We start from the raw sequence: 115,343 nt of genomic DNA on the forward strand, positions 1-115,343 counted from the left end.
CGAGCGGCCAAAGGGATCAGACTGTAAATCTGACGGCTCAGCCTTCGCTGGTTCGAATCCAGCTCCCTCCACCACTTCTCTACTATTCCTATATTCCTATATTCCTATATTCCTATATTCCTATATTCCTATATTCCTATATTCAGGTAACTTCAAAATACCCATTGTAAACTCATACTGTTTTTCTTTAGCCATGTTGATGATGCTTTATAATTAGGAAAAAAATGCTCAACGTGTTGCCAAAAAGCTTTACTGTGGTTTAAGTGACGTAAATGCGCTAACTCGTGGACAATCACATAATCAATAGCATGATAAGGCGCTCCGATTAAATGCAAATTAAATGTTAGCTCTCGCTTACTATTACAACTTCCCCACTTTCGCTTATAAATAGCTACTTTTAGACTCGTAGGTAATTCTTCACCCATTTGTGCGCAGAAGTACGCTAAACGCATTTCTATATATGCAGTTAGTTGCTCTTTTAAATATTCTTCAAGAAGTTGCTGATATTTTTGCGAAGTATTTTTAACGCGCGAAGAGTGTGTAATAAGCAAGCTGTCGTTACAGTTTAGTACTTCGGACTTAGTACCTTGCTTAAATTCTATGTTTACAATGCTATCAAAGATTAAAATTTGTTTGTCTTTGAGCGGGTTCTGTCTGCTATCAGCAATATTGTGCTGTTTAGTTAATTGAGCATTTACCCACACCTGCTTATCAAAAAGCCATTCTTGGATGTGTTTATTACTAACAAACTGAGGGGCATATACAGTCACCTTCTTGTTATGTACTTTAATGGCAACCGTTTTACGTTTTATACTTTTCTTTAACTGATATTCAAACACTTTCATACTCATTAATGATATTGCTACGAGAAAATTCACCAGCAATTAATAAAACCAAATAAAGTGTAATTTTCGCTTAGTTAAGCCAATTCATTAGTTTTCTTAAGGTTACTCGATAGAAACTTAAATATGACCATATAAATCTAACTTAGTCCTGTGACAGGCAATACATTAGAATAAAAAACACCAACTAAAAAACTAATTCCTGATAAATAAAAGAAAACTAAAAGTAATAAATTCGTTATTTTAATCACTTCATTGAATTAACAGTTTATTTATTAATTAATTAGATTAAACTTAATAAATAAAGATTATATTTTGAGCCATTATGTTATCAGCTTTTTTTATCACAGACCAAGATCCTAGCTTAATCATTAATGGCGTTTACGATCCTCTATTAGTTTCAATGTCATTGCTAATTGCTATTTTTGCAGCCTTTTTCACCATTCGACTTATAGATCTCGCAAAAGAAACTCAATTTCCTAGCTACCAACGTTTAGCAAATGTGACCGCTGCTACTGTTTTTTCGGCTGGTATTTGGAGTATGCACTTTATTGGTATGCTTGCCTTTTCACTGTGTACTAATATTGATTATGATCCAACAATCACTCTCCTTTCTTTTATACCAGCATTTATAGCATGTCAGTACGCTGTATCAATGCTAGTAAATAGTAAAGGGAATCTAAAAGTATTGTCGATTTGCTCCGTGTTACTAGGAGCTGGCATTGGCACTATGCATTATAGCGGCATGGCTGCAATGGATCTTGCTCCATTACTTAGATATGATCCATTGATATTTGCGTTATCAATCATTGTTGCTGTAGCCCTGTCCTTTATAGCCCTTTACAGTCGCTTTAATCTTGAGCGTTTTTTACCCTCTTTATCACCTCTTCAAAATAACTCAATTAGCGCTGTTATTTTAGGGTGTGCTGTTGCTGGTATGCACTACATGGGTATGGCCGCTACACGTTTTGTAGCTACATCGCCACTAATCTATGATGATGCTAATGCAACCGCAGGACTAACTTTTATTGCCATTGCAGTCGCCACAGCAACTATCGCGATTACAAGCGTGGTTGGTGTAATAAATGGTATGGTTCGCTATCGCATGCTACTTGAGGAGAAGTCGGCAAAAGAATCCCGTCTAAATGCTATTTTAGGTACCGCTATAGATGGCATTGTTACCATTGACCATGCTGGTATTATTTTAAGTTTTAATGAAGCCGCAAGTAAAATTTTTGGCTGGCAAGAAAACCAAGTTCAAGGCAAAAACGTAAAAATGCTAATGGACGATAACATTGCCAAGCACCACGACGAATACCTCTTAAATGCTCACAATGTTGATCTAGGTAAAATAATAGGCATAAACCGTGATGTATATGCAAAACACATGAGCGGACATGTTTTTCCTATTCGCTTAGGTATAGGCGAAGTAAATCAGCCGGGCCATAACCCTTTATATGTTGGCTTTATCACCGACTTGACCGAACAACGCGCTTTGCAGCAAAGTTTAGAAGAGAAAGAACAAAAATACCGCTCTCTTATCGATAACATGCCCGGAGTCGCGTTTAGATGCAAGTTTGATGACAACTGGACTATGTTATTTATTAGTCCAAATATAATTGAGCTTACAGGGTATAACCCAAATGAGTTTACAGAGCATTGTATCGAGTTTAATGACTTGGTCTTGAAATCAGACCAAAAACAAATAGTTGATGAAGTCACTAAAGCTGTTGATGCAAAGTCTCAATATTCTATTGAATACCGAATTAGACATAGAAATGGCAAAATTTTGTGGTTGTTAGATAAAGGGAGTATCGACTTTGATGCTCAAGGCAACCCAAAGTGGATTGATGGTGTTTTAGTCGATATTACTGAACGCAAAGAATATGAAGAAAAACTAGAGCAAGCTAAATTTAAAGCTGAAGAAGCTGCTCATGCAAAGCAATCTTTTATGGCTAATATGAGCCATGAAATACGCACCCCAATGAATTCTATAATAGGTTTTAGCGATCTATTAATGGACACCCCACTTGATCAAGAACAACAAAAGCACTTGGTTACCGTAAATAATGCAGCGCGTTCATTGCTAAGATTGTTAAATGAAATTCTTGACTCTGCAAAACTAGAACGCGGTAAGCTCACCATTGAGCCAGTCCACTTTAGCTTAAAACCAGTGATAGACAGTATTATTTCTACTTTTTGGCTAGAAGCTAAAAAGAAAGATTTAGAACTTAAACTCCATATTAAAGAATCAGTAAGTTCTACGTACTACGGCGACCCAGATCGACTTAGACAAGTACTCACTAATCTAATTGGTAACGCGATTAAGTTCACCGAAGAAGGCTCTGTTACGGTCACCGTTGGCATGACACAAAATCAGCATCTGTTTTTTGAAGTGCAAGATACCGGAATTGGTATTGCAAAAGATCGTATTCAAGCTGTATTTCAACCTTTTGAACAAGCCGACGGCACTACTACCCGCCGCTTTGGTGGTACAGGCCTTGGTACAACCATAAGTAAACAACTTGTAGAGCTTATGGGCGGAACAATAAACTTAGTAAGTGAGCTAGGTAAAGGCACCTGTTTTTACTTTTCATTGCCGCTTACTTTAGGTGACGAATCTAAAATAGATTATTTTGATGGTCTACACACCCAACTGCCTGCACTTAGAGTGCTAGTAGTTGATGATATAGAGCAAAATACAGAACTACTGTCTTTGCTTCTATCACGCGATCAGCATTCAGTTACCAAAGCGTCAAACGGACTTGAAGCGATTAAAGTATTTGAAGAGCAAGACTTTGATGTCATCTTAATGGATATACATATGCCATTGTGTGATGGCATACAAGCAGCACAAAAAATAAGAGCTATAGAAAACCAAAGGCAGCTTAAGTACACGCCAATTATCGCGCTCACAGCAAGCGTATTACAGCAAGATAAGCTTACGGCTAAAAAAGCAGGCATGAATGGCTTTGCCAATAAACCCGTCGATATAAATCAGCTTAACCAAGAAATAGCGCAAGTGCTGGGGCTTGGTATTGCAAAAGAAATGGTTATATCGCAAAGCGATCCTAAAGCGCAGCATATAGATTTTGAAAAAGGATTAGCACTTTGGGGTTCTAAGTGTAAGCAACTTACAGAGATTACTAAGTTTATTAGTGATAGTGATAAGCGGTTTGAGAGATTATTTAATGATAAATTATCAAACATAAAAGATGTCGATAGCCTCATTCACACACTCAAAGGTGTTGCTGGTAACTTAGGGCTAACAACGTTAATGAAGTTATTGACCGATTTAGAGCACAAGCAAAGTGATGCTAAAGTTATTAGTCTTTTAGACGATATCAAAAACGAACTACTTATTATAACGCAACTGCTGTCATCAAATACTTGCGATGAGCCAAATAGCAAGCCTGAAGGTAATAGCTCCGACACTCTATCAATAGATGAGATTAAGCAATTGTGTGAAACACTTCATCAAGATGCGCAAAACGCAGAATTAAATGATGAACTACTCGCAAAGTTGCAACGCGGCGCACCTTCTACCTTTCAAAATGAAGTTGATGCTATAGCCGAAGCCTTTGATGAATTTGATTTTGATAAAGCACACGTAATACTAGAAACCTTACTTGAAAAACTAACAAACAATGAGTATTAATTAATGGATTTTACGACAGATAGGCCACGGGTATTAATTGTTGACGATGAGCCTGCAAATCTAAAAGTAATGCGCGAAGTGTTAGGTAATCAATATCGTATGTCGTTTGCTAAATCGGGTGATGCCGCACTAGCACTACTTGAAAAAGAACTACCAAAGCTAATTTTGCTCGACATAATGATGCCAGATATGAATGGCTTTGAAGTATGCCAAATAGTTAAGAGAAATCCTAAAACATCACACATCCCAATTATTTTTGTAACTGCGCTTGGCGATGAAAGCGATGAATACAAAGGTTTTGAGTTAGGCGCAGTAGATTATATTACTAAACCAATAAGCCCTGCCATTGTAAGGGCAAGGGTTAATACTCACTTGTCGCTAGTACAAGCAGAGCAATTAAAGCAAGCTCATGTAGATTTAGTAGAACGTCTAGGCCGTGCAGCGGAATATAAAGACACCGACACGGGGGAACATATAGTGCGCATGAGCCAATACAGTAAAGTATTAGCGTTAGCACTAGGTATGGATGAACAACGTGCAGAACTTCTACGTCAAGCTGCCCCAATGCACGATGTAGGAAAAATAGGTATTCCTGACGCTATCCTACTCAAACCTGGAAAGTTAACCTCTGAAGAGTTTGATCATATGAAAGAACACGCCACCATTGGCGCGCAAATTTTAGCAAACTCATCATCTCCTTTACTACAACTTGCGCATACACTTGCAATTGAACACCACGAAAAATGGGATGGCTCAGGCTATCCTAACGGGATCAAAGGCGAAGAAATATCAGTTGAAGGTAGAATTGTTGCTATAGCTGACGTATTTGATGCACTTACCTCAAAACGCCCTTACAAAGAGGCTTGGAGCGTAGAGAAAACAGTTTTGCATATGCAAGAGCAAGCAGGAACTCATTTCGATCCCGCTCTAATCGAGCTATTAGTAAAAAACTTAGACGATATTATTGCTATAAAAAATGCAAATCAAGAAAGCTAATTCTTTTTAGCACTGTGAGAGCCAAGCTCAACATTTGGGTAACAAGATTTTATATAACGATAGTCATGTGACGTAATTTCATGGCTATTGCCACTTTCATCTTTAAAGTACATAGAAAACGTTAAACCATGATCTGCTAAAACTACTTTTATATTTAAACTCTCAAGATGAATACGCCATTGAATAAATTGATCCCCTGAGGCTAAAAATGCAATCCCTTTACTGCGCCCCTCTCCTTCAAACAATGCTAAACGAGTGGTTGAACAAGCATCTTCAAGCGTTAAAGGGCCTCGCCCATCCTCATCCCAAAAGGCAAGCTCTGGCACTACGCTAAAACCTAAAACCTGTTCATACCACTTAACGGCATTAGCTAAGTTATCAACATTTAAATGGCAATGATCAATGCCTGATAATTTCGGTATGCTTGTATTATTCACGTTACTCACCAATTTCTGACTTTAATTGCTCTAAAAACTCATGCATATACCTTGTTCGTCTATTCGCCTCTGCTTTAGCTGATGGGGTATTCATACTATCGGCAATATGTAATAACTTTATGAAAAAGTGATCAAGCGTGTATGTTTTATCATCAGCCTCGCGTTCAACACAAAAAGGGTCATTTGGGTTATATAATAACCGAGAAATTGAGCCACCAACCTTCATGCACCGGCTAACGCCAATAGCGCCCAATGCATCCATTCTGTCGGCATCTTGTACTATTTGCGCTTCAACTGTTTTAATTTTTATATTTGCGCTGAAGCTATGTGCTGCAATTGCATGATGAATCTCATCAAAAAGTGACTCGTCATAATTAATCGATTTTAAAAATTCCAATGCCTTATCAGCTGCCATAGTAGAGGCTTTTGCACGATCAGGGTGGTTTTTAGCCACCGCCACACAGTCGTGCATCCACGCTGCAGGTAATACTACTGACATGTTTGCCTGCTCCGCATTACATAACTGTATTGCAACGCGCACCACTCGCTCTATATGAGTAATGTCATGAGCAACATCGGCATGCACTAAAGAGGCGATAAACCCTCTACATTGTGAGTTAAGTATTTCTAAATCAGGGCTTAAAGCGACGTCAGACAAAGTTAGGTTCCAAAAAGCTAATTAATCAATGAATTATCCGTACTTTACCGTGCTTTATGCCCCCCTTGCAAAACATTCATTGTATGTTGCTCCTTGCTTGACTAAAATACAGCGCTTATTTATTACTACTGAGAAGCCTTATGTCATCTGCCGTTTACCTACAAGCTGGTCGCGATAAATCATTAAAAAGAAAACACCCTTGGTTATTTTCAAAAGCCATCAAAAAAATTAAAGGTAAACCAGGATTAGGCGACACAGTAACGATTCACGATAGCGAAGGTAAGTTTTTAGCAACTGCTGCGTATAGCCCTCACTCACAAATTCGTGCACGTGTTTGGAGCTTTGACGAAAAAGAAGTCATCGATCAACACTTTTTTGAACGCCGTTTACGTCGCTCATTAGAAGCCCGTAGTCAAGTTATTGAAGAAGGCGGATTAACAGGGTTTCGCTTATGTGCTGCTGAGTCTGATTACTTACCAGGCGTTACAATCGATAAGTTTGATAACGTGTTAGTGTGTCAGCTATTAAGCGCCGGTGCCGAGCGCCATAAAGGCGAGATTGTAGGCGCATTGATGTCTATTTTCCCCGGCTCTAGCATATATGAGCGTTCTGACGTAGATGTACGTACTAAAGAAGGCTTAGAGCCAATAAAAGGCGCTCTTTGGGGTAACGAACCAAAAGAGCCTGTGCTTATTGAAGAAAACGGCTTAAAAATCGAAGTTGATATAATTGAAGGTCACAAAACAGGATTTTACTTAGATCAGCGTGACAGCCGTGCTGCACTTGAGCGCTTCTCAAAAGGTAAAACTGTCCTTAACTGCTTTAGTTACACAGGTACATTCTCGTTGTATGCCCTGCGTGGTGGATGTGAGCATGTAACTAACGTAGATGTATCGCAACCCGCTTTAGATACAGCAAAGCGTAATGTTGAGCATAATAACTTAGATTTAAACAAAGTGAGCTTTGTTAAGCAGGATGTATTTAAATTATTACGCCAATACCGCGACGAAGGTAGACAGTTTGATACCATCGTAATGGACCCACCAAAATTTGCTGATAATAAAGCGCAGTTAACGGGCGCGTGTCGTGGCTATAAAGATATCAACATGATTGCCATGCAAATACTAAAACCAGGTGGAACACTATTAACATTCTCATGCTCTGGTTTAATGGAACAAAACTTGTTTCAAAAAGTAGTAGCCGATGCAGCACTTGACGCAGGTAAAGACCTACTGATAATGGAGAGATTAAACCAGGCAGCCGATCATCCAATTGCTGGCAGCTACCCTGAAGGCTTTTACTTAAAAGGCTTAATCTGTAAGGTTTTTTAATATCAACTATTGAATTTAACTGAATTCGATTTAGTTAAACTGAATGATTTCAAGACCTGCTGTTACCGTGCCATCATCTTCTTTGCTGGCACGTATTACTTTTGCTGTTGCATTTAAAGGCGCAATACTTGGATGAGTCGAATCAATGTTCACCGTCAGTAAGGTATTCGGTTCAAGCAATTCATCTAAATGAATTGATAAACCTGTTGCACTTAAATCCACGCACTCTGCGGCAAAACTTAAACCCGCTATTGGTTCTATCGTTGTTAAATTTGCAGGAGTGTTAATCTGCATGCGTCTAAAATTTCGCTTATCATCAGTAAACATATGTTACCTCTAAACAACCGTGTTAATTTCTTCCAACAAAGCACCCACTGAAAATGGCTTTACAACATACGCGTTACAACCAGCATCAAACCCTGCTTGTTTTTCAGATGGGGACTCTAGGCCCGATACCATAACAACAGGAATATTTTTTGTTTCAGGTGTGTGCTTTAGCATTCGGCATGTATCATAACCATCAAGACCAGGCATACAAACATCAAGCAAAATTATATCTGGCGGACTCGCAATTGCTGACGCAAGGCAGCTTTGCCCTGAATCTGCGTAACTAACATCAAATTTCGACGCTAGTGCGGCTTTGAGCATTTCAAAATTAAAATACTCGTCATCTACCACTAAAAGTCGCTTTGTTTTATGTTCAATCGATGAGGACATAACTATGTCGCTTCCTTTTCAAAACAAAAATAAATCCTTCTATTAAGGTACTAAGCTTAATAGAAAATGCAAGTTTTATTCTATCTCTTTTATCGCATTAAGTACCCGCTTGGCTGAAATTGGGTAAGGCGTTCCTAGTGTTTGAGCAAATAGCGACACTCTAAGCTCCTGTTGCATCCAAAAAATAGCGGTTACCTCTTGTGGTATAGGCAACCCTTTAGGCGTTTTATTAACTACTTTTTTATACTCTTGCGCAACTTTATCTAGCTCTAGTACGCATAACCTATCACGATTTGGATCCACTGGCAGCTTTTCTAAACGTTTTTGAATCGCTTTTAAATAACGAATTAAATCCGCTATTTTATCTGCGCCATGTGCGCTCACAAAACCTTTAAATATAAGTGACTCAAGCTGTGACTTAATATCGCCGTGCGCGGTTATCATGGTTAAATCAACGCGCCCTTTCATTTTTTTATGCAGCGCATGAGCAATACTTAATACTTGCTCAACTTGCGTTGCAATCGATACAACGGCATCGCCCAGCTCACCGCGTATTTGCTCTTTTACTGTTTCAAATGCTTTTTCGTCGCGTATATCACCGTGTTTTACTAATAAGCTATCAACACCTGCGGCAATACAGTCATCAATTAAATCAGCTATTTTACCAAATGGGTTAAAGTACAAACCCAGCTTTGCCTTATTCGGTAAGTTTTGTTGTAAGTACTTAATTGGCGATGGCACATTTAATAGTACTAAACGGCGCAAACCTTGTTGATGAGCTTGCTGCGCTTTTGCTTCGCTATCAAAAAGCTCCACTGCAGCGGCTGATTTTTTATCCACCAGCGCAGGGTATGCTTTTATCTCATATTGACCTTGCTTTTTAACGTATGAAGCGGGTAACTCACCAAAATCCCATTGTGTTAGGTCTGACTTTTCAATGCCTTTATCGGCTACTTTAGACAGTGTTTCGGTTACTTCACCTTGCAGCTCTGCTTTGAGCTTGGCTAAATCAAGTCCTCGTGCAAGTAACTTATCGCTCTCATCACGTACTTCAAACTGTAATCGTAAATGCGGTGCTAATGCACTTAAATCCCATGCCTCGGGATCAACCCTCACACCTGTCATTCTTAATAAACGCGTGGCTAAAGCATCAATTAAGCTACCTTGCATTGGCTCAATAGCTGCCAGCACCGCATCAGCATAGTTTGGTGCTGGCACAAAATTACGACGAAGCGATTTAGGCAATGACTTTATAAGCCCACTTATTAGCTCATGCCGAAATGCTGGTATGTGCCAGTCAAAACCACTTTCTTGTACTTGATTTAAAAGCGCTACTGGTATTTGTACCGCAACGCCATCAACTGCTTGGCCTGGGTCGAAATGATAAGCAAGCGGCAATATAATATTGTCTTGCTGCCATGTGTCAGGGTAGTCAAACTCAGTGATATTACTTGCACCATGCTGCATTAGCTCTTCACGAGTCATGTGTAGGTAATGCTTATTTTGTTGTTTTTGTGTTTTATACCATTTTAAAAATGCAGCGCGGTTATTAATTTCTTTGGGTATTTTTTTATCGTAAAACTCAAATAACGTTTGCTCATCAACTAAAATATCACGACGACGTGACTTATTTTCCAGAACTTGAATATCTTCTATTAGCTCACGGTTAAACGCTAAAAAGCCCTCGTTTAAGCCCAGTTCTTGCTCAACTAATGCAGTGCGCACAAAAAGCTCTCGACTCACTTTAGGGTCTATGTTGCTATAAACACAGCGGCGTTTATTTACAACAAGTAAGCCGTATAAAGTTTGCTGTTCAAACGCGATTACCGCACCTGGCTTTTTCTCCCAATGAGGTTCTGTGTAACTACGTTTAACTAAGTGCTGTGCTAATGGTTCTACCCAGTTAATGTCTATTTTTGCATTTGTGCGGGCATATAATTTACTGGTTTCTACCAGCTCTGCCGACATAATCCATTTAGGGCTCTTTTTAAATAAACCTGAACCCGGAAAAATATGAAACTGACTATTACGTGCACCTTTGTATATTTGCTTCTCATCTTTAAAGCCAATGTGGCTCAGCATTCCACTTAGTAACGCTTTGTGAACGAGTTCGCCATCAGCCGCTTGGCTGGTTGCTTTCATGCCCATTTCGTTACACACAGTACTTATTTGATAAACAATATCTTGCCACTCACGCAGGCGCATATAGGCTAAGAAGTCTTTTTGACACAGCTTTCTAAACTGGCCGTTAGTCAGCTCGCTTTGCTGCTCTTCTAGGTAATTCCATAAGTTTAAAAAAGCGATAAAATCAGAATCTGGATCATCAAAACGACCGTGCTTTTCATTGGCAGCCGCACGTTTTTCCTGTGGGCGTTCACGTGGGTCTTGAATAGACAACGCCGCCACAATAATAATCACTTCACGCAATGCGCCAAGTTTATGGGCTGTTAGCACCATTTTTGCTAAACGTGGGTCAACGGGTAATCGACTAAGCTCCCTGCCCGATTGAGTTAGGCTGGTTTTACTATCGCGTTTAGCTGGTTTTACCGCTTGTAGCTCTTCAAGCAATGTTAGGCCATCATTAATATTGCGGCTGTCTGGCGCTTGTACAAACGGAAATTGCGCCATATCACCAAGCCCTAGCGCCAACATTTGTAAAATAACAGATGCAAGATTAGTACGTAGTATTTCAGGGTCGGTAAACTCTGGGCGCGATAAAAAATCATCCTCAGAGTACAACCTAATACAAATACCCGCTTCAACACGTCCACAACGACCCATACGCTGATTAGCACTTGCTTGTGATATAGGCTCTATTGGTAGGCGCTGTACTTTTGTACGATAGCTGTAGCGACTTATACGCGCAGTACCTGGGTCTATTACATAACGAATACCCGGCACGGTTAATGATGTTTCGGCTACGTTAGTCGATAAAATAATATGACGACGAGAATGCGGCGCAAATATACGGTTTTGCTCTGCGTTAGATAAACGCGAATAAAGTGGCAATACATCGGTGTGTTTTAAATTACGCTTGCTAAGTGCATCTGCGGTATCGCGTATTTCACGCTCACCATTTAAAAATATGAGAATATCGCCAGGGCCTTCAGTGCACAGCTCATCAACGGCATCAAAAATACCTTGTAGCTGATCGCCCTCCGCTTCCATATCATCTTTATTAATATCAGTAATAGGGTTGTAGCGCACATCAACAGGGAAAGTACGACCCGATACTTCTATAATGGGCGCATCATCAAAGTGCTTTGAAAAGCGCTCAGGATCAATAGTCGCTGAGGTAATTATTATTTTTAAATCAGGGCGTTTTGGAAGCAGGTTTTTTAAGTAACCTAAAATAAAATCAATATTTAAACTACGCTCATGCGCTTCATCAATAATAATCGTGTCGTATTGATTTAAAAAACGGTCTTGCTGAATTTCAGCCAGCAAAATACCGTCGGTCATTAATTTAATATACGTATTATTAGATACCTGATCGCTAAAACGAATTTTAAAGCCAACTTGCTGACCAAGTTCACACTTCATTTCTTCAGCAATACGATTAGCCACCGTTCGTGCTGCTAATCGACGTGGTTGCGTATGACCAATTAAACCATCAACACCGCGACCAAGCTCTAAACACATTTTAGGTATTTGCGTTGTTTTACCTGAGCCCGTCTCACCGGCAATAATAACCACTTGGTTATTTGCAATGGCGTCTTTAATTAATTCCTTTTTTTGACTTACCGGCAATTGCTCAGGGTAAGTCACTTTAGGGAGGCCAGCTAAGCGTTTATCGCGTAATTCTTGGCTACGGGTTATATCAGCCGCTATTTTTTCAAGCGCGTTGGCATGCTTGTTTTCATCCGTTATTTTTTTTACGCCATGTAAGCGTTTTTTGAAAATGAATTGATCTTTTTTTAAGCACGTTTTTAGCTCGCCAAACAACTGACCTAGGTTTACCACCCGCATACCTTATAAAATTAGTTAAAGAGCCGTAATTGTATCAAATTAAACGGCTGGGGTTAATCCTACAAAATGCATAACGCGGGGTTGTTTGTTATATAAACGCTGCTATTGAACTAAACTGTGAATAATAAATTTATTTTAAACAATTATTTTCAGGGCTAACTACATTGAATAAATTAAATGACGTTGGCTTATTCGTCACTAAAAATGCCCACGTAGGTCGCTTGGGTATTCGATTTACTTGCCCGATACATGCCAGAGGTATTAAACGGTAAGCTAATATTACCCTTTGTATCAATAATAATTACGCCACCCGTGCCACCAATAGGCTTAAGCACACCGTTTATAACTTCATCCCCAGCTTCGGCTATGCTTTTACCTTGGTACTTAACTCGCGCACATATATCGCTCGCTACATTATAGCGAATAAAGTATTCACCATGCCCTGTTGCCGATACCGCGCACGATTCATTTTCAGCAAATGTTCCGGCCCCAATTACCGGCGCATCCCCCACACGACCATAACGTTTTGCGGTCATACCACCTGTTGATGTACCTGCCGCTAAATTACCATTTTTATCAAGCGCCACTGCGCCAACCGTGCCCATTTTGTAAGAGTTAGGTAATGCTTTGTGCGCGGCTTGGTACTCTTTACTGGTTGCTTTGGCTTTATCTAATTTTTGTTTTGCTTTTAAAAGCGCTTTGTAACGAGGCTCGGTATCAAATAAGTTATTTTCGACAAGCTCAACACCTTGCTCTTTAGCAAACTCTTCAGCGCCTTGCCCACTAAGCATTACGTGTACAGAGTTATCCATTACCAAACGCGCTAAGTTAATTGGGCTCTCAATATGCTTTACACCCGCAACTGCGCCTGCTTCACGGTTTCGACCATCCATTATGGATGCATCAAGCTCATGCCCGCCATCGTAGGTGTATACCGCTCCACGCCCTGCATTAAAATAAGGGGATTGCTCTAATACTGCAATTGCTGCAGTCACCGCATCTAAACTTTCACCGCCTTGGTGTAATACTTTATAACCTGTCTCTACTGCTTGCGTTAATTTTGCCCGATACTCTTTTTCTTGAGCGGGTGTAAATCGTGCTTTTTCAATTGTCCCTGCCCCACCATGAATCGCAATGGCAAAAGGAGTCTCTGCAGCTAATGCACTATTGCTTAAAGCAACAAGGCTGCTCGCAAAAATGGCTAATAATGGTGTTTTCATAATGAGTTCTTTTATGGGGAAGTTATAAACTAATGTGAATGGTTACGGACTTAATTTCAACTAAAGTGAGTTTAATGGCATAAAAAAAGCGCCTTAAGGCGCTTTTTAAAATTTTACGTGTTTGTAATACCAATTTTATTAAAAACATGGTCATTCTAGCGTATTAAATAGCTCACTAACTACGTTGAAAATTATTTATATAGAACAACTATGTATCATAATTTTAGCCTTGTTATTGAGCCATTTTCTTATCGCTATAATAGATCACTAATTTAATGCAATTGGTATAATTAAGCTTGTTTAGCTTTTAAACGCGCTAAACGTGCTACTTGGTGAGTAGACGTTAAGAACGAGTAAATTGGTGCTAAGTAACCACGTTTACGAAGCTCTAAGAAATCAGCATCGCTTAACTCATTTAGTTTTTTCTCATCGATAAGGTAAATACCGTTGATGTCTTTTTTCTCGCCTTTAATGTCTACTGTTAGCGTTTGCGCAATTAGTAGCTCTTTATCAGCAAGGAATTTAGTGAACGCTTCAGTTACTTGAGAAAACTCAATAAATGATACTAGCGCTTCTTTACGACGTTTTAGGTAATCTGTTTCTTCGCCGTTTTCAAATAATGCATTACCTTCGTCTTCACCAACAAGCGCACTTGCTTCGTCAATTACGATACCGTATTGATCTTGATCTGGGTGTTTAACTAAACCCAGTGGGTAACGAGTAGATGCCATAGGTGCAAATGCTGCAGTCCATTTACCATCTTCTACAAAAAGGTTTTCGCCTGGCTCTAAGCCAAACATAGCAACTGCTTGAAAAGTGCCTGTTTCGTTATTTTTAACGAATGACATTGGAAACTCGTTTGCTACACGTGCAAACTCATGTGCAACTACTGGCACTAAGTGTTGAGTTTTCATGAATTCTACGTTGATGCCGTTTTGAATTTTAGTGTTGGCATGTTTTTCGTTGTGTAAAGGCTGTACTTGTTGCTCCGCCATGTTACTGCTCCGTTTATTTTAATTTATATGTTTCATTGTTAATGCCTTTAGGCTAATGCTTTTGAGCTAAAAAAGGAAGGGAAACTTTTATGACAACAACCATGAAAAAATAAAATTTAACTAAATCTGAACGTTGCTAAAAAACATACAGCTCAAACTCATAAACTTTGTTCAAAAACAACACACTTCGTGGTTGATTTTAATACAAACCAAAGTTATTCATTAACATTGGTTAACAGTTCAAAGCTATTTTTTTGCAGTGTTTAGGCTTAAATTTAAGCAAATAAAAAAGGCCGCTTATATAAGCGACCTTTAAAAGTTAAATTGGCATCTAAATTAAGGCGCCCAATATACTTCAATATTAATACTTGGATGGTTAAGCACAGCGCGTAGTGGCATGTCATTAACATCGCCGCCCGCTTTTGCTTGCTTATAAACAGCGAGTTTTTCTTCACCGCTAATTAAAAGCTTAACCACTTTAGATTGCGCAATGGCATTTAACGTAAGCGTCATTCGCTCAGTAATACTACCCGTCACATCACTTTGTATCGCATTAATTGCACATACTGTTTGCTCAGTTGTTAAACCATGCGCTAAACCGTCTGCATTTGGGAATAACGACGCTGTATGGCCATCTGGGCCCATACCTAAAATAGTTACATCATATGGGCTTTTTAGCTCGCTATAAGCCGCTTCACACTCTTGTGCGCCCTGTTGAGCCGTTGCTGCAGTGTTCTTCATAGTAATAAAGTTTGCAGCACTACCATGATTTTGTAATAAAGTACTTTTAATAAATGCTTCATTACTTTTTTCATGACTTGGGTCTACCCAACGCTCATCAACCATAGCAACATCAACATGTTGCCAATCTAAATCAAGCGTTGATAAATGCTTATAAGCGGGCGCAGGAGACGAGCCGCCCGACACCATTAATACAGCACGGCCATCGTTTTTAATGCCATCACGTAATGATTGCTCAAGCGTTGCAGAAAGCTCAGCTGTTAACGCGTCTTTATCATCAAAAAACTTTTCAACTAGTGTTGCCATGCTTATACCTTATCGCCTGTGTTAAACCATACATGATTGTTTTCTGCCAATAATTCATCAGCATCATCAGGTCCCCAGCTACCAGCACGGTAAAGCGCAGGCTTGCCTTTGTCTTGCCAACGGTCGATGATTGGATCAATCCACTTCCACGCTTGACGAACTTCATCACGGTGAATAAATAACGACGGGTTATCAGCAGCGGCATCAAGCATTAAACGCTTGTACGCATCTGAGTGGAAACCATTGCTGTAAGCTTGTGAAAGCTCAATATTCATTGTTACTGGCTCAAGTTGCATTTGAAGATTATCAAGGCGCTTAGACATAAGCGTTAGTTGAATTGTTTCCTCTGGCTGCAAACGAATAACAAGACGATTTGGCTCGATATTACCCACGTTATCTTCGTAGATATTGTGAGATACTTTTTTGTATTCAACCACAATTTCTGCACAGCGCTTAGCCATACGTTTACCCGTACGAAGGTAAAATGGAACACCTGCCCAGCGCCAGTTATCAATATGCGCGCGAATAGCTACAAACGTTTCTGTTTTACTAGAACCTTCATTTAGCTCTTCTAAGTAACCCGGTACAATTTTACCGTTTAAGTCACCTGGTACGTATTGACCACGAACAATATTTTCATCAACATCACCATCTACAAGCGGGCGAAGTGCTTCTAATACTTTTAGTTTTTCGTTACGAATGCTGTTAGCGTTTAGCTTATTAGGCGACTCCATTGCAACTAAGCAAAGTAGTTGTAATAAGTGGTTTTGAACCATGTCACGAAGTGCACCGGCTTTATCATAAAAACCAGCGCGGCTTTCAAGACCAACCGTTTCTGACAAGCTAATTTGAATATTATCAATAGATTTAGCATCCCACATATTTTCAAACAATGAGTTTGAAAAACGCAGCGCCATTAAGTTTTGTACTGTTTCTTTACCTAAGTAATGGTCAATACGGAAAATTTGTTCTTCATTAAAAAACTCTGCAATTTTTCCATTAATTGCTTCAGCAGAATCACCGCAATAACCAATTGGCTTTTCAACAACAACGCGTGATGTAGGTGTAATTAAACCTTTAGTCGATAATATTTCACAACATGTGCCGTAAACAGCAGGCGGAAGCGATAAGTAAAACACACGAGACTTAGTACTTTCGTGCTCATCTAAAATGCCTTTTAGCACATCCCAGTTGTCGTCTGCTTCTGTAACATTACTTACCACTGGCACTAAAAAAGTAGAAAACGCTTTCCAATCTTTAGCGTTAAACTCACCTTTGCTTAAAAATTCTTGTAATGCTTTATGCGCTGTTTCTATGTATTCAGCACGTTTCGATTCTTCGCGCACTGTTGGTAGGATACGTGAGCCTTCAGGTAAGTTACCTTCTTGATATGCTCTGTACATTGCAGGTAGCAATTTGCGTAACGCAAGATCACCACCGCCCCCAAAAATTATAATATCAAAAGGATTAAGCATAGTTACTCTCTACGTTGTGATACCCAGTACATTTGGTAAATGCGCGGGTATGCCTATTTATTGCTAGATTAGATGGCTTTTATAGCTGTATTTAAATAAAAGCCTGCTGAATTGTTCTGTATCGATGATTTATTATTATTGTTTATCATTGCGCTTATTAAATGAGCCTTAGGGGCCCTGTATCTCCTCTCACAAAAATACAGACCCTAAGCACTCCAGCGCTACCCGTTCAAAGGTACTCGGTTTACTTACTTGCGTAAGCGAATTTTTTACTGCGTACGGTTTTGTTTGTAGTATGCCATTAAGCCGTTTGTAGAACTATCATGAGCGTGTTTCACGCTATCATCAGTAAGTTCACTCTCAATTTTAGATGCTAAACCTTTACCTAGCTCTACACCCCATTGGTCAAACGAACATATTTCTAAAATAATGCCTTGGCAAAATATCTTATGCTCATACAGTGCAATTAAACGGCCCACTGTTTTAGCATCTACTGTATCTAATAGCATAGACGTTGTAGGACGATTGCCTTGATGAATTTTATGATTTAATAACTCATCAATCTCTGCTTGCGATTTACCCTTAGCAGTTAAATCAGCTGTAACTTGCGCTGCATCTACACCACTCATCATCGCCTCTGTTTGTGCAAAGAAGTTCGATAATAAAATATCGTGATGCTTATCAACATTCACTTGTGGCTTAACTGATGCAATAAAATCTGCAGGTACAATTACATTACCTTGGTGTAAACACTGATAAAATGCGTGCTGGCCATTAATACCCGTCATGCCCCAAATAATTGGAACCGTAGTATAAGGTACCGTTTCGCCTGCAAAGTTAACGTGTTTACCGTTACTTTCCATTTCGCCTTGCTGTAAATACGCAGGCAACATATGCAGTGCTTGATCGTACGGTAATATAGCTTGCGCTGTATAACCTAAAAAGCTCGTATTCCATACACTAAGCAATGCCATAATTAATGGTATATTTTGCTCAAACGGCGCAGATTTAAAGTGCTCGTCTATTTCAAACGCACCTTCTAAAATTGCTTCAAAGGCGTCGTACCCTAAATATAAAGCAATTGGTAAGCCTATCGCACTCCAAAGTGAAAAGCGACCACCAACCCAATCCCACATAGTGAATACGTTTTCGTCGCTGATACCAAAGGCTGCCGTTTTTTCTAAATTTGTACTTACTGCAACAAAATGCTTTGCAATTGTACTTTCATCTTTTGTTGTTTGTAAAAACCAGTCAACCGCCGTTTTTGCGTTTGTCATGGTTTCTGACGTCGTAAATGTTTTTGACGAAATAACAAATAATGTTGTTTCAGGGTCAATGGCTTTTAATATAGACGAAATTTGTACACCGTCAGCATTAGATACGTAGTGAACATTTAACGTATCATCAGCAAGTGCTTTTAATGCCTCAGTTGCCATTTGTGGTCCAAGGTTAGAGCCACCAACACCAATACTTACAACATCTTTTACCGCTTTGCCGGTATAGCCTAACCATTTACCGCTACGAACTTTTTCTACAAACACTTTAATTTTAGCTAACTCGTTGTCTACGGCTTGTGTCACGTTTTCGCCATCAACAATTAATGGAGTGTGAGCACGATTACGAAGTGCCGTATGCAAAACTGAGCGATCCTCAGTGATATTTATTTTTTCACCGCTAAACATTTTATCGCGCCACGATGCAATATCGCATTCTTTAGCAAGCGATATTAAGTTAGCAAAAACATCGTTATCAATAAGTTGCTTAGAATAGTCGAATAATACGCCTGGTACTTGAGTAGAAAACTCAGAAAAGCGCGTGTCATCTTGTGCAAATAACGTTTTTAGATGTGTTTGTTTCATCTTAGCTGCACTTTGTTCTAGTGCTTGCCAACTTGCTAGTTGCGTTCGGTTAGACATGGAAATATCCTCTATTTTTTTCAATCAATTGATTTAAAAATGTTTTTTATAAAAGCAAAACTCTTAATACTACTTATTCACACTAAATTAAAGCGCAAATAGTATAACTAAAAATGCAAAAAAAGTGCTGTTTTTATAATTTTATGTGCAGATGATAACGCAATTTTTAGCTTTTGACACCGGTATCATAAAAATTTTATAAATTAATTTACCTGTAATTTTAAAGGCAACGGCATAGCTTAATCAATCAAAATGAAATATTAATGAATTTTTATAAGCGCTGCTAATTACTTTTCATAGTTATTCACTAATTACTGTAATTGTTTGCCTTGCAAACAAATAAACCTTAAAAACAAAAAATCGGCTATAAAGCCGATTTTGTATAAATTACAATCTTTGCTTAATTACTAAGCGCTAGCCCACCACTTAGGTTATAAACAGTTTTGTACCCTAGCTGCATTAAATTGCTCGCAGCAATCTTTGAGCGGTTACCACTGCGGCATAATAAAATATATTTGTTATTTTTACTTAACTGCCCTTCAAATACCGCATTTGCCATTCTGCTAAGCGGTATATTTAATGTTTTTTCATCAAGTGTATTAAATAACTGAGCAACATTATTTGCTCCATGTTCATACGGCTCCCGAGTATCTATTAAATACACATCGCTGGTGTTTAACATTGCTTTAGCGTCATCAAAATTTAATTGCTGTGTATCAATCTCAGGCAATGCATTTACATAACCACACAATTGCGTGTTATTTACTTGCTTTGAAGCGTCGTACTGCTGCTTTTGTATTGTAAATTCATCAACTGAAATACTGCCGCTTACTAACGCATTGAGTAATGGCGTTTGGTTTTGTTGTACAACCCAGTTCATGGCAAAACATTGTTGGTAGTCGTGCCCTGAGCAAATAATGCTGGTGCTATTAAGTTGCTCGCTTATTGCTAAAATAGAGCGTGCCATTGCTTTTGCATCCCCACCTATAAGCGATGTATTGCCAAGCCCTGCAGGCAAAATTAAATCACCACAAAAACAATAACGCGTTTCGCCATTACTATTTTTTAATAAATAACTTACGCTATCTTTGCTGTGCCCAGGTGTCGATATTTTTTCAAGTACGTCATTTGCTAAGCTAATACTTTCTGCATTTAGTGGCCAACCTAAAGCATCAACCTCACCTTTTACAACTCTTGATGCAAGAACGCTGGTTAATAAATTAGTCGCTGACTCTCGCTCTTGATGCAGATGAGTATTAAGCACCGCTGATATAGTTAAGTTTTGTGTATTGGCTATTTTTTCAAAGCGCGGAATAAGCTCAACAATCGGGTCTATTATAACTGCGCGCTTATCATCGCTTACATAAAGCCAACTACATGCTCCTTGGTGCCTAAACTGAGTAAGGCCAAGTGCGCACACTTCTTGTTGTGGTGTAGTGCTATCAGATACAATTAAACAGTTAGCCTGAAGTATTGCTTTAAGAGCGCGAATACGCACACAAGCATCATCAATATCGTGTTGTGTTGCAGCAGGTCCAAACGATAGCCTAATCGCATTTTCACTTTGCCACTTACTTGCACCCATTGCATCTAAAACAAAACTTGTTGATGCGCCTGTACTACAAGCCGAGCCACCACTTACGCGAATGCCCGCAGCATCAAATAAATCAATCACTTCTTTGCTCGTTAAATCGTTTACCGCAAAGTTAAGTGTGGTAGGCACGCTATAAGCAAAATCATGATTAAATGTAATATCGCCAAAGGTGTCTTTTATCGCGCTTTGTAACTGGCTTCGATAAGAGTTTAGTGTGCTAATTGGTTTAAATGTATCGTCTGATTTATCAAGCAACATACTAAATAGTTTGTTTAACCCTGCAATACCGGGTAGATTTTCGGTGCCTGAACGCATTCCACTTTCTTGACCGCCACCCGCTATAAAAGGTGTGTACGCACTGCCACTACGAATATATAAAAAGCCAATACCTTTAGGTGCGTAAAGCTTATGCCCCGAAAAAGGAGCGTAATCAATAGTTGTATTACTCAGTGCGAGCGCTTGTTTACCGAGTGCCTGTACGCAATCCACCATCCACGATACATTTTTGTTACGGCTACGGATCACCTGCTCTATAGCGGGTAAATCTTGATATACACCGGTTTCGTTATTAACGGCCATGGTGCAAATCATCAAAGCGTTATTAATATGCTCTGCGATAAAATCTAAATCTAAAATACCGTTGCTATCAACCGGAATAGCAAGCACCTGAGCATTAACATCAAGTACGCTATTCCAGTGCTTGAGTGTATTTGGCACCGCTTTATGCTCAGTAGCGCCATATAATAATACAGGGTTTTTAATAGACTGCTTTTTAGCATTAATTAATGTAGAAACCACCGCAGTTTGAATACCCTCCGTTGCACCAGAGGTAAATAGGATATCGCCATTAGTTGCGCCGATAACCGTACGTGCCTTTTGACGTGTTTGTTCTAATAAATGCTTGGCTTGAATACCTGTGATGTGCGGGCTTGAAGGATTACCAAAACATATTTGCATGGTATGAGAAACAACATCAGCAATACAAGGCAACACAGGGGTCGTTGCATTTGCATCAAGGTAAACTTGTTTTACTGGCTCATCGTGCAATAAAAACTCAGACATTAAAAAACGCACCTTATTACTAAAAAATATATCTTATTACCAATAGTACATAAATTTACAGGTAATGAGTAATAATCAATTAGCACTAGAGGTGCGTTTACTATGCTTTTTTAAACTAAAAGTCTGTTTGCTTAACTATTCACTGAGCTCTTTGCTGATCTCTTCGTGCGTTGACGACCAAGCTGTTATTAGCGCTTTTACTAATGAGGCCAACGGGATGGCAAAAAATACGCCCCAAAACCCCCATAAACCACCAAAAAATAATACCGCGACAATTATAAATACCGGATTTAAATCAACTGCCTCAGAAAACAACAGCGGTACAAGTACATTGCCATCAAGCGCCTGAATAATTCCATAAATAATTAAAATGGTCCAAAACTGCGTTTCTAATCCAAACTGAAACAGTGCAACTGCCGCTACCGGAATAGTGACGAGTGCCGCGCCAATAAATGGAATTAATACCGAAAAGCCAACAAGCACACCAAGTAAAGCTGCATAGCGCAAATCTAAAACAGTAAATGCAATGAAAGACACACCACCAACAATTAAAATTTCGAATACTTTACCGCGAATGTAATTCATAATTTGTTGGTTCATTTCGTTCCACACTTGTAAAATCAAGCGCCGTTGCTGCGGGATCAGTTTAGCTATACTCCCTGTCAGCTCCAGCTTATCTTTAAGCATAAAAAACACCAGTAACGGCACAAGCACCAAATATATAAGCCAAGCAACAACATCTTTTAAAGACGTAAGTGAAAACGATAATACCGCTTGACCAAACTCAATAATTTTAGCTTCTACGGTTGCAACAATTGCTTGTACTTGTTCTATATTAATTAAACTTGGGTATTGTTCAGGTAAAGCCATTAAATAAGACTTCCCCTGCTCTAGCATATGCGGTGTTTCTTGCACTAAGTTACTGGTTTGCTTCCAAAGCACTGGGCCAATAACTAAAATAAGGGTGAGCATAATGCTAATAAATATCAACATTACAATAATTGTTGCAGTAAAACGTTTTAAGCCAACACGCTCTAAATGAACAACCGGCCAATCTAGTAAATAAGCGATAACCAGTGCAACAAGCACAGGAACAATTAACGCGCCAAAAAAGTAAAGTAAGGCAACTGATACCAATAATAAAAATAATAAGGTAGACGAATGAGGATCCGAGAACTTCCTTTCGTACCATGTTTTTACGTATTCAAACATGTAATGGCTCCACTAATAACAACCCACGTTGTTTATCAAAATTGTAACTATAAGCATTTTTTTGCAAAAAACGTTCAATGTCGTTCGCACTTTCACCTTTATTAAGACTAAAAGTGATGCGTTGTTTTGATGATTGCGCACTTCGAAGCGCAAGCTTGAACTGCACAAATTGCTGAGGACACTTAAACTCTTTTAAATCGCGCTCTACCATAACTACTTTATCCGTATAGTAAATGAATAATAAGTCGCATATTTACGGTCTACGTATTTATATACTCAAACCGTTGTAACTTTTTGTTAAAACAATTCCTGCAATAGTTTATCCTTATAACATAACTAGCAGTAAGGATAAGTTAATGCCTGGCACGCATAATAAAGCGCAACTACCAAGTAATCCAACACTCAAAGAGATTAATTGGTTTAAAAAGCAGATTAATTGGGGCGAACTACCTCCTTTTTATCACCTTGTTGCCTCATCAATAAGCGAATCAGAAGGAATTTTAGATCATGGGTTCGACAATGCAGTTAAACAACTTTTAGATAAACGCAATTGGAACTTAGATTTATTAGAAGGCTATGAAGATAACTTAGGTGAAATACATACCAAACATAAGCCACGTATTGCGCTGCACCAAGTATTTACCGACAGAGGCTTTGAGCTATGGGCACAGCCTTATGCTAAAGATGTTATTGTTGATCAATACATAAAAAATAATCGCTTTATGGAGTTTAGAGTGTGGGACCCACATTCAATGAAAAACTTGATCAGAATAAGTCAGTTACATAAGTTTATTGGCTTTTATTTTGAACGAGGCGACAAAGCAGATAAAGCCATTATTTTACATGCACACAAAGTAGTACATAAAATTATTACTTTTTTGCAGCGAGAATTGAACGTTGTAAAGCTTGATGGAGTCACAATAAAAGAACTATACCAATTGTGCGAAAAAGACAGCCGTGCAAGCAGTGACGAAATAGACATAGCCAAAATTGCAATTGGCGAACAAATTAACAAGGAATAAAATGCAGCTAAAATCAGCATTTATCACTTTATGCAGTGCCGCGCTTACGTTTAGCTTATTAATAAGCGAACCTTTAAAAGCGCAAACCAATTTTACACTTCCTGATTTAGGAACATCTGCATTACAAGCACTGCCACTCGAAAAAGAACAAGCCATTGGCGAAGTAATGATGATGCAAATACGAGGTTCATCGCCAGTAATAAATGACCCAGTGCTTGATGAATACCTCACGACTATTGGCCGTAAACTTGTTGCTAATGCTAATGACGTGCGCTTTCCGTTTTCGTTTTTTTGGATAAATAACTCAGAAATAAATGCGTTTGCATTTTATGGCGGGCATGTAGGTGTACACACCGGGTTAATAGCGCAAGCCGATAACGAGAGCCAGTTTGCCTCAGTGCTTGGTCACGAAATTGCTCACGTAACACAGCGCCACTTAGCACGAAGAATACAACAACAACAAGATAACAGCGCGCTGACTATTGCCGGTATGATAGCCGGAATATTAGCAACCGTTGTTGCACCAGATGCGGGTATTGCGATTATATCTGCCAGCCAAACACAATCTGCTTTTAGTCAGTTAACGCATAGTCGCTCAGCCGAGCAAGAAGCTGACCGCATAGGCATGCAAACGCTTAACAATGCAGGCTTTGATGCTCGTGCATCGAGCGAATTTTTAACTAAACTTGCCGCGCAAATTCGTTATAAATATAAACCACCTGCGTTTTTACTTACTCACCCATTACCAGAGAGTCGTGTATCAGATGTACGTTTGCGTGCAGAGCAATTTCCTGTGCGTCATATGAGTGCCAGTCTTGAGTTTAATTTAGCTAAAAGCCGCGTGCTTGCGCGCTACGACAACAAACCAGAAAACGCCGAAGACCTATTTAGAAAACGACTACGCGAAAATAGCTACGATAACACCGCTTTAAAGTACGGTTTAGCTATTAGCTTACTTGATCAAAAAAAGCTTGATGAAGCAGCCCCAATACTAGATGAGCTTTTAAAAAACGATCCTAAAAACCTATTTTATATAGATACCCATACCGATTTACTCATCGCGCAAAAAAAGGCAGATGAAGCCGTAAAATTTTTAGCTGATTTAAATCAGTATCGCCCTAATAATCAGGTGATTACGCTTAACTATGCCAACGCAGCACTTGAAGCTGAGCAATATGAACTAGCCGAAAATATTTTGAAGAGTTTTTTACTCGAAAAGCCAGATCATAACCTAGGCAAGCAACTTCTTGCTGATGCGTATAAAAAACAAGATAAATTAGCCTCATATCACGAAGCGAACGCCGATGTATTGGCTCAATATGGTGCTTATTTAAAAGCCGCAGACGAAGTACAAAAAGCACTTAACTTCGTAGAGCCAACCGAACTTGTAAAGCAACAACGTTTAAAAGCACTACTTACCCAGTATCGACTTTTACAAAAAGAGCTTGCAAGACTTTAAGTCTGCAAGCGCTTACCCTAAAATAGACGCAATTCACACTTTGGAATCATTTTATGTCTGTTACTATTTACCACAACCCACGTTGTTCTAAATCACGCGAAACGCTAGCGCTACTGCAAAGTAAAGCGATAGAGCCAAGTGTTGTAGAGTATTTAAAAACCCCTCTTACTCACGAGCAAATTTCAACGCTTGTAATCCAACTTGGTTTTTCATCCGTACGTGAAATGATGCGCACAAAAGAAGATGACTACAAAGCGCTTAATTTGAAAGATGAAACAAATGAGGATGCACTTATTAACGCTATGGTTAAATACCCAAAATTGATTGAACGCCCTATCGTAGTTAATAACAATAAAGCAGCGATTGGTCGTCCACCAGAAAACGTACTAAGCGTTTTATAATGAGTGCAACCATTGTGGTGCTTTATCACTCAAGCCATGGCTCAGTTGAAGCAATGGCTCACGAGATAGCAGAGTCGATAGAGCAACAAGGTGCTAGTGCACTACTTCGCACCTTTGTGGCTAAAAATGCGCACGATATTGTGATCACCAAAGATGATTTAATAAATTGCGATGGTTTAGCATTTGGTACACCAACTCGATTTGGCATGATGGCCTCTCAAGCAAAAAGCTTTTGGGAAACCACCAGCGACTTGTGGCTAAAAGGCCAATTAATCGATAAGCCAGCGTGTGTATTTTCGTCATCAAGTAGTATGCATGGTGGAAATGAAGCAACCTTACTTAACTTATCTTTGCCACTATTACACCACGGTATGATGCTTATGGGCGTGCCGTACGATGTACCCGAACTACTTGCAACACAAACCGGTGGAACACCATACGGTGCAACACACGTCGCTGGCAGCGCGAATAGTGCACAGCTAAGCAAAGACGAAATTAAAATATGCCAAAGCGTTGGTAAACGCCTTGCTCACATTGCGAGAAAACTTAAATGAATACAGCTGACAGTCCAGCTAAAAAGCCGATTACGGTAAAATTTCAACGTGCAGCACTATTTGGCTATGTTGGTTTACTTATTCTGATTCCTTTGTGGATGTATTTTATACCCCCTCTAGACGGTAATACTAGTTGGGTGTCATTGTTTTTTCCTATCATTCCTTTACTGCTGCCGCTAAGAGGCATAATTCAAGACAACACATACACCTATGCGTGGGCTAACTTTATTGTAATGCTTTATTTTATCCACGGTCTTACTATGCTGTGGGCAGCGCCAGATGAATTAATTTGGGTGTTGTTAGAGCTGGTATTTGCATCATCTATGTTTATTGGTTGTACTTACTACGCAAGACATCGCGGACAAGAACAAGGTTTAAAAATCCGTAAGCTTAAAGAAGAATTAGCTGAAGAAAAAGCAGCAAATGAGCACGGTAAATAAGGCTTAACCATAAACGCTATATACAAAAAAACGCGCTTAAATTACTTTAAGCGCGTTTTTTATTAATTGTTTAAAACTAGCTAAACTAAATCGCTCAAGGCAGCTAGCACCACAATACTCGCCAACCCTATTTGAGCAATTAAGCTAATAAACGAAAAGCCTCTAAGCACAAATAAACCCCAAGGGTGTTTAATATGTGGATATAGCGCACAGCGTTTTAAAGTGGTCGCAAAGAAAAAACAAATCACCGCAGTCATAGTTAAACCCAGCGTCAGCTCACTTTTAATTGAGAGGGTTTCATCAAAAAAGAAAAACAACTGTAAAGGCAGCAATATAGTTACAATAGCATGTAGCACATGCACTTTTTTAATGCGATCGAACTGCCCTTCTGGCGAAAGTTCTTTAATACCAAAGTCACGCTCTAAACATTTAACTAAGTTATTAGCTTTAATACTCACCGCTAAACGGTAACAGCTTAAACCTTCTTTATTACGTGCTCTAAAATCGTATCCGGCTTTAATAAGCAGCACCATTAACGACTCATTTTTAGCAAACACAGCATAATGAAGCGCAGTATTACCTAAGTTATCTGTCGCTTTTTTGTCTTGCTTTGCAAGTAGCGTTTCAACCACATTTACAAAGCCTTTTTCGGCGGCCCACATAAAGGCTGTTTTATTGTTTTCATCAGCAAGTACACCAGTAGCGCCTTGTTCAATAAAACGCATAGCCATTGTTTGCTTAGCTGTTTTTTTACGTAAATGAGTAAGCAAAGCTTTTTCTAAGAGAACAACAGAGTCAACATCAGGAGAAACCTGCGTAAGCAGCGTAAAATAGTCTTTACCCGCAGCTACTTTTTCGCTGGCAAGTTCAGAGAGAGTATCTAAATCAGCAATAGACTCTGGTATAAACGCACTTAGGCGCTCTCTAAAATCAACTTCTTTCCAAAGCGCTAATGTGTCCTTTGCCGAGAGTTTACTTTTATTATTTAACGCATGCTCAATTAAGGTGAAGTAGCGTTTACTAAAAAATAAATCAACTAAAGACAGTGGCGTATCTATGGTATTTTGTGCAGCCACGCTTGCGTATTTTTCAAGGCGCTGGCACAGCATAAGCACTAAGCTTTCAGGGGTGTATTCATTATCGTAGTAATGGCTTTTAACCGCACTAATATACGCTTGTGCGTCTTCGTCATATTCAGAGATATGTTGAAAGTAACATTCTTCAAATGGCTCCAGCGGGGTTAGCCATGCCAAATAATAAATAGGTGGCAGCACGGTGGTGCATACACCATCGTCTTCATTTGTAGAACGACAAGCAGGCCAAGCTTCCAAAGCATCTAAAATAAAGGCACCGTTTTGTTCTACCAGTCCTTTAATAAGTAATGGGTATTCCTTTGGCCAAATCAGTACATTTTCCATTAAAACAACACAACTCCAGTGTGGCTTGGGGGTGGTAAGTTATATCAGTTTTAAGCTGACACCACGCTTAATCAAAGTGCCGATATTCTAGCACACCTTTGTTTTGCTGCTAGCGCAAAATTACGCAATAACAACAATCCTTTAGGATTATACCAATTCGCTTAATTAAGTGATTTATTTTGAGGTAGAAAACCGTGTGATAGCAAGGCAAAAATTTCGTTATTTAGTTGTTCTAAATGATTAAGTATTACTGTGGATTGGTATTGTCCTTAGCAGAAATATAAAAACGGCCAAGTACATAAGTAATTGGCCGTTTTTGAGGTTGGAGTTGGGCTTAATCAGAGCCAGACAAATAGCCTATTTACTTTTTAACTCGCTAATAACTTGCTCTAAACCCACATCAGAAATGCGTTGAATAATCTCTTTTTGTTTAGCACTTAATAGTGAAATGCCTTCAGCAACAATATCGTATACTTTCCACTCATTGTTTTTACCTAAACGAAGCTTAAAGCTTAAGTCGATAGTAGGCGCATTTGGCTCAATAATTTGCGTATTAACTGTTGCGTACTCAGAGTCACTTTTTGCGTTATTACGCTCAAATACTACTTTTTGACCCGTATACTTCATTAGTGCACCGGCGTATGTGCCTGTTAAGTAATGCTCTACTGCATCTATAAATTGAACAGCTTGCTCGCGCTCAATACCTTTAATGTGTTTACCTAATAATTTAAACGACACAAACTTAACGTCAATATGTGGCATTAAACGTTTTTCAACAATGGCAGCCATCGCGTCTTTGCTGGCTGTACCTTTTGAGTTTACTTGACCAATATCTGCAAAAAGCTTGTCGGCTACCGATTCAAGTAACTGATCTGGTGATTGCTGAGCTTGTGCAAATAACGAACTGCTAAAAAAAGCAGTGGCTAAAACGAATAGTTTAAAGAGTTTCATAATTGTATATGTCTGTGTGATTAAGATGGCTGTAATTTACGCGAACTATACGCAATAAAAAAGGCACAAATAAGCAACTTATTAATGCCGAATTAGCACCAATTGAATAACTAAAATAAATTCAAGCAGTTAGAAAACTCTATTAACAGCTCATATACAACCGGCATTTTGTCCTCATTGTAATTGTTAACAGGCCGCCCTTATCATTTAGTTATCAACTTAAATCAAACAAACATTTCGCACCTATGAAAACGTCACTTAAAACACTTATTATCTCTTTTGTATTAGTAGTTTCACTTTTTGGCAAGCTTGCTTTTGCTCAATCGGACCACGGTTATGCCGTTGACTTTCTCAAAGGCGAAGGTAACGTAAACGGCGTTAAGCTTGCGTATCAGTATCATGCACCTGGTATGCAAAACATTATTGGTGATGCACGCTTTTACTTTGAAACCAGCGTAAACATGTGGGAATACCGCCACGGCGATGAAACACAATCAAACCTAGTACTTGCTATGTCACCTGTGCTGCAATTTCCTGCTTTTAGTTTTAACAACACCCCATTTTATGTAGAAGCAGGCATTGGTGTATCACTGATTGATGAAACGCAGTTTGCTGGAAAAAACATAAGTACTCACTACCAGTTTGAAGACCGCATAGGCCTTGTAGCCGATTTTGGCCACACCAATGTTGCCCTTCGCGTTATTCACTATTCAAACGCAGGCTTTAAAGAGCCAAACCCTGGGCTTAACTTTTTAACGCTTTCGGTAGCGAGACGTTTTTAACGTTATTGATTGTATTTTTGAGTAAATTAATTGCTGTTATAGCACAAAGCGGTCACACTTAAACGTACTAAAGTTTAGGTGATACTGCGATGCAAACTTGGCATATTGTAATTACTGTCGCTGTTGTTTTTGCCATTATCATTGGTAATATTGCGCTGATTAGACTCTCTGCAAAACAGGAGTTTATAAAGCCCAACGCCAATATAAAAAATACAACAGACACAAAAAAGCCCTGATCAATCAGGGCTTTTTCAATAATACCAATTCGCTAAATATATTTTTGCTAATTTAGCCTACTAGCCAATGCGCCATTAGCGCAATAACAGGTAAAGTAATTAGCGTTCGCAAAATAAATATAATAAATAGCTCTAAAATATTTACCGGTATTTTACTGCCAAGTAAAAGTGCACCTACCTCAGACATATAAATAAGCTGAGTTACACTCATTGCGGCAATAATAAAGCGCGTTACATCACTTTCGATAGTCCCTGCAGCTAATATTGACGGAATAAACATATCAGCAAAGCCTACCATAATAGTTTGCGACGCTGCGGCTGCTTCGGGTACTTGCAATAGCTCTAAAAATGGCACAAACGGCATACCTAAATACTGAAATATAGGCGTATGCTCAGCAATGATCAGTGCAAATGTGCCTACCGCCATAACTACAGGTAACACACCAAACACCATATCAAGCGCGTTATGTACGCCCTCTTTTATAGTGCCTTTAACACCCGTTGAATTATCTGCTTTAGCTAGTGCAACATCTAACGAATGCCCAAATAAAGTTTTATGACCCGGAATTGTTTCAGCGTCTCTATCTGGCTCAGTGCCATCAATGAGTAAGTCTTTTTTAAAGCGCAGTGGCGGTAATCGCGGCACAATAATAGCGGCAACAATACCGGCTAAACATACCGTTGCGTAAAACGGTGCAAATAGGTATTCAAGTTTAACTTGCCCAAGCACCACTAAACTAAATGTAATTGAAACCGCTGAAAACGTAGTACCAATAATAGCCGCTTCGCGTTGTGTATAGTGCTTTTGATCGTACTGCCTTGCAGTCATCAAAATACCCACACTGCCATCACCTAACCACGATGCAGTACAGTCAACCGCGCTTCTGCCTGGTACACCAAATACAGGGCGCATTACTTTGGTCATTAACGTACCAGCAAGCTCTAATAGACCAAAGTTAATTAATAGCGGCAGTAATAAGCCCGCTAAAATAAATACCGAAAACAACACAGGCAATAAGTCATTTAATACCAGCGCGCCAGTATTGGCCGAGGTAATCATCTCGCTGCCTAGGCTTAAGTACGTCATTAAACCAAACGCCATACCAAATAAGCGTACCACCAGCCATGTCCAGCTCACATCAAATAAATGCTTTAACAAAGGTGAGTTACATATAGCGGCGGGTTTAAACACTTTAGTAATTACAGAAATAACCCCTGTAATACAAATAATGAGGGTAATAATTGCTTGAGCAGAGCCAAGCATCATTGCTTGAACCGCTTTTGCCATAACGGCAATAGGAATGGTCATCCCTTGCGAAGTACTAATGGGTGTCATAAATAAAAACACGCCAATTAACGAAGGAACCAAAAAAGTAAACCAAGTGCGCCACGTATAGTGTGAACGTTCAGGTAGCTGAGACATATTGTTTAACCTATAAAAACCACAAAAAGAGCATAGCGCTCTTTTTGTGGTAAAACTTATTATTATTTAAATTTTAATGCCGCGCTGAATGAGTGCTGCTTCTAATGCTTGTTGTAAACCATTCATAGTACCTGGCTCAAGCGTTTCGCCTTTATCATCCATCCACGTTAAGCTAGTACCGCCTTCTTTAGTTTTGCTTACTAAAATTTGGTATTGGCCTTCATCAATAGGTAGTTGAGCTACGTCATCACCCCAAATTGAATCCCAAACGCTTGTTTCTGGTTTAGTATAATCTGCAGTAATTAAGCCCGTATCTGGGTTAATTTCAACAATAGAGAACGACAAGCGCTCTAAAAACCCAGAGAAACGGTCAAACACAGCGTCGTAAGATTGCTCAGTTACAAGTGCTGCATTACCTTTATTATCAAAGCCCATTTCAAGAGAAATAATACCTTGGCGTTTACGCATATCAACTTCAAGTTGACGGTAACGGTAATCAAACTCGCTTACTACTTGGTTAAGCGCACGTACTTCTAGCTGCTGCTTGAGTAAGTCTGTTAGCGTTTTATCACCTTTAAAATCAATCAGCTCTACACGTAAAGACGCAGTGCGTTGATGTGATTTTTCTTCAATAGTGAACCTAAACTTTTCTAAATCATCGTTAACTTCATCGCCCCACCACCAAAAACCTTCTTCGGTTTTAATGATTGAGTACCAATCAGTTTCAATAATACCAAGTAGCTTATCTTCTTTAGTTGTGCCCGCGTTATTATCAGCTAGGACAGATTTAATCGTATCCCAAAGAAACTCATCTAAATCAGCAATGCCATCATTTTTATCAAAATAAATACGCGCTTGTTTATCTGTCTCTTCTACCCAACTGCCTTTCGCAATTGTTAATACTTGTGCCGGTGGGCGGTAATTTGTAGCTTCAGGATTATTGTCGTATTGACCTACATCCATTTTATAAACTGGGTCTTGAGCTGGTTGAGATAACGACGCTGGTGCTTTTACAGGCTCATGCGTACGATAATTACGCTCGTCATGTGCCTTATTAATAAATACACTACACCCTGATAAACTTACCAATACACTTACTGCAAGTGCTTTTGGGATCCAATACTGCACAGATATTTCTCCTTAGCATACCCTTTAATTGTTTTAACAAATATATGAGTGGGTAATACCGATTTGGTTCAGTGTAAAATCAATATTAACTTTACATTTATTATTTGGCTGCCTAAATGCAATAAAGTTCAGCACTTCAACTTAGTAAGCAACTAAGCGCAAATAAGCAAATTTTAGCTATGGTACTTTCCCGTGCCAGTAAAAACAAGAAACACCGCACTTTAAAAGCGCTTAATTAGCGTGTGCTGTAGTTTAGAGCCCTTTTTGTGTTAAACTTCGCCGCCGTGCAACTTCTCGTGTGTATTTTTGGTGTTGCCAACTCGGTTGATATAATCCAAGTAACAAGGTATTTGAACTCATGACTGCATTTTCAAATCATCAAATTGTTTTAACAGCGATTGGCGAAGACAGACCCGGTATAGTAAGTGAACTAACCCAACTGGTTAGCGATTGCCACTGCAACATTATTGACAGCCGTATTGCTATTTTAGGCTGCGAATTTACCTTCATAATGCTACTTAGCGGCGACATGTCGGCAATAAGCCGCATAGAGCACGTACTGCCCACTAAAGCCATGGAACTTGGCCTGCTAACCATGATGAAGCGTACAGCAAGTCATACTCCTAGCGAGTTTTGTGCAGGTTACACACTAGAATACACAGGCATAGACACCCCTGGCACATTGAGCAAAGTAACGCGCTTTTTTGCCGACAATAATATTAGTATTTGCTCACTTAAGTCAGACACTTATTCCCAAGAAGACAACATTAAAATGCGTTGTGAACTTGAATTCAACATACCTGTTGATGTAGATATAGATCAATTTAAAATTAGTTTTGAGAGCCTTTCTCACACGCTAAACGTAGATTATATTTTTAAACGAATTCGTTAAGGATGCTAAACATGAACACAATTAGTCCATTACAAGCTGGCGATACTGCACCCGCTTTTAGCCTACAAAACCAAAACGACGAAACAGTAACATTAAGCGAGCTGTTAAAAGAGCAACAAGTGCTTGTGTACTTTTACCCTAAAGCGTCAACGCCGGGCTGTACTGTACAAGCCGAAAACCTACGCGATGAGCAAGCACAGCTTGCTAAATTTAATACCCGCGTTGTAGGTATTAGCCCAGATCCAATTAAGCGCCTTAAAAACTTTGAAACTAAAAAAGAGCTTAATTTTGATTTATTAGCCGATGAAGACCACGCCATTGCTGAAGCATTCGGTGTATGGGGCTACAAAAAGTTTATGGGAAAAGAGTACGATGGTATTCACCGTTTGACGTTTTTAGTAGGCCAAGACGGTAAAATTAAACACCTATTTGATAAGTTTAAAACCAAAGATCACCATCAAGTAGTGTTGGACTATCTTGCAGCAGAATAAGTTAGCTGCAGAATAAGTTTGCTGCAGAATAAGTTAGCTGCAGAATAAGTTTGCTGCAGAATAAGCTAGCGGCACAGTAAGTTAGCTACCAGCTATTAGACAAATACAGAAAAGCGTTGCTCAAGGGCAACGCTTTTTTTATGCCTATACATTTGCGCTATATAAAAACTTAATTAGTAATTTAGTAAATAATTTGTTAAAACTGCCAAAGCACTTATTATTAGCACCTTGCCAATTGGATATTTAAACTTTGAATAAAAGCCTAAAATTTAAACTTTATTTAACTGCCTTAATCATCTGTATTATCGGTTTTAACTTTTCAGAGCCAAGTATGCAATTTTACTCAAACCCGTTTTATATCGGTAGTTTTGTTTTTGCTATTGCGCTTATAATCTCTGTAATTAATTACGCCTGCCCTGCCTGTAAGAAAAACCAAGTAATGCGCTCTATTTCTAGTTATAAGCTTCCCACTAACGATTGTTATAATTGCGGGAAAGAGATTGATGAAAAAAGTAATTAAATAGACAGAGTTATTACTGGAGAGTCTGGTATTCAGGGTTATTTATAAAGCCACTTGATATATATTAAGTTGTTGTCGTGTATTACCAACCGATACAAAGTTTGGAATAGTACCAACTAAACTTGCACCTGATTTTAAAGCAATTTTAATGCTAGCTACATTTTGTTCTAAGCATCTAAACTCAATTACTTTAGCGCTTGTATTTTTGAGTATGATTGGCACTCTCGTAATTACTTGACTGATAATACCATTTCCTTGTGCATCACTACTTAACCAGTAACCAAGCTCCGCTACATTCAACTCAGGGCAAATAGACTTAACTGCAAAAATACCACTCAGATTATCTTTATAATAAATTTTAAACCACCGCGAACTATTAAGCCCGCTGTTTACTCTGTCGAGTATGTACTTTTTAGCTGATTCAATATTGTTTACCCCTTCTACCCAAGGCAAAAACTTACCTAAACCTGCCCGACTTAAATTAACAGTCTTTAAAATGTCCGCAGCATCGCTTTCCACTAAAGGAGCTAGTTTAATGTGTTCTGCAATTTGGATATGCAAGTGTTCTTCCTTGTAAGTATTTAATGTTTATAGTTGTAAGTTTAAGACTAAAGCTCACACTTAAGGATCCCCAAACTCATTTAACGGCTGAATAGCCTTTGAGCTATTAAAAAGATACAGAAAAGTATTGTTATAGGGCAACGCTTTTATGTTACTCACTCAAACTTTGATTAAGTAAAAGCATGATTGAGGGATAAAAAGATGGGTAATCGTTTTGGTGTCTGAAGATAAAAAATCTTGCCCTCCTTTGGTTGCTTTTTGATACACTGAAAATCAAAATGAAATCATAAATAACTTGATTTTAATCATATATGATTTATTATTGAATTAAATTTAGCCTGTAGAGAAGAGTAATTATGAAAAAATGTATTGAAATATCATCAACCACATATTCAAGATTAGAAAAAATTGCAGAAGGTTTTGACACGCCAGAAGCAGTAATTGTTCGATTACTTGATAATGCAGAGGGAAAAGTTGAGATAAAACCAGAATTAAAATTTTACCCTACTGACGAAAATTCATTTAAAGCTCAACTCATAGAAAATAAAGAAGCAGAAGTAGTTCTTTATAAAGTCGATGGAACTAGAGAAATCACTCGATGGAAGGCTAATCGTTTAAGTGAAACTTCAAATTTACGTGGTAATCTATGGTCTGGTTTTTTGAGAGGCTGGAAGACTAAAGGTATAAAAAGTGCAGAGTTTTCTATCCTACCTAAAAGTATAAACCAACCAGGAGATGATACAGAGCTTCGTAAATCTTTAGCATTAGAATTTAATTTAACTTTTGAAGAAATGGAAAGCTTACACTTTGAAATTGATGTAAATAGTAGTAATGATGATCTTGTATATAATCATATAGTACAATTTAGTGATGATTGTGATTCAGATATCCTTAATAAAATAGATGGTTTACACGAAAATTTATGGATAAATGTTGATAACTCTGTATTCCAGTAAATGAAATAAGCAAAATTATCCTATAAAGACTTTTTAGAAGTTTAGAGCTAATATTCAGTACAGCCTATCTCATTAGATAGGCTTTTTTAGCGCTTCAAAAGGATAGTCTAAGATAAATTAGAGTAATCATTTATTTTGTAACTCATTTCGCGAGCTCAAATCTCCAAACCAGTAAGCGATCAATGTTCTTCCAAAATATCTTTTTAATAAAAACAACTTCAATAATTTCTTAGCTCCTTTTAAGATTTAAAAATAGTGTAACATCATGATTTTAATATAAATTATAAAAATTAAAAACAATATGAACTAGGTATTTATATTCGCCGAAACTTAAATAAGTTACTGTGTCGGATGGCGCTTCGCTTATCCGACCTACGTTTTCAAATATATAATGCGGGGTTATCGAGGGCGTGGGTATTGGAGGTACGTTGGAGCTCGTTGGGTTTCGCTGCGCTCTACCCAAACTTTTATCTCTTCTTGATGAATGTTTGCCTTAAATTTTTACGCAGACAAAAATGGCGTTGCCTGAGCGCTCTGTCCATGGGGTTATTTTGTCGTAGTCATGTTCAAATATGTGAATTTCGAAGTACGGCTTTAGGGCTTCTTTAAGCTCGGTATAACTAAAAGCAACCATTGGGTGCTCGTCGTGCCATACGAGTGTTTTGTCTGCGGTGGTTTTTTCTATGCTGAGTTTTAATAACTGTTTACTACCAATGCCACTATAGTGCCAGCCAGAGCGAAATGTGAAGAAGCTATTTTCGCTTGTTGCTGTGTGCTCTACAAATGAATCGCTGTCGATTTTGTTTTTATCAACCGTGTTAAAACAAAATATTCCACCTACGTTTAATGCGCTGTGTACGCTAGCAAGGCATTCTTTTAGCTTATTAATGCCGTCGCAGTAGTGGATTGAATACAAAAAGCAGGTAATTAAATCCACGTGCTCGGTTACCTTAAATTCACTCATGTTTTGCAATGAAAATTGCGCTTCTGGGCAACGCGTTTTTGCTTTATCTAGCATTGGCTGGTTTAAATCAAGCCCACTACTTTTATAACCGTTATCAATAAAGTGGCGTACATGCGGGCCGGTGCCACACGCTAAATCAAGATGGGTGTTTGCGCCATTACCAAAAATTTGGTGCAGCCTGTGAATAGAATTGCTTTGGGCTTGATAATTAATATCTGCACACATTAAGTCGTAGTAATCAGAAAGGTCGGTGTAAAGCGCATTTGCGGACATATAAGCCTAGTGGTAAGTAGTAGAATATTTTTAAGTCGCGCATAGTAAACTAGTTATGGCTATTAGCGAAGAAGATATGAGCTTTAGGGTTGTCGGGTGGTGCTTCGCTTATCCAATCCACGTATTTAAATATTATAAAACGTTATTAGAAAATGGTGCGGAAGTAGAGATTTGTTGGGTTTAGCTTCGCTCTACCCAACATACGTAATATAACTTTAAGCTGGCTTTAACTAATTCCTAAATACTTATGTACTTGTATTGATAGGCGCCAGTTTTTGGCAATACAGGTGTCGATTGCTAATTTTGTTGCTGATACTTTTTGGCTAATTGGCTGCAAATAAACAAGCTTAGGATTAACGCCTGTTTTAGCAAATAATTCTTCTAACTCTTCTACGTGCTTTTGCATGGCAACGGGGTGTTTAATTTCGTTGGCACGCTTCATCGCGCTGGTAAGTACTTCATAACCGCCGCGCATATTGATTTTTGGCGATACCGTTACCCATGTTTGCTCTGGGGCGAGTATTTCAAACGTGCCGCTGGTTTCTATTTGTGTGCTAAAACCGTGTTCATGTAATAAGTTACATACTGGATTTAAATCAAACATGCATGGCTCGCCGCCAGTAATTACAACATGCTTTGCGGTGTAACCACGTGATTGAAACAGCGCTAAAATTTGCTCTGCACTGGCGTTAGCCCAATGATCTGAGTCGGCTTTTTTTTCTACGGTTTCATCCAGCGATACTTTATATACATTATCAACATCCCACGTTTGCTTGGTGTCGCACCAAGAGCAGCCTACAGGGCAACCTTGTAGACGTAAAAATATTGAGGGTGTGCCAGTAAAGCTAGCTTCACCTTGAATGGTTTCAAACACTTCATTAATTTTGTACAAAAGAGATCTCACTTACTACCTAGCAGCCAAATTGCTACTATTAAAAAACCAAAAAGCGCTGTGCAAAAATTGTTATTTAAGCTGCGGCCGTGTAGTATATCGCGCCCTGATATAAACCTCTATTAAAACTAAGAGCAAAACAGATATGACGCAAAAAGTAGTTGTTATTTATTCCGGCGGTATGGACTCATTTACCGTATTAAATAAAGCCCTGCAACAAGGCCATGATGTATATGCCCTTTCATTTGACTATGGTCAGCGTCATGTAAAAGAGCTTAAAGTAGCGGCAAGTGTGTGTGAAAAATTAAACGTTCCACATAAAATTGTCGATATTTCGGCGATTAACCAACTTATTGGTGGCTCATCACTTACTGATGATATTGACGTACCTGAAGGCCATTACGAAGAAGAAAGCATGAAAAGTACGATTGTACCTAATCGTAATATGATTTTGCTCTCGCTTGCTGTTGGTTACGCGGTATCACTTAAAGCTAGCCAAGTTTATTACGGCGCTCATTCTGGGGATCATGCTATTTACCCTGACTGCCGTCCTGAATTTGTGCAAAAAATGGATGATGTGTGTCGTATTGCGAACTACGACGCGGTAGAAATTTTTAGCCCGTATTTAAATAATACTAAAATTGGTATTTTGACCGACGGTATTGAAATGGGTTTAGATTACAGCCAAACGTGGACCTGTTATAACGGCCGTGAAAAGGCCTGTGGTAAATGTGGCGCGTGCCAAGAACGCCTTGAAGCATTTGCACTAAATAACATTACAGACCCGTTAGAATACGAATAAGCCGCAATTAATTAGTAATACAATTGCTGCAAACAAAAAAAGGCTATCATCGATAGCCTTTTTGTTTGTCAGGTTTTAAGTCAATGATATTGATTACAGCCAGCGTTTTACGCGCGCTTTGTAAGCGGTAAACTCTTCACCAAATAATTTAGTGAGCGCACGCTCCTCGGGTATTATTTGAAAAAACGTTAAATACGCAATAAACCCGATAATACATAAAAGCGCCCACAAGGAACTTAACCAAACACCCCACCCTGCTAAAATAAATGCAAAACCTACGTACATTGGGTTACGCGAAATTTTATAAATGCCGCTCGTAATAAGTTTTGACGCTTGCTCAGGTTTATTTGGGTTTACTGTGGTGTTTGCTATTTTAAAGCTCGCCACCCCTGCAATACAAAAAACACACCCAATAATGACCAAACTTGCTGCTAAGTAGGTAATAAAAGCGGTGAAATCAATAACACTGTAATGCGCAATAAGCGCCATTATGCCTGCAAAAAACAGCACAACGATAACCGGTGGAATTTTATTATTTAACATGGCAACTCACTGTATTAACTAAAGTATGTTTATTATATGGTGGCTATGCAGCTATTAAACAATATCTTAAGTGTATAAATGATGAACACGCTTAAAGCTGAATTAAATAAAGTATACAAATTAAGTTACAATTGTCAGCTTTATCAAAAGCGCTTAAAGGTTATACTTTAACTATAAACGAATAATAAAATGATAAGGAATGAGGTTATGTCTGGAACTACGATGATTGTACTTATTGTGCTAATTTCGGTTGGCTCAGGAGTGGTTTACGATATGTATAAAAAGCATCTTGAGTTTAAGCATAAAATGCAAAACAACAACAGCGATGCCCATAAACAATTAGCTGAAACAAACGCACAAGTGCTTGCATTAAAAGAGCGTGTACAAACACTTGAAGCTATTGTTACTGATTCAAGCTTTAACGTTAAAGATGAAATTAATAAACTTTAAGTTGTTATAAGTAATTTGGATATAAATGCGCATTTTCTGGCTGCTCAATGCCGTGAGCAGCTAAAAACCCACCAATAGCTTGCCCGCAGCCCTGTGGTGCTCGCCCACTGTCTATCTCAAAATTTAACTGATTAGCATGTTGCTTACCCATAGAGCAAAGCCCTACGGTACTTGGCGAGCGCATAGCGATACTTAGGTTACCTATTTGTTCAACTGCAACGTGCTTACTAAAGCGGGCAAAACCTTTGTATTTAAACTGCTCGTTTACGTAGTCATTACTTGTGGCCACCAATGCCGCAATTAAGCCGTGTAAAAAACTATTAGCGGATGAGTCTGCTGTTAAAAACGCAATTGTTTTTTTGTTAAACTCGCTAAGCTGGCAATCCTCACACAACAGCTCAACAGTATATAAATGTTGCTCGGCTATTTGCTGCTGGCTTTTAAGTTCAATGCTTTTTCCTGCAAATACAATGCGTTTAAGCACTTCATCAACGTTACTTGTAACCGCTTCGCTTTTAACAAGTTCAGGGTTTTGCGCCATTACAGGTAAGTCGTGGTGATTGTTAAATGGCGTGCTTGTTGCGCCGCTTTGCATTAACTGAAAAAGCTCTCTTACTTCATGTTCACGCGCTACTTTTAACGCTAAAAATGCGGTTTGAATAAGCTCTGAGGTAGGTAAGTTTTCCTCTACAATCCAGCGTCTGCCAAATAATAGTTTTTTAGCTTTGGCTTCATTAGTAGATGCGCTTTTTTGGTAGTTATCAGGGCTCAGCACTGCTACTTGCAGGTAAATTTCTTCACCTTTTTGTGCAGCAAGCACCCTAAAGTGAGCCGAAAATTCAATACTCTCAAGTACTTCGCTTACGCTTTGAAGCGTGTGCTTGTAACGTAAAAAGTGCTGTGGCACCACCCAGTTACTATTAGCCAATTGCACAAGGGGTGCATAAGAAATAGGTTGCTCGTAACTGTGTTGCCATTTTTGCTCATTGCTAAGCAAATGATTAATGTGACTCTTGTTATCTGACATAAATAAACCAAATAAACTCGCGTTGTGCGATATAAACTATGAACACATTACGTCGTCAATGTCGTAATTAGATCACATGTACGCCCTACTTTTGGGCTTTTTTAACTATCGGTGAGTTCTTGATAGTCTGTTATAACTTTTTGATAGTATGGCTTATCTTTATTGAGCATTTTATTATAATGATTTATGAGTTGCCGTTGGTACATAACGTGCTCTGTACTAGCAAAGTCCCACATTTTTTTGCCGGTATGGCTAATCCCATTATTGGTACTAAAGCTCACTTCAATCACTTCATAAAAACGTTTGTTGTCGTAAACTATTTGCTCACTTATAAGCCCTAAACCAAGTTGTTTTAAACCCACTCGCAACTTATAAGTGTGATGCACTGGGCATAAAATAAACCGAACATTATTTAAATGTTCCACTGCGTTATTAGCAATAATTTGTTGTACTAAACTTAACAACAGCTCACCGCCAACACCAGCTATTACAACTACTTGGCTTTTACTTTGAGCAATTTCTATTTTGCCTACATCCTGACATAAGACCTGCCACTGCGGGTTTTTATCACAGGTTTTTTGTAATTTATTAATAGATGATAATTGCGCTTCTAAATCGTTCATTAAAGTGGCGACTATATCTACAAAAATAACGTGGTTTGCAGCTGCGCGTTTTAATAGCGCCATGCCTAAATAACCATGGTCGCAGCAACAATCCCAAATAATATCGTGATGCTGCGAAATTAATGTATCAATGGCAGTTAGGCGTTTACTGAGCTTCATTTAAGCAGGTATTTGTGACGTTTTATAGACAAGCGCTTTTAAACTTTTGTCGCTGTCTACTTCAATAAAACGCTCGGTGGGGGCTAGGCGCTCAACAAATTCAATTGCGCCTTGGGTGTTCTCGTTTATTAATGCTTTAAATGCATCTTCGCTAAGCTCTGGGCTATTCGCACACAATAGTAATTGTGTGGTATCGCAAAGTAGCTCTGGCAACCTGCGCAGCACTTTTTGATAGTCTTTAGTTAATATAAAGCTGCCTTTTTGAAAGCTTGGCGGATCAACTATTATTAAATCAAACGGGGCTGCTTTTTTTAGTTTTCCAAACGATTTTAAAATATCGTGAGGTAAAAAACTGACGCCGCGCTCAAAACCATTTAGTTGATGGTTTTGCTTGCCAACTTTAAGCACGCCTTTGCTCATATCCATGTTCATCACATGATCTGCCCCGCCTTGCATGGCGGCAAGCGAAAACCCACATGTATACGAAAACAAATTAAGCACTTTGCCATGCTTGCTGTTAGCCATTACAAATTCACGGCCGCTGCGCATATCGGGAAATATTCCGGTATTTTGGCGGCTCTGTAAATCAACCAAAAAGCGAATGCCATTTTCGGTTACAACATGTGGGTTAGGTAATTGTCCATAAACCACTGTGTTTTGGCTTTGCACGCCAGCACGTTGCTGGTACACAAGTGACGTAATAAGCTCAGGCTGGTTTTTTTGTGCCCACTGCCACACAACATTGGTGAGCTCGCTTAGTGTTTGCTCGTCAATTTCGTCGTACGAAACCAAAAATAAACTTGGCGGGTAAAAGTCTAAATTAATATGGCTTAATGCTTCGACGCTGTGGCCTCGGCCATGAAAAACACGACACAGTTCATTTTTTAAAATTGGCGCGTCTTCAAGCGCAGTAATAAGAGGTGTAAAGTTTGCTGTCATTTTTAATTAATCAACTGTTGTTGTAGTTCATGTATTTCATCGCGAACAGAGCCCGCTTTTTCAAATTCTAGGTCGCTTGCGTATGCATGCATTTTGGTTTCAAGCTGCTTAATTTGCACGGCAATTTCTTTCGCACTAAGTACCTTTTTAGACTCTTTACGAATAAGTTTAAGGTTGTCTTTAGGAGCCGCTTCTTCGCCTACATCCATTACATCAAGTATTTTTTTAGCCAGAGCATGAGGCTCTATACCGTGCTCAACGTTGTATGCATGCTGAATTTCGCGCCTGCGTGCTGTTTCGTCCATGGCTTTTGCCATTGATTTTGTAATTCTGTCGCCATATAAAATAGCGCGGCCATCTAAGTGACGAGCAGCACGGCCAATGGTTTGTATCAGCGAGCGAGCCGAGCGTAAAAAGCCCTCTTTGTCAGCATCAAGTATGGCAACAAGTGCCACTTCTGGCATATCAAGGCCTTCTCGCAGTAAGTTAATGCCCACTAACACATCAAACACGCCTGCTCGTAAATCACGAATTATTTCTACGCGCTCAACGGTATCAATGTCTGAATGTAAGTAACGTACTTTTACATTATGCTCGCTTAGGTAGTCTGTTAAATCCTCAGACATACGTTTAGTAAGTGTAGTTACCAGTACGCGTTCGCCCTTCTCCACACTTTTGTATATTTCTGAGAGTAGATCATCAACCTGATCGCCCACAGGACGTACTTCTATAAGTGGGTCGAGCAGCCCTGTTGGGCGAATTACTTGCTCTGCTATTTCACCCTCACAGCGCTCTAACTCAAAGTCGCCAGGCGTTGCCGATACATAAATAGTTTGTGGTGCTATGGCTTCAAATTCTTCAAAACGCAGTGGCCTATTATCCATTGCGGATGGCATTCTAAAACCATACTCAACAAGGTTTTCTTTACGGCTTCTGTCGCCTTTATACATTGCACCAATTTGCGATACGGTTACATGCGATTCATCAATAATCATTAATGCGTCATCAGGTAGGTAATCAAGCAATGTTGGCGGTGGATCGCCTGGCGTACGCCCCGATAAATAGCGGCTGTAGTTTTCTATACCCGAGCAATAACCTAGCTCGGTCATCATTTCTATATCGTATTGCGTTCGCTGTGCTACACGTTGCTCTTCTACTAACTTGTTTGCACTGAGTAACTGGGCGCGTCGCTCTTTTAGTTCTTCTTTTATTTTTTCGATAGCGCCAAGTATTTTTTCACGCGGGGTAACATAGTGCGTTTTAGGATAAATAGTAGCGCGCACTATGTGCTTTTCAATTGCACCGGTAAGCGGGTCAAAAATACTTAAGCGTTCTATTTCATCATCAAACATTTCTACACGTACAGCAAAAGTGTCTGATTCTGCTGGGAATATGTCAACTACTTCGCCACGTACACGGTATGTACCTCGGCTAAAATCTATATCATTACGGGTATATTGTATTTCAGCAAGACGGCGTAGCATGTCACGTTGATCGACTTTTTCGCCCACTTTTAAAAGTAGCATCATTTTCATGTACGATTTAGGGTCACCCAAACCATAAATAGCCGATACCGATGCCACAATAATGGTGTCGCGACGCTCAAGCAATGCTTTGGTCGCACTTAAACGCATTTGCTCTATGTGCTCATTTATCGAAGCATCTTTTTCAATAAATGTGTCGCTAGATACAACATAGGCTTCTGGCTGGTAGTAATCGTAATACGATACAAAGTATTCAACCGCGTTTTTAGGAAAAAACTCTTTCATCTCGCCGTATAGCTGCGCAGCCAATGTTTTATTGTGCGCCATTATTATTGTTGGACGATTTAAATCGCTAATAATATTGGCCATGGTAAAGGTTTTACCTGTACCGGTGGCACCTAATAACGTTTGGTGTGCAAGCCCCGCTTCTAACCCTTCGCATAGCTGTTTAATGGCGGTAGGCTGATCGCCTGCTGGTTTGAAATGTGATTTTAACTGAAAATGGTCGCTCAATTATTGCACTCCTGTAACGATTCGCCGCTCAGCGCTTCTAGTTTTTTCATAAACCATTTATATGCCACTATTGCTGTAAATAAATTACCTATGGCAGCGCCTATAAATAACCCTAATAATCCGGCTATTTCGTTGCCGATATAAGCAAATGGTACATAAAATATGAATAAACGAATAACGCTTAGTACCAATGCGTTCATTGGTTTGTGTAAAGCATTAAACGATGAGTTTGATAATATGATAACCCCTTGTAAGCCATAGCTTAGTGGGATGGTATAAATAAAGAGCTTAATTACATCTATTACGGCTTGTTCTTTACCAAATAATTGGCTTATTACACCTGAAAATGCAATTAGTAATACGTAAATGGCAAATTGCCATACCATCACAAATTTTAGTGTGCCGGTATACGCTTCTTTAACACGGCATAATTTGCCAGCCCCAAAGTTTTGACTCACAAATGGCGGTAATGTCATCGATAGCGCAAGTACTAAAATACTTGCAATGGACTCTATCCGGCTTCCCACTCCAAATGCGGCCACGGCTTCTGGCCCATGATGCGCTACTAAGGCGGTCATTACAGCCATTGCAACGGGTGTAAGCATGTTTGCACCTGCAGCAGGTAAACCAATTTTTAATATTTTACGAATAGCGCCAGTTACAGTTTGCTTGCCCGCTTTGAGACTCAACAAACGTTTTTTAACCGCTAATATATATAAAATAATAACCACAGCGACCGACCATGCCACAACACTTGCAATGGCAGCGCCTTGAATTCCTAACGCGGGTACCGGCCCAAAGCCAAATATAAGTATTGGGTCAAGCACGGCGTTTATCAGCCCGGCTCCGCCCATTACTATACTTGGCGTTTTGGTATCACCGCTGGCACGCAGTACCGAATTACCAATCATTGGGGTTATTAAAAATACGCTACCGATAAACCATACATTCATGTATTCGTGTATTAACGGCAATACTTGCGCGCCCGCTCCTAGCAAAGTAAATATGGGGTCAATCAGTAAATATCCAACAGATGACAACACAATAACCAGAACCACACCAACCATTAAAGAAATACTGGCATCAAAACGTGCTTCATCAATTTTATTACTGCCGAGCGCTTTCGCTATTACTGCTGATGTACCGATCCCCAGCCCTATTGCTAAGCTGATAACGGTAAAAGTAACCGGAAATGTAAAGCTCACGGCAGCTAGTGGTTCGGTGCCAAGTAAGCTTATAAAAAAGGTGTCTACAATATTGAACATCATTAGTGTGATCATGCCGAATATCATCGGTATGGTCATCGTCTTTAATGTAGGCAAGATAGGATCGTTTAGTAAATCTGGGCGAGTCTGAGATTTTGAAATTGCGCGCATGAAATAAATAGGCCTCTTTTACTGAACGAATCATTTTAAAGCATCAAGGCAGTTCAAGCCACGGATTTATCACTACAATTGATGTAATTACGGAAGTAAATATTCTAAAAAATAGTAAAACTTAGTTTTTACATCTTTTTGTTAAAATAGAGCCTAAACACGCCAAAAAACAATTAAAACACATTTTTATAACTTTTATTACAAACACCCTGTGTTATCTGATGCTTTTTTACACAAAGCAACTACTTGGTTTATCGTTACGAAAAAATTCATTCATGGAGTTACATCTATTAGCCACCAAAACATAACCTACTGTTTTACAATGAATAAAAAATAGTGATTTAAAAGCTTGAAATCGTTGTAGCTCCCTAAAACATTGGTGCCGATGATGTTCTTAAACTTTCATAAACAGAGTTATCCACAGAAACCGTGGATAACTCATTCAAAGCCGCATTTATAAAGGCCTTGAGAGACTCGCAATTTTCGCTGAGGTCCAACCAATTGTTGATTTGCTAATTGTGGCATTTTTATAAACTCACACTGAAAACACAAGCTTGCCGATTTTTCTTCTTAACATAGTTATACGTTAGTAAATAAAAAACGTTTAATACAAAGTTAAGTTATTGATTGTTCTATTTTTGAGCGAAGATAATAAATGCTCAATTTATAGATCAAAATTGGATCACTATTAAGGGGGAAAATACTTTTATGACTATTCGTGCAGGTATATTTTTAGAAAATTAAAATAAAAAAGTAAATAAATACGAAGAATACCCCAAAGTAAAAAATAAAATTTTATGTTTTTGAGTTGTTTTTTGATTACAAGTGGCTTTAATGGCGTGTTTAATTTAACCAATTTAAAGACTCAATAATAATAAAACTCGCATTAGTATTCTTAAATTCTCAAAAAAATAGCTTTAATAGAGCTATAAATCACGCAGATCGAACACAAAAACAACGAATAAACCTCTTTTTTCAATTTATGACTTTTATATGTTGACACTTTGCGGCTCGGTCATTAATATTTCGCCCCGTTGAAAGGCAAGACGCTTCCCCCTTAGCTCAGTTGGTTAGAGCGACGGACTGTTAATCCGCAGGTCCCCCGTTCGAGTCGGGGAGGGGGAGCCAAGTTTATGTTTACGATGTAGTTCCCCCTTAGCTCAGTTGGTTAGAGCGACGGACTGTTAATCCGCAGGTCCCCCGTTCGAGTCGGGGAGGGGGAGCCAAGTTTATGTTTATGATGTAGTTCCCCCTTAGCTCAGTTGGTTAGAGCGACGGACTGTTAATCCGCAGGTCCCCCGTTCGAGTCGGGGAGGGGGAGCCAAGTTTATGTTTATGATGTAGTTCCCCCTTAGCTCAGTTGGTTAGAGCGACGGACTGTTAATCCGCAGGTCCCCCGTTCGAGTCGGGGAGGGGGAGCCAATTCTAAGAATTTCATAGACATTCCAAGCTATTTCCACTACTCTTCCTTATATAACTAAAGCATTAGTTTAATTCTTTAATGCGCTGTACTTAGTTTATTAATCAAGGACTTGATTCCTTCCCTTTTGATTATTAAAAGACTGAAAACATGGCTGGATTTAAAAAACTTATTTTTATACAAATTATCTCTTGGTTATTGTGTGTTGCAGCAGGAAGCTACTTCATATCTATAAGCTTTGATACTGCGGTAAGTGATGCACAAAAAAATGCACAAACAACTGTTACTAAGTATATTAATGACCTTTCTTTAGACGATATTTCTGCTCAAAATTTAAAACAATCAATTGCAGATGGTAATACGTTTTCAAGCTTTACTCTAAGAGATTACCAAGGTGCTGAAGTATTTAGCATTAACCCCCCTACTCAATTACCAATGTTTGCTGATTTCGTACTCTCTAACTTTAACTCTGTACGCCCACAGTTTGCTGTAAACGATGCCGCAGATATAAAAGTTGAATTTGTACTTAACATTGAGCATTTAGCGTCGCAGCTACAAACGTCCCTTTTTATTGTTATTTTGATTTCTGCCATTTTAGTTATTATTCCAATAATTCTAATGAAATCTATTTTTTATCATTTAAATAAAAATATAAGTACAACCGTTGCTGACATTATCGATATTTATATCAATCAAAACCAACTTGATAATGATTTAGAAACAGCATTAGATGGCACTCGATTGAAAAAAATGGGAAAAGATTTAGTACCTAGTTTTAATCGGTTATCACATTTTTTAAAAAACAAAAACGAAGACATACAAAGCGCTGCTATGACTATCAAGCATGAAGCGTACAAAGATGTAATTACCTCGCTTGGTAATCGTAATATGTTTGTTGAGTACTACGAAAAAAATATTGAAAACACTGAGCAAAGTACATTTGGCTCTTTAGCTATGGTTCGTTGTAGCGAACTACAAGCTATAAACCAAAGCCGTGGTTATCAAAAAGGTGACGAGTACGTTAAAGGCGTTGCTGATATTATTAAGCACATAAGCGGCACTTACACGGGTAGCCAAGTATTTAGATTAAACAGCTCTGATTTTGCGGTAGTACTCCCCCACATTCCTTTAAAAGAAGCTGAGCGCTTTGGTGAAAACCTGCAATCGCGCTTCACGCAGTACCAACAAAACCAAGAGTTAAGCTCGGTAGCTAATACGGGAATTGTAGGTTACGAAAAAGGTAAACCGTTAGGCGAACTACTTTCTGTTGTTGATAACGCGATGAGCATGGCGCAGTCAAAGCAAGTTAATGCATGGCACGTACAACGCGAAACCGATTTAGTTAATAACGTAAGTGCGGGGTTTGGTAATCAAAACTGGCGTAAGGTTATTAAGGAAGTTATTGAATCTAAGCGTGTGCATTTAGTGATGCAAAACATTATGCCGCTTGGTAAAAGCATAAAAGCCTACGCTGAAGTACAAGTTCGATTTAAAACAGAAGACAATCAGGTACTGCCTACCGCTTCTTTTTTAGCAATGGCCGAAAAACTTGATATGGCAATAGAAATTGATCGCCTGATCATCGACTCTTCTCTTGAAAAAGTTAAAAGCCGTAATTTATCTGAAAAGTTTTTTGGTTTAAACGTAACAGCCTCAAGTGCACACAACGATCAGTTTGTAATTTGGCTAGAGCGCCGATTATTGAAAGATACGCATATTGCATCTAAACTAGTATTTGAGGTGAGCGAGTTTGGTTTACAGCAAAACATCAAGGCTAGTAAGCGCTTTATCGACATGGTTCACCGTGTTGGCGCACGCGTTACAGTTGAACGTTTTGGTGTTGGCTTAACTTCATTTAAGTTTTTCCGCGATTTAAAACCTGATTTTATTAAAATGGATGCAAGTTATACTCGCGGCCTCGAAGATGATAAAAATAATCAGTACTTTATGCGCTTAATGGTCGATTTAGCCCACCGCATTGGTGTTAGCGTATTTGCTGAAGGTGTTGAGAGCCAAGAAGAGAAACACATTATAGAAACTTTGTGTTTAGATGGCGTTCAAGGTTATTACATAGAAAAACCTAAAGACATTTAATTAGTTTTCAATTAATACAAAAAAGAGCATTCGTTGCTCTTTTTTTGTTTCTGCTATTTGACTAATTCCTTACATCAAAATCACATTAATTTTACAGCCTTGTGATCAATATGTTTGTCCTTGCGTTTATTTAACTGATAACGACTCGCAAATGTTGTTTATCGGGGCAGAAAAAAGGATAATAAGCAGGACTTTAATAGCGTGAGGCACACATGACAGAATATGTCTTGTTATTGATTGGAACCGTTCTGGTTAATAACTTTGTATTAGTACAATTTTTAGGCTTATGTCCGTTTATGGGCGTATCAGGTAAGCTTGATACGGCGATTGGTATGTCTTTGGCTACCACGTTTGTGCTTACCCTTGCCTCTGTAACTAGCTATTTAGTTAATCAATATATTTTAATCCCTCTGGATATCGCCTTTTTACGCACCATGAGCTTTATTTTAGTGATTGCCGTTGTAGTGCAATTTACCGAAATGGTTGTGCGTAAAACCAGCCCTACCCTATATCGTTTATTAGGCATATTTTTACCGCTGATCACCACTAACTGTGCGGTATTAGGTGTGGCTTTATTAAATATCAAAGAAGATCATTCGTTTTTACAATCTGCGGTATATGGTTTTGGTGCTGCGGTTGGTTTTTCTTTAGTGCTTGTATTGTTTGCAGCACTACGAGAGCGTTTAGCAGCTGCTGACGTTCCTACGCCTTTTAAAGGCGCCTCTATTGCAATGATCACTGCAGGCTTAATGTCGATGGCGTTTATGGGTTTTACTGGATTAGTGAAGTTTTAATATGACCTTGTTTTATGCCTTGATAGCGATTGGTTCGCTAGCACTCATTTTTGGACTTATTTTAGGGTTTGCAGCAATTCGCTTTCGCGTTGAAGGTAACCCTATTGTTGAGCAAATTGATACTATTTTGCCGCAAACTCAATGCGGACAATGTGGCTACCCGGGCTGCCGCCCTTACGCCGAAGCCATAGCTAATGGCGATGAAATAAATAAATGCCCACCAGGCGGCGAATCAACCATGAAAAAGCTTGCCGGCTTAATGGGGGTTGATGAAAAACCACTTGCCGGTGGCGAGCAAGCAGAACCTGTAAAAACAGTAGCTTATATTCGTGAAGATGAATGTATTGGCTGTACCAAATGTATTCAAGCCTGCCCAGTTGACGCTATTTTAGGCGCAACTCGTCAAATGCATACCGTGTTAATTGATGAATGTACTGGCTGTGATTTATGTGTTGAGCCTTGCCCTGTGGATTGCATTGATATGCTACCTGTAGCCGAAACTAAACAAAACTGGAAATGGCAGCTAGACGCTATTCCTGTTACACAAATAGATTAGAGGTTTGAGTGGACAAGTTACTTGAACAAATAAAAAAAGGCACCGTGTGGGCATTTCCTGGCGGCATACACCCACCACAACAAAAATCACTCTCTAATAGTGCGAGTATCACTCGCCTACCTTTGCCCGACAAACTCATTGTTGCGCTTAAGCAGCACATAGGCGCAAACGGTAAGTTACTGGTAGAAAAAGGCCAACACGTCTTAAAAGGCCAACCACTAACAGAGCCTGCTGCTAACTGGTCGGTACCTGTGCATGCGCCAAGCTCTGGTGTGGTTACTGATATTGCACCTATGCCATCAGCACATCCATCGGCCCTGCCAGAACTAAGTGTTATTATTGAACCAGACGGCAAAGACGAATGGGTAGCTCTAAATAAAAATAAAAATCCTGCTGAGCTTAGCCATGATGAGCTTATAAATATTATTCACCAAGCCGGTATTAGCGGTATGGGTGGTGCTGGTTTTCCTACTTATGTAAAAGCAGATACCAAGCAACCTATCGAATTTTTGATTGTAAATGCTGTTGAGTGCGAACCTTATATTACTGCCGATGACGTTTTAATGCGCGAACACGCTAAAGAAGTTATCCAAGGCATTGAAATAATGCAGCAACTTTTAAACCCAACGCTGTGCATTGTGGGTATAGAAGATAACAAGCCTGAAGCTATTGCAGCAATGAAGCAAGCAGCTGAGCATAACTCAAAAATTATTATTCAAACGGTGCCAACTATTTATCCATCTGGCGGTGAAAAGCAATTAATTAAATTACTTACTAACCGTGAAGTTCCTAGCATTGGTATTCCAGCCGATATTGGTATTTTAGTGCATAACACGGGTACTTTGTTTGCCGTACAACAAGCCGTTTATGAAGGTAAACCGCTGATTGAGCGTATAGTTACGGTAACAGGTAACACTATTCATAAACCTGGAAATGTATGGGCACTACTTGGTACTGAAATAAAGCATTTACTAGATTGCCAAGGGTTCTCGCCTGTACCGCAGCAAAGTGTTGTGATGGGCGGCCCAATGATGGGCTTTACACTACCCACAGTACGTATTGGCATAGTTAAAACAACCAACTGTATTTTAGCGCCTGATCATAAAGAGCTAGCGGAGCCCGGCCCTGAAAAAGCCTGTATACGTTGTAGTGCCTGTGCTGATGCTTGCCCTGCTTCTTTATTGCCACAACAATTGCAGTGGTTTGCTAAATCAAAAGAGTACGACAAACTACAAGAGCACAATTTATTTGATTGTATTGAATGTGGTGCTTGTGCCTATGTGTGCCCAAGTGAAATCCCTCTTGTACAGTACTACCGTATAGCCAAAGTTGAAATTAAAGAACAACAAGCTGACAAAATTAAAGCCGACAGAGCAAAAGAGCGTTTTGATGCCCGAAAAGAACGTTTAGAGCGTGAGCAAGAAGAACGCCAAAACCGTCATAAACGTAAACCTGCGGCTAAATCTGCTGACGAAAAGCAAAAAGTAGCTGAGGCACTAGCCCGTGTTAAAAATAAATCAGATAACGGCGATGAAAAATCAGCTGTTGCTGCCGCTATTGCACGCGCTAAAGCTAAAAAGCAACAAGGCGAAGAACTAGAGCCAGATAACAGCGAAGTAGCAAAAGAACGCGCACTACGTAAAGAACAAGCGCGTAAATATAAAGAGCAAAAATCTCAAACAGATGAATCGGCCGAGACTGCACCCGTTGATGATAAAAAATCAGCAGTCGCTGCAGCCATTGCTCGCGCTAAAGCTAAAAAAGCAGCACAAGCATTAGATAACGCTGAACAAGCAACAAATGAAGAGCCACAAAGCGCGGCACCCGTTGATGATAAAAAAGCAGCGGTAGCTGCAGCCATTGCTCGTGCAGAAGCTAAAAAAGCGGCTAAAGCATTAGATAACGCTGAACAAACAACAAGTGAAGAGCCACAAAGTGATGCCCCTGTTGATGACAAAAAGGCAGCAGTAGCGGCGGCCATAGCTCGTGCAAAAGCTAAAAAAGCGGCTAAAGCATTAGAAGAAGCTGAGCAAACCCTGAGTGAAGCGCCACAAAGCGATACGCCTGCTGATGATAAAAAAGCAGCTGTAGCGGCGGCCATAGCTCGTGCAAAAGCTAAAAAAGCGGCTAAAGCATTAGAAGAAGCTGAGCAAACCATGAGTGAAGCGCCACAAAACGCGGCACCCGTTGATGATAAAAAAGCAGCGGTAGCTGCGGCCATAGCTCGTGCTAAAGCTAAAAAAGCAGCTAAAGCATTAGAAGAAGCCGAGCAAGCCACAAGTGAAGAGCCACAAAGCGATACGCCCGTTGATGATAAAAAAGCAGCGGTAGCTGCGGCCATAGCTCGTGCAAAAGCTAAAAAAGCGGCTAAAGCACTAGAAGATACCGAACAAACTCAGCCCCAAGAGCTACAAGTTGATAGCGCAGCACCTAAGAGTGCAGAAAGTAACACCGATGACTCATCAGTTCTTATTAACGCAGATAAACCTAAATCAGCCGACGATAAGAAAAAAGCCGCCGTGGCTGCTGCAATTGCGAGAGCAAAAGCTAAAAAGTTACAAAAAGAAGGAAATAATCAGTCATGAAATTAACCATGGCCAGTTCGCCGCATAATCACAGCCATAAATCGTTAACGCGATTAATGCTTAGCGTTATTGCTGCGTGTATTCCTGGGCTAATTGCTCAAGTTTTCTTTTTTGGTACAGGTGTGCTTATTCAACTGGTACTAGCGCTTGTTGCTGTGAGCCTATTTGAAGCTGCAATAATGCTAATACGAAAGCGCCCTGTTTGGCCTGCATTAAGTGATGGCAGTGCGTGGCTTACTGCCGTGTTATTGGCATTGAGTATCCCTCCACTTGCCCCTTGGTGGATAATCGTGATTGGCTGTTTATTTTCTATTGTTATAGTTAAACAGCTTTATGGCGGGCTTGGGTTTAACTTATTCAATCCAGCAATGGCGGCTTATGTACTGCTGTTAGTTTCGTTTCCGGTGCAAATGACCGCATGGTTGCCTGTTACTGATTTAATAAATACACCTATAGGCTTTGCTGATCAGCTAAGGCTAATATTCACCGATTTTACGGCCTCTGGGTTTAGTCTAGATCAAGTACGTGCAGGGATTGATGGCCTAACAATGGCAACGCCGCTGGATACTGTTAAAACAGACATAGCCCACGGTTTAACCGTTACCGAAAGCATGCAAAAGCCAATATTTAACGAATGGGCTGGCCTTGGTTGGGCATGGGTTAATTTAGGCTATTTATTGGGTGGTTTATACTTATTAAAAGCAAAAATAATTAACTGGCATATTCCTGTCAGTTTTATCGTAACTTTAGCTGTATGTAGTGCTATTGGTTATGTCGCATCACCTGGTACAGAGCCGGGCACCCTATTTCACTTATTAAGTGGTGCCACTATGATGGGGGCCTTTTTTATAGCGACCGATCCGGTATCTGCAGCAACAACTAACAAAGGGCGCTTAATATATGGCGCGCTAATTGGCTTACTAATTTATTTAATTCGTACCTTTGGTGGTTTTCCTGATGCCATCGCATTTAGCGTATTATTGATTAATATTGCAGTGCCGCTAATAGACTACTACACACAGCCACGTACTTATGGCCATGGAGCAGTAAAATGATCATTTCGTCAATGGCTAAAAATGGTGCTATTTTAACTGCGTTTGCATTAGCAACAACAGGCTTAGTTGCCTCGATCAATGCACTTACTGCCGATAAAATTGCAGAGCAAGAACAACTGCAACTTACTGCGCAACTACAAGAAGTGCTCGACCCAAAATCATACGACAATCAATTATCACAAGATTGCGTAGTTATTACTGACGAAAAACTAGGCCCATACGCAAATCAAGTAATTTACCGTGCTCGTAAAAACAATAAACCAGTCGCTGTTGTTATTAGGCATGTTACGCCAAACGGCTACAGTGGCGATATTAACTTATTAACAGCGGTATTAAGCGATGGCACTATTGCTGGCGTTCGTACAACTAAACACGAAGAAACCCCTGGTTTAGGCGACAAAGTAGAAGTTAAAAAATCACTTTGGATCACAACATTTAAAAGCTTAACGGTTGAAGGCGAAGAAGACGCTCGCTGGGCTGTTAAAAAAGATGGCGGCCAGTTTGATCAATTTACAGGCGCGACCATAACGCCACGTGCTGTTGTGGGCTCTGTTAAAAATGCCGTATTGTTCGCACAAACTAATTTTGATGATATTTTTGCAGCACCTAATGCCGAATGTATGGAGGTAGCTAAATGAGTGAGTTAAAAACATTATACAAAGAAGGTGTATGGGTAAATAACCCTGCCCTTGTACAGCTTTTAGGTTTATGCCCGTTACTTGCCGTTACCTCAACTGTAACAAATGCCTTAGGTTTAGGCTTAGCAACTTTACTCGTACTAATAGGCTCAAATGTTACCGTATCGATTGTGCGTAACTGGGTGCCAAAAGATATTCGTATACCTGTATTTGTAATGATCATCGCGGGCTTTGTAACAATAGTTCAATTACTTATGAACGCTTATACCTTTGGTTTATATCAATCATTGGGAATTTTTATCCCGTTGATTGTAACTAACTGCGCCATTATTGGCCGCGCCGAAGCATACGCCTCTAAAAATCCTGTTCATTTATCAGCATTTGACGGCTTAATGATGGGCTTAGGCTTTATGGCTGTATTGTTAGTGTTAGGAGCTATGCGTGAACTCATTGGCCAAGGTACGCTGTTTGACGGAGCCGATTTATTACTTGGCCCATGGGCACAGAGCATGCGCATAGAAGTATTTAATTTTGATAATCAATTTTTACTGGCAATTTTACCACCGGGTGCCTTTTTAGGTCTTGGACTACTTATTGCTGCTAAAAACGTAATTGACGCACAAATAAAATCAAAGCAAATTGCACCGCCAGAGGCTGAAAAAGGCCCTCGAGCACGTGTTACTAGCTTAACTTAAGGGGAAAACGTATTAGAGCAACAATTAGCACTAATACGTTTTAAGTTGCATGAATAAAGAAAAACGTCACCAAATACTGTCGCGCCTACGCGACGATAACCCGCACCCAGTTACAGAGCTTGAATATTCAAGCCCATTTGAGTTACTAGTAGCAGTAACTCTTTCAGCACAAGCAACTGATGTAGGCGTTAATAAAGCCACTCGAAAGTTGTTCCCTGTTGCTAATACACCACAAGCCATTTTAGACTTAGGTCACGATACACTGCGTGATTATATAAAAACCATCGGCTTATTTAACTCTAAAGCTGCCAACGTGTTCAAAATGTGCCAAATTTTGGTGGATGAACATAACAGCATCGTGCCAGAAAATCGTGAAGCCCTAGAAGCCCTTCCAGGCGTTGGCCGTAAAACCGCTAATGTTGTACTCAATACAGCCTTCGGCTGGCCTGTAATAGCCGTAGATACACATATATTTCGTGTATCTAATCGTACAAAGCTTGCCATGGGTAAAGACGTAGTTGCTGTAGAACAAAAGCTTGAAAAGGTTGTACCAAAAGAATTTAAAGTAGACGTTCACCATTGGCTAATACTACACGGGCGCTACACCTGCGTAGCGCGTAAACCAAAGTGTGGCAGCTGTATTATTGAAGACTTATGTGAGTTTAAAGATAAAACAGAGTAACTACAGGCTGCCTTGAGCGATAACCAGTCATTCAGAAGGCGTTAGCTTAGTCATAATAAGAGATACTTTCCTCATTTTTACAAGTTTATATGAGTTACAGAAAGCATAATATATATAACTGGCAATCACTTACACTATTTGCTATTAATGTAAGCTCACAAAATAAGGACGTTTTCACGCTAAAATAGGGAAAGTGTCCTCTGATAAAGCTGTTAAATTGCAAAAGGAGTTCGGGTGATATTCTCCCCAAAAGGATTTAATGATTTAGCTGTGAAATATGCTCACCTGAAAAAATCATTTATTATTTCAACTGTTGTTCTTATTGTTCTCTTCTTTATATTGGGCAATATGAGTCAGCAAACTCCATACCTATCATTTGCCGCTATGTTAGCTGCAATATTAGGGGCGGAGGCATTCTTCATTGCCGGCTTCCTGCAATACTTCAGAAAGCTCGACTCAAGTACCTCAATAAATTCGTTTTGGTATTCTGTAACTCTAGCTAAAGAGTGGCTGGAGGTTGTTATGTTTATTGTTTTACTTTTAATGCCCCTTGCAATGGCTGTTATGTTAGCTTACGGTGTGTAAATGCAACTTAACACATATGAGCCTTAACTCTGTCAATAGGCATTAGTGTTCTTTTTGACCGTTTTTATCAATTGACGGTCAATTCTAAATCAATAAACAAATTCGTTTACTTCGTCTGTCTATGCGGCTGTTAAGCAAGTTGCTTACGGCAAACACATATAGAGGCTCTCTTATTGCGATCTCATCGCAGCCAGGTTTTCCCATATCCTTTTGGGGTTGCTGGGGCACTAGACATTCATCGGTTAACCTAATCATGGCACTATTCAAGGCAGCTGGCTTCATCATTGTGATCCAGTTAGTTTCAGGCTCAAGTCAGGTGTAAGCGACTTTGTTTATTGTATTAATGCACGCGTACTGAGCGTCTAATCAAGACAAGTAGCTTAGGTCTGTAGGCATATAATCAGGTTAAACTTTGTTGGTTATTAACTCACCCAATTGATTGATGCTCAGCCTTACATCCAGTTAGATGTTCAGCTCACTCAGTACCGTGACTAACTCTTTAAAAATTTTGCTTCATCGAATACCGTCTCTTTTTTAAGCATATAATAAACACAGCGACCAAGCTTATGCGCAAGCGCTGACAGTGCTTTGGCTTTGCTCATGCGTTTTTGTAGTTTTTCAAGGTATTTATTGGCGTTGTGATTGTGACGCAGCAGTAATACGGCAGCTTCCGAGAAAGCCCATTTGAGATGTGCATTGCCAATTTTATTACCTTGGGTGCCATAGGTTTTGCCGGCAGACTCTGCTTTGCATTTGACTAACCGACTATATGAAGCGAGCTTTTGTACACTTGAAAAGCGATTGATGTCACCAATTCCGTAAATAATAGTGAGTGCTAGAATGCGGCCTATACCATTAATTGTTTGCAAGATATTAAGGTGCACAGGATTATGCTGCTTAGCCATTTGTTCAATGTAATGCTCTAAAGGCTTAAGCTCCTTATGATAGCAATCGAGTATAGCCATGTTTAAATTAATAGAGCGCTGTACAACGGGGTCAGGAAAGTAATAGCGCATCTTTTCTTTGTTGCAGACGTTCTTTAAATTGACATTATGCGCAGGTAAATTGTACTGACTGGCTGTATTGGCAACATGGGCTTTTAAATCAGCACCATGACGAACAATTTTGGTTCTACGGCATAATAAGTCGCGCGTAGCACGCATATCTTTGTCATAGACATAAGCAAGTGGAAAGTTACCACCACGAATAAGTTTGGCAATTTTATGTGAATCAATTTTATCGTTTTTAGCTTTACCGCCATGAATCGCTTTCATATACAAAGCATGTCCAAGGATAAAGTCGATAGTGTGTTCTTTGCAAAAGTCAGCGACCCAATACCAACAGTGCATGCATTCTACGCCAACCATAATGTCACCGACATACGGTTTAAGTAGTTTTAGAAGTGCGTCAGGGTCATCTTTAATTTTCTTGTGAACAAGGATAAGTCCTGTATTATCAATGATACAGACGTAAAGTAAACGCGTGTAAATCGATTCCACAATAATATGGATGCATGTTATTGTAAAAGTTCATTGAGCTTTCTCCTGTAAGGTCGGTTGCCTTTTCAGCGTAGCGAATAATCGCGATGCTGGGGAGGAGGCTCAATGAGTATCAAGCTAATAAATAAGGACAAAAAACAGTTGGCTGTTTTCGTTCCTCAACATTTTAGCCAACAATTTTTTGCCCATTCTTAGGGCGTTATGTTTACAAATTAAGAAAGGAGTCTTTCCGATGTTTCCTCAATGTAGAAGTTGTTCTAAGAAAATATCACTTAGTTGGTTTTTAACAGCCTTTAAATGGACTAAATACCGTTGTGTAAATTGTGGCTCAATACATGAGTTCACTACAAGGCGTGGTTATATCGCAGGAATTGTAGGTGCATCAACTGCTTTCTTTTATCCAATCAAGGAAAGTTCTATCTTTTATAGCCCTTTGTTGTTTGTTTTAGTGGTGTTTGCTGCCCTTGTGCTTAGTAGTTTAATTCCTGGGCAACACGAATTAGTTGTAACTGAGGAATCGCTGGATCAGTGAACATAACAAGTGACTATGGTTACTACTGTCCGCTCTTGGCACTAAGCCGAACTTCGGCAAAGAGCGATAACCGACCATTCAGGTGAGTCGTCATTAACTTAGTAAGAATAAGTGAAAACCTCCCTCTTTTTCACATAGTAAAATAACCTTTCCTAAGCTTAATATTTATAGATGGCAATAACTTACACTATTTGCTATTAATAGAAACTCATACAATAAGGACGTTTTCGCGCTAAAAAAGGGAAAGTGTCCTCTGATAGAGTTGTTAGGTTGCATATGAGCACTGAGATTGAACCAATGTATGTTGATTGTGGCGAACATAGTAAGCGAGTTGCAGCCGTCGTCTGTTGCCATTTGTTGAAACCAGAAGGTGTACCTGTAGGCTTTATTGAAAACTCTAGCGAACCTAATGACCTTCAAGCGTGGTGTTCCAAATGTGAAGCCTTGTTTGATGAAGAAGATGGTATGACTGAGAAGTTTCGAGCCTTTAATAAAATGTCAGTTGTGTGTGTCAATTGTTATGAAACATCAGCTGATTATCACAGCGTCGAGGCTCAATAGTGTTTATTGTAGACCAGCAACCTAACAAGCCAAGTCAGCGGGAATTTTACTCGCTGAAAAACGCTCTTGAAATCCCCTGCTTGGGGCGTTACCACCGTCCGCTCATGGCACTCGACAACATAAAATGCTGATAATAATTGGTAAAGTATTTTACTGTGTCGGATGGCGCTTCGCTTATTCGACCTACAATGGCACAAAACTGCCCATCAAATAAGTATGATTTTTATACTTTAGTGGTATAAAACTTAAAGGGAAGTATATTGTCGTTGATAATGATCAAAATCTTTATGCTTACGATGCAAACAGAAAACACATGAATTTCATTGCGCCTCTTATTTGTAGTAGCCAATGAAATAGAATAATTATTAGAACATTATCAAAGTATTAATTTCACAAGTTACACTCCTTTGGTTATGCTAGTGAGCATTATAAAATTATATTGCGAAACCCTCTATGCTACCTCTACTTCGTATCTTGATAATTGAACAAGACCCAACCACCTTACAAGGGCTTTCAACGAATCTGTCAAAGACTATTCCTAACTTTGAGCGAGACGATATTCATATCGATATTATTGAATGCCTCGAGCTTAAACACGCGCTGGAATGTGTAGAGGAAGATGGTGATATTCAAGCCGTAGTTCTAAGCTGGGATATGCACAACAAAGTGGGTGAGCGGATGTATAGCCGCTTTATTGAAGAGTTAAAGGCAATTCGTCTTGAGTTACCGGTTTATGTTATTGGCGACGACACTAAAGGGCTGGAAATCGTAAACGAATCAGAAGAAATCGAATCATTCTTTTTTAAAGATGAAGTAATTTCTGACCCAGAAGCTATTTTAGGTTATATGATCAACGATTTTGACGACCGCTCTGAAACGCCATTTTGGACGGCGTATCGTCGTTACGTTGGTGAAGCAAACGACTCTTGGCATACACCGGGTCATAGTGGGGGTTCTAGCTTTCGAAACTCACCTTACATCAAAGATTTTTATCAGTTTTACGGCCGCAATGTATTTGTTGGCGACCTGTCGGTTTCGGTAGACTCGCTAGGTTCATTATCAGACAGCACCAATACCATTGGTCGCGCTCAAGAATCAGCCGCGGCGACGTTTGAAGTTAAACACACCTACTTTGTTACAAATGGTTCATCTACCTCAAATAAAATCATATTGCAGACACTGCTGCGCAAGGGAGATAAAGTAATTGTCGACCGTAATTGCCATAAATCAGTACACTATGGCATCTTGCAATCAGCCAGCTACCCCATTTATTTGGCGAGTATCTTAAATCCAAAATATGGCATTTTTGCACCACCATCGTTGGCCGACATCAAGTTAGCAATTGAAAACAATACTGATGCTAAATTACTAGTGCTTACCGGTTGTACTTACGATGGCTTACTTAGCGACCTAAAACAAGTCGTGGATTATGCTCATCAATATGGTATCAAGGTGTTTATAGATGAAGCCTGGTTTGCATACTCTTTGTTTCATCCTAGCTTTCGTCATTATTCTGCGATACATGCAGGGGCTGACTACATTACGCATTCGGCGCATAAAGTAGTATCGGCGTTTTCTCAAGCGTCTTATATTCATATTAACGACCCCGATTTTGATGCCGATTTCTTTCGAGAGATTTATAGTATCTACGCTAGTACATCGCCTAAATATCAGCTTATTGCATCGCTTGACGTGTGCCAAAAGCAATTAGAGATGGAAGGCTATAAGCTGCTCAATGCGCTGCTAAATCATGTTGAGGAGTTTAAACAACAGATGGCCTCGCTTAAGCAAATTAAAGTATTAGCTAAGCAAGACTTTATGGAAATATTCCCGCATTTTAGTGGTGATAATATGGGCCACGACCCATTAAAGATCCTTATTGATATTAGTGAGCTACCTTACTCATTAAAAGATATTCATAAATATCTACTGGATGAAATTGGGCTAGAGATAGAAAAATACACACACAGCACCATTTTGGTTTTACTGACGCTTGGCGGCACGCGCTCAAAAATAATTCGTTTGTACAATGCATTGAAAAAGCTAGACAGCGGTAAAGTAAAACTATCGAAATCGACGCGTAGAGCTCGCTTACCTGAAAATTTACCAGCCATTGACTTGGCGTGTATTCCAAGCGATGCTTTTTATGGCGACCGCGAATCTGTGCCTATTAGTAAAAGTAACAACCGCATTTGTGCAGGTTTAGTTACTCCATACCCACCGGGCATTCCGCTTTTAGTCCCAGGCCAGCATATTACTGATGATCATGTTGAATATTTGCAAGAGTTGGCAAGCCAAGGACTGACTATTCAAGGCAGTTTCGATGGTGAAATTTATGTTCTTAAGGGTAAGGTTAAAAAATAAAGGTATTGGTTTAATACTATCTCAATAATAATTGCTGGTGGCAGTGTCGCAGTAACAGTATTGAGAAGTAAAATACAAAGTGGAATATATCATTTTTGTAAATGTTAACTAATTATATTTAAAAAAAAGCAAGCCAGGTGGCTTGCTTTTAGCGTCTTTAAATACACACACTTATAGACTCGATTTAACTATAGCTTTTAAAATCTATAGCTTGCGCCAAATGTAATACGGCGGTCTGTAATACCTTGGAAACAAAGTAAAGCACCTTCGTTCACACAAGACTGGCTAACTTCTGACTCAGTTAAGTTAACGGCTTCAATACCGATATTTAGCTGATCGTTCACATCATAACTTATGCTGGCATTAAGCTGCCCTCTGTCTTCTTGTACAACAGGGAAACCCCATGGGAAGCTTGAAGTGCTACCAAAGTCAGTTGAACGGTACCCTTCGCGCCACGTGTAACGCGCTCGAGCAGATAGACCGTATTTCTCATAGTAGAATGTGATGTTATATGCGTTTTCTGACAAATCAATGAGTGATTGCTTAGCACTTATGTCTGCATCCGGGTTACCGGTTGTTAATGCAAAAACAGCATTTGCACGACTCGTTGCGGTGTCAAATGATTCACCACCAGAAAATTCTTGATAAGTATAGTTAGCAACCACACCAAAACCTGATGCCCAGCCTAGCTCTTTTTCAAAATTTGATAAGTCGTATTGAGCTGCAAGCTCGATGCCTTGCTGTGTTGTTTCACCAGAATCATTAATAGTAGTTTGTGTTGGTACACATAACCCTACACCAGCATCTGGGCCAAATACGTTTATGTCAGCAATTGGGTTAAATATGCCGCCGCCTTCACATTCTGGACCATTTGTATCGCGAAAGCCTGTGCTTGGGTCTTCAAATGGGTCAACTTGCTGTGTAACGTGCAAATCGCTACGTGTTTTATGAAAGTACCCCACACTTAATAAAGCAGCGGGTGCAAAATACCAATCAGTGGATATATCGAAAGAGGTTACTTCTTCTGGCTCTAAGCCTGAGTTACCTATTGAAACTGCACTATTAGGGCTGGTGCCAAACGTAACAGACGTAGATAGGTCATCAAAATCTGGGCGTCTGATATCTTTTGACCAACCTAGACGAACAATCACATCTTCACTTACATTCGCGGCTAAATTAAATCGCGGTAAAAAGAAATCGTAATCACCTTTTGACGTTACTTGAGTCACCAGTTCGTTGCCACTTCCATCTTGAGTAACAGAGTTACCTAGCGATGTAACTTCAGTCTCTAAATAACGTAGGCCAAAGTTACCGCGAAACATGCCATACTCAAAATTAGCTTGTGCATATAAGGCATGTGTTTCTTCTTCAATATCAAAAAACGCATTTACTTGAGACGTTGGTGAACTTATTGGACCACGATCAGAACCCGTTATTGCATTATTAGCTTCAATCGCTTGGTTAAGTGCTGCTAATACAGCTTGTGGATCAGAGGATGCAAGCTCTGGGTTTATAAGTAAGAAATCACGAATATAAAGTGCTCGCCCATCACCATCGTTAAAGTTATCTGGGCCCGCTGTTAATAATTGTGCAAATAAATCACCCGTTGGACTATCAGCCATATTTCTTAAACCAACGTTAGAGCGAACTTGATCCGACATACTGCTCGTTTTGCTGTAGCGGTAACCAAAATCGACTGACGTTATTACATCATCTAAGTAATATGTAAAATCTGTACGAAACGCATCTTCTGTATTTTCTGACTCGTCTTGCCCTTGGTTTACATCACGTAGAACAACATTTGCAGGGTCGAGTAATTGAGCCATTGTTGGCGCGTTTGCCTCCCCCGTTGCAATACCAAATGTAAGTGCATCACCTGTAAGATCATACTCAAAAGGAGTACCGTTTTCATTTGACGAATTAGTAGCGACATTTGGATTTATAAAATTAAGCGTTGTATTAAAGCTTGGTGTAGTTGAATCAGAACGAGAGGTTGAGGCTTCAACACTTGCAAATAATCTATCGCCTTGCCATTCGCCCCCTATTCTAAATATTTTGCTCTTTGTAATGCGTGAATTAGTATCGCTAGAAAAACGTAAGTTAGGATCGCCACCACCGTCTTCAACTGGAATAACGCCTCTTACGGCCGCTTGTATGCTGCCTAGGTTTTGTCCGTCAAGTGAACCAAAATTAACTGTTTCAAATTCACTCGGTATTGATACATTTCTAAGATCACTTAGGCCAGATGCTTGTACTCTTGAGCTTTCTTGGCGGCGCTCTTGATCATTAACAACTGCATCAAAAAAGAATTTCATATTATCGTTTGGTGCATATTCAAATGTACCTGCGAAGTTTTTTGTCTCGTATTCGTAATTATCGTAATCTTGAATTAAAAATTGTACTGGTAGAAAATCAAACGATTGTGCACTTGCAGCACCACTATCAGCGGCTACCGAATTATCTCTATCAGCACGAGGACGAAATGCGGTTACGTCTTGCTCACTGTAACTACCACTAAATACAACACCAAACTTACCGCCCGAATCAAGCTCCCAGTTATCACCCCAAGCACCCGATACCCTAGGAGTAACACCATCTGTTGATAAGCTACTATCTTCACCTTGAACTCTAATTGAGCCTAGAGTTTCATTTAACTGTAACGGGCGAATTGTTTTAAGGTTTATTGTTGCGCCCACAGAGCCTTCGATTGTTTTTGCTTCAGGTGATTTAATTACTTCTACACCGGAGATGATTGCAGCTGATACATCTTCAAAACTAATGCCACTTCGTCCAGACCCTGAGCCAACTGTTGATACGCCGTTCACTTCTGTACGATTAGCATTGGTACCACGAATTTGAACGCCCGTACCTACCCCTGCTTCACGGGTAATTTGAATCCCCGTTACATTTTCAAGTACTTCTGCGAGGTTTTGATCTGGTAGCTTACCAATATCGACTGCCTCAATAATCTCAACAAGGCTATCTGCTGAACGCTTTTGTGCAAGCGCATTTGTAAGCGATTGTCGAATGCCTGAAACTTCGATAACCTCAAGATCGTCTGCAGCTTTTTTTGGAGCTTCTTGCGCCTGTGTAGACAAAGACATACCAAGTGCGGTTGCCGATATAACTGCCAGTGTAATTTTAGATAACTTGTGACTCATAGTTTTTTTCCTGTGTGTGTGAAATGCTATGTTTAACCAGCTACTTTATTGTTTTTATTAAAAGCCCTTAATTATTACAGATTCTTAACTTTATATTTACACTCAACTATAAAAAGGTCAACCTTTTGGTAATAAATTTAGATCAAATATTATGCAATATGTTATTACCAAAATAGAAAAACTTAACTAACCTATAATTTAAAATCATAAAGTATATTTTAAGTTCATGTTATTTATTGATTTTAAATTTAATTAGAAATTGAGCTGTCAATTACAAGGGTTAAAAGAGTTAGTGTTTTAAAAATGAAATAATTTAGGAAGGAGAAACCGATGATGTTGGGCGTGCTGAATAAATGGCATTATTGGTTAACCAATTTAGTTTTGAGTCAAGAAGCGTTATTAGAGAGCGAGCTGTGTTGAGTGCTATTTATTAGCGCTATTGAAAATATAAAATTGAAGAATTTAGGGATCAAAAAAGGCGGTAAAACCGCCTTTTTAATGAGATTTAATGTTTAACCATTATTACAGCTTGTAGCTTAAGCCTAAGAATAAGCGTGGGCCGTAGTCATTCACTTCACCTAAGTTTCCTTCAACAAAGAAATCTTGTGATTTAGGTGCGCTGAACAAGTTAATTGCTTCTGCTTTAACTCTAAAGTGCTCATCGATTTTGTATGATGCGCGCATTTCCCATACGCCTACGCCATCAACATAACGAAGTCGAGTACCATTTGTAGTATATGGTTGGAAATACTCACTACGATATTTGTAAATAACAGCAGTATCAAATCCACCAATTTGGTAGTACAGCTGGCTACTAAATACATGCTTTGAAAAACCAGGTACTGAAGCCGACTCAATAATACCGTCAGTTAACTGTGTAGTATTACCATCTACGTCAGTCTCAAACGTATCGCCGTATAAGCTATCTTGGAACTCAAAGTCAGTGTCTGCATAGTTGTAACCAAATTTCATACCGATGCCATTATCCCAGCGGTAAGAAAATGAAGCTTCAAGGCCTAGTATTTCACTGTCCTCGTCTGACGTAACAGAGTTGGTAATTGGTAATGAAACAGTTTCACCGGCAACAGTAAAATCTTCAATTACTGTTTGTTGTTGAAAACCACCGTTGAACTGTTTGTAGTATAAGCTTAACGCTAAGATTGAATCTTCGTTAGGGTACCATTCAAACGCAGCATCATAATTCCACGACATAAGCGGTTGAGTGTCTGGGTTACCAGAACCATTTACACCGACTAATAAATCGCTGATTGAAGTTGCTGTACCATCTTTATCTTCTTCGAACGTACGGCTGTATCCTAAATCAGATGGATCTGCACGCGACATACCACGGTATATACCTGCACGGAATAAAATATCTTCGCTGTAATCAATAACTAGGTTAAAGCTTGGTAAATACTTAGTGTAATCGCCACCGCTTTTTATTTTATCCAGTGAACCGTTATCAGATTCAACCAGAGACAGTACACCGGTATCACTTGTTACAACATCAAAGCTATTTCTAAAACCAATCGAAGTTACTTCTGTGTCTACAATACGAAGACCAAAGTTACCGCGAATGAATTTGCCAAACATTTCAGTATCGTAGTTAGCCATTAAGTACACTGATGTTGTTTTTTCTGTTACATCAATTGTACCCGTATTTTCATATTCAACTTCTGGGTAAGCAAACACACCATCAACGTTAGAACCCGCTACAGCTTGTGAGAAACATACGTTGTCGTAAGTAGCCCATGATGAACCTGTGCCGCTAGCTACAACGTTACCGTCGCTATCAACATTTGTTACGATATCGCCATCAGATACACTCGATAAAAAGCCTGATTCAGGGAAATCGATTTGACAACCTTGTAATACGTCAAGCGCTTCAGTACCAGAGTCTAGTGTAAACTCGTTTCTTGAACCGTTACCTTGGCCACCACCATACTGTAGGAAGGTCATTTCAGATGTTCTAATACCACCTTGAACACTGGTAAAAACATTGCCATCTAGCGCATAGTCAAAATCTAGTCGCGCTGAGATAACTTCGTTTTCACGAACATTTTCACGATCAAGTCGTGTTCTTAGGCTATCTGTAAAGTTTGAAATATCTGTTACGTCAAAGTCTGTTAATGTGAAATGAGGAATTTCATCGCCCATATCCCAAGAAAAGAAAGTTTGGCTTGAGGTTCTACCACGGTTAGATATTTGAAGTTCTTCGCGTTCTGTTTTTGAGTACGCTAAATCTAAATCAACAGTTAATCTATCGGTAACTGTATGTTCTATATTTATGCCATAACCTTGATAGTTTTCTTCACGAGAGAATTGCTCACCCGCTGATTCAATGCGCTCTTCACCTTCCCAATGTAAAATACCACCTACATCGTTAGTGACAAGTGTTGGACCGGTTACACCTGGTGTAGCACGTTTTTGTAAAAAAATTAAATCGTGGCGTGCTTCTTGTTGTGTTCTATCTGAAATTTGCGCATCAAAGTTAACATCCCAATCCGCTGACGGTTGGTATTGCAGTGCAAAAAACACTGCATCACGTTCATCTGATGTTTCATTTTGACGAAAACTGCGACTACTGCCAGTCCAAGCATACGGAGTACCATCGCTTTCGGCTTTACCCGTTTCAGGATCAATTTTGGTTTGGTAGCCTTGGTTTTTTAATTTGTCGCCACTAACTTGGTCTTCACAGTCGCCTGCGCTGCTACGATAAAAACCTTCATTGGTATTAGTTGGATCGTTTAAACACGCCCATAATGAAGAACCTGATGGGCTAGAGCTTCTGTATTCAGCTTCTGGTTGGCTGATATCTTGGCGCTGTACACCAAAAGACACACCAACGGCTTGGCCGTTATCAAATTCAAACTGATCAACATAACTAAACGTGCCACGGTAACCCGCGTCACTTTGCAGCGAGTTATCTACATTACCTTCGTCTGGGTTATAGTTTAATTTAACCTCAGCTGATACACGTTGTTTGCCAAAATCAAGTGGAGTTATAGTTTCAAGTGCAATAACACCTGCAACACCACCTTCAATCATTGAGGCATCTTGCGTTTTATATATCGCTACTTTTTTTACAAGTTCAGAAGGAAACTGCGAAAAGTTAACTGAGCGGTCACCACTACCATTAGTCGCTTCACGACCATTAATGTGTGTTGCACTTAAAAATGGACCAAGACCACGGATAGTGATTTCTGTAGCACCACCGTTTTCACGATGAGATGCAGCACCTGTAATTGATTCTAGTGCTTCACCGATAGACAGTGCTGGTAAATCACCAATATCTTCAGATGACAGGCCATCAACTACCGTTGTTGCTTCACGTTTAATTGCTATTTGGTCTTGAATCGTTCTACGTGTACCTGTAACACTAATTATTTCAACGTCTTCTTCAACTTCTGTCGCTTTTCCCTGATCTTCCTGTGCGCTTGCTGTAAATACGCAAGAACTTGCCATACCTGCGATGACCGCTGTTCTTACCCATTTTGCAACTGGGCGCATTGCAAACTGCCCTGTTGTAGAATTATTGTTATCTCGTGACTTCAACGACATTTGAATTCTCCGCTGGTTGTTGTTGTGTGATTTTAGTGTGTTAGCTTGTTATGCTGATGTATATTTTATGTGACCTTTGACATTAATATACTTAAACCCAGCACGATGATCAACCAATTTGACGTTTTAATATTACCATAAGGTATACCAATTTTAACTTAACGGCATTACCAGTAGGTCAGGCAGGTTTTTTACTAGAATATATATAGATCTAAACTAGTCGATAAATGGGTAATGTAGGTTGAGAAAAGTGTGGTGATTATTAATAAATAATAAAAAAGCCCCAAATTTGGGGCTTTTAAAAGTTAACTGATTATTTGGTTACTTAATCGTTTTGTATTTTCCATGTAGATCCAACACCTACTTCAGATGATTGAATATAATGAAGACCTTTAGCACCCGCCTCTGCCTGAAGGCCTGCAGGGTCTGTTTCTAATAACGTACTTGCTGCTGTAACGTACTCAAGCACTTCTTTACCGTTAGTTGCTGGGTCTTGGTCAATTGCACCATCAGTATCGAATGCGCCATTACCATTTAGTTTTCTAATTTCAACCCAGTCACCGCTTGCATCGCCTGATACTCGACTATCCATATAACCAAAGTTGTTACTTAGCAGCGAGCTGTCATGATTAATTAAGTCACAGTCATATTCAAAAGCATGGTCACTATCAAGTGTATTTGGGTAAAATAGGCCTTGAGTTGTAGCACTGCTGTTTATTGTATCTGCATCTGTTTGATCACCTAAACCGTTTGCAATTAAATTTCCATTAAAGTTTATAACAAACGCATTTTTGGTCAGCCCATAGAGTACCGGCGCATTCGCTGCGGTTAACTCATCGCAATCACTTGTTGGTGCTTTAGAGCCTATTTCCGTACTAAATACAATAGGTTGCTGTGAATTCAAAACCGTATTGTTTGTTACATTTAGTGTAAAGTCGCCAGCGCTATCAAGCACAGCTTGGTTACCCGAGTTTGGCACACCGCCGTCAGCTTGCGAAAATGGATTTGCCGTAAATACAATACCGCCCGCTTCTTTATTACCAGAACGAATACCAGCAATGTAGTTGTTACTCACAGTATGACCAAGTGGTGTGATCAATACCCCAGCAGGTCTATCGCTTGAGCTTGCAATATCTGTAGTACGAATAATAATGTTGTCTGTAACACTATTAAATCCACCATCTTCTAATGAAATACCACCATTAGGATTTACGATTGTATTGCCTTTGATGGTTGCGCCAGAAGTTTGTACACGCATTAAACGACGACCCGTTACAAAGTTTTCTACGCGGTTATACTGAATAGTAAAGTTTGCGTTATCAGCTGCACCACTACCCGTTGTACTACCTGCATTGATTAAGTATAAACTTGATTGATCAAAGTTTGGATTATCACTGTCACTAAATAAATTATATTGAATAACGTGATCAGAGCTTGATGATGATATTTTTATCACAGACCCTTTTTCTGCTACATTTCGATTAGAAAATGTATTTCGCTCAACCAACGCACTTTGACCTTTTATCATCAGCCAATGGTATTCAGAGTTATTGAGTGTCGCTTCTTCTCCATCCATCGTGTTTTGCGAAAAAGTAAAGTTATCCCCTTCTGAGTAAATAACAGCACCTTCTTCGGTTTCACAAAATGCACCCGCTTTAGTATCTATATTCTTAAAGGTAAGCCCTGTTAACCCAGCGCCATCTACTCCAGCAGCTACATGCACACATACTTCACCACTAAGTACAGGAGTTTGACCTTCTACAGCGCGAAGCGTTACTGCACTGGTTAATAAAATTGCGTCCATATCAGCATAAACACCGGTGTTTAAGCCAATAACATCACCGTCAGCTAAACCACCACTTATAGCACCAAGGAGTGTTTCAGGGTTACTAACTAATTGAGTGTAAACCAATGTATCAAGTGAGTTTGTAACCTCACTCGCAAAGCCATCATTATCTGTATACGTGGCTTTTACTGACATTATTGAGCCAGCGTAATCAGAAGGCGTAAATGTTTTACTATTGCTCCCTGCTATTTCAACACCATCAGCAGACCAAGTATAAGTAACGTTAGCCTCTTCAACGCCGTTGTTATCAGTTATCTCAGCGGTTAACTCGCCATTTGTTAAATAAGGCACTACACCCATAATGGCTACGCTACCGACTTCGTCAACCGCAACAGCAGAAACAGCAATTGTTTCCTCTGATGTATTATCCTCGATAAACCCATTATCATCTGTATAAGCAACCTGAACACTTATTTTTTGACCTAAAAGTGATGCATCAACTGTAAAGGTGCTCTCTATTGCGCCATCTATCTCTTGTGCGTCAGCAAGCCATTGATAAGTGATATCTCCTGTCGCCCCATCGGTATCATTAATTTCTGCTGTTAATGTATTTCCAACAGTTGGCGTGCCGCTAATTGTGACTTCGCCTTCTGAGTTTGTTCGTGTGACAACCTCTGTACCGGCTGAAGTTACAGACTCGTTAAACCCACGGCTATCTTCAAAAGATGCACTAACTGTAATAACTGTACCAAACTGTGCGTCTGTTAACGTAAGCGTTGAAAGTGCTTCATCAGCAATTTCTACGTCATCTGCAAACCATTTATAAGTTACTGTATCGCCATCAAAGCCATTGTCGTCAGCTACATTAGCAGTTAGTTGCGAACCAACTAGCGCGTCACCTGTAATAGTTAAACTTGCAGGAAATGCGATTGCGGCAACATCTGCGGTTGGTTCTGTAATATGCGATTCATTAATACCGCCATCATCGGTATAAAGCCCTTGAACTGTAATTGGTAACCCTATCTGATCGTCAGTCAATGTAAATGAAGCGCTATTTGCACCAGCAATTGCCTCACCATCTGCATACCAGTAGTAAGTCACGTCACCTGAGATACCATCAGGGTCACTAACTTCAGCTGTTAATGTTTGTCCGCTTGTAACAGTTCCACTAAGAGCAATAGAGCCCAAGTTGTTGTCATTGTTGTTTGAGTTTGTGTCACAACCAACGATTGCAGCTGCAATAGCGCATAGCGCAAAATGTTTGAATTTCATGGTGGCTCTATTCTCCAAATTTATAGTTTTAATATTTGGCTATCTATTGTGTGTGTTACCAAATAAATCATGTGTTTATTACCAAATTCATTTAAATTGCAAATGAATTGTTAACCAACTTGGTAATATAACCACAATAAAATAAGTTTTTCCACTATCCCCACCTAATTAAATAACAATAAATAAACACCAAGTTAACCTTGGACTTTTATTTTTGGTTAAAAATTGAATTCAATTGTGAAAAATAACGTTGAAGATACATAGCGTTATAGTAAAAACTTAGTTTTATATAGGGTTTAGTAGGTAATATTATTAAATATATGTGAAGTATTCTTATTTGAAGACAATAAGAAAAGAAGTGAGTTTGTATAAAGAGGATGATTTACAAAGAGAATTAAAATTAAGGGTAAAAAAAGGGGCAATTTTCTTACCCCTTTTTTTGAGTGCTGTTTTATAACATGGCGTTATTATAAAACTCTACAGGCTCATTTGAACCCAAAGCAACAGGCACACGCTGGTGCAAGCTAGTTGGCGCAATATCTAAAATTCGCGTTCCTCTAGAGGTTGCTTTACCACCTGCGTTTTCAACTAAAAGTGCTAACGGGTTTGCTTCATAAAGCAGTCTTATTTTTCCGTTATCGTTACCACTGCGTTTATCTTGTGGATACAAAAATAACCCGCCTCGGCATAAAATACGATGAACGTCGCCTACCATCGCTGCATTCCAACGCATTGAGCTTTTTTCAAAGCTTTCACAGGTGTATAGCAATTTATCAAAATACACTTGTGTTGGTTCGTCCCAGTAACGGTAGTTAGCCATATTAACGGCAAATTCACGACTTTGTTCTGGCACACTTAACTGCTTATTTGTCAGTAAGTAACCGCCATGTGTTGAGTCTAACGTATAACAACGCGTAGGACCGCCAGTACTCATTACAAGTAATGATGAAGGGCCATATAACACATAGCCTGCACATACTTGATTTACACCGGGCTGACTAAATTGCTCGTCGCTGTCAAAAGGAACATCATCACGGGCTAAGTAAATAGTAAATATAGTGCCTATTTGCCCATTAACATCAATATTAGAAGAGCCATCTAACGGGTCAAAAGCAACAATAAACTTACCTTCAGGATGGCCACCTACCGCATGATCTTCTTCCTCTGATGCAACAGATCGTACACTGCTATCATCAAGTAGGATGTCTTTAAGTAGTTGGTTTGCGATTACATCAAGCTTTTTTTGAACTTCACCTTGAACGTTTTCATTCAGAGTTGAGCCTAAAACACCGGCTAATTCACCTTGGCTTACTCGAAAAGCAATTTCTTTACTGGTCGCTAAAATTGTGCGAATAAGTAAAATAAGATCGGTATCTACACCGTCTTCTTTCAATACTGTATTTAATCTTTTCATGCGCTATACCTGTTTACACAATTTAGATCGTCAAAGCATTGCTCTAACCTTGCAACCATACTTTGCTCTGAATGACGCAGCCATACACGAGGGTCATAGTATTTCTTGTTTGGCTTATCATCCCCGTCAGGGTTACCAATTTGCCCTTGTAGGTATGCTTGCTTGTCTTTGTAGTAATCTAAAATACCTGTCCAACACGCCCACTGCGTATCGGTATCAATATTCATCTTCACTACGCCATACGTTAAAGACTCTGCAATTTTACTGTACTCAGAACCACTACCACCATGAAAAACAAAGTTAATTGAGTTACTTGGTAGATTAAATTTTTCTGATACGTAAGCTTGTGAATCTTTTAAAATAGTTGGCGTAAGAACAACGTTACCCGGTTTATATACACCATGAACATTGCCAAAAGAGGCTGCAATTATAAAGTTAGGGCTAATACGACTTAAGCGTTCGTAAGCAAATGCAACATCTTCAGGTTGAGTGTATAAAGCAGAACTATCTAAGTGTGAGTTATCAACACCGTCTTCTTCGCCACCCGTGCAACCAAGCTCAATTTCAAGCGTCATACCTATTTTTGCCATACGCGTTAAGTAACGTTCACAAATTTCGATATTTTCTTCTAAAGGCTCTTCTGACAGATCAATCATATGTGAGCTAAACAATGGTTTGCCAGTCAGTTCAAAGTGTCTTTCACCTTCATCAAGCAAACCATCAATCCAAGGTAGTAGCTTTTTAGCTGCGTGATCAGTGTGAAGCATCACTGCTACTTCATAATGTGCTGCCACTGAATGTACATATCTTGCAGCACTTACCGCCCCAAGCACAGCAGATTGTTGCTCTGGTAAAGATAAGCTTTTACCACAAAAAAATTGTGCTCCACCATTAGAAAGCTGAATAATAACGGGCGAGTTTTTCTTTTTAGCAGCTTCTAGCGTCGCATTAATAGATGTTGTACTAACAACATTTACCGCTGGCAACGCATATTGATTAGTACGTGCATGCTCGTACACAGCACTTACTTCGTCGCCAACGATTACGCCTGGTAGTATTGTTGGGGCTAAATAATTCATTTATGAAATCCTTTCTATTTTAAAGCCTGGATACAAGAATCAGTAATTGCTTGCCAATTTTCTTGTTCAACCCATTCTTTTTTCGCTATCCAAGTACCGCCAACGGCGAATACATTATTTAAAGAAAGATAGTCCATTTTGTTACTTTCGCTAACGCCACCTGTAGGACAAAAGCTGACTGCTCTAAATACTGACGACACAGCTGACACAAAAGGAGCGCCACCGGCAAGCGATGCTGGGAATAATTTTTGCTCTTCAAAGCCATATTCAAGCGCCATTAAAATATCACCGGTGTTTGATACACCAGGAAGTACTGGCACATTACATTTAGCAAGTGCTTCAAGTAACGCAGGAGACACCGCTGGGGTTACAATAAAATCAGAACCCGCTTCAAGTGCTTGCTCCAAAATATCAGTATTGATGACTGTTCCCGCACCTACTTTTAGCTCAGGCACCTGTGCTTTAATAGCTTTTAATGCCTCTATTGATGCCTCTGTTCTTAGCACTACTTCAACTAAAGTAAGCCCAGCATTGGCCATAGCTTTCGCTATTTGAACACCTTGCTCTGGAGTATCTGCTTGAATTATAGGTAGCAGTGTTTGTCCTGCCATAAGTTCAGAAAAGCGAGTCATAACGTTGTTCCTTTATAAAAAGTAATGCGGCCGAGGTATGGCGGCCTTTAATGTTTAATTATTTTGTTATACCAATTGCATTAAATTAATGAGCTATTATAGCGACAAGAAAATAGCTCAATAACAAGGCTAAAATTATGATACATAGTTGCTCTATATAAATAATTTTTAACGTAGTTAGTGAATTATTTAATACGCTAAGGTGATCATGTTTTTAATAAAAGTTGGTATCAGATCCCAGCTTCAGCCATTGCTAGCTGAAATATATCTTTTGGAGCAATAGCACCTGGTTGCTGTATAACAGTCCCTGCCGCTTTTGCAGCAAGTTGTACAGCACTTGAAATTGATTTGTCAGATAAACGTGCACCTAAGTAAACACCGTTAAAGGCATCGCCTGCGGATGTCGTATCTACAACATTTGTTACCGGTATTATGGTGTGGCTTTGAAGCGTATCGCCCTCTTTTGTCACTACCGATTCAGGGCCATTTTTAACAACAATTTCTTCAATTTGGTAAGGCTTTAAATATTCAACAACTGCTTCTACGCTATGAACGTCATAAAGTGTTGTTAAATCTTCAACGCCTGGTAGGGTAATATCTGCAAACGTAAAGGCTAAATGATACTGCTCTTTTGTTTCCTCTACACTATTCCACAAACGTGCTCTGTAATTAGGATCGAAAACGATTTTAACCCCAGCATCTTTAAGCTGCTTTACCACTTTCCAAAAGTCTTCACGTGCACTTTCTTCAATTATTGCTAATGAAATTCCTGAAAAGAAAAACATATCACCTTGGCTAAGCTGCTCGAGTGCATCAGCATCTAAAAAATCAACAACCTTTTTAGCTGCAGAATCATTGCGCCAATAAATAAAGCTACGCTCACCATGCTCATCAGTTTCTATGTAGTACATACCAGGTACTTTGGTGTCGTGAGCAAATACAAGTTGCGTATTTATTTGTTCACTTTCAAAGCGTTCTAGCATTTTTTTACTTAAATTATCTTGACCTAAAGCCGTAACAACCGAAGTAGTAACCTGCGGGAAGCAACGTTTTAAATACACTGCAGAATTATAAACATCGCCTGCAAATGATTGGTGCAGTGTTGCCGCGCTCATAGCTCTAAGCTCGACCATGCATTCACCGATAAAGTAAATATTTTTCATCTTGGAAGTTACCCTATGTAGTTAACTGCTATGCACTTATACAAAATATGTTGGCATAGCAGTTATTATCTAGATTATTGAGGCTTTTTAAGAGGTTCTATTTTTGGAATTAAAATCCAAACAGCTGCCATTGCTATGATGGCTAAAGAAGCACCAATTACAAATGCTGGTGTGTAGTTACCATCAGCAGTAAGAAAAGGTACTAGCGATGTAAGACCTACAGCACCAAGCTTTGCCGCCATACCAGAAAAACCTGATAATGTACCCACTGCTTTTTTACCTAACAAATCACTTGGTAGTGTTTGCACGTTACCAATTGCAGTTTGAAAACCAAATAAGATAACAGCCATAATTAGTACCGCTGTTGTTGGTCCGCCTGGATTTGCCATTGCAAGTAGCGCTGGTAACATAATTAAACAACCCAGCGTAATAGTAAGCTTACGTGTTTTATCTGTATTCCAACCTGCTTTGAGTCGATTTTGAGCCAATAAGCCACCAAACCAAGCACCAAACATAGCGCCAACATAAGGTACCCAACCGTATATACCAATAGATTTAACATCCATACCGTATACTTCGTTTAGGTAAATAGGGATCCAAAAAACAAATAACCACCAAATTGGGTCAATTGCGGCAGAGGCAATGATTACACCCCAGCTTTGCTTACGAGAAAGTAACTCAGCAGTTGTAGGGTTATATTCTTCTTCGTCTTCACCAGTTACATCACCGTTGTCATCAACACGTCTTTGACCCGTTAAGATATATTCACGTTCTTCGGCAGTCAGCCAAGGATGTGAGCTAGGCGGTGCTTTAACTAAAATTAACCATGGAACTAACCAAAGGAAACCTAATGCACCAACAAAAACAAACACCATTTGCCAGCTAAAGTAGATAGTTAAATAAGCAATTAAAGGAATAGCAATAATGCCACCAATTGCGGCGCCAGAGTTAAAAATACCCTGTGCTAAAGCACGTTCTTTAGTAGGGAACCATTCTGCGTTACCTTTAGCTGCACCAGGCCAGTTACCGGCTTCTGCTACACCTAAGATTGCGCGAAAAATACTAAGACTAAGTACACCTTGTGCAAATGCATGCGCAACGGTTGCAATAGACCAAACACCTATTGATAGTACAAAACCGAAGCGTGTGCCCACCCAGTCAAATATTTTACCAAAGATTGCCTGACCAAATGCATAAGCAAATACAAACACAATAGAAATATTAGCGTATATTTGTTTACGTTCTAGCGCTGATTCATCAGGAAATAAATCTTCAACAATGTCCGGCCAAAGCACACTAAGTGCTTGGCGGTCGATATAGTTAATAATGGTAGCTAGCGCTATTAGCGCTATAACCCACCAACGTAAGCCTTTAAGTTGCATAATTAATCCTCAAGAAAGTCTTCACGCGCGGGGCTAAAAGTATCAATCAGGATTCCGCCTGTTGGGCAGGTAGCTCCATGATCAGCAAATGGTGGGATTAAGCAGCTATCACCCGGTTTTAAGATTTTAGTTACGCCATCAATGTTAAAGTGAAACTCACCTTCAACAACATACGTTACTTGAGAATGTCTGTGAGCATGGTTATAACCAATAGCCCCTTTCTCAAACCAAATTTTAACAGCCATTAGCTCTTCGTTATAACCTAGCATTTGACGTTTTAGACCATTTCCTAAGTCTTCTATTTCGGTCTCGTTACCAAATGAAAAGTTTGCGCTTTGCTTTTGCATCCTATTTACTCCTGATTATTGTTCATCATATAAACGCCTAATCGGCCATTTAAAGTGAACTCTTTATTTTGATAATTGAATGTGTTTTTAGCTGATGTTTGTGCTTTATTAATAGCCACTAAATATGAGTTGCCTTTAATATCAAGTTCAACAAGTGTTAAATCGCCCTGCTGACTATATTCAAGCTTTGTAACTCGACTAACAGCTTCTAGGGTATATTCTTTACTTGGGTTGTACTCACCATGTGGCTCTAATACAGATATAAACTTATGTTGCTTTTGACCCTCAACACGACGAATAAAACCATTTTCGTTGCGTAAATTAAAGTGAGGGTCATTTGCGCCTATTTGAGTAAACAAGAAAGACTCATCACCTTTAACCAAGCTTGTTTGCGTATAAAAACGACCATTTTCGTTTAGCCACGTTACTTTAGCTAAACCACTTTGAGGTTGCGCTTGAGCTTTAAGCCATAGATGTTGGTAGCCATTTTTAGTACCTAGAGCAGACAGCTGCGTTGCATTTGCTTTTAACTCAAAGCTGGTATCGATAAGCTGGCCTTTATAATGCAAAGGCAGGTCAAGCTGATGCGCTTTATTTGCAGCAACATCAAATATATCAAGTGCAACTGTGCTTTGTAGTTCAGGTAAGTTAATAAGTGCAAGCGTACGCTCAAGATCAACGCCTTTATAAGCTGTGCTTATTTCGCCGCTTGAAACCGTGCCGTATTTATTTGTTTCGAAAAAGTTAAGTGTAGGGTAATTACTATTTCCTACTTCAACATTTGCATTAAAATGCGTTGTTTCGTCAACCACTACCGTATTGTGCGCAACAGTGTGTTTAGCGTAAGTTTCGTTTTCAGGTAAATAACGACCGCCGTATTTAGCTTCTACATTTAAAAAACGTGCTGCGCCATAATCAGATACAATTTCATTTCCGTGGTCGTAAAACTGCCATGTTAATTTATCAAAATGACCATGGCCCAAACCTTGTGCAGCAGGTTTAAACAGTAGCGCTTGATCGCCACCTACCTGCGTTCTCATTACAACTAAAGCACCTTGTTTACCGTCATTACCATCACCGAAGGCAACAGATTTAAACGAATAAGGTTTTGTCATGTTGTTATCAAGTGCTTGAGCCACTTTTAACCCATCACCAGAAAGAATTATTTGGTCTTGTTGCTTAGCAATATCTAAATAACCTGCATCGTTGGTTAAGCCATACGCTGCCGTTACCCCATTTACTAACTCAATGGTATCGATGCCTTTACTTTTTATTGCATCGTTAATTGGGAAGAACAAACCGTTGTAGCTAAGTTGAATCGTCGTATCAATCGCTTTTAATAATATGCCATCGCGATATTCAAAGATTTTTCGTTGTGGTTCGTTGTTTTCAATCGCTTTAGCAAACGTTACAAATGGTAATAGTGCAAAGCGTTGATAGTAAGGACCTTCGTTATAGTAACCTTGTGGTGAAAACAGCATCTCTAGCTGCTTAATAAAGCCACCCTTACCCGACTTTTCTAAATCGTATAATGATTTTTCTACCCACTCAGGTTCACCTAATACATACCCTGCCATGCCAACACCCGCTGTTGCCCATGTTCCATGGTTATGTACTTTATTAAATGTAGACGGTTGGCCTACAGATGTGAACAACGAAACAGGACGGAGTAAGTCATTCTCGATTGTTTTAATATTATCGGCATTTAACGAGTCATAAATTAGATCATAAGCTTGTATTGTGTACACAAGCCACATTGCTTCATTTAGGCTTTGCCAAAAAAACTTACCTGGATTTTGCGAGTCCATTTTACGTTTTGGATGCAGACCAAGCGTTGGGTATAATTTTGCATACTCAAGTAACATATCACGTACATAGTTTGCGTATTTATCATCTTGGCTTAATTGATAAATAATGCCCGCGTTGTACATAAGTTGGTAATTCTTCTTATGGCGCTCATGTGTATAACCACCACCGCCATCTTTTGGAACTGGTACAGTGATAGGCTTTGCAATTTGTTCATCTACTTGCGCTTTTAGCGATTCAAACGCAGTAGCAAACTTTGAGCTACCGTTGCTACTAATTGCTTGGCGCATTTGCTTAACATCATCAGTAGTAATCACTAAGTTTGGGTGCGCTGCATGCGCCCCCAATGATGTAAGTAATGTAATTGCAGCTATAGCAGCTATTTTAAAACGTGTTTGGCATTTTAATAAGTACATAGTATTTACCCTGCCTTATTTAAAATGTTGTTATTTTTTAATACTGCCGTGTGTGGGCCTTTAACTCTTAACTCTTTAACACTTGGTACTTTAGTTGCATCAAATGTATTGCCTGAGATTTCAGTTTTAGGCTCGCCTACTGTGTGCTCTACAACAATAGGAGCAGATTTAACAAATTTATTATCTTTGATATTAGTAACCTGAACACCGTGAACATAAATGCTCGCTTGCTCTTTGTTACGCTTACCAAGGCCAACGTTATTAAGCGTGTTATTTGTCATTTCAAAATGAGGACCAAATGTACTTTCATCAGTGCCACCACGGTAAAGCTTAAGTACACCGCCTTCTACATTATTAAATGTATTATTATTTACAATGACGTATTCCGCGTTATAAACACCTAAGTCTTCAATTTCAGTATTTAGACGTAAGATGTCACCTGTTACTGTATTAAAGGTATTACCTGTAACAATAATTTCGTCAGCCATTGCACCTTTACCAGTGATAAAGAAATGGAATGAATGATTAATATCTAAAGCATTTAACTCTGAGTTGGTCATTACAAAGCGGTAATTATCAACCATACCCCATTTTTGCGTACGAACAATGCTGTTACCTATTGCATCTGGCGCGTTTTCACCTGAAATTGATAAACCATCTAGTTTTAAGCTGCCGCCATCATGTATTTCAAACAAGGTAGAGCGTTGAAAAGTAAGTTTAGCCTTTGCGCTCTGCTTCGCTTTAATTGTCAACGTTTTATCAATTTTAACCAGTTTAGACACATCATACTGGCCAGGCGCTAGCTCTAGAACATCGCCCGACTCTGCATTATCAATAGCGTCTAGTAATGCACTTACATCAGCTTTAACAGAATGTGTCTTACCAGAATCAAAATCAACTAAAGCAGGTACTTTTGCATACCAGCTAACACCGGTATCTTCTTTTTTAAGTACTTTTAAATCGCGCTTTGCACCTACATTTAAACTTTTAGATGTTGGGTAAAGTAGACCATTACTTGCTTTTTCAAGCGTGATTTTATCTTTTTTTACACCGTACGTTAGCTCAGAAAGCACTTTTGTATCTGCAATGTTGTTACTTAATACTAACCCACTTACATCGTCGAATGTTGTAAATGGCTGTTCACCATCTTGGTTTATGATTAAGTTGTTTTTCATTACGCTATTTTTTGGGGCTGCGCTACGCTCAGCATCGCTACCTGCAGCAAGTTGAATATGACGCACATTTATAAATGTGTTGTTTTCAATCGTCGCATTTTCTACTTGGTGATAACGATTAATAGATGAATTTGGTACGCCGTTCATCACAGTAAAACCACTGCCAAAACGATAGCCTGTTAGGCCTTGTAGGTAGTTATTTCTTACAATTTGATCTTTATTGATAACGCGGATACCACCTGTGTGATCAACACCATTACCAATAAAAATATTTTCTTCTATAAGATTGCCGTTACCATGGCGCAGCGTTAATGTACCGCGCGCTTCATAAAATACGTTATTACGAAGGATGTTTTTGCCTGATTTAACCGAAACAATTTCTACTTCACCATTGGTACGTTCAAAGTAATTATTTTCAACCAATGTATGCGAATCAGTTAGTGAGTAATGGCTTGTGCCAATACGCAGGGTTTCACCACCGTTAGAACCAAAAGTAGGACGGTAGCCAAAATAGTTGTTATCTATACGATGATAGTTTTCCTGGCTTGCTTTAGTGTTTAAACGAACAGCAACTGTCACACCTTTATTTCGTTTGCCAACTAAATGACTATGATCAAAGCGGTTATGTTGTCCATATAAGGCAACCCAATAATCAGACTCTCGTTTGTCTGGATTACTGTAATTATCGATTACTGTTTGAGTAACTCGTGAATTGTAGGCTAATTCATTTTTATTTTTACGAAATTCTATTACAGCTGAGCTCGGTGTGTAGCCGTCTTTAAATACTAAACCTGAGGCTTCAAGGTATTTACCTGCAAGTCTTAGGTTAGATTGACCTGATAGAATTACTTTTCCGTTAGTTTCAGCGGTTAATATAATAGGAGAGTTTTTTGTACCTTGGCCTTCAAGTAAAATTTCGAAGTCAGACCAAGTACCATTTTTAAGTACTACTTTGTCGCCAGCAACTAGATTAGCTGCGATATCATTAAAAGCTTGTTTATTTTCTATAAAATAATCTTTGGCCGCTACTTGTGTGGATATGCAACCGATGAGAACTAGACTAAGCTTTATTGTATTAATCAAACGCATAGTTAACTCTTTTTCGTTGTGACTGAAAGTAGTGCTTCATCAGAATTAAAAAAAGCTGACATTGCACAAAGACTTTAGTCAATTGGTGTCATGTGTGTTAAAGCGCTTTAAGTTAAAGCTCAAAGCGCTCAATAAGGTCGAGAAGTATTACTTTTCTAACTTTTTGAAGTAATCAAAAATTTCAGGAACGTTACCTTGACCCATACCAGCGTCAAACGCTGCTTGTAGGTTAGCTGATGAACCTTCAGCGATTTTTGATTCAGTACCTAGGTCTTCTACCATTTGTAGGAAGTAGCCTAAATCTTTGTTTGCATTAGCAATCGAGAAACCAAGGTCGCTAACATTATCAACTGCATAGTTTTTACAAAATTGCATAAATGGTGAGTTAGATGGACCAGTCGACATAATGTCGAAAAGTTGTTGACGGTCAACACCAGCAAGCTCTGCCACTGCAAATGCTTGTGACATAGCACATACTGTCGTCATACCCATAAAGTTGTTGATAAGCTTAGTTGTATGACCTGCACCTAGCTCGCCAAGATGGAAAACGTTTTCACCTTGATCTTCCAGTACTGGTTTAACTTTATTGAATGTATCAATATCGCCTGCAGCCATAATGTTTAAAAGGCCGTCTTTAGCATGTGCTGGTGTACGACCTAGTGGCGCGTCGATCATGCCTGCGCCTTTAGCTGCTAAATCAGCACCAATTTTTTTAGTAGATGATGGGATAGAAGTACCAAAATCAACTAATACTGCACCTTCTTTAATACCCGCTAGGATACCGTCTTCTGCGTAAACAATTTTTTCTACAACGGCAGACGTTGTAAGACAAAACATAACAATATCTGAACCTTCAGCTAGCTCTTTTGCAGTGCTTGCTGTTTTTGCGCCTCTAGCAACACATGCTGCAACCGCATCTTTGCTAAGGTCCATAACAATTAGCTCATAGCCTTTGTTTTGTAAATTTTCGGCCATGTTGCCGCCCATTAAGCCTAAGCCGATGAAACCGATGACTGGTTTTGACATGAATAACTCCTAAATATGTGGCGCATACTTTTATAAGAACAAGTAAAATTTACTCTATAAATACGCTGTGTCTTTTGTTTCAATTTGTAGAGTAACTTTAAGCTTGAGTTATTTATAAATTAACCTGTGCAAAACGTAACTCTGATTAATTACCAATACATTGTATTCACTCAAACCAAGCAACTTACCAATTGGTATGCAAAAACTGTATTACCATACGACTTTTTTGTCAACCAATAAGTTAACCAAGCAAACGCCATATTTTTACAAATTACACAATAATAAATTTAATAACCTATAAAAACAGATGGTTACATAGTAATAACACAATTAAGTAAAGGTTAACTTTTGTTGAACAATCAGTAACTTTTTTTATACTAATAGGTTGACCAATAATTGAGTACTGGTTATTTAAATATCCAAAATTTAATAAAATGATTCATTAATTGGTAATTTATAAAGGTCGAACTCAAACTGTTTTAAGCCCACTCTCATATTAAGGTTGTGATTTATATATAATGCCTACATATATGGCTAATACATATAACCCCCCTAAAACGCGCTTAATAATAGCGCTTAGTTAAAAATACCCTTAACTTTGAATAAATAACTAAAGGAACTAAAAATGCGTTTATTACATACTATGCTTCGTGTAGCCGATTTGGATAAATCAATTGCTTTTTATACTGAAATATTAGGTATGAAAGAATTACGCAGAGCTGATAACAGTGAATACAGATACACTCTTGCCTTTGTTGGATATGGCGACGAAGCAGATAACACAGTATTAGAGCTAACTTATAACTGGGACGAGGATAGCTACGACCTAGGTAATGGGTATGGTCATATTGCTATTGAGTTTGATGATATTTACAAAGCATGTGCAGATATTAAGGCTGCTGGTGGCAATGTAAGCCGTGAACCAGGGCCTGTAAAAGGCGGTACTACTGAAATTGCTTTTGTAAAAGACCCAGATGGCTATGCAATTGAGTTAATTCAGAAAAAAGAAGACATGAGTAAATTTTAAATTACTTAACAACTAATTCAAGTTATAACAATTTGCTTAATGCCAATCTGCTTATATATGGGGTCTATTTAGCGTTAAGAAAATTACGCTAGAACTAGGCAAAAATTTTTGTATCTAGTTGTTCTAAATAAAAATTTTTAACGACGTTATAGTGCAATTTAATTCGTTAGATTGATCAAAAATTTATGCTGATTGGTATAACTATGGAGGGGTTTAATTTTATATATTGTTCAAATAGTTATGCAGATTGGTATTAAATAAAAGGTGCTTTGCAGCACCTTTTTTTAACGTAACTGACTATCTTTACTACCACGCCTATTAAACGATTTAGCGCTAGCACCATTACCTTCTATTGCAGCTTGGCATGCAACACAGTAGCGAACTCCTGGTAGCGCGAGCCTTCGTGCTTGTGGGATTTTTTCATCGCACTCGTCACATAGCTCAGCACTTGCACCAGATATTAAATTGCTTCTTGCATACTGTACGGCATCGTTAACACTTGCATCAATTTGATCTTGAATTGCACCGTCTCGTGCCCATCCACTTGCCATAAATCCTCCTAATAAAGTTGGATGTTTAAATTTATGTTACCAAATTGAATCTTTATAAGTACTGAATAATAAAGCTAGGAATGGGGTGTTATTTGAAGGTTTAAACTACAAAATTATATTTTATATCTAAAGAAAGACGCTGTAGTTGCTCCTTGTAATCTACTTTCAAAAAGATCAACACTCTAAAATCAGGCAAAAAAAAGCAGCTAAAAAAGCTGCTTTATAATTCCAATTATTTAAATATTAAAGACTGTAGTCAACAACCTTCATGCCTAATTTTTCAAGCTCTGGGCGAAGTGTTTTAGCATCACCCACTACTAAATAAATCATATCTTTAGTGTTTAAGTGTTTTTTAGCTAAGGCGTTAACTTCTTCTTTGCTAATATTGCTAACAATCTCATTTCTTTCTTTTACAAAGCTAGGTTTTAAATCAAACTCTAATATTTGTGCTAAAAAGCCAAGTTTTGCATTAGGCGTTTCGTATTTAAGCGCATCTTTTTGATTGATAGCTTTACGCATAAACATAAGCTCTTCATCAGTGACACCGTTTTGAGCATAGTTATTAAGCTCATTAGTAAACTCTGTAATAGACGCTGCAGTAGAGTCGGCTCTCACCGCTGCAGAAGCTGTAAAGCCACCTGATGTTTTATCACCCCAAAAACGAGAGCGAGCACCGTAAGTGTAGCCTTTATCTTCTCGTAAATTTAGATTGATACGGCTGTTAAACGTGCCACCAAATGCAAAGTTCATTAAGTTAGCTTTAAAAAACTCACCTGTAATGTCTTCAACCATATCGCGTTTACCAATACGAATTTCTGATTGAGGGGCATCTGGTTTATCAACCAAATAAATTACATTAGTTTCGACTTTAGGTTCGCTGAAATCAACAGTAACTGGGCTCGATTTACCTTGCCAGTTTGCAAGTGTAGCTTTAACCTTTGGCTCAATTGTTGACTCTTTTAAATCAGAAACAATAATGACTTGCGCGCCTTGTGGTTTAAAGTTTGCGTTATAAAAAGCTTTAACGTCATCTAATGTAATAGCCTCAATACTATTAAGCGTTCCAGTACTTGGAAGTGCAGCTATATTGTCGCCATATAGTAATTTGCTGTATGTATTAGATGCTAAATACCCTGCATCCTTCATTGAATGTTGAATATTTTGAATGATTTGCTTTTTATTACGCTCAAAGTCATCGGCATTAAATGCAGGTTTAAATAATTTCTCTTCAACAAGCTTTAGCGTTGCATCTACATTTTTGGTTAAGCTAGAAACATACACATTTGTATGTGTTTTATCTGAGTAGATACTTACCTGGCTACCCAGTTTTTCAAGCGCGTTACTCATTTGCTCTGTAGTGTAGTTTTGCGTTGACTCGCTCATTAACGATGCAGTCATTGACGATAAACCCACTTTACTAGCTTGCTCATTATACAAGCCACCCGGAACTTTAATGAAAATAGCGGTGGTTGGCGTTTCTGTACTTTGCGTACCTAATATTTTAATACCGTTTTCGGTCTTAGTTTGCCAAAGAGAAGGAACATCAACAGCAGGATTTGCGCCGGCTACAGGGTGAACACTTCGATCAAATGTATCAACAGCTCTTCGTGCCACTAAATCATCAGCTGAAGTTGTAGATGGACCTCCAAAATCATGCGCTTTAGGCGTAAAGTTGTCTGGGGCAGCTATAAGTTGAGTTTGACCTTCTGGCACAACACTCATAATAACGGCAGATTTACCTTTGATATATTGATTAAAAACACGCATAACATCAGCTTTTGTAACTTTGTTATAACGTGCAATCTCATCTTTAGCTGAGTTTGGGTTACCTGTAAACGTTTCAGATGCGGCTAGTTGAGAGACTTTTCCTGATACGCTTTGCAGACCAAAAATTGCACCTGACTCTATTTTAGCTTTTACTTTATCTAAATCATCTTGTGTAACGCCACGCTCTTCAAATTCAACAAATGAATCACGAATGATTTTTTCCATATCAGCTAACGTTTTCCCTGCTGTAGGATTTGGTAAAGCATAAAGACTAATTGAACACGCTAACTCTTGGCATGGATGATTTGCACTTGCTTGAACAGCAAGTTGAGTTTTAACTAGGTTTTTGTATAGTAGTGAATTATTACCTCCACCTAATATTTCAGCAAGTATATCAAGAGGTGCTTCATCTTCAGAGCGAGCGTAAGTAGTTGGGAAACTCATACTTAATAAAGGTAAGTGAACCTTATCTTCCATTGAAATATATCTATCGGCATTTAGTGTTACCGCTGTTTTTTCAACTTTAGGTATTTCAGGACCTTTTGGGATTGGTGCAAAGTATTTAGTAACTAATGGCAGTATTTCATTGGCGCTGATGTCACCACCAATGGTAAGCGTTGCATTATTTGGTCCGTACCATTTTAAAAAGAATGCTTTTAAATCATTTACATTTACGCGATTTAAATCGTCCATAAAACCAATTACAGGCCATGAATATGGATGGCCGTCTGGATACATCGCTTGAGCAACACGTTCACCTAAACGACCATAAGGGCGATTATCAACACGTTGGCCGCGCTCATTTTTTACTGTTTCGCGTTGTACTTCAAATTTTTCTTGGGTTACAGCATCGAGTAAAAAGCCCATTCGGTCAGCTTCTAGCCACAACATCTTTTCTAATTGATTTACAGGTACTGTTTCAAAATAATTTGTTCTATCAGAGTTAGTAGTACCATTTAAGGTACCGCCTGCTTCAGATATTATTTTAAAATGTTCCTCATCAGCAACATTCTCTGATCCTTGAAACATCATATGCTCAAAAAAGTGAGCAAAGCCTGACTTACCCAACTCTTCGCGAGCAGAACCAACGTGGTATGTTACATCAACGTGTACTAAGGGATCTGAATGATCCTCATGCACAATTACAGTTAAACCGTTATCTAGTTTATATTTTTTATACGGTATGTTGATTTCACCTGCATTAGATTTCACTGATTCAATAAGTGTAACGCCAGGAATTGATGTTTCTGTAACAATATTTTTATCAACAGCTTGAGTTGAGCTATTACATGCAGCCAACCCTGATGCAAGTAAAACAGCAAGTGCAATTTTTGTGAGTTTCATTTTTTAGTCCATATTTAAATTAACTCAATGAGTTTAAAGACTAATTAAAAGTACAACAAGGAATATGGAGTGATTATGGGTTTGGTTTTGTAACAAAGTGTAAATAGATTGATATAAAAATGAAGTGTAAAATGAGGGTATTAATTTGTAGTTTTATTCTAATAACACTGCACTTTCCTATCTAAGTAGTAAATGACATATCTAAGAGATTGGTACTCTTGGTAACTTCGTGCAAAAAAATTGTTATGTAACACTGCTTTATACAATACTTAAAATAGTAAGTGGCGTCCCCAAGGGGATTCGAACCCCTGTTACCGCCGTGAAAGGGCGGTGTCCTAGGCCTCTAGACGATGGGGACACAGAAAACTGCTACCCTAGGACAAAACACTAATTTTTGGTGGAGCCATGCGGGATCGAACCGCAGACCTCTTCACTGCCAGCGAAGCGCTCTCCCAGCTGAGCTATGGCCCCAACTTAATCAATACCCGTCGTGATAAACACATCGTGTATCGCTTAGTGCGGGGCGCATTCTATGCACCACCCAAAATAAAGTCAACAGTTTTTTACCTAGCTTTATTTAAATGGTTTAATTTTCAACAAACTGGCTATCAAGCGTGCTAAAAAATACAATTTGAATAAGATTCTAACCCTACTGCTTATAATAACATCACTATATTGCAACGAATACTCAATAGCCCCCACTCCCCCATTTAATGCAACAAATTTGCATCAAAGCAAAGGTATACATTTATATGCAAATTAAACTTATCTAAAAACTACCAATTAAGGCCCCGCCAATCGCCTTAATCTTTTAAAAGTTACAATTGCTTATAATAACCAAAACTTAAATGTAGATTTGAGAGTACCCGCAGCCTTTACTTGCTTAACAACCAGCGTAACTCGTACTAAAAAATTCGATTATTGTTTGAAGAGCATTTTTAAAAGAGCACTGTTGCTTCGTAATTCTATGTATAAAACTTCAAGGCGTATTGATCTTTGGTGGGTGAATTTGCAGCAGTATGTTTGGTTTTAGGCAAGGCAGAGCATATGTAGTGTGGTTATTCCCCATGAATAGGCGATAACGCCGCATAAATACCAAATATGCGCAGCCCTTTAGGTTCTTTCTAGGAACGATCAACTCTTTGTTGCCTATATGGATGCAGGTAAGGGGCGCGAGCAGGACGCGGAAGCTTTGCTCGGTTTTTACTTATTCTTACATGGATGTAAGCCATTAGAGTAACGCAGGAGCAGTTACCGAGCCCACTAGGATACAAACCTCGCGCCGCGATTTAATCGTCTCTAGATTGAACAAATTTGAATCCACAAAGGTCAACACGCCCTAGTTATATGTGATCTATTTAGTCTTAACCCGAAGGCTAGTAGCGAGGAATACGTATTTACGAGATGGGTAGGTTGGCTTATAAAAATAAAGTAAGTACAAAAATAGAGTTTAGAATGTTGAAAATAGTATTTGTTTTGGGAAGTTTAGATTAAATTCATTTTTAAAGGACCGCTCTATTCACTAAATAACTCGCCCTAATATTAATCCATCTTGCTCATAATCATAAAAACGACTCCAGTAAGAAAGCAATGAGTATCGTGAAGCTAAATTTAAGATTAATAAAATACAATTCCCTACTCACTTTTAGGAGCTTATTAGGTGCTTAATTGAACTGCAATATCGAATTTGATGATAAAATAGACTTCAACCATATCCTATTGTTTATAAAACCTTCATTCAGCACATTTTTATCATTCAAGTGTTGACACATTTCCAACTCTATCTATAATAGCGCCCCACAACAACGCAGCAATGCAATGTTGTTTAGATGTGGGTGATTAGCTCAGTTGGGAGAGCATCGCCCTTACAAGGCGAGGGTCACTGGTTCAAGTCCAGTATCACCCACCACATATAAAACCTATTACTATATTAATAGTCGTGTTTTAAAATTGTAATATGGGTCGTTAGCTCAGTTGGGAGAGCATCGCCCTTACAAGGCGAGGGTCACTGGTTCAAGTCCAGTACGACCCACCATTTTTTAAATGGTGCATATTACAAAAAAATCTAAATGGGTCGTTAGTTCAGTTAGAAAAAAGAGAGCATCACCGCTATTTACAAGTAACGGCGAGGTTCACTGGTTAAAGTCCAGTACTATTTATTTTAATAGTAGCGTTTTAATTTATATGTGGGTGATTAGCTCAGTTGGGAGAGCATCGCCCTTACAAGGCGAGGGTCACTGGTTCAAGTCCAGTATCACCCACCACATATAAACCTATTATTATATCAATAGTCGCGTTTTAAAATTTAATATGGGTCGTTAGCTCAGTTGGGAGAGCATCGCCCTTACAAGGCGAGGGTCACTGGTTCAAGTCCAGTACGACCCACCATTCCTAGAATGGTGCATATTAAAATGTAATTTGGGTGATTAGCTCAGTTGGGAGAGCATCGCCCTTACAAGGCGAGGGTCACTGGTTCAAGTCCAGTATCACCCACCAAATTACATCAAGCGGTTAATTGATAATAAAGAATTAAATAACAGGCATACCTATTATATGTGGGTGATTAGCTCAGTTGGGAGAGCATCGCCCTTACAAGGCGAGGGTCACTGGTTCAAGTCCAGTATCACCCACCACATATAAATACCATTAAACAACTTCTCTAGTAATAACTCTTCCTTCTCATATTAAACACATTTACGAACTTTATAAAAACTCAATATATAAATCGCATGTAATTAACTTAGCCGTAAGAAAAATAGCATCACCACCCTTTACAAATAATGGCGAGGGTCACTGGTTCAAGTCCAGTATCACCCACCACATATAAATACCATCAGATAACTTCTCTAGTAATAACTCTTTCTTTTCATATTAAATACATTTAAGAACTTTATAAATACTCAATATATAAATCGTGTGTAGTTAACTTAGCCGTAAGAAAAAGTGCATCACCACCCTTTACAAATAATGGCCAGGGTCACTGGTATCAAGCCAAGTAATCACCCACCACATATAAATACCATCAGACAACTTCTCTAGTAATAACTTTTCCCATATTAAATACGTTTAACCCCTATTTTTACCTTAAATACATTTCATATTTTTATTAAAATCTAAATTTCCATATCAAAGAACTCATCAAATATAGCGTTTCCATTTTACTTATTTGGTTTTTAATTATGTTATTCGGCTCAGTACTTTCGTAGTGAGATAAACGTATTAGGCAAAGTTAAGTACCTAATAAATACAGCTATCATTTAAATTCCCTTGTAAGGAGTTAAACTGTTGATTATAGTCTGTGTTAAATACAATTACGCTTAAGCCAATGCCAACTAAGATCTATTCAAAAGCCAAAATACTTATAGTAGAGGAGCAGCCACTTGCTCAAAGCTATATGAAACAATCGTTAGAAAGGCTTGGCTTTCGGCAGTTGCGCTTTGCTGATCATGCAAACTCTGCAAAAGAGCAGTGTTTAAGTGAAGAATTTGATTTAATCGTTTGCTCATTCAACTTAAACAAACACCAAGATGGCTACCAGCTTTATGAAGAGCTACGTGTAAAGCAGCTCATAAAAAGTTCGACTGGCTTTATTTTTATCTCAGCAGAAACAAGTGGCTCACTCGTTCATAGTGTTCTTGAGCTGCAGCCAGATGACTTTTTAGTTAAGCCTTTTACAGTACAAGAGCTTAAAACACGCATTGAACGAATCTTAAAGCGTAAACACGACTTACACACAGTGTATTCATTAATTGATGATGGTAACGATTCAAAAGCTATTAAATTTATTGATACCGCTCTGGATAAAAAAAATAATAATTACAGCCCTATCCTACTTCGCTTAAAAGGCGATGCCCTACTTCGCTTAAAGCGCGCTCAAGATGCAAAAGACTTTTTTAAGTCTGTTCTCGATATTCAAAAATTTGCTTGGGCAAAAGTAGGTTTAGTAGAGGCACTTATAGCGAATAACGAACATATTTTGGCGCAGCGAATGCTCAAGACAATGTTAGAGCGCCAAGAAACTCGTTTAGTAGCCCTTGATTTGTTGGGCAGATTAGAAATAAAGCTAAATCAGTTTGAGCTAGCACAAAGCTTTTTAAGTCAAGCAGCAGACATTGCACCGCGAAACATCACACGCCAAAAATCGTTAAGTAATGTGTCGCTAATTAATCACGACTACGAAAAAAGCTATTTAACTCAAAAAGATATAGCCACCTTTGCAAAGCACTCAATACACGACCACCCCGATGTATATTTGAATGCAGCACGTGCCGGTATCGACTTTGCGTTAACGACTGATCAAACTGATCAAATTCAACGAATTTCTAGACAAACAAATCAGTACATTAATGATTTAAAAAAACAGTTTCCTAATAATGCAAATCAAGCTCAAATTGATGTACTTAATGCACGACTTCATTACTTAAAAGACGAGCATCAAAAAGCGAAAAAGCTAATTGAGCAGCTTGATGACGACGATACTCATATCCGATCGGTTGATGGAGCACTTGATAAAGCAAAAGCATTTCATGAACTGGGGTTTCATCAAAAGGCGCAAACCTTATTCACACAAATAATTAGCCACTGTGAAAGACACCCTGCAGTTAGCGACACAACTTACTTGCGTTATATTCAGCAGCAACAAAGTGAGCGACGCGATATTAAAATGGGTCCAAAAGAGCTTAATAACCATGCCGTTAATCAATTTAATAAAGGGCAGTTAAATACTGCGCTGGAAGCTTTTACGCAAGCGTTTAGAGTCATGCCTCGCAATCAGAGTATTGCACTTAATTTATTACAGTGCCTATTTGATTCAACCAAGCAATCTGGCAGCTCATTTAACATGGATCTTGCTAGAAGATGCTACGCCCTTCTTGATAAAACTAAATTACAAGCAGATCAGACGCAGCGTTTAGATAAGATTTTGCATATAGCAAAAGAAATGAATTTAGATATTCAAAGCGCTAGTAAATAAAATATTAGAGCTTTTTCATTGCTGCGGCATTAACGCAATAACGTAAACCTGTTGGTAATGGGCCATCTGGAAAAATATGGCCTAAGTGCGAATCGCACACATTACAAACCACCTCTATGCGCTCCATACCATGACTTGTATCGTTTACATAACCAATCGCTTCAATTGTTGCAGGTTGCGTAAATGACGGCCAACCAGTACCACTATCAAACTTTTCATCGGCATCAAACAATAGGTTATCACAGCAAATACACACATACTTGCCAGGTTCGAGTAATGTACAACTACCCGAGCTATCTGGGCGCTCTGTTCCTTTCTTACGTGTTACGTAATATTCATCTTCTGATAGTTGCATCCGCCACTGCTCGTCAGTTTTGACTACTTTTTTACTTGGGGTAGGATTGCCGTTGGTGGCAAAGTTAATAACATCATTCCACTTCAACATAATAGCCTCATTGAATAGTTGATTAACCGTACTTAATAAATTTATAAGAAGTACGGTTAATTATTACGTTATTTAATACACTAAAGATCAGCTAAAGAGTGTTGACCGTTTAAAACTAAAACTCGTTCAATCTTAAAGGTAATCTCCTCAGCTAAAGGTAATATTTTGTTTTTCTGAGTCGGTAAGTATTCGTTTAATAAAACTATCTAGCTCTGCTTTTTTTACAGGTAAACTAACACTCATTTGGCGCTCGTTATTACTGTAAATTATTAGCTCATCATCATTTGTCGTTATGCGTTCGATACTCTCAATAACTAACCAATTTGGACCATGCTTTTTATCAAAAAATCCCATCAAACTAAAAAGTAGTAAATGTTGGGCATCTCGCTGAATAAAATCCTCTAGCCTATTTCTTGATTTAAATAAGGGCGTTAGCCTATAAACGCTTGAGCAAAAAACAAATACCCACAACCCAAATAGCGCTTTAAACCACATAGACTCTAAAAGGTCAGTGCTAATCATTAAAATAATAAGCACTAAGCCTATTAACGATATAGCTATCGCTATTTTTTTATTTACAGCGTCCACAACTAATCCCTTTTAAGTCGCTTTTTTTCTTCTGATGCTTTTTCTGTCGGCTCAGGCCAATCATTAAAAAAAACGGTTAAATAACGGCTTTTCACCAAATACCACAATACCCATAAAACAATCATCATTTGTACTGCTAAAAATGATGAAAATCGATAATGGCTATGCGCGGCTTGAATACTTAACCATGTTAAATCAACAACAGCACATACAATAAGGGGCCAGCGCATATGTCGCCATATTTTTGCTAACTTATCGCTCGCACTGTGTGAATCTCGTGGTCTGCGTAAACAAAATAAAATAGTTGGTATTATTGCGATACTTCCAATTGCTATTGCAATAAAAAAATCATTTTTATTTTTAAAAAATAACGACATTAAATCAAGTTCAGGCCTGCGACTTAAAGCCGCAATCACCCAAATAAAATAGCCACGTAATAGCACAAGCAAACTTAAATTAAATGCAATAGGAGTTCGGTAACTTCCGTACTTATCCCAGTATTCTGGACCGTATCGGCTCATTGTTGCGTCCTAACCATTATGCTTTTTAAGCAGCTCAATTAATTCATCTTCCGTGAGTATGTCGATACCTAAATCTTGGGCTTTAGTCAGTTTTGAACCTGCTTTTTCACCCGCGACTAACGCATCAGTTTTCGCTGATACGCTACCAGATACTTTAGCTCCTAGTTGCTGTAAGCGTGCTTTTGCGTCATTACGATTAAGCGTATTTAGCGTACCAGTAAGTACATAAGTAAGCCCAGCAAGCGGTTGTTCTTCTTCAGAAGGTGCACTCAACGCTGGCCAGTTTACGCCTTGCTCTATAAGCGCATTAACAACTGCTAAATTATGCTCTTCATCAAAAAAGCCACGAACATGCGTTGCAACTATTTCGCCTACATCACTTACCTGCGTTAAACTATCAATGCTGGCATTTATTATATTTTCAAGGGTAAGGAAGTGATTAGCTAAATTTTGTGCTGTTGCCTCACCTGCTTCGCGAATACCTAATGAATATAAAAACTTAGCAAGCGTAGTGCCTTTCGCCTCTTCAAGGGCTGTTACTAAATTTTTGGCTGACTTAGGTCCCATTCGTTCAAGTGACTCAAAATGTCCTTGTTTTAAAATAAACAAATCAGCGGGTGTTTTTATAAGCTCTCTGTCTACCAGCTGATCAACAATTTTATCGCCAAGGCCGTCTATATCCAGCGCTTTACGTGACGCAAAGTGTTTAATTGCTTGTTTGCGTTGTGCAGGACATACAAGCCCACCCGTACAACGAGCGACAGCTTCTCCTTCAACCTTTTCAACATGAGAGTCACAAATAGGACAAGTTACTGGAAATTCGATATCTCTGGCATCATCAGGGCGGCGCTCAAGTACAACTTGCGTTATTTGAGGGATTACATCTCCAGCACGGCGAATAATAACGGTATCCCCAACTTTTACACCCAAGCGTGCAATTTCATCACCATTATGTAGTGTTGCATTTGATACGGTAACACCACCAACAAAAACAGGCTCTAGGCGTGCAACTGGGGTAATAGCGCCAGTACGGCCCACCTGAAATTCGACATCTAGCAGTTGGGTTATTTCTTCTTGCGCCGGAAACTTATACGCAATAGCCCATCGAGGAGCGCGTGCCACAAAGCCTAAACGCTCTTGTAAGGCCTTTTGGTTTATTTTTATTACTACGCCATCAATTTCATATTTAAGCTCGCCACGGCGCGTTAAAATGTCGCTGTAGTACTCAAGCGCGGCTTTAGGACCTTCAACTAATTTTGTTTCTGGGCACAGTGGCAACCCCCAGTCAGTTAACTTTTCTAATTGCTGATAGTGATCCTCAGGAATACTGCCATCAGCTACAAGCCCGGTACTATAGGCATAAAACATGAGTGGGCGTTTAGCTGTAATTTTAGAATCGAGTTGACGCAAACTCCCCGCGGCTGCATTACGCGGATTAACAAATACTTTTTCACCGCGTTTTTGCGCTTCAGTATTTAATTTATCAAAGCCAGCGCTGTCCATAAATACTTCGCCGCGCACTTCAAGCTCTTTTGGGTAATCACCACGTAACTTAAGCGGTACATTACGAATAGTTTTAACATTTTGTGTAATGTTTTCACCGGTAAAACCATCACCTCGCGTAGCCGCTTGTACAAGCACACCATCACGATAAATAATTGATACGGCTAATCCATCAAGTTTTGGCTCACAACAAAAAGTAAGCTCATCAGTACTCATTAAGCGCTCTTTTATACGGCGATTAAATGCAGTGAATTCTTCTTCACTAAACGCGTTATCAAGCGATAACATGGGTACTTGGTGCGCTACTTGCTCAAATTTACTCAGTGCGGCACCGCCTACTTTTTGTGTCGGAGAGTCGGCGGTTAAAAATTCAGGGTGCTGCATCTCTAGTGCGCTTAGTTCGCGTAATAACCTATCGTATTCAGAATCAGGAATACTGGGGGTGTCGAGCACATAATAGTTATAGTTGTGTTGCTCTAATGTAGTACGAAGATGATTAATTTGCTCACTAATGCTGCTAGACATTTAAACCTCAATAAACATAAAAAAAGCCACTTTGACGATTCACCGTCCAGTGGCTTATAAAAATATAATGTATGCGTTATTTACGCTGAAAAAGAACGAACCTGTTCAACATATTGCCTGATGCGCTCTACTGTCATTTCATTTCGCTCAGCATCTAAAATTTGTGCACCAAATTCATCCGCTAACTTTTTAGCTGCGCTGTGCAACATATTAAATGCCGCTAGACCATCGCCGTCGCACGGTAACGTCATAAATAAACTTACCCCAGCGGTACTAAATTGTTCCATATTATCAATATCAAACGTACCTGGGTTGTACATATTTACTAATCTAAACAAAACAGGACCTTGGCCAGCCGGATCTAAGTGGCGATTAAAAAAGCCTTCCTCAGAATATTTAAAACCTAAAGTATTAACTGCTGGTAATAGTTTACTGCCCCGCATACTAAGCTCTTCTGGCATTTGAATATGCACAATAACAAAGTCAGACATTTGAGCAGGCGCTTCTTCAGCACTTTGATCTTTTGTTTCAAGATCATCAACTATTTCTAAGTCATCTTCAATCGGTGTTTCTGGCACGCTTGTATCAATTTGCGGCTCATTTGCATCAAAGTTAAGCTCGCCAAATTGTGGCTCATCACGTTCGTCTTGCATTGGCTCTTTTGGCTCAGCCTCAGTACGAAACGGTTTAGATGAAGCTGGTGCGCTTTGTTGTAATGGCTCAACCCGTTCATTATCCGATACTTCTGGGCGGTCTTTTTTTCTAACTGACCACAATCCATGTATTAATAAACCACCAATGACAATTACACTGATAACGATTAAAACCCATCTTAATTGTTCGGCCATCCCCTCACCTTTTATTATTTGATATGCCTAAAACCTGTATATTAATGAAAAACTAATACACTTGTTATAAAAATTTATGCGTGTGCAAGTTGCACAGCTTGCTCTATATCTACAGCAACCATACGCGATACGCCAGGTTCTGCCATAGTAACACCTGTTAATCTACCTGCCATTTCCATCGCAATTTTATTATGACTAATATAAATAAACTGCACTGATTGTGACATTTCTTCAACCAAACGGCAAAAACGCACAACGTTGGCATCATCTAATGGTGCATCTACTTCGTCCAGCATACAGAAAGGAGCTGGATTGAGCCTGAATATAGAAAACACTAATGATAATGCGGTCAGCGCTTTTTCTCCACCACTTAACAAATGAATTGTTGAATTTTTCTTACCCGGTGGTCGTGCCATTATACTAACACCACTTTCGAGTAAATCGTCACTGGTTAATTCTAAATACGCGCTTCCCCCTCCAAAAACTTTAGGAAATAGCTCAGCAAAATCTTCGTTTACTTGATCGAACGTCGCTTTAAAGCGTGTTTTGGTCTCACTATCAATTTTACGAATTGCACCTTCAAGGGTGCTTAACGCTTTTGTTAAATCATCTAATTGATTATCAAGATAATCACTACGTGCTTTGGCTAAATCAAATTCTTCTATTGCCGCTAAGTTTACTGCACCTAATTTATCTAGCTGATTAGTAAATCCGGTTAACTGATTTTGCGCTGCACTTAAATTCAATGAATCAGGTAATTCATCAAGTATTGCTTTTAAGCTTTGTTTCAACTCTTCTAATGGCTCAAGCGCAACTTGCGCTTTTATTACTAAGCTTTGCTCTTCAATTGTTAGCTTTTGATGCTGCTCTTGCAAGCCCACCAGCTCCCCTTGTGAATTTTTAAGGCTTATTTGCTTAGTGTTTAAGCTCTCTTTCGCCTGAGCTAATTCTTTTTGTAGCAATACTAATGCCTGCTCACCTTTTTGATGCTGTGTTAAGAGCTGCGTAATTTTATCGCTAAGTTCTTGCTCTGGTATCAGCAGCTCTTCTATTTCATTTAGTAGTTCTTGCGCACCTTCTGATGCACTAACGTGCTCTTGCTCTGCATGGCTCAATTTGGTTTGGCTTAACTGCCATTCACTGCGTGCCTTTTGCTCTGAGAGCGTTGCCTTATGTGCTTGTGTTTTATATTGCTCAAGCATGCTTAATGCTTCGCTATAACTTTTATCACTTTGTGAGCGCAAGCTATTTGCAGCGTCTACTTCATCCGCTAAGTTAAGTTGCTGCTCATTTAACACTTCAAATTGCTCTGTTTGCTCATCAAGCACGGTATTTAATTGTAAAAGCTGATTTGTTAATTGCTGTTTTTGTTGTTGTAGCTTTTCTAGTTGTAACTTAAAGTGCGCTACTTGCTGTTTGAGCATATCGCTGCGCGTACTGGCTACCGCTATATTTTGGGCAAGCTCATGTATCGCTTCTTTTAGCTCGCTTTGCTCGTTAACTAACTTTATTTGCTCAGCTGTATGTCCGTCACGAGTGTGTGTTACTTGTTGTAACTCGTCCTCGGCATTAGTTAACTGCTGCGCTTTATCTTGCAATTGCTTATGCTTTAAAAGTAATGAGTTTTCTGCATTACATTCGGCACTTACATGCCAGTTACGACCATATAAAGCACCGTTTTTATCCATAACAGCTGTATAAAAACTATCTTTTAGTATTTCTAAATCACCGCTTTCACTATAAGCAATACGTGCTAAATGCTCTGGATAAACACCGCTTGTTATATATGTAGCTAAGCTATTTGTTGGCACACTTTTATCACTATTTGGCCACACACTGTTATCAGCTTGCTGCTCACTTACATTTAAGTGCTCTAAAAATTTAAGTGCTTGCTCTATTAGAAGCTCAAAGCCTTCTTTAACACTTAGCTGATTAAACAAACCATTAGTACGTTCACTTTTTTCATCAAGCCCTAATGTACTTTTAAGCCCCGTTATACTGGCTTTTAACTCGTTTATTGTTTGAGTGAGCGTCGAATATTGTGTTTGTGAGTTATTAACAAGCTCATTTTGCATTTCAAGCTTAGCAGTGCACTTCGTATGTGCTGTTTGTTTAGCGGCAAGTTCTTGAGTTAATGTTTGTGTTTGCTGTGTTTGCTGTATTAACTGTTGCTCTACATCACTACTTTGTAGCTCGCTAAGCTGAACAGTTAACTGATCAATTTGCTCGTTAACGTGGCTTATTTGCTGCTGAGTTTGTTTAATGTGACTACTATGTAGTTGCACGTTATTATTAAGCTGTTGCTGTTGCTCACACAAAGCTTGCCAATGAGTATGGTGGCGCTGCTTAAGTGCTAATAATTCCTCAAGTTCATGCGTTAACCCACTAACTTGCTCTTCACATATTAAGGCATTTTCACTTTCCTCTTGCAGGGCTTCGTTGAGTTGTTCGCACACAATTTGCTGCTGCGATTTTACCTCAGCACTTTGAATTTGGCGTTGCTGTAATTTAATTAAACTTTGTTTAAGCGTTTGGGTTTGCTGCTTTACATTGATTTGTTGTTGCTCAGCGCGAGTAAGCTCTGTGTGTATTACATGTTGCTGATGCTGTGCATCGCTTAGTTTATCTTGCTGAGCTTGTACTTGCCCTTCTAAGCTTGCAAGTACATCGTCATGCCCTGAGTTAGCGGTTTTAAAAAACAAAATTTGATCATTAAGTTTTTTAATTTGGGCACTTTTTTCAAGTTGCTGCTGATGTAACTTTTGCCATTTTAAAACGGCAATTTGGCCTTTTAGCGTACGTTCTTGTGCTTTTAATTCGCGGTATTTTTTTGCATCAACCGACTGCACAGCCAATTTATCTAGCTGGCTTTGTAGTTCTTTACGCACATCTAACAAACGTTCAAGATTTTCGCGAGTGCTCTTTATACGAGTTTGTGTTTCGCGGCGGCGCTCTTTGTATTTAGAAACGCCAGCGGCTTCTTCTAAAAATACGCGCAGCTCTTGTGGTTTACTTTCTATTAAGCGCGAGATCATCCCTTGCTCAATAATTGCGTAACTACGTGGACCAAGACCGGTGCCTAAAAATATATCGGTAATATCGCGCTTACGGCATTTACTGCCATTTAAAAAATACAGTGACTGTCCGTCGCGCGTTACTAAACGCTTAATAGCAATTTGGTTTCGATCGGCAAATGTGTTTGAAGGACTTCCTTTATCGTTATCAAAAACAAGCTCTACAGAGGCTTGTGATATGGCTTTTCGATTAGTTGAGCCATTAAAAATAACGTCGGTCATGGCGTCGCCACGCAGGTTTTTAGCAGAGCTTTCACCTAGCACCCATCGTACTGCATCAATAACGTTAGATTTGCCACAGCCATTGGGGCCAACAACACACGTCATTTGATCAGGAAATGGAATTTTAGTGGGCTCTACAAACGATTTAAAGCCCGCTAATTTAATAGTGCTTAAGCGCATCTTATTGTTATTACCGATTATTATTGTTATTGATTACAAACAATTTAACTCATTAACAGTTAAATTGTTAAGCTTGTCGTTTAAAATTATCTAAAATAATACCGGTCGCCATTGCCACATTAAGTGATTCTGCACCACCAAAAGCGGGGATGGTGATTTTATTAGTTACTAACTTTGCACATGTCTCGCGTATTCCATGCGACTCACTGCCCATTAGTAAAACGCCTGAGCCCGTAAATTGGGTTTTATGCACGCTTTGCCCATCTAAAAAAGCACCGTAAACAGGTAAATTTAAAGACTGTAGGTAATCAGGTAAATCTACTTGGCTTACCGATACCCTTACAAATGAGCCCATCGTGGCGCTGATTGTTTTTGGGTTGTAAGCGTCTGCGCTGTCGGTGCTGGTTACTATATGTTTAATACCGTACCAGTCTGCCACTCTTATTATTGTGCCTAAATTACCAGGGTCTGATACGCCATCAAGTGCGAGTATTAAGCCACTTGCTTGTGGTAAAGCTGCTTTTGGCATATCAACAATAGCAATGGCTGCATTATTGCTAACTAGCGTGCTGGCTTTGGTGAGGGTCTCTTCATCAGCTTCTATAAAGTTAGCTTGCGGATACTTACCTTGGTACGCATTTATAAATTCGTTTGTAGCAAAAATATTAACCACATTTAATGGGCTGTTTAATAACTCAAGTACGTTTTTCTCACCCTGTACAAGGTATTGATTATATTGCTTTCGGTACTTTTTTTGGCCAAGTTGGCGAATAAGTTTGAGTTGGTTTTTTGAAATCATAACAGCCCCATAAAATTATCCAGCAAGTATAACAGATTTCGTTATAACATCTGAACTCGAAAAGCAGCGAATGGGGCTAATTTATCTTACTCGCACTTCTTTCAAAGGTCAGATTAATGCGAATAAACATGCCTTTTATTGCTTCTAATTGATTTGAATCGTCAACCGTCTGAGCCAATTCCTCATAAAGATTATCTGACGCTTGCTTAAACTTATTATTAAACTTGCCCTTGGTTGCCAACATAAATGCATCGGCTAACGTACGCTGCCACTCATTTAAATACTTTAGCTTTGTATTACCAGCCAAATTTTCACAAATTGAGTTTAAACGTACCGACGCATGCCCTAAGTTTAGAGCGGTTAGTGCAAGATCAGTAATTACGCGTGAGTGTGAACCTTGATCGTAATTAGTTAAGCGAATTAACCTATCGGCCATACGGCGGTTATACCAAATACTTGGGGTTGGATGGTTATTTATTTCGAGTAAATCTTTATAAGTGGCCTTAAAAACACGATGAACAAGTAATTGCACACTCGGGCCTGTGAATAACTGAAAAATCCAAAATAAAATACTTACCCCCGCAAAAATTGCCATTGCAGAGCTAAGTGTGTAATCGATTGAAAACGCAAGGCTCATATCGGTACTGGGTCTTACCAAAATCGTAAATGGGATACAAAACCCCAAGCCATATGGCAATGTTTGTTGATCAGCTAGCAGCAGTAAACCCAGAAAATAAGGCCCTGCTAATACAAGTAGTAATATTTCTAATTGCCCACCACTTTGTGATAATAAATTGAGTGCGTAAAAAATAGTTACAATAGCAGCAACCACCACGCCTACCAATAAACGCTTTATTACCACCTGTAAAATAGCTAACGGTATTCTCGCCAACATTATCGAAAATATGACCGGTAAAATCATAATTAATAATGCAGCAGAAGAGCCTGTATTAATCCAAATAAATGCGCCGATAGAAAACACCAAAGCAGTTCTAAATCCAACAATTATGCCAGCTAATGGGTCGCGATATGTAAGCATACTGGGTGCATTTAATAATGTTTTATCACGCTCTTCTAACGCTCTGTATGCGCGTAGTAAAATTGTTAAGTCGGCTGCTACTTCTAAGCTCACATTGAGCATGTGAGATTCAAATGGCGAATCACACACCGTATTTGCTCTATAGTCGGTTAGCTCTTTACGCAGCGTTTTAACTTGTTCGGCGCAGTAATCAAAATCGTCAGACTCTTTAATTTGCGCAAATACGTGCTTAAGTTTACTTATTAATTTATCTAAAGTAGGTGTAATAAGGTCTTCGTGGTTTCGCTGTAGACGGCCAATTATTTGAATTAAGGCCAATAAAGAAAGTACTTTTTGCGACAACTGATTTGCAGCACGCGAGCGCCCTGGACCTTTTGGTCCTTCGTATCTTACTGCGCTGGAATCTTCGTTTATTGATCCCAATGTTGCCATAATGCCATCTATTTGCTGGTGACGGTTTTCGTGCGAACCCTTAGAATCAAGCTCAATAACTAAATAATGTAACGTTTGATTTATAACCGACCGCGCTTGTGTTTGCAGTAAATGTTTAACCTTTACAGGCCAAAATAGATGACTCACAAGCCCAGCACATACAGACCCTATTATTATTTCACTTACTCGCGCTTGTGCAATATCAAATATACTTTGACTGCTTACCATTGCCGGAGTAACCATGACTAAAAGCACAATAATGGCGGCTGTTACACCAGCCATAGCAAACGCATAAACAAAGTTTGCTTGGCGTACCATTGCCGATAACGCAGAGTTCACCCCCAACCATAATGCCAGTGCACCGAGCGCTAAATAAGGGTAGAGAATTAACTGAGTTAAAAGCAATATGCCAAATAAACCGCCCACTATGGTGCCTATTATTTGGCAAATTGCTTTTTCAATAACTAATCCGCTTTGTGGGCGTAATTGCAAAAATATAGCCGAGACTAACGCCCAATAAGGCCTTTCAAGGTTAAGCGACATAGCAATAGTGAGCGCCATCACCATGGCTATAACGCCCTTAGTCGCAAAAATAATTGCCTGTTTTTTAGGAAAAAACAAATTTTGTAATACAACGCCCACTGTCTTCCCCTTAACGTGTAGCGAGATGTATTGTGGCGGTCATTCCTGCGCTTAACTGTGTATCTTCGGGCAATGAATCTAACTTAATATCAACAGGAATACGTTGCGATAAACGTACCCAATTAAATGTTTGTTGTACTTGTGGTAAAAGCTGCCCGTTACTTTGTGTATTCGTATTTGCAATTGCTTTACCTACACTCACTACATGCCCCGTTAATTGCTTACCACCGCTTAGAAGCGCTATTTTAGCTTTTTGATCAGGATAAATAAGCGGTATTTTACTCTCTTCAAAGTAACCCGTTACATAAAACGAATCTGACTGAACAATAGCAAAAACAGGTGTGCCTTGAGCTACATAGTTGCCTTGGCGTAAATTCAAATTAATTATTTGCCCTGATGCAGGCGCAACAATTTTAGTTCTATCAACATTTAACTGCGCAATTGTTTGCTCTGTCTTGGCTAAGTTATAATTTGCTTCAGCAATTTTAGTATTAATACGAGTGGATTCTAGCGTTTCTTCACTAATTGCCTGTTGAGTGTTTAGCTCAACACGTCTTTCGTATTTGTGCTTGGCAAGCTCCCATGTATACAATGCGTTTTCTGTGTTTGCTTTACTTTTATCAAGCGCTGCTTGATAACGCTTTTTATCAACATTAAAAAGTACTTCGCCTTTTTGTACGTTTTGACCATCTTTAATATTTAAAGCAGTTACCCAACCCGACACGTCTGGAGCAACCGTGACAATATCGGCTCGAATACGCCCGTCACGCGTCCAAGGAGTATGCATGTAGTCAGTCCATACCCAACGCCCAGCAAAAACCGCAGCTATAACAACCAAGATAGTAAAAGTAATACGCAGATATTTAATCATTCAATTTATCTTCCACTTAGTAATACCAACCCGCAATAATACTTGAGTAATTTGAGGGCTTAAACCTGACGCTAACTGTGTTAAAAATTTCTGATATAGAACAACTAAATAACGAAATTTTTGCCTTGTTATCGACACGGTTTTCTTGCCTCAAAATAGCTCAATTAATTAAACAGATTGGTATAAATAGACGGCGAGTGCCAAGTAACAAACAAATAGTGACACCTCAAACCAAGCCACTTTCCAAATACGGTCATGCCAATCTAGTCGATGCAAAACAAAACGAGTCAACGCCGTTAAAATAAATGCAATTGGGAAGTAAACAATCAGCGGGCTAAACTCTAATCCCCCTAACACGACTGCTTGAAACATAATAAATATCCTAATGTTATTTAAAGCGGTGATAAAAGCTGTAAAACCTAAATAAATTTACATCCGCACTACTCTTACAATCTATTATTTTGGCATATAAATCAATTAGCTTAATTGTACGTAAATGTGCTTAATACATAATTAATGCCATTACATTTAAGCAGCACTAACTATGTATAGTAGCTAAATCGCATATTAAAAAGCTAAAGACCCCAGTTACCAGCCAAATACATAAACCAGCGAGGTTTATTTATAAAAAAGTATTAGAGTATTCAACTTAATACTTAAAACGCCTATTTATAGCTGCTTGCAGAAGGGTTGGATAATTATAAACATTGAGTTTTGCACTAAAAATGGGTAAATTAACAAAAAAACAACATGGATATAATTTAATGGAATCAATACACCCTACCCCATCTGAAACAACCCCACCAATAAATGAGCCTGCTGAACCAATTTTTAGCGGAAAAGTGCAATTTAGTGGTAAAGGCGGTGAGTTTTTTGGAATTTGGATTGTAAATATATTACTTAGCGTTATTACGCTTGGCATATATTCAGCGTGGGCTAAAGTACGTACGCATCGCTATTTTTACGGCCACACCCGTATAGATGGTCATAGTTTTGACTACCTAGCAACACCAATACAAATTTTAAAAGGTCGGATTTTAGCGGTTGTTGTATTTTTTATTTATACATTTTCTATTAGCTTTATGCCTATTTTAGGCCTGTTTATTGCTCTTGGTTTTATCTTTTTAATGCCATGGATTATTAACCAAGGTTTACGTTTTAATCTGCGTATGACCCGCCATCGTAATGTTCGCTTTGCTTTTAAAGGCAGTTATGGCGAAGCCTTTGTTAACTTTATACTTTTACCTATTGCAAGCATATTTACGCTTTATTTATTAATGCCTTACGTTATAAAGCGTATTGATAGCTATATACATAGCAATATTAGTTATGGCGACAAACCGCTTACTGTAAATCTAAAAGGCGAGACCTATTACCTCACAGCGCTTATTTGCTTTGTAGTGAGCTCTATCACCATGGTGGTATTTATGGGGATTTTAGGATTATTTGGCCTCAACTTAGTAGATATTGAAAACCAACAAAATTTAGAAAACTCTGCAGCTATGGTTATGCTTCCTATCTTTATGATGATTGCCTATGTGCTAATGATTGCCATTGTTTCTGCTGTATGGCACGCCGCTATTAGAAATCACATTTTTGATAACAGCCATTTTGAAGGCGTTGCTACATTTAAATCAGAGCTAAAACCAATTCCTTTCGCTGTTTTACTATTAACTAATATGTTGGCTATTGTATTTTCTTTAGGGCTTGCATACCCATGGACAAAAGTACGTACATCAAAAATGCTCGCTGATGTAACTAACGTCACTATTTATCCTGGTGCATTAAACCTAATCGATACCGCGCAAGAACAGCAATCATCATTTGCTGAAGAAGCTGCAAACGTATTTGATATTGACCTTTCTCTAACTTAAGAGCTCACCATGCATGTAAAGGGACATTTTTTCCCCATCGCATCGAGTAACTATCAAGTGTGTGTTGCCACTATTAGCGACACACACATTGAGGTTATCAACGATGAACACGTTATAGCTCGCCACGTAATCTCAAGTCTAAAATTAAGCTCGGGGATGGCAGGACTTGCTGACGAACTAAACTTTGAAGATGGCAGTCGTTTTATTCCTCAAGATGTAAGTTACAGATGGCCATTTAAAGAAAATAACCATCACATAATGGAGCGCCTTGAAAAAAGTAAATGGGCAATTTTAGCCGCAGTAATATTTACACCGCTTTTTATGTGGTTAGTACTTTATAAAGCGGTACCGGCCATTGCTGTTTACAGTGTTGATACCCTGCCACGTAATGTTGTAGAACAAATGGGGGAGCAAAGTTTTACACTAATTAAAAAGATTGCGCTTGACCCAAGTGAGCTGCCCGCAGAGCAGCAAACTAAAGTACAAGCACATTTTACAAATATGCTTAATGCGTTATCGCTTGATCAATCGGTTTATAGATTATCGTTTTATAAATCAGACAGCTTTGGTGCTAACGCGTTTGCACTACCCCATGGCCGTATCGTGGTCACCGATGATTTAGCAAATTTACTTGCCGATAAACCCAATGCACTAAAAGCGGTATTGCTACACGAAATGGGCCATGTAGTCCACCAGCATAGCGTACGCATTACAGCACAATCTGCCGCAAGTACTATTGTGTTAGCGGTTGTATTTGGTGATTTAGAGGGGGTTGCCGAAGTAGCGTTAGGTACGGGTGCATCGTTTGCTCAGCAAGGGTTTTCACGTGACATGGAGCGTGAGGCCGATAGCTTTGCACTCACCCAATTAGAATCGCTTGGGTATTCGAGTAATGACTTTGCTGATGCAATAGAGGCCCTACAAGAAAGCCATACCAGCGAAAACGAGCACCTCGAAAAAGTAAATAACTTATTAGAGTACTTATCTAGCCACCCAAGTGCACAAGAGCGTATTGACAATGCTAGGAAATAATCGCGGTTATATTCAACTTGCTCGCTACATAGTGAGTTTAAGTTGGATATACCACGGCTTTTTTCCAAAGCTTTATCATATTGCACCGCTTGAAAAATTAATGACTGGCAGTGCTGGTTTTTCAGCCGAAGTGTCTGACTTAATTACACGTTCGGCGGGTGTTGGCGAAATTATATTTGGCTTGTGTTTATTTGTGTTTTATAAACATAAGCATTTGGTAGCTTTAAATATATTGGCGCTTATGGGGCTTTTACTTGCTGTAGTTGTAATGCAGCCACAATTGCTTATTGAAGCATTTAACCCTGTAACTACTAACCTGCCTCTTATTGGGCTAAGCGTTATTTGGTTAAAAGAAATTAAGCAGTTGAATAATCGATACCTCTAAATAAAAAAAGGGTATGCAAGCGCATACCCTTTTTTGTAGTACTTAAGTTATATAATTAGTACTTATTTTTATGCGTCCACAAATGCAGTAATTCGCTCGCAATGGTTGCTGCGGCAATAGCGGTAAGCTCACTTTGGTCGTACGAAGGTGATACTTCTACCACATCCATACCTACCATGTTTATGCCTTTTAGCGCACGCAGTACTTTAAGTACTTTATCTGACGTTAAACCACCACACACAGGAGTGCCTGTACCAGGCGCAAACGCAGGGTCTAAACAATCTATATCAAACGTTAAGTAAACAGGTAGGTCACCTACTCGCTCAAGTATTTGCGCTGCAATTTCATTTGCATGTAAATCGTTGGCTTGCATTGCATCAATCACAGCAAACTCATGTTTACTTTGATCAAAGTCGGTACGAATACCTATTTGTATACTGTGCTCAACATCAATCAGCCCTTCCATTGGTGCATGATAAAACATAGTGCCGTGATCAAAACGCGAGCCATTGCTATAAGTATCGGTGTGCGCATCAAAATGCACTAACGCCATTTTGCCATGTATTTTTGCATGAGCACGTAATAGCGGAAGCGTTACAAAGTGATCGCCCCCTAAACCTAATAGTGTTTTACCTTGGCGAAGTATTTGATCAGCAGCCATTTCTAGTTGCGCAGTAAAATACTCAGGATCCCCGACAGGGTAAGTAAAGTCCCCTGCATCTGCCACTTTTAAGCGCTCAAACAACGGGAAAGTCCACGGGTATTTAGTGTCTTCCCATGCTAAATGAACCGATGCACGACGAATTGCATCAGGGCCTAAGCGCGCACCAGGGCGGCCCGAGGTCGCTAAATCAAATGGTAAGCCTAAAACCACTACGTCTGCATCAATTGCATTAATGTTTTGCACCATAGGACGACGTAAAAATGTCATCCCATTTGAGTACAATGAGTGATCTGCGTGACCAAACAAAGTTGACATTGCTTATAACTCTTCTAAATAAGTGTAGCCATCAAGGCCGCTTTGCAACTCGTCTAAAACGCTTTGCTGTTCGTGTTTTTCAATTTTAGTGCTTACTAACTGCTCGTATGATTGCTGAAAACTTTCAACATCTAAATGTACATAGCGCATCATATCGGCAACAGTGTCACCCTGGTTTATCTCGGTAATACTTGCAACGCCTTGCTCATCCATATTAACAATTGCGCTGTGCGTATCGCCAAACAAGTTATGCATGTCACCTAAAATTTCTTGATAAGCACCCACCAAGAAAAAGCCCATTAAATAAGGTTTATCAGCACTAAACTCTGGCACTGGTAGTGTGCTTTCAATACCTTGTCCATCTACGTAATGCTCAAGTGCGCCGTCTGAATCACAGGTTATATCAAGTAATACGGCACGTTTTTTTGGCGCTTCAGTTAAGCCACTTAATGGCAATACCGGAAACACTTGATCAATGCCCCATGCATCTGGAAGCGATTGAAATAACGAGAAGTTTACAAAAAACTTATCGGCTAAACGTACGTTTAACTCGTCAATAATAGGACGATGAAAACGGTTTTTATTATCCATGTGCTTGTTGAGTTCATAACAAATACGGATATTAATTTGTTCAGCCCATGCACGTTGCGATAAATCAAGTAACCCGAGTGCAAATTGGTTATGCGCTTCAGCTAAGTCACCTTGGCTGTCGTGATAAATCTCAATTAATGCACGGTCATCCGTTAAATCAGTTAACTGTACAAACGATGCCCACATGTTTTTTAATAACAGAGGTGCATCTGCCGCTGGCGCTACTAACTCTTCTGGCGTGTAACTTTCAGTACCAATAACATTAGAAATAAGCACAGCATGATGCGCCGTAAGCGCACGACCCGACTCAGAAATAATAGTCGGCATTGGTTGCTCATATTGCTTACATGTATCACCAATGGTGTACACAATGTTATTCGCATATTCAGCTAAACTGTAATTCATAGAGTTATGTGACTGGCTACGCGTGCCGTCGTAATCAACAGCTAAACCGCCACCTACATCAAGGCAATCAATTTCTGCGCCTAGTTTACGTAGCTCACAGTAAAAACGCGCAGCTTCGCTTACACCTAAACGTACGTCACGAATGTTCGCCATTTGTGACCCTAAGTGAAAATGCACAAGCTGCAATAAATCAAGCTGGTTTGCGCCTTTTAAACGATTAACTACATGTAAAACTTGCGATGCGGATAAACCAAATTTTGATTTTTCGCCACCACTCGCTTGCCACTTACCTTTACCTTGCGACGCTAAACGTACACGAATACCAATGCGTGGTTTTACGTTAAGCTCTTTAGCTTGGCTAAGCACCATGTCTAGCTCAGAAAGCTTTTCAAGTACGATATACACTTTATGACCTAGCTTTTCGCCAATAAGTGCTAAACGTACGTACTCTTTATCTTTGTAGCCGTTACATACAATAACGGCGCTGGTTTTTTCAGCCAGTGCTAGTACCGTTAGTAATTCAGGCTTGCTGCCGGCTTCTAAACCAAGTTGCTTTTTTTCTACTTGTGCTTGGCTTGCTACTATTTCTTCAACCACTTCACGTTGTTGGTTTACTTTTATCGGGTAAACTAATAGGTAGTCTTTAGGGTAACCATAGTTTTCAATCGCAGTATTAAATGCGCCGCATAAGCTGTGTACACGATGGTGTAAAATTTGCGGAAAACGAACTAAAGCAGGTAAGCTTAAACCTTTATCTTGTAATTGCTTTGCGATATCAGTTAATGCAATGGTTTGCTCTGGGGCATGAGCCTTGGGCGCAACATACACATCACCTTGATCATTAATACCAAAAAAACCTTGGCTCCAATGACGAACATTGTAGCTCGTACGAGCTTGTTCTAGTGATGTTGTTTCTTTCATTTATCTTTCTCTTTTATTTAATTAATGCCGACTCGGCTAGTGCCGCGCATTAAAAGAAAAATAGAGATTCAAGTCCAACAAGTATTTTTACTCGTAACGAGTGATTTTTGATGTTAAAAAAATAACCAAACAACTATTGCCCGCTAGCATATATAAAACAGGACTTTGATGATTTTTAAAGATAAGAAAAGTTATAAAAAATGGCTGTTTTTAAATGACTCATTATAAATTTTATTAGCAATAAATGAGTTAGCTCATTCAATAAAATTCATCTTGAGTTACTTTGTTTATAAAATTTACTTGTGATGGATTAGAGCAAGGCGTTCTCAACACCTCAATTACTCACAGTTGAGGCTGCGTGTTGTGGCCAAGTATTACCTATGTATTCTGAAAAGTGAATAAAAACTGCACGTCAAAAACGCGCAGCATAACATCCACCAGCTTATGGCGAATATGTAGCGTTAGGTATTGCCTGTGGTATTGAAAGTGGGAAACTGCAGTAGTGTATAGGCGAATTCGATTAATTGAGTATAAGCTAGCTATGCACTTTTTGGGGCGAACATAATTATTGCCATACCTAGCAGTGCAACTAGACCACCGATAATATCCCACATAGTAAGCTTTACGCCATCTACAACCCATAACCATAATAGCGCAACGCAAATATATACGCCGCCATAAGCTGCATATACACGTCCGGCAGCAGTAGGGTGTAAAGATAGCAACCATGCAAATAGTGCCAAACTTAAAGCTGCAGGAATTAAAAGTAAAATGCTTTTATCTTGTTTTAGCCAAAGGTAGGGCAAATAGCACCCCACTATTTCAGCTAAGGCTGTAATAATAAAAAGTGCGATTGTTTTTAATTCAAACATAATGCTCCGCGCAAAAATAACAAGCATAACAATCTATATAAATTGTTATGCTTAGTGCGTTGTTATTCGCTAAGCGCCATAGTGGCAAGTTTCATTGTGCTTTCAAACGACTTGGTACCCGCTATAAATAAACCGTTGTGACAGAACACGGCATCGGCAATACCTGTTTCATCTACGAACGCTTGATCAGATAAACCAGACCATGCTTTAGGAAGCGGTTTTCTATCTTCAAACGAGCCAGGCTCAACGGGTACTGTTTGTAATATCCATTGCCCAGAATGCGATGGGTAAACCATGTATAGCGCCTCACTTGATAAAATATGCACTGTTTTTTTCCACGGTGTGTACTTTTCAAGCACTATTACTCTGGCATCGTCTGCATTTTCAATTGCTTTGGCGACAATCTCTTTTGCATTAACACTACCGTGAGCTGAGGCGATAAAACGAATGAGCATACGTGCTGCAAATTCAACGGCTTCATCAAAACAGGTATCAAAGTTACTTTCTTCTTCCCATGTAGGGTTAAACATTGAAATTGTTTGGCTCAAGCTTATCCCTTTTGATACACCTTCAACATGACCACAATCAATGGCGTCAATAGTTGAAACTAAGCCTGAATCCACTCTATCAGCAACGGCCTGGTTATCATCACACAGTGCTAAGCCGTATTTTTTCCACACTAAACCAAATGATGAAAAAGGAATGCCATTTTCTCGCTCGCCTGCACCACCACGTTGATGATGATCAAAGCGATTAGTTTCAGGATCGTATTCCCCACCTACATCTATTACGTAGTCGGCACTTTCTATAAGCGCTTTATCGCGTGTGCGTACCAATTTAAACGTTGGCAAAACATGTTTAAGTACCGCAATACTAAAAACGTCATCTGCATGAAAATTACCATTGTGGGTTACTACTGTTATTTCGCTCATTTGTTTATTGCTACTTTTAGAAAAGATAAAAATTCTCGCTTTGTAAGTTAGTCACTAATTATCGAGGCAGATTTTATACGAAGACAGGTGTTAAAAACAATGAAGTATTTTTGCATCACTATAAAAGCTGCTTTTATAGTTACTAGTTTGAGTATGACTTTTATTACAAGATAATAATGAGGGCAGATATTTACGACATATTAAGCTTTAACATGTCGCAGCGTTAATGAATTTATTTACTAAGCCCTAATTCCATAAAAACACTTTGTGGATTATCTACATATGAGCCAAAACTGCTACAGCGTTTAAAGCCTAAATTTTCATATAAATTGATTGATTTTATTTGTTTTGGGCCTGTTTCTAAGCGTATTAACGGGATTTGTTTTTCGCCAGCTTGATGCAATAAAATCTGCATAATACGTCTTGATAGCCCTTTACCACGATGACTTGGTTTTACATATAAACGTCTTATTTCGCCATAAGGCTGAGTATCAAATTTCTCTACTATCGCACCGCAGGCAATAATACCTTCTTCAGTTTTTAAACCAATAGCATACACATTAGGTAAGGTTAATTCGTTTAACTCCAGAGACTGTGCGGTAGCCACAGGATATAAAGAGTTTATAAGTCGGTCTATATCATCAAATACATTTACCACGTCGGGATCATTCGGGTTCAAATCGACTAACTGCATAAAGCTTCCATTCATTGTTATAAGTTTATTAAGCTTTAAATAATATATTTAAGCGGACATAGCTTAGCACTGTTTAACTAAAAAATCTTTACTCCTTATTTAGCATATAGGTCATGACATTTCACAAGCTAAAAGAGCAAAAGTGGCTTACCACATGCGTAATCTTGCTAGATTATCACTAATTAATAGATAGTAAACTTCAAGTATTATCGCACATTGGTATTAGCGCTATGCCATTTTGAATAGCATTTTTTATCCATCGGCTTTGCAATTAAATAGCCTTGCATGGTGTCAATATTCATTTTTTTAAGTAAGTCATATTGTTCTGTTGTTTCTACGCCCTCTGCAACTACCTCTAAGTTTAGGCTTTTTCCTAAGCTGATAATTGTTTGCGCAATATTAAAACCAACCGTGTTATCTAAAATTTTATCAATAAAGCTTTTATCTATTTTTAATTCTTTAACAGGAAACGTACTTAAGTAAGCTAAACAGGAGTACCCGGTTCCAAAATCATCAATCGAAAATATAAAGCCTGCAGCAATGAGTTCTTTCATTTGCATAATTGTATAATCTACATCGCTTGAGAGCATTGACTCGGTTATTTCTAACTTAATTTGTTGTGCTCGAACATCAAATTTATTGATAGTGCTAAACAGCTCTCCTTTTAAATTTGATGAGTTAAATTGGCTTTGACTAATATTAATTGAAACACTAAACGAGTCGTCAATTATGTTATCTGCTTTAAGCTCGTTAATTAAAATACATATATCATGTAAAACAATATTTTGTAGCTTTTGTATAAGCCCATATTGCTCTGCAATAGGTATAAATTCGTTTGCTGCTATTAAGCCTTTTTGAGGATGGTTCCATCTAATGAGTGCTTCAGCACCAATAACATCACCATGCATATTTACCTGTGGCTGAAAGTAAGCACAAAACTCATCAGATGCAATCGCCCTGACTATATCGGTTTCTAGCTCGGCTTGCTTTTCAAGTAGTGTTTGCAAGGCAGGATCGTAAAAACTACTGCTATTACCCCCTTTATTTTTAGAACGATACATAGCCGTGTCTGCAAATTTTAATATATTGTCTGCCTGTGCGTTTACGCTATCAATTAGGCAGATACCTATGCTACAACTTACTTGAAATGCAAGGTTGCCCACTTCAAATTTATCATGAAAAGCTCTTTGAATCTCTTTGGCAAGAGCTTTGCATTCTATGGTTGCTTGCTTTGTATCTTGCCCTATGTGTTTGAGTAAAATAATAAATTCATCACCACCCGCTCTGGCCAATGTATCTGAGCCTTTTATTATTGCGCTTAACCTTTTTGATAATTCCACAAGTACTTCATCACCCGCACTGTGCCCAAGTGAGTCATTAATACGCTTAAAATTATCTAGGTCTAAAAATAATAACGCCCCTATATTTTTATTACGTTTAATACTCTCTACACACGTGCTTAATTTGTCGCTAAGCATTCTTCTATTTGGAAGATTAGTTAATGGGTCGTAAAAGGCGAGCTTATGTACTT

At 39.0% G+C, this 115,343-nt stretch carries 89 protein-coding genes, 12 tRNA genes and 1 pseudogene (1 of these 102 running past the window's edge); 42 read left to right on the forward strand and 60 right to left on the reverse strand.

The window, feature by feature from the left end; genetic code table 11:
• Positions 1-152 precede the first annotated feature (152 nt).
• The gene (locus tag I6E69_RS13005) at positions 153-851 is read right to left on the reverse strand and encodes a M48 family metallopeptidase (protein WP_002961435.1); all 699 of its coding nucleotides are present in this window, start codon (positions 849-851) and stop codon (positions 153-155) included.
• Positions 852-1,167: 316 nt separating this feature from the next.
• On the opposite strand from I6E69_RS13005, the gene I6E69_RS13010 reads away from it, so the two are divergent.
• Positions 1,168-4,500 (forward strand): MHYT domain-containing protein, encoded by a 3,333-nt coding sequence (locus tag I6E69_RS13010; RefSeq protein WP_197121402.1) that lies wholly within the window; start codon positions 1,168-1,170, stop codon positions 4,498-4,500.
• Between the two features lie 3 nt (positions 4,501-4,503).
• The gene (locus tag I6E69_RS13015) at positions 4,504-5,496 is read left to right on the forward strand and encodes a two-component system response regulator (RefSeq protein WP_002961438.1); all 993 of its coding nucleotides are present in this window, start codon (positions 4,504-4,506) and stop codon (positions 5,494-5,496) included.
• Here the strand turns inward: I6E69_RS13015 and I6E69_RS13020 are convergent.
• Both I6E69_RS13020 and I6E69_RS13025 read right to left on the reverse strand, forming a co-directional pair.
• On the reverse strand, positions 5,493-5,933 hold the full coding sequence (locus tag I6E69_RS13020; protein ID WP_197121403.1) for a VOC family protein: 441 nt from the start codon (positions 5,931-5,933) through the stop codon (positions 5,493-5,495). The two genes, I6E69_RS13015 and I6E69_RS13020, sit on opposite strands and share 4 nt — an antisense overlap.
• Position 5,934: 1 nt before the next feature.
• Positions 5,935-6,591 (reverse strand): HD domain-containing protein, encoded by a 657-nt coding sequence (locus tag I6E69_RS13025; protein ID WP_039487345.1) that lies wholly within the window; start codon positions 6,589-6,591, stop codon positions 5,935-5,937.
• A gap of 140 nt (positions 6,592-6,731) precedes the next feature.
• Here I6E69_RS13025 and I6E69_RS13030 point away from each other — a divergent pair, with 140 nt between their 5' ends.
• On the forward strand, positions 6,732-7,922 hold the full coding sequence (locus tag I6E69_RS13030) for a class I SAM-dependent methyltransferase (RefSeq protein WP_002961441.1): 1,191 nt from the start codon (positions 6,732-6,734) through the stop codon (positions 7,920-7,922).
• Positions 7,923-7,952: 30 nt separating this feature from the next.
• Here the strand turns inward: I6E69_RS13030 and I6E69_RS13035 are convergent, their stop codons facing one another.
• The 11 genes from I6E69_RS13035 to I6E69_RS13085 form a co-directional block, all read right to left on the reverse strand.
• Positions 7,953-8,249, reverse strand: coding sequence for a PilZ domain-containing protein (locus I6E69_RS13035; RefSeq protein ID WP_007581065.1), 297 nt, complete (start codon positions 8,247-8,249; stop codon positions 7,953-7,955).
• A 9-nt stretch (positions 8,250-8,258) separates the two neighbouring features.
• On the reverse strand, positions 8,259-8,639 hold the full coding sequence (locus I6E69_RS13040) for a PleD family two-component system response regulator (RefSeq protein WP_024597850.1): 381 nt from the start codon (positions 8,637-8,639) through the stop codon (positions 8,259-8,261).
• Between the two features lie 75 nt (positions 8,640-8,714).
• Complete coding sequence (hrpA, locus tag I6E69_RS13045; protein ID WP_197121404.1) at positions 8,715-12,602, reverse strand: ATP-dependent RNA helicase HrpA; 3,888 nt, start codon at positions 12,600-12,602, stop codon at positions 8,715-8,717.
• Positions 12,603-12,796: 194 nt separating this feature from the next.
• Positions 12,797-13,828: an isoaspartyl peptidase/L-asparaginase family protein gene (locus I6E69_RS13050; protein WP_197121405.1), complete on the reverse strand. Its 1,032-nt coding sequence runs from the start codon at positions 13,826-13,828 to the stop codon at positions 12,797-12,799.
• Positions 13,829-14,118: 290 nt separating this feature from the next.
• Entirely contained in the window at positions 14,119-14,823 is a 705-nt protein-coding gene (locus I6E69_RS13055; protein ID WP_024597622.1) for a SapC family protein, read from the reverse strand.
• A gap of 336 nt (positions 14,824-15,159) precedes the next feature.
• Positions 15,160-15,870: a 6-phosphogluconolactonase gene (pgl, locus tag I6E69_RS13060; protein WP_197121406.1), complete on the reverse strand. Its 711-nt coding sequence runs from the start codon at positions 15,868-15,870 to the stop codon at positions 15,160-15,162.
• A 2-nt stretch (positions 15,871-15,872) separates the two neighbouring features.
• Positions 15,873-17,345, reverse strand: coding sequence for a glucose-6-phosphate dehydrogenase (zwf, locus tag I6E69_RS13065; RefSeq protein ID WP_024597624.1), 1,473 nt, complete (start codon positions 17,343-17,345; stop codon positions 15,873-15,875).
• 269 nt (positions 17,346-17,614) lie between these two features.
• Entirely contained in the window at positions 17,615-19,261 is a 1,647-nt protein-coding gene (pgi, locus tag I6E69_RS13070) for a glucose-6-phosphate isomerase (protein WP_197121407.1), read from the reverse strand.
• A gap of 400 nt (positions 19,262-19,661) precedes the next feature.
• A complete protein-coding gene (locus I6E69_RS13075) occupies positions 19,662-21,917 on the reverse strand; it encodes an aminotransferase class V-fold PLP-dependent enzyme (protein WP_197121408.1) in 2,256 nt (751 codons plus the stop codon).
• A gap of 135 nt (positions 21,918-22,052) precedes the next feature.
• Positions 22,053-23,129, reverse strand: coding sequence for an AI-2E family transporter (locus I6E69_RS13080; protein ID WP_024606584.1), 1,077 nt, complete (start codon positions 23,127-23,129; stop codon positions 22,053-22,055).
• Positions 23,122-23,340 carry a sulfurtransferase TusA family protein gene (locus tag I6E69_RS13085; protein WP_002961455.1) on the reverse strand — a complete coding sequence of 73 codons (219 nt, stop codon included), beginning with the start codon at positions 23,338-23,340 and terminating at the stop codon, positions 23,122-23,124. Before I6E69_RS13085 ends, I6E69_RS13080 begins: the two co-directional genes overlap by 8 nt.
• A gap of 145 nt (positions 23,341-23,485) precedes the next feature.
• Between I6E69_RS13085 and I6E69_RS13090 the strand changes: the two genes are divergently transcribed.
• Genes I6E69_RS13090 through I6E69_RS13110 form a run of 5 tightly spaced genes read left to right on the forward strand, consistent with a single transcriptional unit; the run spans position 23,486 to position 27,005 of the window.
• Complete coding sequence (locus tag I6E69_RS13090) at positions 23,486-24,151, forward strand: hypothetical protein (protein ID WP_024597628.1); 666 nt, start codon at positions 23,486-23,488, stop codon at positions 24,149-24,151.
• A gap of 1 nt (position 24,152) precedes the next feature.
• Positions 24,153-25,610, forward strand: a complete 1,458-nt coding sequence (locus I6E69_RS13095) for a M48 family metalloprotease (RefSeq protein WP_039487326.1) — start codon at positions 24,153-24,155, stop codon at positions 25,608-25,610.
• Between the two features lie 53 nt (positions 25,611-25,663).
• Positions 25,664-26,011 (forward strand): arsenate reductase (glutaredoxin), encoded by a 348-nt coding sequence (arsC, locus tag I6E69_RS13100; RefSeq protein WP_024595681.1) that lies wholly within the window; start codon positions 25,664-25,666, stop codon positions 26,009-26,011.
• Positions 26,011-26,565: an NAD(P)H:quinone oxidoreductase gene (gene wrbA / locus I6E69_RS13105; protein ID WP_197121409.1), complete on the forward strand. Its 555-nt coding sequence runs from the start codon at positions 26,011-26,013 to the stop codon at positions 26,563-26,565. Before arsC ends, wrbA begins: the two co-directional genes overlap by 1 nt.
• Complete coding sequence (locus tag I6E69_RS13110) at positions 26,562-27,005, forward strand: DUF2069 domain-containing protein (RefSeq protein WP_197121410.1); 444 nt, start codon at positions 26,562-26,564, stop codon at positions 27,003-27,005. The genes wrbA and I6E69_RS13110 overlap by 4 nt, the downstream gene beginning before the upstream one ends.
• Before the next feature lie 80 nt (positions 27,006-27,085).
• Here I6E69_RS13110 and I6E69_RS13115 read toward each other — a convergent pair whose 3' ends face one another.
• A complete protein-coding gene (locus tag I6E69_RS13115) occupies positions 27,086-28,423 on the reverse strand; it encodes an ankyrin repeat domain-containing protein (protein ID WP_039487320.1) in 1,338 nt (445 codons plus the stop codon).
• Positions 28,424-28,780: 357 nt separating this feature from the next.
• Positions 28,781-29,374: a phospholipid-binding protein MlaC gene (locus tag I6E69_RS13120; RefSeq protein ID WP_024595677.1), complete on the reverse strand. Its 594-nt coding sequence runs from the start codon at positions 29,372-29,374 to the stop codon at positions 28,781-28,783.
• 245 nt (positions 29,375-29,619) lie between these two features.
• Between I6E69_RS13120 and I6E69_RS13125 the strand changes: the two genes are divergently transcribed.
• Positions 29,620-30,156, forward strand: a complete 537-nt coding sequence (locus I6E69_RS13125) for an acyloxyacyl hydrolase (RefSeq protein WP_138489347.1) — start codon at positions 29,620-29,622, stop codon at positions 30,154-30,156.
• 288 nt (positions 30,157-30,444) lie between these two features.
• Here I6E69_RS13125 and I6E69_RS13135 read toward each other — a convergent pair whose 3' ends face one another.
• Positions 30,445-31,815 carry a YjiH family protein gene (locus I6E69_RS13135; RefSeq protein ID WP_138489349.1) on the reverse strand — a complete coding sequence of 457 codons (1,371 nt, stop codon included), beginning with the start codon at positions 31,813-31,815 and terminating at the stop codon, positions 30,445-30,447.
• A gap of 66 nt (positions 31,816-31,881) precedes the next feature.
• On the reverse strand, positions 31,882-32,943 hold the full coding sequence (gene bamC, locus I6E69_RS13140; RefSeq protein WP_039487313.1) for an outer membrane protein assembly factor BamC: 1,062 nt from the start codon (positions 32,941-32,943) through the stop codon (positions 31,882-31,884).
• A gap of 358 nt (positions 32,944-33,301) precedes the next feature.
• On the opposite strand from bamC, the gene I6E69_RS13145 reads away from it, so the two are divergent.
• From I6E69_RS13145 to I6E69_RS13155, 3 genes are all read left to right on the forward strand, one after another.
• Entirely contained in the window at positions 33,302-33,835 is a 534-nt protein-coding gene (locus tag I6E69_RS13145; RefSeq protein WP_007583906.1) for a glycine cleavage system protein R, read from the forward strand.
• 11 nt (positions 33,836-33,846) lie between these two features.
• Positions 33,847-34,326, forward strand: a complete 480-nt coding sequence (gene bcp, locus I6E69_RS13150; protein ID WP_002963124.1) for a thioredoxin-dependent thiol peroxidase — start codon at positions 33,847-33,849, stop codon at positions 34,324-34,326.
• Between the two features lie 331 nt (positions 34,327-34,657).
• Positions 34,658-34,846, forward strand: a complete 189-nt coding sequence (locus I6E69_RS13155) for a hypothetical protein (protein ID WP_231619786.1) — start codon at positions 34,658-34,660, stop codon at positions 34,844-34,846.
• Between the two features lie 42 nt (positions 34,847-34,888).
• On the opposite strand, the gene I6E69_RS13160 is transcribed toward I6E69_RS13155, so the two are convergent.
• On the reverse strand, positions 34,889-35,407 hold the full coding sequence (locus I6E69_RS13160; protein WP_197121412.1) for a GNAT family N-acetyltransferase: 519 nt from the start codon (positions 35,405-35,407) through the stop codon (positions 34,889-34,891).
• A gap of 356 nt (positions 35,408-35,763) precedes the next feature.
• On the opposite strand from I6E69_RS13160, the gene I6E69_RS13165 reads away from it, so the two are divergent.
• Complete coding sequence (locus tag I6E69_RS13165; RefSeq protein WP_197121413.1) at positions 35,764-36,363, forward strand: hypothetical protein; 600 nt, start codon at positions 35,764-35,766, stop codon at positions 36,361-36,363.
• 493 nt (positions 36,364-36,856) lie between these two features.
• Here I6E69_RS13165 and I6E69_RS13170 read toward each other — a convergent pair whose 3' ends face one another.
• Together I6E69_RS13170 and queE are read right to left on the reverse strand one after the other, a co-directional pair.
• Positions 36,857-37,600, reverse strand: a complete 744-nt coding sequence (locus tag I6E69_RS13170; RefSeq protein ID WP_197121414.1) for a class I SAM-dependent methyltransferase — start codon at positions 37,598-37,600, stop codon at positions 36,857-36,859.
• Positions 37,601-37,826: 226 nt separating this feature from the next.
• Positions 37,827-38,492, reverse strand: coding sequence for a 7-carboxy-7-deazaguanine synthase QueE (queE, locus tag I6E69_RS13175; protein ID WP_024591014.1), 666 nt, complete (start codon positions 38,490-38,492; stop codon positions 37,827-37,829).
• A gap of 145 nt (positions 38,493-38,637) precedes the next feature.
• Here queE and queC point away from each other — a divergent pair, with 145 nt between their 5' ends.
• Positions 38,638-39,294, forward strand: a complete 657-nt coding sequence (queC, locus tag I6E69_RS13180; RefSeq protein WP_002960416.1) for a 7-cyano-7-deazaguanine synthase QueC — start codon at positions 38,638-38,640, stop codon at positions 39,292-39,294.
• Between the two features lie 93 nt (positions 39,295-39,387).
• Here the strand turns inward: queC and I6E69_RS13185 are convergent, their stop codons facing one another.
• On the reverse strand, positions 39,388-39,837 hold the full coding sequence (locus tag I6E69_RS13185; protein WP_007378935.1) for an isoprenylcysteine carboxylmethyltransferase family protein: 450 nt from the start codon (positions 39,835-39,837) through the stop codon (positions 39,388-39,390).
• Positions 39,838-40,044: 207 nt separating this feature from the next.
• Between I6E69_RS13185 and I6E69_RS13190 the strand changes: the two genes are divergently transcribed.
• Positions 40,045-40,287 (forward strand): hypothetical protein, encoded by a 243-nt coding sequence (locus tag I6E69_RS13190; protein WP_010553668.1) that lies wholly within the window; start codon positions 40,045-40,047, stop codon positions 40,285-40,287.
• A 4-nt stretch (positions 40,288-40,291) separates the two neighbouring features.
• On the opposite strand, the gene I6E69_RS13195 is transcribed toward I6E69_RS13190, so the two are convergent.
• From I6E69_RS13195 to I6E69_RS13215, 5 genes are all read right to left on the reverse strand, one after another.
• A complete protein-coding gene (locus I6E69_RS13195) occupies positions 40,292-41,314 on the reverse strand; it encodes a hypothetical protein (RefSeq protein WP_197121415.1) in 1,023 nt (340 codons plus the stop codon).
• Between the two features lie 101 nt (positions 41,315-41,415).
• Positions 41,416-42,096, reverse strand: a complete 681-nt coding sequence (locus tag I6E69_RS13200) for a tRNA (adenine(22)-N(1))-methyltransferase TrmK (RefSeq protein WP_138489354.1) — start codon at positions 42,094-42,096, stop codon at positions 41,416-41,418.
• The gene (locus tag I6E69_RS13205; RefSeq protein WP_182780652.1) at positions 42,097-43,035 is read right to left on the reverse strand and encodes a class I SAM-dependent methyltransferase; all 939 of its coding nucleotides are present in this window, start codon (positions 43,033-43,035) and stop codon (positions 42,097-42,099) included.
• Between the two features lie 2 nt (positions 43,036-43,037).
• On the reverse strand, positions 43,038-45,032 hold the full coding sequence (uvrB, locus tag I6E69_RS13210) for an excinuclease ABC subunit UvrB (RefSeq protein WP_197121416.1): 1,995 nt from the start codon (positions 45,030-45,032) through the stop codon (positions 43,038-43,040).
• Positions 45,029-46,408 carry an MATE family efflux transporter gene (locus tag I6E69_RS13215; protein ID WP_138489356.1) on the reverse strand — a complete coding sequence of 460 codons (1,380 nt, stop codon included), beginning with the start codon at positions 46,406-46,408 and terminating at the stop codon, positions 45,029-45,031. Before I6E69_RS13215 ends, uvrB begins: the two co-directional genes overlap by 4 nt.
• A gap of 1,051 nt (positions 46,409-47,459) precedes the next feature.
• Between I6E69_RS13215 and I6E69_RS13220 the strand changes: the two genes are divergently transcribed.
• The 13 genes from I6E69_RS13220 to I6E69_RS13280 all read left to right on the forward strand — a co-directional run bounded on the left by I6E69_RS13220 (position 47,460) and on the right by I6E69_RS13280 (position 57,512).
• Positions 47,460-47,536, forward strand: a tRNA-Asn gene (locus tag I6E69_RS13220).
• Positions 47,537-47,557: 21 nt separating this feature from the next.
• Positions 47,558-47,634 (forward strand) — tRNA-Asn (locus tag I6E69_RS13225).
• 21 nt (positions 47,635-47,655) lie between these two features.
• Positions 47,656-47,732 (forward strand) — tRNA-Asn (locus I6E69_RS13230).
• Positions 47,733-47,753: 21 nt separating this feature from the next.
• Positions 47,754-47,830 (forward strand) — tRNA-Asn (locus I6E69_RS13235).
• A 148-nt stretch (positions 47,831-47,978) separates the two neighbouring features.
• Entirely contained in the window at positions 47,979-49,922 is a 1,944-nt protein-coding gene (locus tag I6E69_RS13240) for an EAL domain-containing protein (protein WP_039487283.1), read from the forward strand.
• 212 nt (positions 49,923-50,134) lie between these two features.
• Positions 50,135-50,716 carry an electron transport complex subunit RsxA gene (gene rsxA / locus I6E69_RS13245; protein WP_008172491.1) on the forward strand — a complete coding sequence of 194 codons (582 nt, stop codon included), beginning with the start codon at positions 50,135-50,137 and terminating at the stop codon, positions 50,714-50,716.
• A 1-nt stretch (position 50,717) separates the two neighbouring features.
• Positions 50,718-51,272, forward strand: coding sequence for an electron transport complex subunit RsxB (gene rsxB, locus I6E69_RS13250; protein WP_154903411.1), 555 nt, complete (start codon positions 50,718-50,720; stop codon positions 51,270-51,272).
• 8 nt (positions 51,273-51,280) lie between these two features.
• Positions 51,281-53,857: an electron transport complex subunit RsxC gene (gene rsxC, locus I6E69_RS13255; protein ID WP_197121417.1), complete on the forward strand. Its 2,577-nt coding sequence runs from the start codon at positions 51,281-51,283 to the stop codon at positions 53,855-53,857.
• Entirely contained in the window at positions 53,854-54,912 is a 1,059-nt protein-coding gene (rsxD, locus tag I6E69_RS13260; protein ID WP_197121418.1) for an electron transport complex subunit RsxD, read from the forward strand. Before rsxC ends, rsxD begins: the two co-directional genes overlap by 4 nt.
• Entirely contained in the window at positions 54,909-55,550 is a 642-nt protein-coding gene (rsxG, locus tag I6E69_RS13265; protein WP_149602385.1) for an electron transport complex subunit RsxG, read from the forward strand. The genes rsxD and rsxG overlap by 4 nt, the downstream gene beginning before the upstream one ends.
• Positions 55,547-56,245, forward strand: a complete 699-nt coding sequence (locus tag I6E69_RS13270) for an electron transport complex subunit E (protein WP_182721258.1) — start codon at positions 55,547-55,549, stop codon at positions 56,243-56,245. Before rsxG ends, I6E69_RS13270 begins: the two co-directional genes overlap by 4 nt.
• A 49-nt stretch (positions 56,246-56,294) precedes the next feature.
• Positions 56,295-56,927, forward strand: a complete 633-nt coding sequence (nth, locus tag I6E69_RS13275) for an endonuclease III (protein WP_182682109.1) — start codon at positions 56,295-56,297, stop codon at positions 56,925-56,927.
• Positions 56,928-57,161: 234 nt separating this feature from the next.
• Positions 57,162-57,512 carry a hypothetical protein gene (locus tag I6E69_RS13280; protein WP_197121419.1) on the forward strand — a complete coding sequence of 117 codons (351 nt, stop codon included), beginning with the start codon at positions 57,162-57,164 and terminating at the stop codon, positions 57,510-57,512.
• Between the two features lie 491 nt (positions 57,513-58,003).
• Here I6E69_RS13280 and I6E69_RS13285 read toward each other — a convergent pair.
• Positions 58,004-59,045, reverse strand: a pseudogene (locus I6E69_RS13285) (IS110 family transposase).
• A gap of 198 nt (positions 59,046-59,243) precedes the next feature.
• Here I6E69_RS13285 and I6E69_RS13290 point away from each other — a divergent pair.
• From I6E69_RS13290 to I6E69_RS13300, 3 genes are all read left to right on the forward strand, one after another.
• Complete coding sequence (locus I6E69_RS13290) at positions 59,244-59,543, forward strand: hypothetical protein (protein ID WP_039489619.1); 300 nt, start codon at positions 59,244-59,246, stop codon at positions 59,541-59,543.
• A gap of 276 nt (positions 59,544-59,819) precedes the next feature.
• On the forward strand, positions 59,820-60,104 hold the full coding sequence (locus I6E69_RS13295; protein ID WP_197121420.1) for a hypothetical protein: 285 nt from the start codon (positions 59,820-59,822) through the stop codon (positions 60,102-60,104).
• A gap of 453 nt (positions 60,105-60,557) precedes the next feature.
• Positions 60,558-62,468: an aminotransferase class V-fold PLP-dependent enzyme gene (locus I6E69_RS13300; protein ID WP_197121421.1), complete on the forward strand. Its 1,911-nt coding sequence runs from the start codon at positions 60,558-60,560 to the stop codon at positions 62,466-62,468.
• Between the two features lie 197 nt (positions 62,469-62,665).
• On the opposite strand, the gene I6E69_RS13305 is transcribed toward I6E69_RS13300, so the two are convergent.
• The 12 genes from I6E69_RS13305 to I6E69_RS13360 form a co-directional block, all read right to left on the reverse strand.
• Positions 62,666-65,629: a TonB-dependent receptor gene (locus tag I6E69_RS13305; protein ID WP_002962280.1), complete on the reverse strand. Its 2,964-nt coding sequence runs from the start codon at positions 65,627-65,629 to the stop codon at positions 62,666-62,668.
• Between the two features lie 522 nt (positions 65,630-66,151).
• Positions 66,152-69,190 (reverse strand): TonB-dependent receptor, encoded by a 3,039-nt coding sequence (locus tag I6E69_RS13310; protein ID WP_197121422.1) that lies wholly within the window; start codon positions 69,188-69,190, stop codon positions 66,152-66,154.
• Between the two features lie 325 nt (positions 69,191-69,515).
• Entirely contained in the window at positions 69,516-72,248 is a 2,733-nt protein-coding gene (locus tag I6E69_RS13315; protein ID WP_197121423.1) for a poly(beta-D-mannuronate) lyase, read from the reverse strand.
• A gap of 451 nt (positions 72,249-72,699) precedes the next feature.
• The gene (locus I6E69_RS13320; protein ID WP_002962277.1) at positions 72,700-73,662 is read right to left on the reverse strand and encodes a class 1 fructose-bisphosphatase; all 963 of its coding nucleotides are present in this window, start codon (positions 73,660-73,662) and stop codon (positions 72,700-72,702) included.
• Entirely contained in the window at positions 73,659-74,741 is a 1,083-nt protein-coding gene (fbaA, locus tag I6E69_RS13325; RefSeq protein ID WP_039489411.1) for a class II fructose-bisphosphate aldolase, read from the reverse strand. The genes I6E69_RS13320 and fbaA overlap by 4 nt, the downstream gene beginning before the upstream one ends.
• Before the next feature lie 14 nt (positions 74,742-74,755).
• Complete coding sequence (gene eda / locus I6E69_RS13330) at positions 74,756-75,373, reverse strand: bifunctional 4-hydroxy-2-oxoglutarate aldolase/2-dehydro-3-deoxy-phosphogluconate aldolase (protein ID WP_002962275.1); 618 nt, start codon at positions 75,371-75,373, stop codon at positions 74,756-74,758.
• A 230-nt stretch (positions 75,374-75,603) separates the two neighbouring features.
• Positions 75,604-76,536: a sugar kinase gene (locus tag I6E69_RS13335; RefSeq protein ID WP_039489409.1), complete on the reverse strand. Its 933-nt coding sequence runs from the start codon at positions 76,534-76,536 to the stop codon at positions 75,604-75,606.
• Between the two features lie 74 nt (positions 76,537-76,610).
• Positions 76,611-77,918 (reverse strand): MFS transporter, encoded by a 1,308-nt coding sequence (locus I6E69_RS13340; protein WP_002962964.1) that lies wholly within the window; start codon positions 77,916-77,918, stop codon positions 76,611-76,613.
• Between the two features lie 2 nt (positions 77,919-77,920).
• Positions 77,921-78,265, reverse strand: a complete 345-nt coding sequence (locus I6E69_RS13345; protein WP_002962963.1) for a cupin domain-containing protein — start codon at positions 78,263-78,265, stop codon at positions 77,921-77,923.
• A gap of 5 nt (positions 78,266-78,270) precedes the next feature.
• Positions 78,271-80,487: a heparinase II/III family protein gene (locus tag I6E69_RS13350; RefSeq protein ID WP_197121424.1), complete on the reverse strand. Its 2,217-nt coding sequence runs from the start codon at positions 80,485-80,487 to the stop codon at positions 78,271-78,273.
• Positions 80,488-80,492: 5 nt separating this feature from the next.
• A complete protein-coding gene (locus I6E69_RS13355; protein WP_197121425.1) occupies positions 80,493-82,751 on the reverse strand; it encodes a polysaccharide lyase 6 family protein in 2,259 nt (752 codons plus the stop codon).
• 147 nt (positions 82,752-82,898) lie between these two features.
• Positions 82,899-83,777, reverse strand: coding sequence for an NAD(P)-dependent oxidoreductase (locus I6E69_RS13360; protein WP_002962960.1), 879 nt, complete (start codon positions 83,775-83,777; stop codon positions 82,899-82,901).
• Positions 83,778-84,402: 625 nt separating this feature from the next.
• On the opposite strand from I6E69_RS13360, the gene gloA reads away from it, so the two are divergent.
• Entirely contained in the window at positions 84,403-84,804 is a 402-nt protein-coding gene (gloA, locus tag I6E69_RS13365) for a lactoylglutathione lyase (RefSeq protein WP_024594782.1), read from the forward strand.
• Between the two features lie 284 nt (positions 84,805-85,088).
• Here gloA and I6E69_RS13370 read toward each other — a convergent pair whose 3' ends face one another.
• From I6E69_RS13370 to I6E69_RS13385, 4 genes are all read right to left on the reverse strand, one after another.
• Positions 85,089-85,355 (reverse strand): DksA/TraR family C4-type zinc finger protein, encoded by a 267-nt coding sequence (locus I6E69_RS13370; RefSeq protein ID WP_002962957.1) that lies wholly within the window; start codon positions 85,353-85,355, stop codon positions 85,089-85,091.
• A 243-nt stretch (positions 85,356-85,598) separates the two neighbouring features.
• Positions 85,599-88,466 carry a pitrilysin family protein gene (locus I6E69_RS13375; protein ID WP_197121426.1) on the reverse strand — a complete coding sequence of 956 codons (2,868 nt, stop codon included), beginning with the start codon at positions 88,464-88,466 and terminating at the stop codon, positions 85,599-85,601.
• Between the two features lie 282 nt (positions 88,467-88,748).
• A tRNA-Glu gene (locus tag I6E69_RS13380) sits at positions 88,749-88,824 on the reverse strand.
• Between the two features lie 37 nt (positions 88,825-88,861).
• Positions 88,862-88,937: transfer RNA gene (locus I6E69_RS13385), tRNA-Ala, on the reverse strand.
• 1,362 nt (positions 88,938-90,299) lie between these two features.
• On the opposite strand from I6E69_RS13385, the gene I6E69_RS13390 reads away from it, so the two are divergent.
• From I6E69_RS13390 to I6E69_RS13420, 7 genes are all read left to right on the forward strand, one after another.
• Positions 90,300-90,375: transfer RNA gene (locus I6E69_RS13390), tRNA-Val, on the forward strand.
• Between the two features lie 50 nt (positions 90,376-90,425).
• Positions 90,426-90,501 (forward strand) — tRNA-Val (locus I6E69_RS13395).
• 153 nt (positions 90,502-90,654) lie between these two features.
• Positions 90,655-90,730, forward strand: a tRNA-Val gene (locus I6E69_RS13400).
• Between the two features lie 48 nt (positions 90,731-90,778).
• A tRNA-Val gene (locus tag I6E69_RS13405) sits at positions 90,779-90,854 on the forward strand.
• 32 nt (positions 90,855-90,886) lie between these two features.
• Positions 90,887-90,962, forward strand: a tRNA-Val gene (locus tag I6E69_RS13410).
• Positions 90,963-91,023: 61 nt separating this feature from the next.
• Positions 91,024-91,099 (forward strand) — tRNA-Val (locus tag I6E69_RS13415).
• 692 nt (positions 91,100-91,791) lie between these two features.
• Positions 91,792-93,438, forward strand: a complete 1,647-nt coding sequence (locus tag I6E69_RS13420; protein WP_149602941.1) for a tetratricopeptide repeat-containing response regulator — start codon at positions 91,792-91,794, stop codon at positions 93,436-93,438.
• A 4-nt stretch (positions 93,439-93,442) separates the two neighbouring features.
• On the opposite strand, the gene msrB is transcribed toward I6E69_RS13420, so the two are convergent.
• The 10 genes from msrB to I6E69_RS13470 all read right to left on the reverse strand — a co-directional run bounded on the left by msrB (position 93,443) and on the right by I6E69_RS13470 (position 105,499).
• Complete coding sequence (msrB, locus tag I6E69_RS13425; protein ID WP_002958586.1) at positions 93,443-93,883, reverse strand: peptide-methionine (R)-S-oxide reductase MsrB; 441 nt, start codon at positions 93,881-93,883, stop codon at positions 93,443-93,445.
• A 147-nt stretch (positions 93,884-94,030) separates the two neighbouring features.
• Positions 94,031-94,471 (reverse strand): hypothetical protein, encoded by a 441-nt coding sequence (locus I6E69_RS13430; protein WP_197121427.1) that lies wholly within the window; start codon positions 94,469-94,471, stop codon positions 94,031-94,033.
• A gap of 2 nt (positions 94,472-94,473) precedes the next feature.
• Positions 94,474-94,992, reverse strand: a complete 519-nt coding sequence (locus I6E69_RS13435) for a DUF2919 domain-containing protein (RefSeq protein WP_138489372.1) — start codon at positions 94,990-94,992, stop codon at positions 94,474-94,476.
• A gap of 9 nt (positions 94,993-95,001) precedes the next feature.
• Entirely contained in the window at positions 95,002-97,020 is a 2,019-nt protein-coding gene (gene ligA, locus I6E69_RS13440) for an NAD-dependent DNA ligase LigA (RefSeq protein ID WP_197121428.1), read from the reverse strand.
• 80 nt (positions 97,021-97,100) lie between these two features.
• A complete protein-coding gene (gene zipA, locus I6E69_RS13445; RefSeq protein ID WP_002958582.1) occupies positions 97,101-97,868 on the reverse strand; it encodes a cell division protein ZipA in 768 nt (255 codons plus the stop codon).
• A gap of 74 nt (positions 97,869-97,942) precedes the next feature.
• Positions 97,943-101,344 (reverse strand): chromosome segregation SMC family protein, encoded by a 3,402-nt coding sequence (locus I6E69_RS13450; protein WP_197121429.1) that lies wholly within the window; start codon positions 101,342-101,344, stop codon positions 97,943-97,945.
• Positions 101,345-101,411: 67 nt separating this feature from the next.
• Positions 101,412-102,143, reverse strand: a complete 732-nt coding sequence (locus tag I6E69_RS13455; RefSeq protein ID WP_039489393.1) for an RNA methyltransferase — start codon at positions 102,141-102,143, stop codon at positions 101,412-101,414.
• Positions 102,144-102,219: 76 nt separating this feature from the next.
• Positions 102,220-104,256, reverse strand: coding sequence for an FUSC family protein (locus I6E69_RS13460; protein WP_002958579.1), 2,037 nt, complete (start codon positions 104,254-104,256; stop codon positions 102,220-102,222).
• Between the two features lie 10 nt (positions 104,257-104,266).
• A complete protein-coding gene (locus I6E69_RS13465) occupies positions 104,267-105,127 on the reverse strand; it encodes an HlyD family secretion protein (protein ID WP_197121430.1) in 861 nt (286 codons plus the stop codon).
• Positions 105,128-105,295: 168 nt separating this feature from the next.
• Positions 105,296-105,499, reverse strand: coding sequence for a DUF1656 domain-containing protein (locus I6E69_RS13470; RefSeq protein ID WP_002958577.1), 204 nt, complete (start codon positions 105,497-105,499; stop codon positions 105,296-105,298).
• A gap of 392 nt (positions 105,500-105,891) precedes the next feature.
• Between I6E69_RS13470 and I6E69_RS13475 the strand changes: the two genes are divergently transcribed.
• From I6E69_RS13475 to I6E69_RS13485, 3 genes are read left to right on the forward strand one after another with little or no spacing between them, the layout of a single operon-like run.
• Positions 105,892-107,001 carry a YjgN family protein gene (locus I6E69_RS13475; protein ID WP_002958576.1) on the forward strand — a complete coding sequence of 370 codons (1,110 nt, stop codon included), beginning with the start codon at positions 105,892-105,894 and terminating at the stop codon, positions 106,999-107,001.
• A gap of 9 nt (positions 107,002-107,010) precedes the next feature.
• The gene (locus tag I6E69_RS13480) at positions 107,011-108,033 is read left to right on the forward strand and encodes a M48 family metallopeptidase (RefSeq protein WP_197121431.1); all 1,023 of its coding nucleotides are present in this window, start codon (positions 107,011-107,013) and stop codon (positions 108,031-108,033) included.
• On the forward strand, positions 108,020-108,418 hold the full coding sequence (locus I6E69_RS13485) for a DoxX-like family protein (protein WP_197121432.1): 399 nt from the start codon (positions 108,020-108,022) through the stop codon (positions 108,416-108,418). Before I6E69_RS13480 ends, I6E69_RS13485 begins: the two co-directional genes overlap by 14 nt.
• A 55-nt stretch (positions 108,419-108,473) precedes the next feature.
• Here the strand turns inward: I6E69_RS13485 and speB are convergent, their stop codons facing one another.
• From speB to I6E69_RS13515, 6 genes are all read right to left on the reverse strand, one after another.
• Positions 108,474-109,397 carry an agmatinase gene (gene speB, locus I6E69_RS13490; RefSeq protein ID WP_008138249.1) on the reverse strand — a complete coding sequence of 308 codons (924 nt, stop codon included), beginning with the start codon at positions 109,395-109,397 and terminating at the stop codon, positions 108,474-108,476.
• A 3-nt stretch (positions 109,398-109,400) separates the two neighbouring features.
• The gene (gene speA, locus I6E69_RS13495) at positions 109,401-111,314 is read right to left on the reverse strand and encodes a biosynthetic arginine decarboxylase (RefSeq protein ID WP_002958572.1); all 1,914 of its coding nucleotides are present in this window, start codon (positions 111,312-111,314) and stop codon (positions 109,401-109,403) included.
• Positions 111,315-111,853: 539 nt separating this feature from the next.
• Positions 111,854-112,186, reverse strand: a complete 333-nt coding sequence (locus tag I6E69_RS13500; RefSeq protein ID WP_002958571.1) for a YnfA family protein — start codon at positions 112,184-112,186, stop codon at positions 111,854-111,856.
• A gap of 62 nt (positions 112,187-112,248) precedes the next feature.
• Positions 112,249-113,118 (reverse strand): MYG1 family protein, encoded by an 870-nt coding sequence (locus I6E69_RS13505; RefSeq protein WP_197121433.1) that lies wholly within the window; start codon positions 113,116-113,118, stop codon positions 112,249-112,251.
• A gap of 232 nt (positions 113,119-113,350) precedes the next feature.
• On the reverse strand, positions 113,351-113,812 hold the full coding sequence (locus tag I6E69_RS13510) for a GNAT family N-acetyltransferase (protein ID WP_002958569.1): 462 nt from the start codon (positions 113,810-113,812) through the stop codon (positions 113,351-113,353).
• A 206-nt stretch (positions 113,813-114,018) separates the two neighbouring features.
• Positions 114,019-115,343: the 3' portion of an EAL domain-containing protein gene (locus I6E69_RS13515; protein WP_197121434.1), read on the reverse strand. The gene runs 928 nt beyond the window's last position; 1,325 of the gene's 2,253 nt are visible here — the last part of the coding sequence; the start codon falls outside the window, past its right edge; the stop codon is at positions 114,019-114,021.

It is taken from the genome of Pseudoalteromonas sp. NZS100, from assembly GCF_015864815.1.
In the GTDB taxonomy this organism is placed as follows: Bacteria; Pseudomonadota; Gammaproteobacteria; order Enterobacterales; family Alteromonadaceae; genus Pseudoalteromonas; species Pseudoalteromonas distincta.

Coding starts and splice junctions, on each gene's coding strand:
- I6E69_RS13005 (WP_002961435.1), bottom strand. CDS start 851: ATGAGTATGAAAGTGTTTGAATATCAGTTAAAGAAAAGTATAAAACGT.
- I6E69_RS13010 (WP_197121402.1), top strand. CDS start 1,168: ATGTTATCAGCTTTTTTTATCACAGACCAAGATCCTAGCTTAATCATT.
- I6E69_RS13015 (WP_002961438.1), top strand. CDS start 4,504: ATGGATTTTACGACAGATAGGCCACGGGTATTAATTGTTGACGATGAG.
- I6E69_RS13030 (WP_002961441.1), top strand. CDS start 6,732: ATGTCATCTGCCGTTTACCTACAAGCTGGTCGCGATAAATCATTAAAA.
- I6E69_RS13035 (WP_007581065.1), bottom strand. CDS start 8,249: ATGTTTACTGATGATAAGCGAAATTTTAGACGCATGCAGATTAACACT.
- I6E69_RS13040 (WP_024597850.1), bottom strand. CDS start 8,639: ATGTCCTCATCGATTGAACATAAAACAAAGCGACTTTTAGTGGTAGAT.
- I6E69_RS13050 (WP_197121405.1), bottom strand. CDS start 13,828: ATGAAAACACCATTATTAGCCATTTTTGCGAGCAGCCTTGTTGCTTTA.
- I6E69_RS13055 (WP_024597622.1), bottom strand. CDS start 14,823: ATGGCGGAGCAACAAGTACAGCCTTTACACAACGAAAAACATGCCAAC.
- pgl (WP_197121406.1), bottom strand. CDS start 15,870: ATGGCAACACTAGTTGAAAAGTTTTTTGATGATAAAGACGCGTTAACA.
- zwf (WP_024597624.1), bottom strand. CDS start 17,345: ATGCTTAATCCTTTTGATATTATAATTTTTGGGGGCGGTGGTGATCTT.
- pgi (WP_197121407.1), bottom strand. CDS start 19,261: ATGTCTAACCGAACGCAACTAGCAAGTTGGCAAGCACTAGAACAAAGT.
- I6E69_RS13075 (WP_197121408.1), bottom strand. CDS start 21,917: ATGTCTGAGTTTTTATTGCACGATGAGCCAGTAAAACAAGTTTACCTT.
- I6E69_RS13080 (WP_024606584.1), bottom strand. CDS start 23,129: ATGTTTGAATACGTAAAAACATGGTACGAAAGGAAGTTCTCGGATCCT.
- I6E69_RS13085 (WP_002961455.1), bottom strand. CDS start 23,340: ATGGTAGAGCGCGATTTAAAAGAGTTTAAGTGTCCTCAGCAATTTGTG.
- I6E69_RS13090 (WP_024597628.1), top strand. CDS start 23,486: ATGCCTGGCACGCATAATAAAGCGCAACTACCAAGTAATCCAACACTC.
- I6E69_RS13095 (WP_039487326.1), top strand. CDS start 24,153: ATGCAGCTAAAATCAGCATTTATCACTTTATGCAGTGCCGCGCTTACG.
- arsC (WP_024595681.1), top strand. CDS start 25,664: ATGTCTGTTACTATTTACCACAACCCACGTTGTTCTAAATCACGCGAA.
- wrbA (WP_197121409.1), top strand. CDS start 26,011: ATGAGTGCAACCATTGTGGTGCTTTATCACTCAAGCCATGGCTCAGTT.
- I6E69_RS13110 (WP_197121410.1), top strand. CDS start 26,562: ATGAATACAGCTGACAGTCCAGCTAAAAAGCCGATTACGGTAAAATTT.
- I6E69_RS13115 (WP_039487320.1), bottom strand. CDS start 28,423: ATGGAAAATGTACTGATTTGGCCAAAGGAATACCCATTACTTATTAAA.
- I6E69_RS13120 (WP_024595677.1), bottom strand. CDS start 29,374: ATGAAACTCTTTAAACTATTCGTTTTAGCCACTGCTTTTTTTAGCAGT.
- I6E69_RS13125 (WP_138489347.1), top strand. CDS start 29,620: ATGAAAACGTCACTTAAAACACTTATTATCTCTTTTGTATTAGTAGTT.
- I6E69_RS13135 (WP_138489349.1), bottom strand. CDS start 31,815: ATGTCTCAGCTACCTGAACGTTCACACTATACGTGGCGCACTTGGTTT.
- I6E69_RS13145 (WP_007583906.1), top strand. CDS start 33,302: ATGACTGCATTTTCAAATCATCAAATTGTTTTAACAGCGATTGGCGAA.
- bcp (WP_002963124.1), top strand. CDS start 33,847: ATGAACACAATTAGTCCATTACAAGCTGGCGATACTGCACCCGCTTTT.
- I6E69_RS13155 (WP_231619786.1), top strand. CDS start 34,658: ATGCAATTTTACTCAAACCCGTTTTATATCGGTAGTTTTGTTTTTGCT.
- I6E69_RS13165 (WP_197121413.1), top strand. CDS start 35,764: ATGAAAAAATGTATTGAAATATCATCAACCACATATTCAAGATTAGAA.
- I6E69_RS13170 (WP_197121414.1), bottom strand. CDS start 37,600: ATGTCCGCAAATGCGCTTTACACCGACCTTTCTGATTACTACGACTTA.
- queC (WP_002960416.1), top strand. CDS start 38,638: ATGACGCAAAAAGTAGTTGTTATTTATTCCGGCGGTATGGACTCATTT.
- I6E69_RS13185 (WP_007378935.1), bottom strand. CDS start 39,837: ATGTTAAATAATAAAATTCCACCGGTTATCGTTGTGCTGTTTTTTGCA.
- I6E69_RS13190 (WP_010553668.1), top strand. CDS start 40,045: ATGTCTGGAACTACGATGATTGTACTTATTGTGCTAATTTCGGTTGGC.
- I6E69_RS13195 (WP_197121415.1), bottom strand. CDS start 41,314: ATGTCAGATAACAAGAGTCACATTAATCATTTGCTTAGCAATGAGCAA.
- I6E69_RS13200 (WP_138489354.1), bottom strand. CDS start 42,096: ATGAAGCTCAGTAAACGCCTAACTGCCATTGATACATTAATTTCGCAG.
- I6E69_RS13205 (WP_182780652.1), bottom strand. CDS start 43,035: ATGACAGCAAACTTTACACCTCTTATTACTGCGCTTGAAGACGCGCCA.
- I6E69_RS13215 (WP_138489356.1), bottom strand. CDS start 46,408: ATGCGCGCAATTTCAAAATCTCAGACTCGCCCAGATTTACTAAACGAT.
- I6E69_RS13240 (WP_039487283.1), top strand. CDS start 47,979: ATGGCTGGATTTAAAAAACTTATTTTTATACAAATTATCTCTTGGTTA.
- rsxA (WP_008172491.1), top strand. CDS start 50,135: ATGACAGAATATGTCTTGTTATTGATTGGAACCGTTCTGGTTAATAAC.
- rsxB (WP_154903411.1), top strand. CDS start 50,718: ATGACCTTGTTTTATGCCTTGATAGCGATTGGTTCGCTAGCACTCATT.
- rsxD (WP_197121418.1), top strand. CDS start 53,854: ATGAAATTAACCATGGCCAGTTCGCCGCATAATCACAGCCATAAATCG.
- rsxG (WP_149602385.1), top strand. CDS start 54,909: ATGATCATTTCGTCAATGGCTAAAAATGGTGCTATTTTAACTGCGTTT.
- I6E69_RS13270 (WP_182721258.1), top strand. CDS start 55,547: ATGAGTGAGTTAAAAACATTATACAAAGAAGGTGTATGGGTAAATAAC.
- nth (WP_182682109.1), top strand. CDS start 56,295: ATGAATAAAGAAAAACGTCACCAAATACTGTCGCGCCTACGCGACGAT.
- I6E69_RS13290 (WP_039489619.1), top strand. CDS start 59,244: ATGTTTCCTCAATGTAGAAGTTGTTCTAAGAAAATATCACTTAGTTGG.
- I6E69_RS13295 (WP_197121420.1), top strand. CDS start 59,820: ATGAGCACTGAGATTGAACCAATGTATGTTGATTGTGGCGAACATAGT.
- I6E69_RS13300 (WP_197121421.1), top strand. CDS start 60,558: ATGCTACCTCTACTTCGTATCTTGATAATTGAACAAGACCCAACCACC.
- I6E69_RS13305 (WP_002962280.1), bottom strand. CDS start 65,629: ATGAGTCACAAGTTATCTAAAATTACACTGGCAGTTATATCGGCAACC.
- I6E69_RS13310 (WP_197121422.1), bottom strand. CDS start 69,190: ATGTCGTTGAAGTCACGAGATAACAATAATTCTACAACAGGGCAGTTT.
- I6E69_RS13315 (WP_197121423.1), bottom strand. CDS start 72,248: ATGAAATTCAAACATTTTGCGCTATGCGCTATTGCAGCTGCAATCGTT.
- I6E69_RS13320 (WP_002962277.1), bottom strand. CDS start 73,662: ATGAAAAGATTAAATACAGTATTGAAAGAAGACGGTGTAGATACCGAT.
- fbaA (WP_039489411.1), bottom strand. CDS start 74,741: ATGAATTATTTAGCCCCAACAATACTACCAGGCGTAATCGTTGGCGAC.
- eda (WP_002962275.1), bottom strand. CDS start 75,373: ATGACTCGCTTTTCTGAACTTATGGCAGGACAAACACTGCTACCTATA.
- I6E69_RS13335 (WP_039489409.1), bottom strand. CDS start 76,536: ATGAAAAATATTTACTTTATCGGTGAATGCATGGTCGAGCTTAGAGCT.
- I6E69_RS13340 (WP_002962964.1), bottom strand. CDS start 77,918: ATGCAACTTAAAGGCTTACGTTGGTGGGTTATAGCGCTAATAGCGCTA.
- I6E69_RS13345 (WP_002962963.1), bottom strand. CDS start 78,265: ATGCAAAAGCAAAGCGCAAACTTTTCATTTGGTAACGAGACCGAAATA.
- I6E69_RS13350 (WP_197121424.1), bottom strand. CDS start 80,487: ATGTACTTATTAAAATGCCAAACACGTTTTAAAATAGCTGCTATAGCT.
- I6E69_RS13355 (WP_197121425.1), bottom strand. CDS start 82,751: ATGCGTTTGATTAATACAATAAAGCTTAGTCTAGTTCTCATCGGTTGC.
- I6E69_RS13360 (WP_002962960.1), bottom strand. CDS start 83,777: ATGTCAAAACCAGTCATCGGTTTCATCGGCTTAGGCTTAATGGGCGGC.
- gloA (WP_024594782.1), top strand. CDS start 84,403: ATGCGTTTATTACATACTATGCTTCGTGTAGCCGATTTGGATAAATCA.
- I6E69_RS13370 (WP_002962957.1), bottom strand. CDS start 85,355: ATGGCAAGTGGATGGGCACGAGACGGTGCAATTCAAGATCAAATTGAT.
- I6E69_RS13375 (WP_197121426.1), bottom strand. CDS start 88,466: ATGAAACTCACAAAAATTGCACTTGCTGTTTTACTTGCATCAGGGTTG.
- I6E69_RS13420 (WP_149602941.1), top strand. CDS start 91,792: ATGCCAACTAAGATCTATTCAAAAGCCAAAATACTTATAGTAGAGGAG.
- msrB (WP_002958586.1), bottom strand. CDS start 93,883: ATGTTGAAGTGGAATGATGTTATTAACTTTGCCACCAACGGCAATCCT.
- I6E69_RS13435 (WP_138489372.1), bottom strand. CDS start 94,992: ATGAGCCGATACGGTCCAGAATACTGGGATAAGTACGGAAGTTACCGA.
- ligA (WP_197121428.1), bottom strand. CDS start 97,020: ATGTCTAGCAGCATTAGTGAGCAAATTAATCATCTTCGTACTACATTA.
- zipA (WP_002958582.1), bottom strand. CDS start 97,868: ATGGCCGAACAATTAAGATGGGTTTTAATCGTTATCAGTGTAATTGTC.
- I6E69_RS13450 (WP_197121429.1), bottom strand. CDS start 101,344: ATGCGCTTAAGCACTATTAAATTAGCGGGCTTTAAATCGTTTGTAGAG.
- I6E69_RS13455 (WP_039489393.1), bottom strand. CDS start 102,143: ATGATTTCAAAAAACCAACTCAAACTTATTCGCCAACTTGGCCAAAAA.
- I6E69_RS13465 (WP_197121430.1), bottom strand. CDS start 105,127: ATGATTAAATATCTGCGTATTACTTTTACTATCTTGGTTGTTATAGCT.
- I6E69_RS13470 (WP_002958577.1), bottom strand. CDS start 105,499: ATGTTTCAAGCAGTCGTGTTAGGGGGATTAGAGTTTAGCCCGCTGATT.
- I6E69_RS13475 (WP_002958576.1), top strand. CDS start 105,892: ATGGAATCAATACACCCTACCCCATCTGAAACAACCCCACCAATAAAT.
- I6E69_RS13480 (WP_197121431.1), top strand. CDS start 107,011: ATGCATGTAAAGGGACATTTTTTCCCCATCGCATCGAGTAACTATCAA.
- I6E69_RS13485 (WP_197121432.1), top strand. CDS start 108,020: ATGCTAGGAAATAATCGCGGTTATATTCAACTTGCTCGCTACATAGTG.
- speB (WP_008138249.1), bottom strand. CDS start 109,397: ATGTCAACTTTGTTTGGTCACGCAGATCACTCATTGTACTCAAATGGG.
- speA (WP_002958572.1), bottom strand. CDS start 111,314: ATGAAAGAAACAACATCACTAGAACAAGCTCGTACGAGCTACAATGTT.
- I6E69_RS13500 (WP_002958571.1), bottom strand. CDS start 112,186: ATGTTTGAATTAAAAACAATCGCACTTTTTATTATTACAGCCTTAGCT.
- I6E69_RS13505 (WP_197121433.1), bottom strand. CDS start 113,118: ATGAGCGAAATAACAGTAGTAACCCACAATGGTAATTTTCATGCAGAT.
- I6E69_RS13510 (WP_002958569.1), bottom strand. CDS start 113,812: ATGCAGTTAGTCGATTTGAACCCGAATGATCCCGACGTGGTAAATGTA.